At 66.9% G+C, this 109762-nt stretch carries 120 protein-coding genes and 2 tRNA genes (2 of these 122 running past the window's edge); 64 read left to right on the top strand and 58 right to left on the bottom strand.

Going from position 1 to position 109762, the window contains the following annotated elements; genetic code table 11:
• Positions 1-556, top strand: partial view of a 6-hydroxymethylpterin diphosphokinase MptE-like protein gene (locus tag NL112_RS16175; protein WP_255149883.1) — the 3' portion only. The gene continues 143 nt to the left of window position 1, outside the view; the window shows 556 of its 699 coding nt (coding positions 144-699); its start codon lies beyond the left edge, outside the window; its stop codon occupies positions 554-556.
• Between the two features lie 33 nt (positions 557-589).
• The gene (locus NL112_RS16170; RefSeq protein ID WP_255149882.1) at positions 590-1534 is read left to right on the top strand and encodes an MBL fold metallo-hydrolase; all 945 of its coding nucleotides are present in this window, start codon (positions 590-592) and stop codon (positions 1532-1534) included.
• Positions 1535-1540: 6 nt separating this feature from the next.
• Here the strand turns inward: NL112_RS16170 and NL112_RS16165 are convergent, their stop codons facing one another.
• Complete coding sequence (locus tag NL112_RS16165) at positions 1541-2509, bottom strand: quinone oxidoreductase family protein (protein WP_255149881.1); 969 nt, start codon at positions 2507-2509, stop codon at positions 1541-1543.
• 59 nt (positions 2510-2568) lie between these two features.
• Positions 2569-3456, bottom strand: coding sequence for an NAD+ synthase (locus tag NL112_RS16160; protein WP_255149880.1), 888 nt, complete (start codon positions 3454-3456; stop codon positions 2569-2571).
• Positions 3457-3701: 245 nt separating this feature from the next.
• On the opposite strand from NL112_RS16160, the gene NL112_RS16155 reads away from it, so the two are divergent.
• The gene (locus NL112_RS16155) at positions 3702-5126 is read left to right on the top strand and encodes an FAD-binding oxidoreductase (RefSeq protein ID WP_255149879.1); all 1425 of its coding nucleotides are present in this window, start codon (positions 3702-3704) and stop codon (positions 5124-5126) included.
• Between the two features lie 153 nt (positions 5127-5279).
• A complete protein-coding gene (locus NL112_RS16150) occupies positions 5280-6041 on the top strand; it encodes an HpcH/HpaI aldolase family protein (RefSeq protein WP_255149878.1) in 762 nt (253 codons plus the stop codon).
• On the opposite strand, the gene NL112_RS16145 is transcribed toward NL112_RS16150, so the two are convergent.
• A complete protein-coding gene (locus NL112_RS16145; protein WP_255149877.1) occupies positions 6042-6533 on the bottom strand; it encodes a hypothetical protein in 492 nt (163 codons plus the stop codon).
• Positions 6534-6575: 42 nt separating this feature from the next.
• Positions 6576-8270, bottom strand: a complete 1695-nt coding sequence (locus tag NL112_RS16140; protein ID WP_255149876.1) for a thiamine pyrophosphate-binding protein — start codon at positions 8268-8270, stop codon at positions 6576-6578.
• Positions 8271-8376: 106 nt separating this feature from the next.
• Here NL112_RS16140 and msrA point away from each other — a divergent pair, with 106 nt between their 5' ends.
• Entirely contained in the window at positions 8377-8919 is a 543-nt protein-coding gene (msrA, locus tag NL112_RS16135) for a peptide-methionine (S)-S-oxide reductase MsrA (RefSeq protein ID WP_255149875.1), read from the top strand.
• A gap of 61 nt (positions 8920-8980) precedes the next feature.
• A complete protein-coding gene (locus NL112_RS16130) occupies positions 8981-9133 on the top strand; it encodes a hypothetical protein (protein ID WP_255149874.1) in 153 nt (50 codons plus the stop codon).
• A gap of 18 nt (positions 9134-9151) precedes the next feature.
• Here the strand turns inward: NL112_RS16130 and NL112_RS16125 are convergent, their stop codons facing one another.
• From NL112_RS16125 to NL112_RS16115, 3 genes are read right to left on the bottom strand one after another with little or no spacing between them, the layout of a single operon-like run.
• Positions 9152-10918, bottom strand: coding sequence for a b(o/a)3-type cytochrome-c oxidase subunit 1 (locus NL112_RS16125; RefSeq protein ID WP_255149873.1), 1767 nt, complete (start codon positions 10916-10918; stop codon positions 9152-9154).
• Positions 10918-11439 (bottom strand): cytochrome c oxidase subunit II, encoded by a 522-nt coding sequence (locus tag NL112_RS16120; RefSeq protein ID WP_255149872.1) that lies wholly within the window; start codon positions 11437-11439, stop codon positions 10918-10920. Before NL112_RS16120 ends, NL112_RS16125 begins: the two co-directional genes overlap by 1 nt.
• Before the next feature lie 6 nt (positions 11440-11445).
• Entirely contained in the window at positions 11446-12708 is a 1263-nt protein-coding gene (locus NL112_RS16115; RefSeq protein WP_255149871.1) for a halocyanin domain-containing protein, read from the bottom strand.
• Positions 12709-12893: 185 nt separating this feature from the next.
• On the opposite strand from NL112_RS16115, the gene NL112_RS16110 reads away from it, so the two are divergent.
• Genes NL112_RS16110 through NL112_RS16095 form a run of 4 tightly spaced genes read left to right on the top strand, consistent with a single transcriptional unit; the run spans position 12894 to position 16945 of the window.
• Entirely contained in the window at positions 12894-13079 is a 186-nt protein-coding gene (locus tag NL112_RS16110; RefSeq protein WP_255149870.1) for a DUF8131 family protein, read from the top strand.
• Between the two features lies 1 nt (position 13080).
• Positions 13081-13839 carry a sulfite exporter TauE/SafE family protein gene (locus NL112_RS16105; RefSeq protein WP_255149869.1) on the top strand — a complete coding sequence of 253 codons (759 nt, stop codon included), beginning with the start codon at positions 13081-13083 and terminating at the stop codon, positions 13837-13839.
• Positions 13836-16256, top strand: a complete 2421-nt coding sequence (locus tag NL112_RS16100; RefSeq protein ID WP_255149868.1) for a heavy metal translocating P-type ATPase — start codon at positions 13836-13838, stop codon at positions 16254-16256. The genes NL112_RS16105 and NL112_RS16100 overlap by 4 nt, the downstream gene beginning before the upstream one ends.
• Positions 16253-16945: a DUF7546 family protein gene (locus tag NL112_RS16095; RefSeq protein ID WP_255149867.1), complete on the top strand. Its 693-nt coding sequence runs from the start codon at positions 16253-16255 to the stop codon at positions 16943-16945. The genes NL112_RS16100 and NL112_RS16095 overlap by 4 nt, the downstream gene beginning before the upstream one ends.
• A 36-nt stretch (positions 16946-16981) precedes the next feature.
• Here NL112_RS16095 and NL112_RS16090 read toward each other — a convergent pair whose 3' ends face one another.
• Genes NL112_RS16090 through NL112_RS16080 form a run of 3 tightly spaced genes read right to left on the bottom strand, consistent with a single transcriptional unit; the run spans position 16982 to position 19253 of the window.
• Positions 16982-17410 carry a universal stress protein gene (locus NL112_RS16090; protein ID WP_255149866.1) on the bottom strand — a complete coding sequence of 143 codons (429 nt, stop codon included), beginning with the start codon at positions 17408-17410 and terminating at the stop codon, positions 16982-16984.
• 31 nt (positions 17411-17441) lie between these two features.
• Positions 17442-18443, bottom strand: coding sequence for a TIGR04024 family LLM class F420-dependent oxidoreductase (locus tag NL112_RS16085; protein WP_255149865.1), 1002 nt, complete (start codon positions 18441-18443; stop codon positions 17442-17444).
• Positions 18444-18467: 24 nt separating this feature from the next.
• Positions 18468-19253 carry an SDR family NAD(P)-dependent oxidoreductase gene (locus NL112_RS16080; RefSeq protein ID WP_255149864.1) on the bottom strand — a complete coding sequence of 262 codons (786 nt, stop codon included), beginning with the start codon at positions 19251-19253 and terminating at the stop codon, positions 18468-18470.
• A 154-nt stretch (positions 19254-19407) separates the two neighbouring features.
• Here NL112_RS16080 and NL112_RS16075 point away from each other — a divergent pair, with 154 nt between their 5' ends.
• Both NL112_RS16075 and NL112_RS16070 read left to right on the top strand, forming a co-directional pair.
• Positions 19408-20391, top strand: a complete 984-nt coding sequence (locus NL112_RS16075) for an MBL fold metallo-hydrolase (protein WP_255149863.1) — start codon at positions 19408-19410, stop codon at positions 20389-20391.
• The gene (locus tag NL112_RS16070) at positions 20388-21080 is read left to right on the top strand and encodes an HAD family hydrolase (protein ID WP_255149862.1); all 693 of its coding nucleotides are present in this window, start codon (positions 20388-20390) and stop codon (positions 21078-21080) included. The genes NL112_RS16075 and NL112_RS16070 overlap by 4 nt, the downstream gene beginning before the upstream one ends.
• Here the strand turns inward: NL112_RS16070 and NL112_RS16065 are convergent.
• The gene (locus tag NL112_RS16065) at positions 21065-22324 is read right to left on the bottom strand and encodes a GAF domain-containing protein (RefSeq protein ID WP_255149861.1); all 1260 of its coding nucleotides are present in this window, start codon (positions 22322-22324) and stop codon (positions 21065-21067) included. The two genes, NL112_RS16070 and NL112_RS16065, sit on opposite strands and share 16 nt — an antisense overlap.
• A gap of 144 nt (positions 22325-22468) precedes the next feature.
• Between NL112_RS16065 and NL112_RS16060 the strand changes: the two genes are divergently transcribed.
• Both NL112_RS16060 and NL112_RS16055 read left to right on the top strand, forming a co-directional pair.
• Positions 22469-23257, top strand: a complete 789-nt coding sequence (locus NL112_RS16060; protein ID WP_255149860.1) for an SDR family NAD(P)-dependent oxidoreductase — start codon at positions 22469-22471, stop codon at positions 23255-23257.
• 233 nt (positions 23258-23490) lie between these two features.
• Positions 23491-24375 (top strand): DMT family transporter, encoded by an 885-nt coding sequence (locus tag NL112_RS16055; RefSeq protein WP_255149859.1) that lies wholly within the window; start codon positions 23491-23493, stop codon positions 24373-24375.
• Here NL112_RS16055 and NL112_RS16050 read toward each other — a convergent pair.
• Together NL112_RS16050 and NL112_RS16045 are read right to left on the bottom strand one after the other, a co-directional pair.
• On the bottom strand, positions 24368-25339 hold the full coding sequence (locus tag NL112_RS16050) for an LLM class flavin-dependent oxidoreductase (RefSeq protein ID WP_255149858.1): 972 nt from the start codon (positions 25337-25339) through the stop codon (positions 24368-24370). The genes NL112_RS16055 and NL112_RS16050 overlap by 8 nt on opposite strands.
• Positions 25336-26502: a CaiB/BaiF CoA transferase family protein gene (locus NL112_RS16045; RefSeq protein WP_255149857.1), complete on the bottom strand. Its 1167-nt coding sequence runs from the start codon at positions 26500-26502 to the stop codon at positions 25336-25338. Before NL112_RS16045 ends, NL112_RS16050 begins: the two co-directional genes overlap by 4 nt.
• Positions 26503-26593: 91 nt before the next feature.
• Here NL112_RS16045 and NL112_RS16040 point away from each other — a divergent pair, with 91 nt between their 5' ends.
• From NL112_RS16040 to NL112_RS16020, 5 genes are all read left to right on the top strand, one after another.
• Positions 26594-28213, top strand: coding sequence for a long-chain fatty acid--CoA ligase (locus tag NL112_RS16040; RefSeq protein ID WP_350356178.1), 1620 nt, complete (start codon positions 26594-26596; stop codon positions 28211-28213).
• 53 nt (positions 28214-28266) lie between these two features.
• Entirely contained in the window at positions 28267-29496 is a 1230-nt protein-coding gene (locus tag NL112_RS16035) for an acyl-CoA dehydrogenase family protein (protein ID WP_255149855.1), read from the top strand.
• Positions 29497-29575: 79 nt separating this feature from the next.
• Complete coding sequence (locus NL112_RS16030; RefSeq protein WP_255149854.1) at positions 29576-30772, top strand: MFS transporter; 1197 nt, start codon at positions 29576-29578, stop codon at positions 30770-30772.
• 50 nt (positions 30773-30822) lie between these two features.
• Entirely contained in the window at positions 30823-31581 is a 759-nt protein-coding gene (locus NL112_RS16025; RefSeq protein ID WP_255149853.1) for an SIR2 family NAD-dependent protein deacylase, read from the top strand.
• A gap of 38 nt (positions 31582-31619) precedes the next feature.
• Entirely contained in the window at positions 31620-32030 is a 411-nt protein-coding gene (locus tag NL112_RS16020; RefSeq protein WP_255149852.1) for a cupin domain-containing protein, read from the top strand.
• Here NL112_RS16020 and NL112_RS16015 read toward each other — a convergent pair whose 3' ends face one another.
• Entirely contained in the window at positions 32031-32306 is a 276-nt protein-coding gene (locus NL112_RS16015; RefSeq protein WP_255149851.1) for a glutaredoxin family protein, read from the bottom strand. It lies immediately after the preceding gene.
• Positions 32307-32379: 73 nt separating this feature from the next.
• Between NL112_RS16015 and NL112_RS16010 the strand changes: the two genes are divergently transcribed.
• Positions 32380-32853, top strand: coding sequence for a redoxin domain-containing protein (locus tag NL112_RS16010; protein WP_255149850.1), 474 nt, complete (start codon positions 32380-32382; stop codon positions 32851-32853).
• 2 nt (positions 32854-32855) lie between these two features.
• The gene (locus tag NL112_RS16005; RefSeq protein ID WP_255149849.1) at positions 32856-33503 is read left to right on the top strand and encodes an ATP-binding protein; all 648 of its coding nucleotides are present in this window, start codon (positions 32856-32858) and stop codon (positions 33501-33503) included.
• Here the strand turns inward: NL112_RS16005 and NL112_RS16000 are convergent.
• Complete coding sequence (locus tag NL112_RS16000; protein WP_255149848.1) at positions 33466-33759, bottom strand: hypothetical protein; 294 nt, start codon at positions 33757-33759, stop codon at positions 33466-33468. The genes NL112_RS16005 and NL112_RS16000 overlap by 38 nt on opposite strands.
• Positions 33760-33932: 173 nt before the next feature.
• Positions 33933-35141: an acyl-CoA dehydrogenase family protein gene (locus tag NL112_RS15995; protein ID WP_255152613.1), complete on the bottom strand. Its 1209-nt coding sequence runs from the start codon at positions 35139-35141 to the stop codon at positions 33933-33935.
• Between the two features lie 128 nt (positions 35142-35269).
• Between NL112_RS15995 and NL112_RS15990 the strand changes: the two genes are divergently transcribed.
• The 4 genes from NL112_RS15990 to NL112_RS15975 are packed head-to-tail and all read left to right on the top strand — an operon-like array spanning position 35270 to position 39322.
• A complete protein-coding gene (locus tag NL112_RS15990; RefSeq protein ID WP_255149847.1) occupies positions 35270-36352 on the top strand; it encodes a phosphotransferase family protein in 1083 nt (360 codons plus the stop codon).
• A gap of 42 nt (positions 36353-36394) precedes the next feature.
• Positions 36395-36598 carry a hypothetical protein gene (locus NL112_RS15985; RefSeq protein ID WP_255149846.1) on the top strand — a complete coding sequence of 68 codons (204 nt, stop codon included), beginning with the start codon at positions 36395-36397 and terminating at the stop codon, positions 36596-36598.
• A gap of 48 nt (positions 36599-36646) precedes the next feature.
• Entirely contained in the window at positions 36647-37657 is a 1011-nt protein-coding gene (locus tag NL112_RS15980; RefSeq protein WP_255149845.1) for a quinone oxidoreductase family protein, read from the top strand.
• Positions 37658-37693: 36 nt separating this feature from the next.
• Positions 37694-39322 (top strand): rhomboid family intramembrane serine protease, encoded by a 1629-nt coding sequence (locus NL112_RS15975; protein WP_255149844.1) that lies wholly within the window; start codon positions 37694-37696, stop codon positions 39320-39322.
• Here the strand turns inward: NL112_RS15975 and NL112_RS15970 are convergent.
• From NL112_RS15970 to dph2, 3 genes are all read right to left on the bottom strand, one after another.
• Positions 39319-39936 (bottom strand): METTL5 family protein, encoded by a 618-nt coding sequence (locus NL112_RS15970; protein ID WP_350356130.1) that lies wholly within the window; start codon positions 39934-39936, stop codon positions 39319-39321. The two genes, NL112_RS15975 and NL112_RS15970, sit on opposite strands and share 4 nt — an antisense overlap.
• Positions 39936-40322: a DUF7961 family protein gene (locus NL112_RS15965; RefSeq protein ID WP_255149843.1), complete on the bottom strand. Its 387-nt coding sequence runs from the start codon at positions 40320-40322 to the stop codon at positions 39936-39938. Before NL112_RS15965 ends, NL112_RS15970 begins: the two co-directional genes overlap by 1 nt.
• 119 nt (positions 40323-40441) lie before the next feature.
• Complete coding sequence (dph2, locus tag NL112_RS15960; RefSeq protein WP_255149842.1) at positions 40442-41491, bottom strand: diphthamide biosynthesis enzyme Dph2; 1050 nt, start codon at positions 41489-41491, stop codon at positions 40442-40444.
• An 89-nt stretch (positions 41492-41580) separates the two neighbouring features.
• Between dph2 and NL112_RS15955 the strand changes: the two genes are divergently transcribed.
• On the top strand, positions 41581-41985 hold the full coding sequence (locus NL112_RS15955; protein WP_255149841.1) for a YlbF/YmcA family competence regulator: 405 nt from the start codon (positions 41581-41583) through the stop codon (positions 41983-41985).
• A 16-nt stretch (positions 41986-42001) separates the two neighbouring features.
• Here the strand turns inward: NL112_RS15955 and NL112_RS15950 are convergent, their stop codons facing one another.
• Positions 42002-42373 carry a hypothetical protein gene (locus NL112_RS15950; protein WP_255149840.1) on the bottom strand — a complete coding sequence of 124 codons (372 nt, stop codon included), beginning with the start codon at positions 42371-42373 and terminating at the stop codon, positions 42002-42004.
• A gap of 72 nt (positions 42374-42445) precedes the next feature.
• Here NL112_RS15950 and NL112_RS15945 point away from each other — a divergent pair, with 72 nt between their 5' ends.
• The 3 genes from NL112_RS15945 to NL112_RS15935 are packed head-to-tail and all read left to right on the top strand — an operon-like array spanning position 42446 to position 45578.
• Entirely contained in the window at positions 42446-43288 is an 843-nt protein-coding gene (locus NL112_RS15945; RefSeq protein WP_255149839.1) for an MBL fold metallo-hydrolase, read from the top strand.
• Between the two features lie 59 nt (positions 43289-43347).
• Positions 43348-44646: a hypothetical protein gene (locus NL112_RS15940; RefSeq protein WP_255149838.1), complete on the top strand. Its 1299-nt coding sequence runs from the start codon at positions 43348-43350 to the stop codon at positions 44644-44646.
• A 44-nt stretch (positions 44647-44690) separates the two neighbouring features.
• On the top strand, positions 44691-45578 hold the full coding sequence (locus tag NL112_RS15935) for a phosphoribosyltransferase HisG-related protein (RefSeq protein ID WP_255149837.1): 888 nt from the start codon (positions 44691-44693) through the stop codon (positions 45576-45578).
• Here the strand turns inward: NL112_RS15935 and NL112_RS15930 are convergent.
• The 4 genes from NL112_RS15930 to NL112_RS15915 all read right to left on the bottom strand — a co-directional run bounded on the left by NL112_RS15930 (position 45575) and on the right by NL112_RS15915 (position 49108).
• The gene (locus NL112_RS15930) at positions 45575-46228 is read right to left on the bottom strand and encodes a helix-turn-helix domain-containing protein (protein WP_255149836.1); all 654 of its coding nucleotides are present in this window, start codon (positions 46226-46228) and stop codon (positions 45575-45577) included. The genes NL112_RS15935 and NL112_RS15930 overlap by 4 nt on opposite strands.
• A gap of 570 nt (positions 46229-46798) precedes the next feature.
• The gene (locus tag NL112_RS15925) at positions 46799-47836 is read right to left on the bottom strand and encodes a tyrosine-type recombinase/integrase (protein ID WP_255149835.1); all 1038 of its coding nucleotides are present in this window, start codon (positions 47834-47836) and stop codon (positions 46799-46801) included.
• Complete coding sequence (locus tag NL112_RS15920; protein WP_255149834.1) at positions 47826-48242, bottom strand: DUF5805 domain-containing protein; 417 nt, start codon at positions 48240-48242, stop codon at positions 47826-47828. The genes NL112_RS15925 and NL112_RS15920 overlap by 11 nt, the downstream gene beginning before the upstream one ends.
• A gap of 455 nt (positions 48243-48697) precedes the next feature.
• On the bottom strand, positions 48698-49108 hold the full coding sequence (locus tag NL112_RS15915) for a DUF7124 domain-containing protein (RefSeq protein WP_255149833.1): 411 nt from the start codon (positions 49106-49108) through the stop codon (positions 48698-48700).
• Positions 49109-49288: 180 nt separating this feature from the next.
• Between NL112_RS15915 and NL112_RS15910 the strand changes: the two genes are divergently transcribed.
• Positions 49289-49483 carry a hypothetical protein gene (locus tag NL112_RS15910; protein WP_255149832.1) on the top strand — a complete coding sequence of 65 codons (195 nt, stop codon included), beginning with the start codon at positions 49289-49291 and terminating at the stop codon, positions 49481-49483.
• Positions 49484-49543: 60 nt separating this feature from the next.
• The gene (locus tag NL112_RS15905) at positions 49544-50227 is read left to right on the top strand and encodes a dolichyl-phosphate hexose transferase (RefSeq protein ID WP_255149831.1); all 684 of its coding nucleotides are present in this window, start codon (positions 49544-49546) and stop codon (positions 50225-50227) included.
• Positions 50228-50394: 167 nt separating this feature from the next.
• On the opposite strand, the gene NL112_RS15900 is transcribed toward NL112_RS15905, so the two are convergent.
• From NL112_RS15900 to NL112_RS15880, 5 genes are read right to left on the bottom strand one after another with little or no spacing between them, the layout of a single operon-like run.
• Entirely contained in the window at positions 50395-52497 is a 2103-nt protein-coding gene (locus NL112_RS15900; protein WP_255149830.1) for an ArnT family glycosyltransferase, read from the bottom strand.
• The gene (locus tag NL112_RS15895) at positions 52487-53626 is read right to left on the bottom strand and encodes an ABC transporter ATP-binding protein (RefSeq protein WP_434084200.1); all 1140 of its coding nucleotides are present in this window, start codon (positions 53624-53626) and stop codon (positions 52487-52489) included. Before NL112_RS15895 ends, NL112_RS15900 begins: the two co-directional genes overlap by 11 nt.
• A 22-nt stretch (positions 53627-53648) precedes the next feature.
• On the bottom strand, positions 53649-55271 hold the full coding sequence (locus NL112_RS15890; RefSeq protein ID WP_255149828.1) for an ABC transporter permease: 1623 nt from the start codon (positions 55269-55271) through the stop codon (positions 53649-53651).
• A 1-nt stretch (position 55272) separates the two neighbouring features.
• On the bottom strand, positions 55273-56442 hold the full coding sequence (locus NL112_RS15885; protein ID WP_255149827.1) for an extracellular solute-binding protein: 1170 nt from the start codon (positions 56440-56442) through the stop codon (positions 55273-55275).
• Between the two features lie 40 nt (positions 56443-56482).
• Entirely contained in the window at positions 56483-57652 is a 1170-nt protein-coding gene (locus tag NL112_RS15880; RefSeq protein WP_255149826.1) for an alpha-1 4-glucan-protein synthase, read from the bottom strand.
• Positions 57653-57766: 114 nt separating this feature from the next.
• Between NL112_RS15880 and NL112_RS15875 the strand changes: the two genes are divergently transcribed.
• Positions 57767-58927, top strand: a complete 1161-nt coding sequence (locus NL112_RS15875; protein WP_255149825.1) for a thiolase family protein — start codon at positions 57767-57769, stop codon at positions 58925-58927.
• On the top strand, positions 58920-59300 hold the full coding sequence (locus tag NL112_RS15870) for a Zn-ribbon domain-containing OB-fold protein (RefSeq protein WP_255149824.1): 381 nt from the start codon (positions 58920-58922) through the stop codon (positions 59298-59300). The genes NL112_RS15875 and NL112_RS15870 overlap by 8 nt, the downstream gene beginning before the upstream one ends.
• Here the strand turns inward: NL112_RS15870 and NL112_RS15865 are convergent.
• Together NL112_RS15865 and NL112_RS15860 are read right to left on the bottom strand one after the other, a co-directional pair.
• Positions 59297-59737 (bottom strand): HTH domain-containing protein, encoded by a 441-nt coding sequence (locus NL112_RS15865; RefSeq protein WP_255149823.1) that lies wholly within the window; start codon positions 59735-59737, stop codon positions 59297-59299. The genes NL112_RS15870 and NL112_RS15865 overlap by 4 nt on opposite strands.
• Before the next feature lie 45 nt (positions 59738-59782).
• The gene (locus NL112_RS15860) at positions 59783-60355 is read right to left on the bottom strand and encodes a DUF7547 family protein (RefSeq protein ID WP_255149822.1); all 573 of its coding nucleotides are present in this window, start codon (positions 60353-60355) and stop codon (positions 59783-59785) included.
• A gap of 129 nt (positions 60356-60484) precedes the next feature.
• Here NL112_RS15860 and NL112_RS15855 point away from each other — a divergent pair, with 129 nt between their 5' ends.
• Positions 60485-61153: a DUF7504 family protein gene (locus NL112_RS15855; protein ID WP_255149821.1), complete on the top strand. Its 669-nt coding sequence runs from the start codon at positions 60485-60487 to the stop codon at positions 61151-61153.
• Positions 61154-61204: 51 nt separating this feature from the next.
• A complete protein-coding gene (locus NL112_RS15850; protein WP_255149820.1) occupies positions 61205-61363 on the top strand; it encodes a hypothetical protein in 159 nt (52 codons plus the stop codon).
• Positions 61364-61408: 45 nt separating this feature from the next.
• Here NL112_RS15850 and dpsA read toward each other — a convergent pair whose 3' ends face one another.
• Both dpsA and NL112_RS15840 read right to left on the bottom strand, forming a co-directional pair.
• On the bottom strand, positions 61409-61954 hold the full coding sequence (dpsA, locus tag NL112_RS15845) for a DNA starvation/stationary phase protection protein DpsA (protein WP_255149819.1): 546 nt from the start codon (positions 61952-61954) through the stop codon (positions 61409-61411).
• Positions 61955-62034: 80 nt separating this feature from the next.
• Positions 62035-62823 carry a carbon-nitrogen hydrolase family protein gene (locus NL112_RS15840; RefSeq protein WP_255149818.1) on the bottom strand — a complete coding sequence of 263 codons (789 nt, stop codon included), beginning with the start codon at positions 62821-62823 and terminating at the stop codon, positions 62035-62037.
• Between the two features lie 69 nt (positions 62824-62892).
• Here NL112_RS15840 and NL112_RS15835 point away from each other — a divergent pair, with 69 nt between their 5' ends.
• Positions 62893-63069: a hypothetical protein gene (locus NL112_RS15835; protein WP_255149817.1), complete on the top strand. Its 177-nt coding sequence runs from the start codon at positions 62893-62895 to the stop codon at positions 63067-63069.
• Here the strand turns inward: NL112_RS15835 and NL112_RS15830 are convergent.
• Entirely contained in the window at positions 63066-63452 is a 387-nt protein-coding gene (locus NL112_RS15830; RefSeq protein ID WP_255149816.1) for a DUF8048 family protein, read from the bottom strand. The genes NL112_RS15835 and NL112_RS15830 overlap by 4 nt on opposite strands.
• 294 nt (positions 63453-63746) lie before the next feature.
• On the opposite strand from NL112_RS15830, the gene NL112_RS15825 reads away from it, so the two are divergent.
• Positions 63747-64052: a MazG-like family protein gene (locus NL112_RS15825; RefSeq protein ID WP_255149815.1), complete on the top strand. Its 306-nt coding sequence runs from the start codon at positions 63747-63749 to the stop codon at positions 64050-64052.
• Here the strand turns inward: NL112_RS15825 and NL112_RS15820 are convergent, their stop codons facing one another.
• Positions 64053-64577 (bottom strand): hypothetical protein, encoded by a 525-nt coding sequence (locus NL112_RS15820; RefSeq protein ID WP_255149814.1) that lies wholly within the window; start codon positions 64575-64577, stop codon positions 64053-64055.
• Positions 64578-64702: 125 nt separating this feature from the next.
• On the opposite strand from NL112_RS15820, the gene NL112_RS15815 reads away from it, so the two are divergent.
• The 3 genes from NL112_RS15815 to NL112_RS15805 are packed head-to-tail and all read left to right on the top strand — an operon-like array spanning position 64703 to position 68391.
• Positions 64703-65182: a YbaK/EbsC family protein gene (locus tag NL112_RS15815; protein WP_255149813.1), complete on the top strand. Its 480-nt coding sequence runs from the start codon at positions 64703-64705 to the stop codon at positions 65180-65182.
• A gap of 51 nt (positions 65183-65233) precedes the next feature.
• Positions 65234-67327, top strand: coding sequence for an acetate--CoA ligase family protein (locus NL112_RS15810; protein ID WP_255149812.1), 2094 nt, complete (start codon positions 65234-65236; stop codon positions 67325-67327).
• Positions 67324-68391: a phosphotransacetylase family protein gene (locus NL112_RS15805; protein WP_255149811.1), complete on the top strand. Its 1068-nt coding sequence runs from the start codon at positions 67324-67326 to the stop codon at positions 68389-68391. The genes NL112_RS15810 and NL112_RS15805 overlap by 4 nt, the downstream gene beginning before the upstream one ends.
• Here NL112_RS15805 and NL112_RS15800 read toward each other — a convergent pair whose 3' ends face one another.
• Positions 68392-68817 (bottom strand): universal stress protein, encoded by a 426-nt coding sequence (locus NL112_RS15800; RefSeq protein WP_255149810.1) that lies wholly within the window; start codon positions 68815-68817, stop codon positions 68392-68394.
• Between the two features lie 277 nt (positions 68818-69094).
• Here NL112_RS15800 and NL112_RS15795 point away from each other — a divergent pair, with 277 nt between their 5' ends.
• Positions 69095-70057, top strand: coding sequence for an NAD(P)-dependent oxidoreductase (locus tag NL112_RS15795; protein ID WP_255149809.1), 963 nt, complete (start codon positions 69095-69097; stop codon positions 70055-70057).
• 92 nt (positions 70058-70149) lie between these two features.
• Here NL112_RS15795 and trxA read toward each other — a convergent pair whose 3' ends face one another.
• Complete coding sequence (gene trxA, locus NL112_RS15790; protein WP_255149808.1) at positions 70150-70545, bottom strand: thioredoxin; 396 nt, start codon at positions 70543-70545, stop codon at positions 70150-70152.
• Positions 70546-70905: 360 nt separating this feature from the next.
• Between trxA and NL112_RS15785 the strand changes: the two genes are divergently transcribed.
• Together NL112_RS15785 and NL112_RS15780 are read left to right on the top strand one after the other, a co-directional pair.
• Complete coding sequence (locus tag NL112_RS15785; protein ID WP_255149807.1) at positions 70906-71694, top strand: helix-turn-helix transcriptional regulator; 789 nt, start codon at positions 70906-70908, stop codon at positions 71692-71694.
• A 96-nt stretch (positions 71695-71790) separates the two neighbouring features.
• Complete coding sequence (locus tag NL112_RS15780) at positions 71791-72081, top strand: PRC-barrel domain-containing protein (protein WP_255149806.1); 291 nt, start codon at positions 71791-71793, stop codon at positions 72079-72081.
• Positions 72082-72096: 15 nt separating this feature from the next.
• Here the strand turns inward: NL112_RS15780 and NL112_RS15775 are convergent, their stop codons facing one another.
• Positions 72097-73557: a DHH family phosphoesterase gene (locus NL112_RS15775; RefSeq protein ID WP_255149805.1), complete on the bottom strand. Its 1461-nt coding sequence runs from the start codon at positions 73555-73557 to the stop codon at positions 72097-72099.
• A 121-nt stretch (positions 73558-73678) separates the two neighbouring features.
• Between NL112_RS15775 and NL112_RS15770 the strand changes: the two genes are divergently transcribed.
• Positions 73679-73752: transfer RNA gene (locus NL112_RS15770), tRNA-Lys, on the top strand.
• A gap of 529 nt (positions 73753-74281) precedes the next feature.
• Positions 74282-74404, top strand: coding sequence for a hypothetical protein (locus tag NL112_RS15765; RefSeq protein ID WP_255149804.1), 123 nt, complete (start codon positions 74282-74284; stop codon positions 74402-74404).
• Between the two features lie 84 nt (positions 74405-74488).
• Here the strand turns inward: NL112_RS15765 and guaB are convergent, their stop codons facing one another.
• Complete coding sequence (gene guaB / locus NL112_RS15760; RefSeq protein WP_255149803.1) at positions 74489-75967, bottom strand: IMP dehydrogenase; 1479 nt, start codon at positions 75965-75967, stop codon at positions 74489-74491.
• A gap of 289 nt (positions 75968-76256) precedes the next feature.
• On the opposite strand from guaB, the gene NL112_RS15755 reads away from it, so the two are divergent.
• From NL112_RS15755 to NL112_RS15745, 3 genes are all read left to right on the top strand, one after another.
• Positions 76257-76451: a DUF8099 family protein gene (locus NL112_RS15755; RefSeq protein ID WP_255149802.1), complete on the top strand. Its 195-nt coding sequence runs from the start codon at positions 76257-76259 to the stop codon at positions 76449-76451.
• A gap of 3 nt (positions 76452-76454) precedes the next feature.
• Positions 76455-77366 (top strand): DUF5794 domain-containing protein, encoded by a 912-nt coding sequence (locus NL112_RS15750; RefSeq protein WP_255149801.1) that lies wholly within the window; start codon positions 76455-76457, stop codon positions 77364-77366.
• Between the two features lie 79 nt (positions 77367-77445).
• Positions 77446-77670, top strand: coding sequence for a DUF5795 family protein (locus NL112_RS15745; RefSeq protein ID WP_255149800.1), 225 nt, complete (start codon positions 77446-77448; stop codon positions 77668-77670).
• Here the strand turns inward: NL112_RS15745 and NL112_RS15740 are convergent.
• Positions 77637-77993, bottom strand: a complete 357-nt coding sequence (locus NL112_RS15740) for a 2Fe-2S iron-sulfur cluster-binding protein (protein WP_255149799.1) — start codon at positions 77991-77993, stop codon at positions 77637-77639. The two genes, NL112_RS15745 and NL112_RS15740, sit on opposite strands and share 34 nt — an antisense overlap.
• An 83-nt stretch (positions 77994-78076) precedes the next feature.
• On the opposite strand from NL112_RS15740, the gene NL112_RS15735 reads away from it, so the two are divergent.
• The 9 genes from NL112_RS15735 (at position 78077) to NL112_RS15695 (ending at position 83884) form a co-directional block, all read left to right on the top strand.
• Positions 78077-78255: transfer RNA gene (locus tag NL112_RS15735), tRNA-Trp, on the top strand.
• A 93-nt stretch (positions 78256-78348) separates the two neighbouring features.
• Positions 78349-78804 carry a hypothetical protein gene (locus tag NL112_RS15730; RefSeq protein ID WP_255149798.1) on the top strand — a complete coding sequence of 152 codons (456 nt, stop codon included), beginning with the start codon at positions 78349-78351 and terminating at the stop codon, positions 78802-78804.
• The gene (locus tag NL112_RS15725) at positions 78801-79400 is read left to right on the top strand and encodes a hypothetical protein (RefSeq protein ID WP_255149797.1); all 600 of its coding nucleotides are present in this window, start codon (positions 78801-78803) and stop codon (positions 79398-79400) included. The genes NL112_RS15730 and NL112_RS15725 overlap by 4 nt, the downstream gene beginning before the upstream one ends.
• Positions 79397-79888: a PD-(D/E)XK family putative nuclease gene (locus tag NL112_RS15720; protein WP_255149796.1), complete on the top strand. Its 492-nt coding sequence runs from the start codon at positions 79397-79399 to the stop codon at positions 79886-79888. The genes NL112_RS15725 and NL112_RS15720 overlap by 4 nt, the downstream gene beginning before the upstream one ends.
• A complete protein-coding gene (locus NL112_RS15715) occupies positions 79885-80175 on the top strand; it encodes a hypothetical protein (protein ID WP_255149795.1) in 291 nt (96 codons plus the stop codon). Before NL112_RS15720 ends, NL112_RS15715 begins: the two co-directional genes overlap by 4 nt.
• Positions 80172-80846 (top strand): DUF8129 domain-containing protein, encoded by a 675-nt coding sequence (locus NL112_RS15710; protein ID WP_255149794.1) that lies wholly within the window; start codon positions 80172-80174, stop codon positions 80844-80846. The genes NL112_RS15715 and NL112_RS15710 overlap by 4 nt, the downstream gene beginning before the upstream one ends.
• The gene (locus NL112_RS15705) at positions 80843-81172 is read left to right on the top strand and encodes a hypothetical protein (protein ID WP_255149793.1); all 330 of its coding nucleotides are present in this window, start codon (positions 80843-80845) and stop codon (positions 81170-81172) included. Before NL112_RS15710 ends, NL112_RS15705 begins: the two co-directional genes overlap by 4 nt.
• The gene (locus NL112_RS15700) at positions 81169-83166 is read left to right on the top strand and encodes a DUF7845 domain-containing protein (protein WP_255149792.1); all 1998 of its coding nucleotides are present in this window, start codon (positions 81169-81171) and stop codon (positions 83164-83166) included. The genes NL112_RS15705 and NL112_RS15700 overlap by 4 nt, the downstream gene beginning before the upstream one ends.
• A gap of 319 nt (positions 83167-83485) precedes the next feature.
• On the top strand, positions 83486-83884 hold the full coding sequence (locus NL112_RS15695; RefSeq protein WP_255149791.1) for a hypothetical protein: 399 nt from the start codon (positions 83486-83488) through the stop codon (positions 83882-83884).
• 298 nt (positions 83885-84182) lie between these two features.
• Here the strand turns inward: NL112_RS15695 and NL112_RS15690 are convergent, their stop codons facing one another.
• From NL112_RS15690 to NL112_RS15615, 16 genes are all read right to left on the bottom strand, one after another.
• Positions 84183-86579, bottom strand: a complete 2397-nt coding sequence (locus tag NL112_RS15690; protein ID WP_255149790.1) for a hypothetical protein — start codon at positions 86577-86579, stop codon at positions 84183-84185.
• A gap of 19 nt (positions 86580-86598) precedes the next feature.
• Positions 86599-88377 (bottom strand): hypothetical protein, encoded by a 1779-nt coding sequence (locus NL112_RS15685; protein ID WP_255149789.1) that lies wholly within the window; start codon positions 88375-88377, stop codon positions 86599-86601.
• Positions 88377-89693, bottom strand: coding sequence for a hypothetical protein (locus tag NL112_RS15680; RefSeq protein WP_255149788.1), 1317 nt, complete (start codon positions 89691-89693; stop codon positions 88377-88379). Before NL112_RS15680 ends, NL112_RS15685 begins: the two co-directional genes overlap by 1 nt.
• Entirely contained in the window at positions 89690-90703 is a 1014-nt protein-coding gene (locus NL112_RS15675; protein ID WP_255149787.1) for a hypothetical protein, read from the bottom strand. The genes NL112_RS15680 and NL112_RS15675 overlap by 4 nt, the downstream gene beginning before the upstream one ends.
• Positions 90703-91260, bottom strand: coding sequence for a hypothetical protein (locus NL112_RS15670; RefSeq protein WP_255149786.1), 558 nt, complete (start codon positions 91258-91260; stop codon positions 90703-90705). The genes NL112_RS15675 and NL112_RS15670 overlap by 1 nt, the downstream gene beginning before the upstream one ends.
• A complete protein-coding gene (locus tag NL112_RS15665; protein WP_255149785.1) occupies positions 91253-91525 on the bottom strand; it encodes a hypothetical protein in 273 nt (90 codons plus the stop codon). Before NL112_RS15665 ends, NL112_RS15670 begins: the two co-directional genes overlap by 8 nt.
• A 104-nt stretch (positions 91526-91629) precedes the next feature.
• Complete coding sequence (locus tag NL112_RS15660; RefSeq protein WP_255149784.1) at positions 91630-91896, bottom strand: hypothetical protein; 267 nt, start codon at positions 91894-91896, stop codon at positions 91630-91632.
• The gene (locus tag NL112_RS15655) at positions 91893-92123 is read right to left on the bottom strand and encodes a hypothetical protein (protein WP_255149783.1); all 231 of its coding nucleotides are present in this window, start codon (positions 92121-92123) and stop codon (positions 91893-91895) included. Before NL112_RS15655 ends, NL112_RS15660 begins: the two co-directional genes overlap by 4 nt.
• Positions 92120-93001: a hypothetical protein gene (locus NL112_RS15650; protein ID WP_255149782.1), complete on the bottom strand. Its 882-nt coding sequence runs from the start codon at positions 92999-93001 to the stop codon at positions 92120-92122. The genes NL112_RS15655 and NL112_RS15650 overlap by 4 nt, the downstream gene beginning before the upstream one ends.
• 11 nt (positions 93002-93012) lie before the next feature.
• Complete coding sequence (locus NL112_RS15645; RefSeq protein WP_255149781.1) at positions 93013-93420, bottom strand: hypothetical protein; 408 nt, start codon at positions 93418-93420, stop codon at positions 93013-93015.
• Positions 93410-93673 (bottom strand): hypothetical protein, encoded by a 264-nt coding sequence (locus NL112_RS15640; protein ID WP_255149780.1) that lies wholly within the window; start codon positions 93671-93673, stop codon positions 93410-93412. Before NL112_RS15640 ends, NL112_RS15645 begins: the two co-directional genes overlap by 11 nt.
• On the bottom strand, positions 93670-94365 hold the full coding sequence (locus NL112_RS15635) for a hypothetical protein (RefSeq protein WP_255149779.1): 696 nt from the start codon (positions 94363-94365) through the stop codon (positions 93670-93672). The genes NL112_RS15640 and NL112_RS15635 overlap by 4 nt, the downstream gene beginning before the upstream one ends.
• A 12-nt stretch (positions 94366-94377) precedes the next feature.
• On the bottom strand, positions 94378-95388 hold the full coding sequence (locus NL112_RS15630; RefSeq protein ID WP_255149778.1) for a hypothetical protein: 1011 nt from the start codon (positions 95386-95388) through the stop codon (positions 94378-94380).
• 144 nt (positions 95389-95532) lie between these two features.
• The gene (locus NL112_RS15625) at positions 95533-96324 is read right to left on the bottom strand and encodes a hypothetical protein (protein WP_255149777.1); all 792 of its coding nucleotides are present in this window, start codon (positions 96322-96324) and stop codon (positions 95533-95535) included.
• Between the two features lie 2 nt (positions 96325-96326).
• Positions 96327-97931, bottom strand: coding sequence for a S8 family peptidase (locus NL112_RS15620; RefSeq protein WP_255149776.1), 1605 nt, complete (start codon positions 97929-97931; stop codon positions 96327-96329).
• The gene (locus tag NL112_RS15615) at positions 97928-101863 is read right to left on the bottom strand and encodes a carboxypeptidase-like regulatory domain-containing protein (RefSeq protein ID WP_255149775.1); all 3936 of its coding nucleotides are present in this window, start codon (positions 101861-101863) and stop codon (positions 97928-97930) included. Before NL112_RS15615 ends, NL112_RS15620 begins: the two co-directional genes overlap by 4 nt.
• Before the next feature lie 421 nt (positions 101864-102284).
• Here NL112_RS15615 and NL112_RS15610 point away from each other — a divergent pair, with 421 nt between their 5' ends.
• Positions 102285-102623, top strand: a complete 339-nt coding sequence (locus tag NL112_RS15610) for a GNAT family N-acetyltransferase (protein WP_255149774.1) — start codon at positions 102285-102287, stop codon at positions 102621-102623.
• Between the two features lie 149 nt (positions 102624-102772).
• A complete protein-coding gene (locus NL112_RS15605; protein WP_255149773.1) occupies positions 102773-103384 on the top strand; it encodes a site-specific integrase in 612 nt (203 codons plus the stop codon).
• Between the two features lie 2 nt (positions 103385-103386).
• Here NL112_RS15605 and NL112_RS15600 read toward each other — a convergent pair whose 3' ends face one another.
• Entirely contained in the window at positions 103387-103641 is a 255-nt protein-coding gene (locus NL112_RS15600; protein ID WP_491543651.1) for a winged helix-turn-helix domain-containing protein, read from the bottom strand.
• A gap of 594 nt (positions 103642-104235) precedes the next feature.
• Between NL112_RS15600 and NL112_RS15595 the strand changes: the two genes are divergently transcribed.
• The 3 genes from NL112_RS15595 to NL112_RS15585 all read left to right on the top strand — a co-directional run bounded on the left by NL112_RS15595 (position 104236) and on the right by NL112_RS15585 (position 106983).
• Positions 104236-105252, top strand: a complete 1017-nt coding sequence (locus tag NL112_RS15595; RefSeq protein ID WP_255149771.1) for a tyrosine-type recombinase/integrase — start codon at positions 104236-104238, stop codon at positions 105250-105252.
• Positions 105253-105601: 349 nt separating this feature from the next.
• Positions 105602-105856, top strand: a complete 255-nt coding sequence (locus NL112_RS15590) for a hypothetical protein (protein ID WP_255149770.1) — start codon at positions 105602-105604, stop codon at positions 105854-105856.
• Positions 105857-105912: 56 nt separating this feature from the next.
• A complete protein-coding gene (locus NL112_RS15585; protein ID WP_255149769.1) occupies positions 105913-106983 on the top strand; it encodes a guanosine monophosphate reductase in 1071 nt (356 codons plus the stop codon).
• 7 nt (positions 106984-106990) lie between these two features.
• On the opposite strand, the gene NL112_RS15580 is transcribed toward NL112_RS15585, so the two are convergent.
• A complete protein-coding gene (locus tag NL112_RS15580; RefSeq protein WP_255149768.1) occupies positions 106991-107404 on the bottom strand; it encodes a cupin domain-containing protein in 414 nt (137 codons plus the stop codon).
• A gap of 133 nt (positions 107405-107537) precedes the next feature.
• Between NL112_RS15580 and NL112_RS15575 the strand changes: the two genes are divergently transcribed.
• Together NL112_RS15575 and dinB are read left to right on the top strand one after the other, a co-directional pair.
• Positions 107538-109139 (top strand): FAD-binding oxidoreductase, encoded by a 1602-nt coding sequence (locus NL112_RS15575; protein ID WP_255149767.1) that lies wholly within the window; start codon positions 107538-107540, stop codon positions 109137-109139.
• Between the two features lie 55 nt (positions 109140-109194).
• Positions 109195-109762 carry the 5' end (the start) of a DNA polymerase IV gene (gene dinB, locus NL112_RS15570; protein WP_255149766.1) on the top strand. It continues 674 nt past the right edge of the window, so only the first 568 of its 1242 coding nucleotides appear in the window; it begins with the start codon at positions 109195-109197; the stop codon falls past the right edge of the window.

The raw sequence follows: 109762 nt of genomic DNA, 5'->3' as shown, positions 1-109762 counted from the left end.
AGCGACGGTAGCGGTCTGTGGCGCGGCCCCGACCCTCGGGGGCGAACTCCACGTCGCACGCGAGGCTGACGCCGTCGTCGCCGCTTCGACGGCCGCGGACGTCTGCCGCGAGGCCGGTGTCGACGTCGACCTGCTGGTGACCGACCTCGACAAGAACCCCGAGACGGCCCGCGCGCTGACCGACTCGGGCGTCCCGGTCGCCGCTCACGCCCACGGCGACAACGTCGGCCTCGTACGCGACCACGTCCCGACGTTCGCTCCCGAGTGGACGCTCCCGACGACGCAGGCCGAACCCCGTGGGCCGGTGGAGAACTTCGGCGGATTCACCGACGGCGACCGCGCGGCGTTTTTGGCCGACGAGTTCGGCGCCGCGGACCTCCTGTTTCCGGGATGGGCGTTCGACGACCCGGCCGTCGGCGACGAGAAAGCGCGGAAACTGGCGTGGGCCGAGCGTCTGCTCTACTGGCTCGAGCGACGCCGCGGCGAACGGTTCGCGGTGCTCGACGGACGGCGCGACGACATCGACACGTCCGTTCTGCCGCCCGAGTTCCGGTAGCTATTCGGCCGGCGAGCCTCTCGCACCGCCCGGATGGACGTCCACCGCGTCGAGTTCGAGGTCGACTGGCCGCCGTTCCACGCCGCCGCCTATCTCGTCGACGCCGTCGAACCCGTCCTCGTGGACGCGGGCGGGCCGGGCGAGCGGGGGTGGACGGAACTGACGGCGGGCCTTACGGACGCCGGGTTCGCGGCCGCCGACGTCGAGCACCTGCTCGTGACCCACCCGCACACCGACCACGACGGGCAGGTCGCCCGCCTCGTCGACGCGGCCGACCCGACCGTCTACGCGCTCGAGAGCGCCCGTGACCGTCTGCGGATGGACGCGGACCTGCTTGCGGCGCGCGTCCGGTCGAACGCGGCCGCCGCGGGAGTCGACGAGGATGGCGTCGAGGAGCACGCCGACCGCGCGGTCTCGTCGCTGGAGCGGAACCGGGGCTGCTTCCCGCCCGACTGCGTGGACCGCACGCTCGCCCCCGGCGAATCGTTCGAGGCGGGCGGCGTCACGTTCGAGACGGTACACACGCCCGGCCACCAGCGCGACCACGCCTGCTTTGCGGCCGGCGACCGCCTGTTCGCGGGCGACCAGGTCATCGAGCCGTTCCGGGCGGCCGCGCTGAACGTCGGCCTCGACGACGAGGTGTTCGACAGCGTCGACGAGTTCTACGCCGGCTACCGGCGACTCGCGAGGCGGTCGTTCGACCGCGTGTACCCCGGTCACGGCCCCGTGTTCGAGGGGTTCGCGGACGCTCTCGCGGACAGCGTCGCCAGCCTCGATTCGTTGGTCGCGGAGACGGCAGACGCTCTCGACACGCTGGGGAATGCGACGCCCGCCGACGTGAACGCCGAACGAGTCGACGAACAGCGCGACTACACGCTGTTCGAGACGGTCGGCGCGCTGGGCCATCTCGACACCGCGGGCCACGCCGACCACACGGTCGAAGACGGCGTCCGCCGGTACGCACCGACGGACGGGTAGTCGACGCTACGGGACGAGGACGACCTTCCCCTGGGATTTCCGGGACTCGATGAATTCGTGGGCCTCGGCGGCGTCCTCGAGGGCGAACGTGTGGCCGACCTGGACTTCGAGGGTGCCGTCGCTCAGCATCTCGGTCAGTTCCGGCACCGCTCCCATCACCTTCATCGGTTTGCGTGCGGCGGCCCGCCCGAGATGGTAGCCGACGACCTCCTTGTTGCCGAACAGGAGTTCGTTCGTCGGCGGCCGGCCCGGCGTACCTGAGGCGGCGCCGTACGACACCATCCGCCCGAACTCCTTCAGCGCGTCCAGCGACCGCTCGGTCGTGTCGCCGCCGATACCGTCGAGCACCAGGTCGACCCCGTAGTCGGTTTCGGCCTGCACGCGCTCGACGAAGTCCTCCTCTTCGTAGTTGATGGGGTGGTCACAGCCCAACTCGGCGGCGGCGTCGAGTTTCTCCTGGGTCGAGGCGGTGCCGAACACCTCCGCACCGGCCTCGCGAGCAATCTGGACCGCGGCGGTGCCGACGCCGCCCGCCGCGGCATGAACGAGCACCGAGTCGCCTTCTTCGAGACCGCCCCACTCGTGGAGGCAGTTGTGGGCGGTGAGGAACTGGACCGGGAACCCAGCCGCTTCTTCGAAGCTGAGCCCCTCTGGCACGTCGAGCAGGCTCCGGGCGTCCCCGAGGACGTACTCGGCATAGCCGCCGATGCCGACCATCGACGTGACCTCGTCGCCGACCTCGCGGCCGACGCCGTTGCCGACCGCGTCGATGACGCCCGCGACCTCCAATCCGGCGATGTACGGCGGTTCGGGGCCGCCGTGGTAGTGGCCGCGCCGTTGCATGATGTCCGCGAAGTTGATGCCTGCGGCCTTCACCTCGATGCGTACCTCGCCTTCGCCGGGTTCCGGCATCTCGGCGTCGACGACCTCCAGGTTCGAACTGTCCCCGTACTCCGTCACCTGAACTGCTTTCATTCACCGACTTCTCGCTCCCGGTAGGCAAAAAACGTCCGGCCCCGGAACTCGTGTTTCCGTCACTCCTCGCGGAACCGGGACTCGAGTTCGTGGAACAGGTCGGTTCGCTCCCGGTCGTTCTTCGGGGTCGGCGCGAGTTCCCGCTTGTGCTCCGCTTCGAGATGCATCCTCGCGTAGCGCTCGACGCGCTCGACGCTGACGCCGAGTTCCGCCGCAGTCCCCTCGATACCGAGGTCCTCGTCGACCAGTTTCGTGAGAATGCAGTCGATGAGGCTGTACGGCGCACCCAGTTCCTCGGCGTCGGTCTGGTCGCGCCACAGTCCGGCAGAGGGGGGCTTCTCGCGGACGGTCCGCGGCACCCCGAGGTCGGCGGCCAGCGCCCGCACTTCCGTCTTGTAGCAGTCCGCCAGCGGCCGGATGTCGGCGGCACCGTCCCCGAACTTCGTGAAGTAGCCCAGGAGCCACTCGGTCCGGTTCGTCGTCCCGCAGACCAGCAGGTTGCGGGTGTTCGCCGCGTAGTAGGCCGTCACCGCCCGCAATCGGGCGAGCGCGTTGCCGCGTGCGACCCGGTCGCTCTCGGCGGAGACGGACGGCGCGACGGTGTCCTCGAACGCATCGAGCAGGGGAGCGAGATGGACCGTCCGTGCGCCGATGCCGAGTTCGTCGGCCACCAGATGTGCGTCGAACTGGCCGGTGTCGTCGGCCTTGCGTGCGGGCAACACTAGCCCGTAGACGCGCTCCCGGTCGAGTGCGGCCGTCGCAAGCGCCGCCGTCACCGACGAATCGATGCCGCCGCTGAGACAGACGACCACGCCGTCGGCGCCGGCCGCCTCCACGCGGTCGCGGATGAATCCCGTCAGCCGCTCGCGCGTCTCGGACACCTCGCTCTCCGTGGTGCGGAACCCGAACTCCGGCATCTCGCTCGGCGTCGCGGTCACGGTGGACACCACCGAACTCTCGGTTCGGTCAGGTAATCCGTCGGCACGTCCACGAAAACTGTACGCTCGTGGTAATCGTGTTTCGAACGTGGTTCTTGCACGCTAAAATACACACGACTGTCAGACAAAAACGTTGCTTCGCAGGTCATTCGAGGATATAATCCGTATAAGGGTGGCCGGTTTCAACCCCGCCGGATAAACGGCCGTCGGTTGTCGGGGAGGGTTTTATGCTCGCGTGTCCCCCGTTGGCGCGTATGTCGTACGACTGTTCGTTCCTCACCGACGTGCTCGACGAGGAGCAGGTGTCCGTCGGTGAGTCGGACCTCGATTCCCACGCCGCGGACTGGGGTGGACAGGAGGCCGGCCTCGGGGTGCGGCCCGACGCCGTCGCCTACCCGGAGTCGACCGACGATGTGGCCGCGGTGCTGTCGGCGGCCGACGAGCGCGGGGTGCCGGTCACTCCGTACGCGGCCGGCACCTCGATGGAGGGCAACGCCGTCCCTGCCTTCGAGGGCATCAGCCTCGACGTGACGCGGATGAACGAGGTGCTGGCGGTGCGCCCCGACGATTTCCAGATAGACGTACAGCCGGGCGTGATGGGCTCGAAGGTGGACGAGACCGTCGAGCGTCACGGGCTGTTTTTCCCGCCGATGCCGTCCTCCGCGAACATCTCGACAATCGGCGGGATGATAGTCAACGACGCGTCGGGCCAGAAAACCGTGAAGTACGGCGAGGTGGGCGACTGGGTGCTCGAGTTGGAGGTCGTCACCGCGGAGGGTGAGGTGCTGACCTGCGGGTCGAAGGCCGTCAAGACGAGCGCCGGCTACAACCTGAAGGACCTGCTGGTCGGCTCCGAGGGGACGCTCGGCGTCGTCACGCGGGCGACGCTGGAACTGGAGGGTCTGCCCGAGCAGATACGCGGGGGTCGTGCGGTGTTTCCCTCCCTCGAGGACGCCGCGGAGGCGGTGTACGACGCCGTCAGTTCGGGGGTCGACGTGGCGAAGATCGAACTCGTCGACGAGGTGGCCGGGATGATGGCCAACGACTACCTGGGGCTCGACCTGCCGGACTCGGCGATGATATTCGTCGAGTTCCACCGCAACCACGGCATCGACGAGGAGATAGAGTTCTTCCGCACCATCGTCGAGAGCCACGACGCCGTCTCCTTCGAGATGGCCGGCGAGGAGGAGATGGACGCGCTCTGGCAGGCCCGCACCGAACTCGCCTTCGCCATCCAGAGCTACGACCCGGACCTCAAACCCCTCCACCCGGGCGACATCACCGTCCCCATCTCGAAACTCCCCGAGATAATCGGCTACGCGAAGGACCTCGCCGACGAGCGCGACCTCGTCGTCCCCTGCTTCGGGCACGCCGGCGACGGCAACGTCCACTACTCGGTGCTCGTCGACCCCGACGACGAGGCGATGGTCGAGGCTGGCGAGGAGCTCTACGACAAGGTGGTCCGACGGGCCATCGAGATGGGCGGCACCGCCACCGGCGAACACGGCATCGGGATGGGGAAACGCCAGTACCTCGAACTCGAACACGGCGAAGCCGGCGTCGAGATGATGCGCCGCGTCAAGCGCGCGTTCGACCCCAACGACATCCTCAACCCGGGGAAGATGTTCCCCGAGACGATGGAAGAGGGCGGCCGAGTCCGTCTCGATGCCGACGACTGAGGGTGTCGGCGTCATGCCAATCGCCGACGACTAAGGGTGTCGGCGTCATGCCAATCGCCGACGACTAAGGGTGTCGGCGTCATGTCAATCGCCGACTACTGACACACGGACGCTCGACCGCGGCTTTTTCTCCCCCGCGCTCGCGTTTCGGATATGTTCCACGAGAGACTCCGAGCGGGCGACCCGCTCGTCGGCGGGTGGGTGTCGCTGTCCGACCCCGCCGTCGCCGAGGTCGCCGCGCCCGAGTTCGACTTCCTGATGCTCGACACCGAACATGCGCCCAACGGCACGGAGACGATAGCGAACCAGGTGCGGGCCGTCGAGGCGGCACCGGGCGAGGCCGTACCGCTCGCCCGCGCGCTCGACAACGACGTGGGCGCCATCAAGCGTCTGCTCGACCTGGGCGTGGCGGGCGTGATGGTGCCGATGGTCGAGAGCGCCGCCGAGGCTCGCGAGGCGGCCCGGGCCGCGAACTACCCGCCCGAGGGCGACCGTGGCGTCGCCGCCGCCCGAGCGTCGGACTACGGCCGTGACCTCGACGGCTACTTCGAGACGGCCAACGAACGGACGGTGCTTCTCGTCCAGATAGAGACCGAGGCCGGACTCGAGAACGTCGAAGAGATAGCCGCCGTCGATGGAGTGGACGCGCTGTTCGTCGGTCCGGCGGACCTCTCGGCGAACCTCGGCTGTTTCCGGCAGTTCGACGACGAGCGGTTCGCCGAGGCAGTGGACCGAATCCTCGCGGCCGGTGCGGCGGCCGACACGCCCGTCGGGACGCTCGGCGGCACGCCCGAGGCTCTCGAGCGGTTCGGGTCGATGGGGTTCGACTACCTCATCGCCGGCGTCGACTTCCTGCATCTCCAGCGGGGGAACCGCGAGGTGCGGGACGCCGCGGACGACCAGTTGGAGGACTGACTACTCGCCGTTGGGTACGTCCGTTCCGGTCGGTTCGCCGTCGCCGTCCAGCCGACGGGTGGCGTCGCCGTCGACGTGGTAGGTGAACGTCTGTGAGCCCCAGTCCGCGTGGAGGACGGTCGGCGAGGCGGTTCCGTCGGCGTCGCCGCCGGTGTTCGAGTAGCCGTAACAGGTGACGGTCGCGGCGTAGCCGCTCGCTCGCTGTTCGACGGAATCCACCTCGCACTCGACGTGGACCTCGCTGTGTTCGCTGTAATGTAGCGAGTTGTAGGCGTACCGGTACTCGAACGTCTTGACGTACTCGCCGACGGACGACTCGTTCAGCGTCTCGGGGCGGTCGGGTCGCTCCTTCGGGCCGTCGGGCAATTCGGTCGTGCCGCCGGGGAACGTCGTCGCCGTGGGCTGGTCGGCAGACCCGACGGGGCCGCCGACGCACCCGGCCGTCAGGAGGGCGACGCTCAGGAGGGCGGGGAGAGCGATGCGGGGAGGCATCGACCGGCGGTTTCTCCGGGCCGGTAAAGTGCTTTCTGTCGGTCAGTCGTGGACGAGCACGTCCAGCACGTCAGGGCCCGAGGCGTCGATGGCCTCCTCGAGTGTCTCGGCGATGTCGTCGGGCGTCTCGACGAGGTGGCCGCGTGCCCCGTGGCTCTCGGCGTTCGCGGGGATGTCGACGTGCGGGTCGAAGTCCATGCCGACGAACTCGTGGTCCTCGTCCGTTCCCCCGAGCATCGTGTTCGTGTTGTCCTTCAGGATGCGGTAGTTGCGGTTGTCCGGGACGACCACCGTGAGGTCCACGTCGTAGCGGGCCGCCGAGTAGAGCGTGTTCGGGTAGTAGAGATAGGAGCCGTCGCCCACGTACCCCACCACGTCGCGGGGGTCGTCCGTCTGGGACTCGGCGATGGCCGCGCCGACGCTGGCGGGCAGACCGTAGCCGAGGCCGCCGCCTTTGTTGGAGACGTACTGTTCGGCCTCGAGGTCGAACCGGGTGAGGAACGCGAACTTCGAGGTGACGCCCTCGTCGACGACGTACGCGTCGGGACACACCTCGCTCATCGTGTCGACGAGTTCGGCCTTCGACGCGCGGGTGTCGCCCTCCGGTTTCTCGTCCTCGCCGAGGTCCTTCATCGTCGAGGCGAGCGACTGCTTCATCGTCGCCACGTACTGGAGCCGTTCCTGTCGCGTCTCCTCGTCCAGTCGGGACTCGACGCGCTCGGCGATGGCGTCCATGATGCGTCCGGGGTCACCCAGCACGGCGGCGTCCGCGGGGTCGTTCTTCCCGAGTTCGTGGGCGTCTTGCGAGACGTGGATGGTGGTCGCGTCCTCGGGGACGATGGGGTTCTCGTGGCGGAGCAGAGTCGTGTTCGTGGAGGTGCCGACGAACGCCAGCGTGTCGGTGTTCATCAGCATCGACGCGATACCCTCGTCCGGGCCGATGAACGATATCCACTGGTCGTGGGTCGTCGGGTAGTTCACCTCGCAGGCGAGTATCTCGCCGTGGACGCGCGCCCCCGTCGCCTCCGCCAGTCGGACCGCGGCGTCGACGGCCTCCTGTCCGGCCCGCGCGACGTGGTCGCCCAGCACGAGCACTGGGTTGTCGGCCTCGACGAGGTGGTCAGCGGCGGCGTCTATCTGTGCGGGGTCGCCGCCGCCCGCGTCCGGGATGGGACCGAGCCGCTGGGGGTCGGCGTCCGTCTCCTCGAGCATCACGTCGACCGGGAGGCCGAGGAACACCGGGCCGGTCGGCGGCGTCAGCGCGGTGCGGAACGCCCGACGGAGGAGCATCGGGAGCGCGTCGATGTGGGTGACTTCGGCGCTGTCTTTGCAGAACTGGTCGACCATCCGTTCGAGGTCACCCGTCAACAGCGGTTCCTCGTGGCGGAAGTCGAGTTCGTGGTTCCCCGCCGTAATGACGAGCGGCGCCCCCGCGAACTCCGCGCCGTAGATGTTGCCGAGGCCGTGTGCGAGGCCGGGCGTGATATGGAGGTTGACGACGCCCGCGGGCATCACCGACGCGTCGTGATGCGAGTGGTAGCGGCGGGTCTGGGCGTAGCCGGCGGCCATCCCGACGGCGATGTCTTCCTGGAGGGCGAGCACGTACTCCAACTCGGAGCGAGAGAGCGCGTCCATCACCGGAAGTTCGGTCGTGCCGGGGTTGCCGAACACGTGGCTGACGCCGTACTGTTCGAGCGCGTCGACGAACAGCTCCGCGCCCGTGTAGCTGTCGCTCATGCCCCTCCCTGCCGTCGGGACCGGCATATAGTTGCCCCCCGTCGTCGGGGGCCGTTTTTGTACCGCGGCCGGAGAGTAAAAACGGCTCCGCGCCGTACCAGTGGGTATGACCGAGACGGCGACGTTCGGCGGCGGCTGTTTCTGGTGTACGGAGGCGGCGATGAAGGAACTCGACGGCGTCGAAAGCGTCACCTCCGGCTACGCCGGCGGCCACACCGACGACCCCACATACGAGGAAGTCTGTTCGGGGTCGACTGGCCACGCCGAGGTGGTCCAGGTCGAGTACGACCCCGCGAAAATCAGCTACGAGCGCCTGCTGGAGGTGTTCTTCGTCGTCCACGACCCGACGACGCTGAACCGGCAGGGACCGGACGTGGGCACCCAGTACCGCTCCATCGTACTGTACCACGACGACGACCAGAAGGCGGCCGTCGAGCGATTCATCGCCGGCCTCGAAGACGAGGGCGTCTACGACGACGATATCGTCACGGAGGTCGAACCGCTCGAGCGGTTCTACGAGGCCGAGGCGTACCACCAGGACTACTACGAGAACAACCCCGGCGACGCCTACTGCCAGTTCAACGCCGACCCGAAGATACGGAAGGTGCGCGAGAAGTTCGCCGACAGCGTGGCCACGGGCGACGACTGACCGTTCCCACCAGCTGAAACACGGAGCCGCTTTTTAAGTCGCTCGCCGGCTACCGACGGGTATGGACCAGGCAGTCGACGGAGAGTCGGAGTCGAGCGGTCGGACGAACCCCCGGGCGGGTGGGTTCCCGTGGTACGTGAAGGTCGCACTCGCCGTCGTGATTCTCGTCATCCTGTTCGTCATCGGCATCGACCTGCTGGAGTTCGTGTCGTAGAAGAACGGCCGGGGGGTCTCAGGGGAACAGCCACGCCGGCACCGGGCCGCTCCCGGGCGCGAACAGGCCGTCCGCGGCGAACCCGACCAGCGGGAGCGCGTACGCAAGCAGGACGAGCAGGACGGCGAGAGCCGTCCACAGCCGGAGATTGTCGAGCACGCGCGGGCTCTCCTCGGGGGCGGTCATCGGCTCGGGAATCTCACCGTTGACGGCCAGCGTGCCACCCTTCGGCCCGAGCCACGTGCGGACCATCACGGCGAGGAACATCGCCAGCGCGACGAACAGCAGGACGCCGCCGATGGCGATCTGGGCGCGCATCTCGCCGATGCCGCCGACGCCGCCCGCGAACTCGGCGCCAGGGGTGTTGGGGTACTGGGGTTCCGCGGTGCGGCGCGGCACACCCAGCAGGCCGGCGCGGTGCATCGCGTTCGACATCAGCACCATCCCCACGAACCAGACGTACGGCATCAGCGTCGCCACCTTCCGCCACTGGAGGCGCTTGCCGGTCACCTGCGGGACGAGCCAGAAGCTTCCGGCCATCACCGTCAGCGCGAACGCGGTGCCGACGGTGAGATGGAAGTGACCGGGCACCCACAGCGTGTTGTGGACGAGGTAGTTGAGGTTCATCCCGGCGTTGACCATCCCCGAGAATCCGGCGGCGGCGAACATCAGGCCCGCGAACGCCATCCCCGAGAACGCGGGGTCGTCCCACGGGAGATTCTTGAGCCACCCGAGGTAGCCGTCGCCGCCGAACTGTCGAGCGCCGTGCTCGATGCTGGCGACGACGGTGAACGCCGTCAACAGCGACGGCAACAGCAGAAACATCGTGTTCGTCATCGCGATGAACTTGAACCCCTTCGGGATGCCGGGGTCGAGATACTGGTGGTGGAAGCCGGTCGGCGTCGACAACAGCAGAAAGAGGACGAACACGATGCGCGCGAGGCCGTCGCTGAACAGCCGACCGCCCGCGAGTTTCGGCAACACCGTGTACCACAGCAGATACGCCGGCAGCAGCCAGAAGTAGACGACCGGGTGGCCGAAGTACCAGAACAGCGTTCGCGTGAGAAGCGGGTCCACCTCCGCGATGAGTCCCAGCGACCACGGGATGAGGAACACCACCACCTCGATGGCGACGCCGACGGTGGCGATGTACCACATCAGCATCGTCGTCAGCACCATGAACGACTGCAGGGGGATGCGCGCGTCGGGGTTGTCGCTTCGCCAGTCGCGGTACGCGAGGAAGTAGTTCGCGCCCGCGAGCCAGGACCCGACGATGATGAGCGCCGCGCCGACGTAGAACGCGGGATGGGCCTGCAATGGCGCGTAGAACGTGAACAGCACGTCCGCGCTCATCGGAATCGAGTCGAACAGGCCACCGACGATGGCGAGTCCCGCCATGAGCGTCCCGACGAGTAGCATCCCGAACCACAGCAGGGTCAACCGGCCGCGGTATATCGACCGGCCGAAGCTCCGGGTCGCGGCCCACGTGAACAGGCCGGCGATGAAGAACGTCGTGAACACCAGCGCCAGCAGGACGCCGTGGCCCGTCAAGATGGTGTAGTAATCCGCCGAGGAGACGAACCCGCGGAAGTAGCTGGTGCGGTGGAGTGCCTGTATCAGGCCGAACAGTCCGCCGACGCCCAGCGCCGCGAACGCGACGACGAAACACCACCGGACGACGCGTGCATCGGACGGATAGCGCTCGACGAACGCGAGGCGGCCCTCGGTGTCGGTCGCGGTCGGTTCCTCGGTACTCCCCGTCTCGGTGTCGGTCGCGTGTGCCATCAGTTCTCGACCTCCGTGCTGTTCGTGCCGTACTCGTCGGCGGGCACGACTTCGATGGTGCCGGCCATCGTGTGGTGGCCGGCGCCGCAGTACTCGTGACAGACGATGCCGTAGGTTCCGGGCTCGTCGAATCGGGTCTTGAACTCGGCGACCTGCCCGGGAATCACCATCGTATTCAGGTTCGTTCCGACGACGGCGAACCCGTGGACGACGTCCGTGCTGGTGACGTGGAACGTGACGTTCGCGTCCGCTGGCACCCGAATCGGCTCCGCCGACCCGGGTTCGAACGCGAACTGGTAGGAGATGACGTACACCGCGTACGCGTCGTCACCGACCTGTCTGACTCCGGGGTTGGAGAACCCGTCGGCGTTCCGGACCTCGGAGGGGTCCAGTTGGCCGCCGCCGTCGTCTATCATCGACACGCCGACGCCCGCCGCACCGTACACGATGGTCGCGATGAACCCGATGATGAGCAGGAGGCTCAACGCGAACCAGCGCTTCTCGAATCTGTGTATCTCCATGCGTAATCACCCCAGCACCGTCGGACCGTTGCCCAGGAACTCGACGAAGTAGACGAACACCCACATGACGACGAGCACGAGGAAGAACGCCGCGATGAGAATCGCCGTTCCCACGGGGTCGTACTCGTCGTGGCCGATTTCGGTCACCGGTTCGGGGGCCGCGGCCTCCGTCGGCGGGCCGGTCGGCTCCGGCCGGCTTTCGAGGCGCTTCTGTCTGTCGCGGTAGAACTCGCCGCCGAGCAACAGCAACGCGCCGAGGCCGCCGACGCTCCAGATGAACCCGAGCAGGACGGCCGAGAACTCGCCGCCGGGCCAGACGAATCCCTCGCCGTCGCCGCCTTCTCCGCCTGCGGGCGCGGGCGTCGAGATTTCCCTGGTCGGCACGTCGTCGCCGACTGCGACGCCGCCTTTCATCCCGAGCGAGAGATGCGGGTCACAGAAGTACTCGTACATACCGCCGGTCTCGAACGTGTGGGAGAACTCGAAGCCGGTGTTCTCGACGGACTCCTCGCCCTCCCAGCCCGCGCCGTCCGGCTGGGACTCGACGACCACGTTGTGCGAGTCGGAGGTCCAGGTGAACCGGACGGTCGTCCCGGGGTCGACCCAGAGGTTCGCCGGTGCGAACGCGAACGTCCCGCCGTTGCCGTCCGCGCCGACCTCGACCTGCACCTCGGACTGTCCGCGCGCGTCCATGAACCCGCCGTCGACCTGCTCGCCGTCCTGGGTGAGCCAGTCGCCGAAGTCCGGCCGGACGTTGCCACCGCCCCCGCCGCCGCCGCTCTCGCCGACCTCGGCGTCGCCGACGACGACGGCACCTTTCATCCCGAGCGAGAGATGTGGCTCGCAGTAGTACGTGTAGACGCCCTCCGTCTCGAACGTGTGGGAGAACTCGAAGCCGGTGTTCTCGACGGACTCCTGGCCGGCCCAGCCGGCACCCTCGGGCTGGGACTCGACGACCACGTTGTGGGTGTCCGAGACCCACGAGAACGTCACGGTCGTCCCGGGGTCGACCCGCATCGCCGTCGGGGCGAACGCGTACGGACCACCGTTGCCCTGTGCGCCGACCTCGACGGTCACCTCCGACTGGCCGGTCCGGTCGACGGTGCCGTCGTACGTCTCCGTCGCGCCGCCGGTGCTGTCGGTGAACCAGCCGCCGTACGGCGCGTCCTGTGCCCCAGCGACGCCGGCTCCCGCCGCGACGGCGGCCGTTCCGGTCGCGGCCAGAAGCGTGCGACGCGTTACGTGAGGTGTTCCGTCATCTGATATCATTCCACACCACCGTTCAGCCCGACGGTATTACACGATGGGTGATAAATTCGATTGACGTTTCTTCCAGTTGGCACCCGTCCCATATCGGGTGGTTGTGGATGTAGGGGCGAAGAACCGGGGGGACGGTTCCGAACTCGTGGGACCTACCCACACGATTAATACCAACCTCATCCAACCTCCCCGACATGGTTTCGCTCCGACTCGTCGCTCCGGCCATCGCGCTCGCGGCGCTGGTCACCGGTGCGGTGTTCCTGCTCTCCCGGGGGCAGGCTATCGTCGCGCTGTCGTTCGTGAGCGTCGTCGTCATCGCGGCGTCGCTGTATCTGATGCTCGCGCCCGGCGAGCAACCGAGCCACGACGCCGTCGAGTGAGATGGACGCCGGCCTCGGGACACCGCTCGCGGACCCGGGTGTCGCGGTGCTGTTCCTGCTCGGCGTCCTCGGCGGGGCGCACTGTCTCGGAATGTGCGGCCCGCTGGTGAGCGTGTACGCCGACCGACTCGGCGACGACCGTGGCGTGACGTTCCACGAACTCCGCCAGCACGGCCTGTTCAACGCCGGCCGAACTATCGGCTACGCCGCCGTCGGCGCGCTGTTGGGTGCCGTCGGGAGCGCGGTGTTCGGCGTCGCGACCCTCGCGCCGGCCGGCGACTGGCTCCGGGCGGGCGTCGGCCTGCTCGTCGGGACGGTCATCGTCGCCGTCGGGGTCGGCTACCTGCTCCGCGGCGCGGGCGGCGGCCACGTCTCCGTGCCGCTGGTCGGGGGGGTCGCCGGGCGACTCGTCGGCGCTCTGACGGCCCGTATCGACGGCTGGGTCGAAGGACCACGCATCGCCGCACTCGGCACCGTCCACGCGCTGTTGCCGTGCCCGATTCTCTACCCCGCGTACCTGTACGCGTTCTCCACGGGGTCGGCCGTCGAGGGGGGCATCGCGCTGGGTGCGCTCGGCCTCGGAACGTTCCCGACGCTGTTCGCGTACGGCGCGGCGCTGGGGTCGCTCGGTGCCGCAACCCGGGCACGGCTCCACCGCGCGCTCGGCGCGGCGTTCGTCCTGCTGGGGTCGGTGCCGCTGGCGAAGGCGCTGGGACTGCTCGGCTACGACGTTCCTCACGTACCCCTTCCGATGCCATGACCCGGACCGACGACGGCTGTTCACTCTGCTCGCTTCCCACGCCCGACCCCCCGGTGACGGGCGAGGAAACCGACGGCGCCTACTGCTGTCGCGGCTGTCTCGAGGTCGCTCGGACGCTCGGCCCCGAAGCGGACGGGGAGGGCCGCGAGACGCTCGAGACGGGCGCGGACCCCGACGACGCCGACGGCGAGACCGCGTACCTCGCGGTCGACGGGATGCACTGTTCGACCTGCGAAGCGTTCCTCGAATCGCGGGCGACGGACCACGCGGGGGTCGAGGCGGCGGCCGCCAGCTACGCGACCGGGCTCGTCCGGCTCGTGTACGACCCCGAACGGCTCGACGCCGACGCGCTCCCGGGGGTGCTGTCCGGCACCGGCTACCGCGCCCGGGCCGCCGCCGCCGACCCCGCGGACGACGAGTCGCTGGGACGCCTCCTCGTCGGCCTGTTCTTCGGGATGATGACGATGCTGTGGTACGTATTGTTTCTCTATCCCGCGTATCTCGGCCTGCCACCCTCGTTGCGGTTGTTCGCGCTCGAGGGGACCGCCGGCGGCTACCTGCTGTGGAACGTGGCGGCGTTCGCGGGCGTGGTCCTCGCGTACACCGGCTACCCCCTGCTCCGCGGGGCGTACGTCAGCCTCCGGGCCGGGCGGCCGAACATGGACCTGCTCGTCGCGCTCGCGGCGACCACGGCGTTCGTCTACTCGACGGCTGTCCTGGTGACCGGCGGCACCGAGGTGTACTACGACGTCTCCGTCGCGGTCGTGCTGGTCGTCACCGTCGGCAACCACTACGAGGGGCGGGTCCGCGAGCGGGCGACCGGCCGCCTGACCGACCTGACGGAGGAGCGGGCCGACCGCGCCCGCCGGCGAACGGGCGAGGGGACCGAGCAGGTCTCGGTCGACGACCTGACGGCGGGCGACGAACTCGTCGTCAGGTCGGGCGAGCGGGTTCCGACCGACGGAACGGTCGTCGAGGGGACGGCGGGCGTCGACCGGTCGCTCGTCACCGGCGAGTCCCGGCCGGTCCGCCGCACCGAGGGCGACGAGGTGGTCGGCGGCGCGCTCGTCACGGACGGCGGGCTCGTGGTCGCCGTCGACGACGGCGCGGAGAGCACGCTCGACCGCCTCGTCTCCTTGCTGTGGGAGGTGCAGGCGACCCGACCGGGTGCCCAGCGTCTCGCCGACCGCCTCGCCGCGGTGTTCGTCCCGCTGGTGGTCGCGCTGGCCGTCGCCACGTTCGGCGTCCACCTGTGGCTGGGTGCGTCCCCAACCGGGGCGGTGCTCACGGCGCTCGCCGTCCTGGTGGTGTCGTGCCCCTGTGCGCTGGGGCTGGCGACGCCGCTCGCGGTGGCGGCGGGCGTCCGCGAGTCGCTCGCCCGCGGGGTCGTCGTCGCGGACGGGAGCGTGTTCGAGCGTGCCCCCGACGTCGACGTGGTGGCGCTCGACAAGACGGGGACGCTGACGACCGGCAAGATGCAGGTCCACGAGGTAACGACTGTCGGCCCGGACCGCGCGACCCTGCTGTCGCGGGCCGCCGCCGTCGAGCAGTTCGCGGAGCATCCGGTCGCGGGGGCCGTCGTTGACGCGGCGCCCGCGACCACGGCGTCGGTGGAGGAGTTCGAGACGCACCCCGGTCGGGGCGTCAGCGCCAGCGTCGACGGCGACCAGGTCGTGGTCGGGAGTTCCACACTGTTCGAGGCTCGCGACTGGGAGGTGCCGGCGTCGCTGGCCTCCCGCGCCGTCAACGCTACCGAGTCGGGCCGCGTTCCGGCGCTGGTCGGGTGGGACGGTCGCGCCCGCGGCGTCGTCGTCGCTGGCGACGAGCCGCGACCGGGCTGGCGGGCCGTCGTCTCGCGACTGGCGACCGACCGCCGCGTCGTCGTCCTCAGCGGCGACAGCGAGGCGGCCACGGGTGCGTTCCTCGCCCACCCCGACGTGGACGAGGCGTTCGCGGGCGTGCCGCCGGAGGCGAAGGCTCAGGTGATACGGCGACTTGGGCGCGACGACCGGGTGGCGATGGTCGGCGACGGGAGCAACGACGCGCCCGCACTGGCGACGGCCGACCTCGGCATCGCGCTCGAATCGGGGACTCGGCTCGCGGCCGACGCCGCCGACGTCGTGGTGACGGGCGGCGACCTGCGAGCGGTCCCGACGGTGTTCTCGCTCACCGCCGCGACCCGACGCCGCGTCCGCGAGAACCTGGGGTGGGCGTTCCTCTACAACGCCGTCGCCGTGCCGCTCGCGGTCGGCGGACTCATCAACCCGCTGTTCGCGGCCGTCGCCATGGCGACCAGTAGCCTGCTGGTGGTGGGTAACTCCGCGCGCTCGGTGGCCGACGACGCGGCGACCGAGTCCGAGGAGACGACCCCCGACCCGCCGAGTACGGCCGCCGAGGCCGGAGGTGTTCCGCAGTGACTGCCGGCCGTCTCGCCGACCGGGTGCGGCCGGTCGCCGTGCTCGCGGTCGTAGCCGTCGTCGCCGTCGAGTTGTTCGCGCTGTGGCTCTACCTCCGGGCCGGCGACGTGGCCGTGACCGAGCCGCGATACCTGTTGTACCCGCTGGTGTGGGTCAACGCCGGCGTCGCGGCGGTGGCACTCACGCGCCCATCGTCACGGTCGCCCCGCGTCAGGCTCCTCGCCGCCTCCGTCGCGGGGCTGTATCTCGTCGGCCTGCTCGTGCTCGACGGCTCCGTGGGACTGGCCGGCGGCGAGGGGGGCCCGCTCCGGGTCGTCCCCCTACCCCCCGGTTGGGGGCCGGCGCTCGTCGGGAGCACCGCGGGCGTCACTGTGACGCTGTTTCCGTTCAAACTCGTCGGCTACGCGGCGCTCTCGTATCTCCTCTACGGCCTCGTGCTCGACGCGGCGCGGGCCGCGCTCGGCGGCGCGCTCGGCGTCGTCTCGTGTGTGGGCTGTGCCGCGCCCGGCATCGGTGGGGTGGTCGCGGCCGTCGCCGGCGGGAGCGCGGGCGCCGGCGTCGCACGCGTCGCTACGTCGCTGGCGTACGACCTCTCGACGGTCGTGTTCCTGGTGACGCTCCTGGTGCTGTACGTCAGGCCGTTCGACGGGACGCTCGTGTTGACACCGCCCGACGTCGAGGAGTCGTAACTGACCACACGCGCCGACCAGCGGGAGGCCCGAGTCTCACTCGTCCTCGGGCGTGATGGTCAACACCGGGATGGTCGTCCCCCGAACGACGCGCTCGGTGGTGCTGCCGACGAGGTAATCGCGGACGCCGCGGCTTCCGCGTGCGCCCACGACCACGAGGTCGTAGCCGCCGCGGTCGGCGTACCCGACGATTGTCGGTGCCGGGTCGCCCTGGACCACGTCGGTGTCGACGGCGACCGCCGTGTCGGCGGCCCGGTCGGCGCAGTCGGCGACGACGCTCTCGCCTTCCTGTTCGAGCGCGTCGACCACCTCGTTGCCGACGACGGTGACGCTGTCGCTCCCTGTGTCGGCGACGTACAGCGCCGTGACCGTCGCGCCGACCGCGGCCGCGAGGTCGACGGCGTGGTCGAACGCGGCGGTTGCCTCCGGGCTCCCGTCCGTCGGGACGAGGATGCGGTCGTACATACCGGAACGTCGGGGTGCGGCCTCTTAGCGTTCAGGGCGCGAGGGCGTCCATCGTCGCCTCCACGTCCTCGATGTCGGCGGCCCGCGGGAACGAGACGGAGACGGCGTCTACCTCGTCCATCGCTTCCCACTCCCGGAGTTGGTCCCGGGCCTGCTCGGGCGTCCCCGCGACCGAGAGCTCATCCAGCAGTTCCTCCTCCCTGAACCGGGCCATCGCGGCCTCGCGCTCGCCGTCCTGCCACTTGTCGTAGATGTCGTGGGCGGCGTCCTCGTACCCCTGTCGCGCCAGCGAGTCGCGGTAGAAGGTGCCCATCCCGCCGAGGTAGAACACGCCGTGCTGGGTGGCGAGTTCCCGCGCCCGGTCGCCGTCCTCCAGCGCACAGCACGTCAGCGACAGCGTCACCTGCAGGTCGTCGACGTCGCGGTCGCCCAACTCGGCGCCCCGCTCGAAGTCCTCGTAGCGGTCGCGCAGGCCGTCCTTCGTCAGCAGTAGCGCGTGCCAGCCGTCCGCGAACCGGCCCGACAGTTCGACTGCCTTCGGGCCCATGCCGGCGGTGTCGACCGGCGGCACCGGGTCGGGCGCGTCACACCGCAGACGGAACCCCGAGACATCGACGTACTCGCCGTCGTACTCCACCTCCTCGCCCGAGAGCACCTGCTTGACCACGTCGACCGTCTCGCGGGTGCGCCTGAGCGGGTTGCCGTAGTCGACGCCGTGCCAGTTCTCGATGACGATGGGGCCCGAGGGGCCGAGCCCGAGCCTGAAGCGGCCGTCGGCGACCTCCTGGAGGGTCGCGGCCGTCTGCCCGATGAGTGCGGGCGACCGCGAGTAGATTGGTATGATGGACGTGCCGAGACCGATGTCGTCGGTCCCGTGGGCGATGCTGGTCATCACGGTGATGGCGTCGCGGCCCCACGTCTCGGGGAGCCACGCGCGCTCGTACCCGAGGGATTCGGCGCGTCGCGCCATCTCGACGAGGGCGTCGACGCTCGGCTGTGCGGCGACCGGCAGAAACGCGTCGCGGTCGGTCATGCGGTGTCCGCGTCCTCCAGCGGCTTAAACCTCCGGCGACTCCTCGATGTCCGGGACGCCCTTCGCCGTGATGGTCTCGCCGACGATGTACGAGGCGGCGTCGCTGGCGAGGAACTGGACGATGTCGGCTATCTCTTCGGAGACGCCCATGCGGCGCTCGACGCTGTCGCGGTCGACCTCCTCGGCGCTGACGCCCATCTGGGAGGCGACGCCGGGCGTGGCGACGAACCCCGGCGCGATGCAGTTGACGCGGATGTCGTGGGGGGCGTACTCGTACGCGAGCGTCGTCGTGAGGTTGACGACGCCCGCCTTCGCGGCGCCGTAGTGGCTCATGTACGGCGAGCCGTCGGTGCCGGCGACGCTGGCGAAGTTGATGATGGTGCCGCCGCCGTCCTGCTCCTGCATGTGTGCGCCCGCCGCCTGCGAGCAGTGAAACGTCCCGGTCAGGTTGATGTCGACGATGGTCTCCCAGCCGTTCTCCGAGATGTCGTCGAAGCCGGCCATGAACGAGGCGCCCGCGTTGTTGACGAGGTGGTCGATGGAGCCGAACTCCTCGACGGTGGCGTCCATCAACGCTTCGACGGCGTCGCGGTCGCGCACGTCGCACTCGACGGCGATGGCCTCGCCGGGCGCGTCGCTTTCCTCGATGCCTGCGACCACATCCTCGATTTTCTCCTCGGACCGCGAGGACACCACCACGTTCGCGCCCTCCTCGGCGAACTGCTCCGCCGTCACCTTCCCGATACCCTGGCTCGACCCGGTGATGACCGCGGTCTCGCCCGCCACGTCGAATCGCTCGTTGGCCGTCATGGTTTACGTTGGAAACCTCTGCTCACGCTTTACGAGCGGTTGTTAATAAACCTGTTCGGCCGTCGACGCCTCCGTGTGAGTCGAAACACGCCCCACTCGACAGCGATTTGCTCGGAAGCGAACGCTTATCCGAGGCGCGGTCGGTTTCCAATTAATGAGCGGCACGCGACTCTCCAGCGTGCGACGTATCGAGTTCGCCGTCGACTGGCCGCCCGGCCACGTCGCCGCGTACCTGCTGGACCTCGACGAGCCGGTGCTCGTCGACGCGGGGATGCGGAGCGACTACGACGGCGGTGACGAGCACCCGGACGACACGCTCGACGCGGCGCTTGCAGAGACCGGCTACGAACTCGCCGACATCGAACATCTGGTCGTCACCCATCCACACGTCGACCACGTCGGGCAGGCACCCCGTATCATCGAAGCGGCTGACCCGACCGTGTACGCGCCGGTCGGCGTCCGCGAGCGGTTCGACAGGGACGTCGACGCGCTGGCCGAGCGGGTGCGGGACAACGCCAGCGCCGCCGGCATTGCGGGCGACCAACTTGACGAGGCAGTCGAGATGGCCGTCGAGTCGCTACGCCGCGACCGGTCGCTTCTACCGCCCGACGCGGTCGACGAGTGGCTCGATTCAGGCCCGGTCGAACTCGGCCCGCTGTCGGCGGAGGCCGTCCACGTTCCCGGCCATCAGGCCGACCACCTCGCCTTCCTGACCGACCTGGACGGCGAGCGCGCCCTTCTGGCCGGCGACATGGCGCTGGAGCCGTTCCGGGCGGTCCTGCTTCACGACGGGCTCGACGACGGCTACGTCGACGCCGTCGACGGCTTCTACGCCGCTCTCGACCGGCTCGCCGACCTCGAGGTGGACCGCGTCTACCCCGGTCACGGCCCCGTCCACGACCAGTTCGACGAGGTGGTCGAGCGGGACCGCGACCGGCTCGACGCCCAACTCGACCGCATCGAAGGAAAGCTCTCGGAGGGGCTCCGGACGGTGCCGGGCGTCGCCATGGCCCTCGCCGGCGACCGGGGCGTTCGCTACATGATTCCGGAGGCAATGAGCGCGCTCGCACATCTCGAACGCACCGGGCGGGCGACCGTCACCGTCGAAGACGGCGTCCGCTACTACGACCCGGCATGAGCTACGACGCCGTCTTCTGGGACATCGGTGGCGTCATCGTGGAGCTCAAGAGCATCCGCGACGGGTACGGCGCGTTCCTCGCGGAACTGTGCGAGCGGTACGACCTGCCGTACGAGCAGACGGTCGAGACCTGGAAGACGACGCTCGGCGACCATTTCAAATCGCGGGACGGAACCCAGTTCCGGAGCGCGCAGGACGGCTACGTGAAGGCGACCGAAGCGGTCTTCGACGGCGACGCGCCCGACGAGTCCGAGTGGTGGCCGCTGTTCGAGCGGGCCAGCGCCGAGGCGATGCGAGCGGAGCCCGGGGCGGTTGAGGCCGTCCGCGAACTCGCCGGCACGGACGTCCACCAGGGGATTGTCTCCGACATCGACGACCGCGAGATGGAGACCATGCTCGGCGCGTTCGACGTGCGGGACTGCTTCGACTCGGTCACGACGAGCGAGACGGTGGGGTACACGAAACCGGACCGCCGGATGTTCGAGCACGCGCTCGACGCGTGGGGTGGGGCGGCCGGCGACGCGCTGATGGTCGGCGACCGGTACGAACACGACGTGGAGGGCGCCGCGACCCTCGGCTTCGACGCCGTCGCCTACGGCGAGGAGGCGTCCGGTCCGTCGGCCGACTACGTCGTCGAGGACCTTCGGCGCGTGCCCGACATCGCTCGCGGCGACTACGACGGCTCGTAGCGGTCCAGTTCCCAACCGGTCCACGCGGCCGCGAACTCGACGAACAGCTCCTGCTCGTCGGTGAACCCGTCGTGGGGCGACGAGCCGGCGAAGCAGAGCGTGCCGTACGGCTCGTCGCCGACCGTCACGGGCGCGCCGACGTACGCGTCGAGGCCGAACGTCTCGTAAGCGGGGTCGGCCGTCCAGCCGTCGGCCACTGCGTCCGGGATGCCGACGACGCCGTCGGCCGCTAGCGTCTTCCGGCAGTACGTCCGTAACAGCGGTGCCGACTCCCCGGGCTGGAGGAGTTCGTGGTCGCCGACCGAATCGAGGACGCTCTGGACCCCGTCGTCGATGGCTGTCACGAAGCCGTACGGGAGTTCGAGCCGGTCGGCCCCCAGCTCCAGTACCTCGTGGAGCCGCTCGGCGAACGGCATCTCCCGCGCGAGGACCAGCCGCTGGAGCTCCTGGAGCGGCGCCTCCTCGCGGACGAACCGCGTCACGTCGGTGAACCGGTCGACCCGGCCGCCGGCGAACGGCCCCGACCCGAGCGACTGGCTCCGGCAGTCGATCCAGCGGCCACCGTCCGTGTGGGTGGAACGGATGAGCAACCGCTCGCCGTCGCTGGCGTCGAGCAACCGCCCGGTTAGCCGCGTGGGGTCCTCGACCGCCGGCGCCAGCCGCTCCCGGACGAGCCGACGGCGACCGCTCCCGACCGCCCGGTCGGCGGGAACGTCGAACAGTTCGGCGACGCCGTCGGTGACGAACTGGACCGTTCCGGTGTCGTCGGAGAGAACGACCCCGACGCCGTTCGCCGACAGGACGTCTTCGACGACGGCCGGGGGCGGCCCCTCGCGTGCGTCACCCGGCGTCTCCTCGAGGACGTCGTCGACCCGACCGGCGACGGCCGAGGCGCGCCCGTCGGCGTCCCGCGAGACGAACGTGGTCGCACCGGCTTCGAGCACTTCGCTTGCAACCTCGCCCGGGGCATCGACCGCGCAGACGACCACCGGCGTCGCGGGCTGGGCCGCAGTCGCGGCGCGCACCACTGCCGGCGCGTCGACGCCCACGCCGTCGTGGTCGACCACGATTGCGTCGTGCCGGGTGGCGTCGAGCCGGGACCGGACGCGGTCGGGGTCGACGAGCGTCTCGACGCGGCGAGCCGGGCGGTCGAGCGCCTCGACGAGCGCCTCGGCGAACGTGCGGTCGGCCGTGACGTGGAGCAGCTGCTCGGGCACCGCGGTGTCGTGAGTCGGATCTGGCATGTGGTCTCTCGGGGGTATCGGTACTGCTGGGGGACGCGGACGGCACCCCCACTCGACGTGTGGAAACGGGTCGCGCAGTCAATAAGTCTCCGGGTTGCGGCTTACCAAACTGTTAACTCCGGGTGAGTGGATACCCCGGCCGCAATGGATTTCGGACTCGACGACAAGACCGCCGTAGTGACGGGCGGTGCGGGACGAATCGGGAGCGAAGACTGCCGCGTGCTCGCCCGGGAGGGTGCGGAGGTCGTGGTGCTGGACGTCGAAGAGGAGCAGGCACAGAACGTCGCCGACGAAATCAACGACGACGACGACGAGTACGCGGGCCAGGCGCACGCCATCGAGTGTGACCTCACCGACCGCGACGACGTGGGCTCGACCGTCGACGCCCTCGAGGAGGAGACCGGCGGCATCGACGTGCTCGTGAACAACGCGGGGATGGTCGACGCCCGCGACCGGGTCGAGAACTTCGACGACGACATCTGGGACCGCGACGTCGCGGTGAACCTCACCGGCGCGTACAACATCACCCGCGAGGTGTTCCCGCGGATGAAGGAACGCGAGTGGGGCCGCATCGTCAGCATGTCCTCGATGGCCGGCTGGCAGGGCGGGTTCGGACAGCTCTCCTACTCCGCGACGAAGGCCGCGCTCATCGGCTTCGGGAAGACCCTCGCTCTGGAGGGCGCACAGAACGGCGTCACCTCCAACGTCATCGCGCCCAGCATCGTCGTCGGCGCGCTCGCCGACCTGCCCATCGACCAGCTCGAACAGATGGACGAGCATTTCGCCCGCATCGCCAAGGCGACGCCGATGCGACGACTCGGCCGCGAGGAGGACGTCGCCAACATGGTCGCGTATCTCTCCTCCGAGCAAGCGAACTACATCACCGGACAGGTCATGGGCGTCACCGGCGGCATCGACCTGTTCTCCTTCTAACTCCGTCGGCCGACAGTCCGCCGCTCGCTCATCCCTTCGCTCCGGCGTTCCCGTCGCCGCACCGAAGGTCCAAGTACGGGAGCGCGGCAACCCGCCACATCACCTGAGCGAGGACGCGATGGGCCACGGCGGGAGTGTGGTCCACCCATCGCGACTCTCGGGGTCGCGCCGTGGACCGCCTGCTCGCCCTCCGGGAACGCTACCGTTTTCGGCGTGCCACCGAAACGGTGGGTGTGTCCACGCTCCGCGCACTCGTTCCGTTCGCCCTCCTCGCGGTGCTGTGGGGATTCTCCTTCCCGGCCATCAGCGTCGGCCTCGATGCGCTCCCGCCGGTGCTGTTCGCGTCGTTCCGCTACGACATCGCCGCGGTCCTGCTACTCGCGGCCGCGGCCACCGGGAGCGGGTGGGTCCCGAACACGCGAGGCGACTACGAGGCCGTCATCGGGGGCGGCGTGTTCCTCATCGCCGGCAACGCATTCCTGTTCATCGGGCAACAGACCGTCGCCAGCGGCGTCGCCGCCATCCTTCAGGGGCTCGTTCCCATCGTGACGACGCTGTGGACGCTCGTGTTGCTCGACGAGCACGTCTCCGCCGTCGGCGCGGTGGGCATCCTCCTCGGGTTCCTCGGCGTCGGCCTGGTGGTGCGGCCGACGCCCGCGAACCTCCTCGCGGGCGATATCGCGGGCCGGTTGTTGATACTGTTGCAGGTGGTGAGCGTCTCGCTCGGCGGGGTCGTCGTCCAGCGGGCCGACGCCTCGCTCGGGTCGACATCTCGTGCGGGCTGGTCGATGCTCGTCGGGGCGGCCATCCTCCACGCCGTGAGTCTCGGTCTCGACGAGCCGACGACGCTGGAGTACCCGCTGGTGTCGGTCGCGGCGGTCCTCTATCTGGGGGTGTTTGCCACCGCCGTCGCCTTCTTCCTGTTCTTCCGCCTGCTCGACGAGTACGGCGCTCTCGAGACGAGTCTCGTCGGCTACGTGGTCCCCATCGTCGCAACGGTCGCTGGCGTCGTCCTCCTCGACGAGTCCATCACTCCGCTCACCGTCGTCGGGTTCGGCGTCGTGTTCCTCGGATTCCTCCTGTTGAAACGCGACGCCTTCCGTGCGATGCTCACGTAGCGTCGGGGGCCAGCGCCTCCACGGTCCCTTCGGCGAGATGCGTGGCGTTGCTCGGCACCGTGACAAGCGGCTGGTCCACCACCTCCATCGACTCGATGGCGGCGAACTGCTCGCGGGCCTCCTCGGGCGTCCCGGCTACCCCGAGCGCCGCGACCATCTCGTCGGTGACGCGGCCAGCCGCTGTCTCGCGGTCGCCGTCGCGCCACGCCGCCGCCACCCTCTCTGCCTCTTCGGGGAACTGCTCGGCGACGGCGTTGCGGTACCCCTCGCCGTTGCCGACGTAGTACGCGACGTGGCCGCGGACTGCGTCGCGTGCCGCCTCGGGGTCGTCGGCCACCGCCGACGGGACGTACGGCGCGACCGTGATGTCGTCTGCGTCGCGGTCCGCCGGCGTGTGCTCGCGGACGTAGTCGAACGCCTCGTCGAGCTTCGGGAACGGGACGTTGTGGGGAATCCAGCCGTCACAGAGCCGCGCGACCACGCGCCGGTTCGCCGGCCCGAGCGCGGCGTGGTAGACGGGCACGTCGGCGCCGAGCGACGGGAAATCGGCCACGTCGAACAGTTCGCCGTCGTACTCGACCTGCCCCTCCGACGAGAGGAACCGCCGCACGAGGTCGATGCTCTCGTGGGCACGCCGCACGGGGCGGTCGAACGGCATGCCGTGGAGGTCCTCGACGGCCTTGGCGGTCGAGGTGCCGACGCCGAGCGTGAACCGGCCGTCGGAGACGCGGTCGATGGACGCGGCGGTCATCGCCAGCACCGCCGGTGACCGCGAGAACACGTTCAGGATGGCCGTTCCGAGGCCGATGTCGTCGGTCCGCGTCGCTATCTGGGTCAGCGTCACCGGCGAACTCCGCCACCAGAGTTCGCCAAGCCACGCCGAGCCGTAGCCGAGTTCCTCCGCGCGAACCGCCAGTTCTACGGGGTCGTCACCGACCTGTGGCAACAGGAGGCCGCGGGTCATTCGACCGCCCCCGACTCGCGGAGTCGTTCGACCTCGCTGGCGTCGAACCCGACCTCGCGGAGCACGGCGTCGGTGTCCGCGCCGTGGTCCGGCGGGGACGACGCCTCCCCGTGCTCGATGTCGGTGCCGCGAGCGGGAAACCCGACGCGGGGATGGCCGTCGTCCGGTCGCTCGACGTAGCCGCGGGCTTCTATCTGCGGGTGTTCCATCGTCTCTTCGGGCGAGTAGACGCCGTCGACGGCGGCGTCCACGCCGTCGAAGAACTCGACCCACTCGTCACGGGTCCGCTCGGCGAACACCTCCCCGATGCCCTCACGGAGCGCCTGCAACTCCGCGGGGTCCTGCGTCATGTGCTTCCCGATCCACTCCTCTTTACCGACGGCTTCACAGAACGCCGACCAGAACTGTGGTTCGAGCGCACCGAGCGTGACGTACCCCTCCTTCGCCGGGTACACGTCGTACCAGGGGTACTGCCCGGTGAGCGGCGTCTCCCCGGGTCGCGGGTCGCCGCCGGTCAGCGCCTCGGAGGCGATGGCTTGCGAGAAGGAGACGACCACGTCGGTCATCCCCACGTCGACGTACTCGCCACCGGTGTTGCCCAACTCGCGCGAGGCGAGCGCCGACACGATGGCGAACGCGGCGAACAGGCCGCCGCCCATGTCCGCGACCTGGTAGCCGGGCATCCGTGGGGCCTCCGCGTCGGACTCCCGGGTCATGTCGAGCATCCCCGCGAGGCCGATGTAGTTCAAGTCGTGGCCCGCCTGCTCCGCGAGCGGACCGTTCTGCCCGTAGCCGGACAGCGAGCAGTAGACCAGGTCGTCGTTGTATTCGCGGAGCGTCTCGTAGTCGACGCCGAGCCGGTCGACGACCCCGGGACGGAACTGCTCGAACACCACGTCGGCGTCCTCGACGAGCCGGTAGAACGCCTCCAGCCCGTCGTCGCTCTTGAGGTCGATCGCGACGCTCCGTTTCCCCCGATTCACGGCGTCGAACACCGCGCCGTGGCCGGCGTCCGTCGTCGGGGGCATGTGTCGGGCGTAGTCGCCGGTCCCCGTGTCCTCTACTTTCACCACGTCAGCGCCCGCGTCCGCGAGCAACTGGCTCGCGTACGGGCCGGGGAGCAGTCGCGTCAGGTCCAGCACGCGCACGCCATCGAGTCGCATACGGGCCGCGAGCGCTCGCGGGGAGTTAAGACTACGGTTCGCCCGGCGGGCAACCGTTATGTCGTGGTGTGTTCATACGTAGCACGCCATGATGGACTCCCAGCTGACACTCGACAAACTGCTCGCCCGCGCGACGCGGCTGTTCCCCGACCGGGAGATCGTGACGAAACGCCCTGACGGGTCGAAACACCGGTACACCTACGCCGACCTCGACCGGCGGGTCCGGCAACTGGCGAACGCGCTCGACGAACTCGGCGTCGAAACGGGCGACCGTGTGGCGACGGTGGCGCTCAACAACTACCGTCACCTCGAACTGTACTTCGCGCCGCCGTGTTCGGGGCGGTCAATCCACATGTGCAACATGCGGCTCCCCGACAGCCACTTCCAGTACATCGTCAACGACGCCGAGGACCGGGTGGTGTTCGTCGACCCGGCGTTCGTCGAGAAGGTGGAGGCCAACGCCGACCAGTTCGACACCGTCGAGCAGTACGTCGTCCTCGCCGACGAGGTACCGGAGACGTCGCTGGAGCCCGTCGTCGCCTACGAGGACCTCCTCGCCGACCAGTCGACGGAGTACGAGTGGCCGGACCTCGACGAGGAGGCCGAGTGCGGGATGTGTTACACCTCGGGGACGACGGGCAAACCGAAGGGCGTCGCCTACTCCCACCGTGGCGTCTACCTCCACACGCTGATGTGCGGGCACGTCGACGCCAACGGCGTCAGCGAGTCCGATGTCGTGCTCCCGGTGGTGCCGATGTTCCACGCCAACGGCTGGGGGTTGCCGTACGCCGCGACGCTCGTCGGCGCCAAGCAGGTACTGCCGGGAGTCCACACCGACCCCGGCCCGGTCGCGGAACTCATCGACGAGGAGGAGGTGACGGTGTCGGCCGCGGTACCGACCATCTGGCTGGAGATGGCCGAGTACCTCGACGACCACCCGGAGGTGGACATCTCGAACATCGACCGTCTCACGGTCGGGGGGTCCGCGCCGCCGGAGTCGCTCATCCGCCGCTACGACGAAGAGTACGACGCGCCCATCATCCAGGGGTGGGGGATGACCGAACTCTCGCCGCTCGGGACGATGAGCACGCTCCGTCGGGAACTGCAGGACGCGGACCCGGAGACCCAGTACGCCTACCGCGCGAAGGCGGGGATGCCCGTCGCCGGCATCGAGACGCGCATCCTCGACGACGACGGCGACCCGGTACCTCACGACGGGGAGACGATGGGCGAGTTGCAGGTTCGCGGGCCGTGGGTCGTCGACGAGTACCACGAGCGACCGGAGGCGAACCGCGAGTCGTTCACAGACGACGGGTGGCTGAAGACCGGCGACATCGCCACGATGGACGGGATGGGCTACGTCGACGTCGTCGACCGCACGAAGGACGTCATCAAGTCCGGGGGCGAGTGGATCTCCTCGGTCGACCTGGAGAACGAACTGATGGCCCACCCGGACGTCGTCGAGGCCAGCGTCATCGCCGTCGACCACGAGACGTGGCAGGAGCGACCGCTCGCGGCGGTGGTGACGACCCCCGATGCCGACGTAGACGAGGCCGACTTGCTCTCGTTCCTCGGCGAGTCGTTCCCGTCGTGGTGGCTCCCCGACCGGGTCGAGTTCCTCGAGGAGATTCCCAAGACGTCCACCGGGAAGTTCGACAAGCAGCGACTCCGCGCCAGATACGAGGACGTCGAACTCCCCGCGGAGGACTGACACCCGACTGACTGGTGCATAGACGTTAAGCCGGATGCGCCGAATGGTGGGTCATGGCAACACAGGAGTCCTCCCCCGATTCCGCCGGGGTCAGTTTCGACACCGACGAGGAGACGCGCCTCATCCTCTCCTCGCTCGACGACTTCATCGAACAGGAGGTCGAGCCCATCGAGGACGACCTCGGCGAGACGTGGTCGAACCACCGGAAGCGCCACCAGGACGACGGACGGTTCGTCCCCGAGGTGCAGGAGGCCATCGAGGAGGTACGCAAGCGGTCGGCAGACGCGGGCTTCTACGCCGCGAACCTCCCCGAGGACGTCGGCGGCATGGGCGTCTCGAACGTCACGTGGTACCGGATGCTGAAACACGTCGCGGCCCACGGCGGCGGCCTCACGGAGTTCGTCCTCGCGGGGCCGGAAGGACCCAAGCCACTCCTGATGCAGGCCGAGGACGACCAGATAGACGACTATCTGAAGCCGGCGATTCGCGGCGAGGTGTCGACGGCGTTCGCACAGACCGAACCCGGCGTCGGCTCCGACTCGCCGAACATGGAGACCACCGCCGAGAAGGACGGCGACGAGTGGGTCATCGACGGGACGAAACAGTGGATAACCAACGCGCCGTACGCCGACTTCGTGCAGGTGTTCGCCCGTACCTCCCCACAGGAGGAGATGGGTCGGTACGGTGGCATCACCTGCTTCATCGTCGAGGCGGACGAGTACGAGGTTGGGTCGATGAACAACGCCGTCGGGATGGAAGGCCAGCAGGCGGAGCTCCGGTTCGACGGCGTCCGGGTTCCCGAGAGCCGCGTGCTCGGGAGCGTCGACACCGCTTTCTACGAGGCGATGGAGTTCCTCTCGCTGGGCCGACTCGAAATCGGCGCCCGGGCGATGGGCCACGCCGAGTTCCTGCTGGAGAAGGCCGTCGAGTACGCCAACGACCGGGAGGCGTTCGGACGGCCCATCGGGAAGTTCCAGGGCGTCTCTCACAAGATAGCGGAGGGGAAGGCCCGCGCGTACGCGGCGGACGCCGCCGGCCTCAAACTCGCGTGGAAGATGGACAACGGCGAGCAGGCCATCCTCGATTCCAGCGTCGTGAAGTATCTCTGCTCGAACGTGCTGTTCGACGTCGCGGACGACGTGGTGCAGGTCCACGGCGGCAACGGGCTCAGCGAGGACAACCCGTTCATGGACCGCCTCGAAACCGCCCGCGTCCTCCGCATCGTCGAGGGGACCGACGAGATACAGCTCAACACCATCGCCAAACAGCTCGGCGTCAACTGACCCGTCTCTGACGTCCAGTTTCGATTACATGAATCGACTTCAGGGAACCGTTTAGGGACCCCGTGTGCACCGTCCGGCTGTGAGGCTCGGCGACCGACTGCCGGACGAGGTGGTGTTGAAGTACTACCTGTATCAGGCGTCGGTGTCGTTCGGGTTCTTCTCGCCGGTGTTCACGCTGTTTCTGCTCTACCGGGACCTCTCGTACACCGAGATTGCCTTGTTGTCGAGCCAGCATGCGGTGTTGACCGTCGTGGGCGAGGTGCCGACCGGCTACGTCGGCGACCGCATCGGCCGGCGCAACAGCCTCGTCGTATCCAACGCGGCGATGGCGCTGTCCATCGCGGGGTTCGTCGTCGCCTCCGCGTTCGCGGAGTTCATGGTCCTCTACGCTCTGTGGTCCGTCGCGCTCGTGTTCCGGTCGGGAAGCGGCGACGCGTGGCTCTACGAGATGCTCCGCGAGCGCCTCGACGAGGGACGGTTCACCACGGTCCGGGGACGCGGCGGCGCGGTCAACCGCGCGGTGACCGTCGTGACGATGCTGGCGGGTGGCGCGCTGTACGCCGTCCGGCCGGAACTCCCCTTCGTCGCCGCGACGGTGCTGTTCGTGCTCGGTCTTCCCGTTCTGGTGTCGATGCCGAAGAACCGCCAGTTCGTCGACGGCGACGGCGGGCTGACCGTCCTGGAAGCGCTTCCCGTGTTGCGCGACCGACTGCTCTCGCCGCCGCTCCGTTCCGTCGTCGCCTACGTCGCCGTGTTCTTCGCGCTCGTCTCCGTCACCAACGCCTACGTCCAGCCGGTCGCCACCCGCGTGGTCGGCCTCCAGGTGTCAGCGATGGGCCCGCTGTATGCGGCGTTCACGCTCGTCGCCGCCGGTACCAGCTACTACGCCGACCGGCTCTCGGCGTGGTTCGGGGCGCGCCGGGCCGTGCTTCTGGTTCCACCGGTCGTCGCGGTCGTCCTGCTCGGGAGCGCGCTCCTCCCCCTTCTCGTGCTTCCGGCGTTCTTCCTGTACCGCGGTGCCAACGCCGGACTCCGCCCGGTCGTCAACCAGTTCATCAACGACAACGCCGGCGACGTGGGGCGAGCGACCGTGCTGTCGGCCGCGTCGATGGCCTACGCGCTGGTTCGTCTGCCGATGCTGGTGGGTGTCGGACGGGTCGCGGACCTACGGGGGCCGTTGACAGCCGTCGGCGCCGTCGCCGGTCTGGCGCTCGTTCTGCTGGCGGCCGTCGCGTTCGCCCGACGCCTCGCACGGGCGCGAGCGGCGGCGGAATGACCCCTTGGCTCGGCCGGGAGGCTTTTGCTCCATCACCCGTTGGGACGCTCATGGACGAGCGCGAACTCGCCTTCGCGGCCGACGCCATCCGCGATGCCGACACGGTCGCGGCGCTCACGGGAGCGGGCGTGTCGACGGCTTCCGGCATCCCCGATTTCCGAAGCGAGGGCGGCGTCTGGGACGAGTACGACCCGGAGGATTTCCGGCTCTCACGGTTCGACGCCGACCCGGAGGGGTTCTGGCGCGAACGGGTCGAACTCGTCGAGGAGGTGTACGGCGACGACGTGGACCCGAACCCGGCCCACGACGCGCTCGCGGACCTGGAAGCCTCGGGCCACCTCGACGGACTCATCACGCAGAACGTCGACGGACTCCATCAGGCCGCCGGGAGCGACGACCCGGTCGAGGTCCACGGCAACGGCCGTCGGGTCGTCTGCCGGTCGTGCAACCGCCGCTACGACGCCGACGGCGTCTACGACCGCGTCGACGACGGCGAGATACCGCCACGGTGTGACCACTGCGAGGGCGTTCTCAAACCCGACGTCGTGCTGTTCGGCGAGCAGTTGCCCGAGCACGCGCTGTTCCGCGCCCAGACGCTCTCCGAGAGCGCGGACACGTTCATCGTCGCCGGGTCGTCGCTGACAGTCGAACCCGCGGCGTCGTTTCCCCGCGTGGCGGCGAACAACGGCGCGACGCTGGTGCTCGCCAACCTCGAATCGACGCCGCTGTCCGGCCGTGCCGAGTACGATTTCCGGGCCGACGTCACCGACGTGTTGCCGGAGTTGGCCGACCGCGTGACCGACGCGTAGGTAGCTTTTTGCTCACCGATGGCCTGGTGGCTTGTGGCATGGTCTACTACGACGTGGTGGACACCGAGGACGTACCGGAGACCGACCTCTCCGAAATCGACGAGATTCCGCCGGACCTCACTATCCGGGGTGTCGACGACGCACTCGGCACCGAGAACATCGGAGTCAAGCTCTGGTACTTCGAACCGGACGAGGAGATACAGTACCACGCCCACAGCGAGCAGGAGGAGCTCTACTACGTCGTCGAGGGCGAGTTCTCGCTGAAACTCGGGCCGTCGGGCGAGGAGGAGTACGTCGACGCCGGTCCCGGCACGTTCTGGGTCGCCGGCCCGGAAACCGGACACGGCCACCGCTACGTCGGCGACGACACCGGCGTCGTACTGGCGATGGGGGCCCCACGCGTCGAGGACCCCGGACTGGACCCCCACTCGCTCGATACCGACGAGTAGTCAGGCCGGCGTCTCGACGTCGTCGGGCGAGTCGGCGTCGCCGTACGTCGTCTGAAGATACTCGATGACTCGCGCGCTCTGGCTCATCGTCACGCCGTACTCGTCGTCGACGACGACGGGGACCTGCCGCTGGCCCGAGACGCGCTGGACGACGTCGCGTTTGGAGTGGAGCCCCTCGACCCACACGGAGTCGTACTCCAGGCCGAGTTCGTCCAGTTCGTCGACGACGAACTCGCAGAACGGACAGCCTTCGAGTCGATAGAGCGTGATTCCCATACGCACGCGACGGGGCGGGGCGGCATAACTCCGGCGGCGAACCGTTTTTCCCACCCGGCACGCACTCACGAGTATGCCACCGACCGAGGGCGACGTCGCTCCAGACTTCGAGGCGCTGTACTGCGACGGCGATGCGTTCCGGGCCCGCAGGCTCTCCGAGACGCTCGACGAGCGGGGCGGGGTCGTCGTGTTCTTCGGCTTCGTGTTCAACGCCATCGGCGAGAACTGGTGGAAACGCTACGCCCGCGCCGGCTGGGGGGAGTTCGACGTGCCCGTCGTCGGCGTCGGACGGGACGGTCCCTACTCGATGAACGAGTTCATCCGACAGAAGGACCTGCCGTTCGCGTTCTTCGCGGACCTCGAATGCGACGCCGCCCGGGCGTACGACCTGCTGGTCGAGCGCGAGGGGATGGCCGGCGTCCACACGCCGAAGCGAGCCGTCTACGTGCTCGACGGCGACAGGGAAGTCAAGCACGTCTGGTCGAGCGACGACTGGATACATCCCGTTCCACGGGAGGAGATAGAGGCCGCGGTCGCGGATCTCTGAGTGTGTTCACCTTCTGTCCGGACTGCTCGGCGACGCGCCGGGACGTCTCGGTCGATCACGACGCCGGAACGGTAACCTGCCCGGCCTGCGGTGCGACCCGACAGTACGAGTCCCAGCCGCTGTTGGTGGTGACCGGCGCGTCGGCCGTCGGCAAGACCACCGCGTACCGGGAGGTGGTCGGCACCGTCGACGCCGTCGTCGTCGAGTCGGACCTCTACTGGCTCGAACCCCGCGGCGACGTGGCGACGGCCTGGCGCAGCGTCCCCGACGAGTCGCGCCACGGGTTCCACCTCCTCCGGTACGCCAGCCTCGGGCAGTCCGGCCGTCCGGTCGTCGCCTTCGGGAGCGCGCTCGGGGATGCAGAGCGGACGGAGTCGCTCGCGGAAGCCGACTACTTCCCGTGCATCGAGTATCTCGCGCTGGTCTGTGATCCCGACGAACAGGCCCGCCGTATCCGTGCGCGGCCGGGGTGGGACGGGGCGGCCGACTCCGGTGAACCCTGGGCAGACGTGGACGCACAGACGGCCGCGAACGAGCGATTCCGGCGGCTCGCCGACGACAGGGCGGACTACGACTCGTTCGACAACACCGACGCGACTGTCGACGAGACCGTCACCGCTGTCGGGGACTGGATTCGGCGTCGGCTGTGAGCCGCTCGAACAGCGGCCGAGTGAGGCGTTCGACGCGGACCCGTCGCTCGGCGTTCTCGTACAGCGACAGTGGCGGCCCCTCGACGTGGCGGTACACCTCCACGCGCCGCTGGTCCCCCTCCAGTCCGCGACTCGTCGCCGGCAGGAACGTCACGACGTCGACGACCGGTGTCTTCGACCAGTCGGTCGCCTCCAGTTCGGCCCGAACGTGGGGGCCCCATTCCCCTGTCGGAGCGACGAGGTGATTGTCGCCCATGGGTGCCGCGACGACGGCGAGTGACAAAGCTTCCGTGGCGAGCAGGCGGCCCGTGCCGGTTGCCGTGACGGGTGGGCCACGCAACCGCCGAGGCCCGTCACGACCGCGTTCAGGTCACGGGGCCGGTGGCCGCGGTCCGGTACTTGAACTTTCGGAGGGGAACGGCGACGTGGTCAGAACGTCGTCAGATGCTCGACCTCCGAGTGGTCGAGGTCCTCGAACGCGTCGCGGGCGATGACGCGGTTGTGGACCTCGTCGGCCCCGTCGACGATACGGAACGCCCGGACCGCCTCGTAGAAGTCCGCGATGGGGGTGTCACGGGAGATGCCCGTCCCGCCACACGCCTGGACCGCGAGGTCGATGACCTCCTGACAGACGTTCGCGGTGAACACCTTGCTCATCGAGACCGGAACCCGGGCCTGCTCGCCCCTCGAAATCTCCTCGGCGGCGTTGCGGACCATACAGCGGGCCGCGTGGAGGCGGGTCTCGGCGTCGGCGATGCGGTAGCGGAGCGACTGCTTCTCGCTAATCTTCGAGCCGAACGCCTCGCGGTCGTCGATGTACGCCTTGGCTATCTCGAGTGCGCGCTGGGCCATCCCCGAAAAGCGCATACAGTGAGTGAGTCGTGCGGGGCCGAGACGCTGCTGGGCGATAGCGAAGCCGGCGTTCTCCGCGCCGAGCAGGTTCTCCTCGGGGACGCGGACGTCGTCGTAGACGATTTCGGCGTGGCCCTGACCGTCCATGTCGGGACCGAGATGCGGGATGTCGCGTTTGATTTCGACGCCGTCGGCGTCCGAGGGTACGAGAATCATCGACGCACCCTGATACGGGTGGGCGTCGGGGTCCGTGACGGCCATGACGATGAGCACGTCCGCCAGGCTCCCCTGGGTGGTCCACCACTTGTGGCCGTTGACGACCCACTCGTCGCCGTCCTTCTCCGCGGTGGTCTTCAACATCTTCGGGTCGGAGCCGGCGCCGGCCTTCGGTTCGGTCATCGAGAACCCGGACCGAATCTCACCGGCGACGAGCGGCTTCAGCCACTCTTCCTTCTGGCGCTGGCTCCCGACGAGTTCGAAGGTGTGCATGTTCCCCTCGTCGGGCGCGTCGACGCGCATCGCGGCCGCACCGAGAAGCGAGCGTCCGGCTTGCTCGAACAGCGGCAGGACGTCGCGGAACTCCTCGCCCATGCCACCCCACTCTTCGTCTATCTGCGGGCAGTAGATGCCCCGCTCGCGGGCCTCGGCCCGGAGTTCCTCGATGAGGTCGTCGCTCGGTGGCCCCTGCCCGAGCTGTTCGCGCTCGGCGGGGATGACCACCTCGTCGACGAACTCGCGTGCTCGCGCCTCGAGTTCCTTCGCTCGCTCGGAGTCGTGGTACTCCATGACGCCCGCTTGCTCGTACACCAATGTAAAACAACCGGCACCGATTTTATCGGGATTCGGAGGGGAATCCCTAAATATACGTCCTCCCCGAGGTATAGCTCGCTTACAATGTTAGAGACGGTGGTCGCATGAGCGAGCCGGACGAGGACTACTTCGCGCGCATCGTCGACCAGGATGCGCTGGCGGCGTATCTGGAAGCGGCGCTGGGGCCGGCGGAGAGCTACGAGGTCGAACACCATCAGGAGGGCCACTCCAACGAGACGCTGTTCGTGACCTGGGGCGACGACGAACTGGTCATCCGGCGGCCGCCCCCGGGCGAGACGGCCGACCGTGCCCACGACGTGCTCCGGGAGTACCGCGTCGTCGACGCGCTTCAGGGGACCGACGTTCCGGTCCCCGAGACGGTGCTCTCCTGTGACGACGAGAGCGTTCTCGGGAGCGACTTCTACGTGATGAAGAAGGTGGACGGCGACGTGCTCCGCGACGAGGAGCCCGAGCGGTTCGCGACCCCCGAGCACCGCGAGCGGGTGGGGGTGGAACTCGTCGAGACGCTCGCGGCCATCCACGGGGTCGACTACGACGCCGTCGGTCTGGAACACGGCGACTTCGGCTACCCGCCGGGGTTCACCGAACGACAGGTGAAACGCTGGTCCGAGCAGTTGATGTGGGCGTTCTCGGTGACGGCCGACGAGCGCGAGGTGCCGGAGCTGTACGACGTGATGGAGTGGCTCCAGGACAACGTCCCCGAGGAGACGCCCGCGACGCTCGTCCACGGCGACTACAAACTGGACAACGTGATGTACGGCCCGGGCACGCCGCCGGAGATAGTCGCCGTCATGGACTGGGAGATGGCGACGCTGGGCGACCCGTTCACCGACCTCGGGTGGATGCTCTCCTACTGGTGGGACGAGAAGGACCCCGACCCGCCGGAGTCGACTTCCTCGTTGTCGAACACGTTCATGACCCGCGAGGGCTACTCCACGCGCCGGGAACTGGTCGACCGCTACGAGGAACTGACCGGATTCGAGTACGACCACGACCGCTTCTATCGGGCGCTCGCCGTCTACAAACTCGCCGGCCTCGGCGAGATGTTCTTCCGTCGCTATCTGGAGGGCAACTCCGACGACCCCATGTACCCGAAGATGCGCGAGGGCGTCCCCAAACTGGCCGAGCGCGCGCTCCGCATCATCGACGGCGAGGAGCCGCTGTAACGACCGCCCAACGTTTTGGCGCTCGCTCTCGACCGTCGGGGTATGGGGAGCGACGGACTCGTGGAACTCGACCAGTCCTGCTGGTCGGCGCTGGCGAAGTACAACCTCGTTCTGGCGACGCTGTTCGGTATCGTCGCTGTCGGCCTGCAGGCGACCGACATGGGGTCGACCCTGCTCGTGGTCGAGAACGGGGCGCTCGCGGTGCTGTTCGGCGCCGTCCAGTCGTACGCCTGGATATCCAGGTAGAGTTCCGGTGACCGAACGTATATCTCCGTGGCGCGGCACCACCGGCGCATGCGAGTAGCCGCGTTCACCGACCTGACCGGACCGGACGGCGTCGAACTCGTCGACCGCGACGACCCCCAACCCGGCGAGGGCGAGGCCGTCGTCGACGTTCGGGCCTGCTCTATCAACCGCCACGACCTCTGGATACTGCAGGGCGACTCGGCGATGGTCTCGGAAGGCGCGCTCCCGTTCGTGTCCGGACTCGACGTGGCCGGCGTCGTCGCCGAGACGGGCCCGGGCGCGAGCGTCTCCGAGGGCGACCGCGTCGTCCTGTGTCCGAATCAGACCTGCGGCACGTGCCGATACTGCCGCGAAGGACCCGAGAACCTCTGTCAGTCGTTCATGCTGTACCACGGGGGGCTCGCCGAGCAGGCGACGGTGACCGCCGACCGGCTCATCGCGTTGCCCGACGACCTATCCTTCCGCGACGCCGCCTGTCTGCCGACGGCGTATCTGACGGCCTGGCACATGTACCGGAAGGCCGACGTGACGGCGGGCGATACGGTCTTCGTCCCGGGCGCGACGGGCGGCGTCGGCGTCGCCGCGGTCCAGTTGGGCGACGTACTGGGCGTCGAGACGGTCGGCACTACCACCTCCCAACGCAAGGCCGACCGACTCGACGACATCGGCTGTTCGCACGTCGTCGTGAGCGGAGACCCCGACGACATCGTGCGCGAGGTGCGTGGCGTCGGGCAGGTGAACGCCGCCCTCAACCACCTCGCCGGCGAGTTCACCGAGGTGGCGGGGAAGGTGCTCGAGCGCGGCGGCCGGCAGGTGGTCTGTGGGCGCACGGCCGGCTCCCGCGTCGACACTGCGGCCGCTCCGTTCTTCCTCCAGCATCAGGAGATACTCGGCAGCACGATGGGCACCCAGCCGGAACTGGAGCGGCTAGTCGAGTTGGTCTCGGACGGCGCGTTCGACCCGGTCGTCGGCGGGACGTACCCGCTCGAGGAGACGCGCGAGGCGTTTCGCGACATGGCCGAGCGGGACGCGTTCGGCAAGCTCGTCGTCGAGCCGTGAGGTGGCTATAAACCGGAGCCGTCCCTTCGGACCCGCATGCAGGTTCCGCCGTGGGTGTACCGGCTGGTTCTCGTCGCCGCCGGCGCGCTCTCCGCCGGGGTCGTCGTCGCGCTGGCTCGCCCCGGCGGTCGGTGGGGACAACGCCTCCGCCGACGGCTCGTTCTCGGCGTCCCGTGGGGGACGTTACTCACGATGGGCGTCGTCCTCCTGTTTTATCTGGTCGTGCAGGGCGGGTTCGATAGCTGGCACGACCCGCTCGTCATCCCGTTCCGCGCGTGGTCGTACTTCTACCCGGTGGGTATCATCACCGCCGGGCTCGCACACGCCGACGGAGGCCACATCGTCGGTAACCTCCTCGGAACGCTGGTGTTCGGGTCGCTCGCCGAGTACGCGTGGGGACATTTCCCCACCCGTCGCGGGAGCCAGTCGTTCCGCTCGCTCCCGGAGAACCCGTTCGCTCGCGTCCTGGCGTTCACAGTCGCCTGCGTCGTCGCGGCGGTCCTCTCGGGAGCGTTCGGCCTCGGCCCGGTCATCGGGTTCTCGGGCGTCGTGTTCGCGTTCGCGGGGTTCGCAGTCGTCCGCTACCCGATTGCGACGGTCGTGTTGCTCGTCGGCTCGGACCTCGTCTCGCTGCTGTACCGCGCGCTCCGCTCGCCCGTCGGGTTCGGCTCCACGGGCGTCTCCTTCTCCTCGCCGTGGTGGGCCGGCATCGCCATCCAGGGGCACGCGCTCGGCTTCTTCATGGGGCTGGTCGCGGCGGTGCTGCTGTTTCGCCGGCGGGACAGCGTCGCACCCGCGGGCCGGGTGTGGTTCGGCGCGCTCGCATTCGCCGCCGCGAAGGGGATGTGGGCGGTGTACTTCATCCTCGGGGGCGGCCGCTATCAGCTGTTCCGGGCCGGCGGGCTGGCGGCGCTTCTCGTTCTCGCGGCGCTGGTCGCCGCCGCCGCCCGGGCGTCGAACCGGACGCTCCTGCCCAGCATCGGGCTCTCGCGCCGGGAAGCCGCCGTCGGCACGCTCGCGGCCGTCCTGCTGGCGCTTGCCCTCGTTGCGGTCCCGTACAACTTGCTGGCTGTCGGTGACGTGGGCACGGACGCGGAGACGGCGGTCGACGTTCGCGACTACACCGTCTACTACGCGGAAGACACGCCGAACCGGCTCGTGGGCGCCTACGACCTGCCGCTCATCAACACGTCGGGGGTGACGGCAAGCGGCGTCATCGTCGCCAACGAACGGCGGAACATCTGGTGGCAGGCCGTCTCGAAGGGTCGACTCGGCTTCGCCGGCCGTCAGGTCGTCACGGTGGGTGGCGTCGGATGGGAACGCCGCGTCGTCGCCAACCGCACGGGGTGGACGCCGGCGGGTGCGTCGACAGTCTACAAGGTGTTCCTCGCGCCCGAAGGCGGCGAGTCCAGACTCGCCTTCCGGTCGCCCAACGCCACGGCCGAGCCGACGATTCGGGGTCGGAACGTCACCGTCGTCGCGACGGAGCGCCGGTTCGACCTCGTCGTCTCGCGGGGGAACCGGACGCTCGGGCGGGCGGCGATTCCGCCGATAAACGAGAGCCGGTCCGCCGCGGGACTCACGTTCGTCCGCGAGCCGAGAACGGTGTACGCGACGGTCAACGACACGCGGGTCGGGGTCGCGACCCGGGAGACGTTCAACTAGCGCCAGACGACGCGGAACACCTCGGCGTCGAGCGTCTCCCGGTCGCTGTCGTGGTGGTCGAACTGGCGCGGGAGGTCGAACTCCGCGGCGAACGCGTGGGTCACCTCGCCGCCGGCGTCGGCGACGAACGCCTCCACGAACTCGCGGCTCCCCTCGTTGTGAACCGAGTAGGAGACCCGGGCGACGTCGGCCGCGGTGTCGAGAAAGGCGCGGTCGGCGTGTTCGTTTCCGGTCTGCGCGCCGAACGGGGGGTTCATCAGCACGGTCGCGTCGGTGAGACACAGCGGCACGCGGGTCGCATCGGCGCGTATCCAGTCCACGTCCGGGCGAGCCGCGACCTTCCGTTCGTTCTCGCGGGCGGTCGCCAGCGGCGCCGGGTCGAGTTCTACCCCGACGACCCGCTCGGGGCCCCGAAGGGCCGCACCCAGCGCCAACATCCCCGTGCCGGTGCCGAGGTCGACGACCGTTCGGTTCTCGATGTCGCCCTGCAGGTCGGCGTGGTGGACGATGTGTGCCGCCAGGTCGGGCGGCGTGTGGTACTGTTCGAGGGGAGCACGCGGGTTCTCGAAGCCGGCGACGACGCCGAGTTCCTGTGCGAGCCGCCGGCGGGTCATCAGACCGTGACCGGACCGTCGACGGACAGCGTCACGCCCTCGCGGCGCGCGCGCTCCTGGACCGCCGCCAGCGCCGGTTCGACCTTCGACTCGTCGGCCACCGACTCGACGGTGACGGCGAGTCGCCCGGCCCCGAGGAACGACGCGGCGCGCACGTACTCGCGGACCTCCTCCGCGACGTCCTGGGTGGCGAACGAACAGTCCTCCGCGAACGTGACCGTCAGATGGACCTCGGCAGGCACCTTTCCCGCCTCGCTGAGTTCGTACTTCAGGTCACGCAGATACTCGGGAGCGGTCGATTCCAGCGCCGTCGCGGGCAGGCTCACGGGGTCGGCGTCGGCCGGCCGACACGAGTCCACCGCGGAGTCGAACGAACGGGTGCTCATCACGTGTCCATATCTACTGGACATACTAATAGATTTGTGTATGCACAGCATGCATATGTCCCCTGCGCAAGAGTGTCCCCAGGGAGCGACGCGAGCGGCACCGAGCCCGGTGGGGCGGACTACCAGGTGCCGTGGAACGTGTCGAAGGAGAGTTCGTCCAGCGGCTTCTCGCCGATAGCTATCTCGTACTCGCCGGGCGTGAGCATCGGTCGCTTGAACTGCGGGCCGTCGTCCGTGGTGATGCGGGGACAGCCAGTGTTGACGTAGGCGTCGAACCCGAACTGCGTGAGCCGGTCGGGCGTCACCTCGTCCATCGTCAGGAGGTAGGCGTCGTCGTTGCTCTCGACGATGTCGTTGGCGACCTCCCAGCGGCCCTGCCCGATTTTGGTACAGAACACGACCCCCCACGTCTCGGCGTCCATCGCCTTGTGGACCGAGGCGTACCGCTGTTTCAGGAACTTCTCGGTGTCCGCGACCGACACCGCGTTGTTGACGGGGTCCGCGATGACGACGTTCTTGTCCGGGTGTTCCATTGCCAGCCCCAGCGGGTGGAACTTCCCGCCGCCGACGTACAGTACCTGTTCGGCGTCGATGTCGGCGCTGGCGTAGTTACAGCCGAGCACCTGCCCCTCGTGGGTGAGGCGGTCGTCGCCGCGGCGCGTGTGGACGGTGAAGCCACGCTCCTCCAGCCACGCGCGCATCTCGTCGAACTTGTTCATGTGCTGGGCGGTCGTCACCAGGCCCACGTCGGGGTCGTCGTCCGGGTCGGCGAGTTCCGCCAGCGACTCCTCCATGATGGGTTCGACGTCGACGTTCGAGAACAGGGGGACGTAGATGATTTTCTCCGAGTCCTTCATCGGGGAGTGGCCGAAGTGGACGAACACGTCCGTCCGGCGCATCATGTACGTGTCGAGGTCGCAGGCGCCGTAACACGGCTGGCCGGAGATGAGCACGCGGACGCCGTCGGGCAACAGCGCCCGAAGGTCGTCCGCGACGTGTGGGGCGCGGCGCTTCAGTCCCTCCGGGAACTGGAGGCCCACTTTCTCGGCGTCGCGCTCTTCGACCTCCTCGACGATGCGGTCGAGTTCGTAGTCCCACGTCCGCTCGTGTTTGAGGGCCATCCCCGTGTTCCGGAGGTCCCCCTCGGTCCGCTCCGCGTCCTGGCTCATTGGGGGCCGTACCGGCCGGAGCCGTAAAACGAGCGCGCTTCCCCGCCGCCTTCGGCAGACCTAAACCGGGCGAGACCCAACGGCGAGTAATGAGCGTCGACTCCACCGACTCCGAGACCGACGTGGACGCCGCCGTGCGCGCGACCGAACTCGCCAACGAACTCGGCGACGCCATCACCGACCTCTCCTCCTACCAGCGGTTCGCCGAGGCGAAGGCGGCCGTCGAGAACAGCGAGGAGGCGCAGGCGAAGATACAGGAGTTCGAGAGCATCCGCGAGGAGTTCATGATGGCCCGGCAGACGGGGGACGCCACCAACGAGGACCTCCGTGAACTCCAAGCGACCCAGGAGGAACTCCACGACATCCCCGAGATGAGCGAGTACCTCGAAGCCCAATCCCAACTAGAACTCGAACTGCAGGAACTCAACGAGATGATCTCCGCGCCCCTGTCCGTCGACTTCGGACAGAAGGCCGGCGGCTGTTGCGAGGACTGACCGACTCACCTCTCCGTTATCCGCGCTCGGCCAGCCGTGCGACCGGGTTCGGGTAGCCCGCGACGACGACCCCGAGCACCAGCAGATACGCGACGAGACCCCACGCCAGCGCGGCCAGTATCCAACCGAGGCCGGACCGCATCGCGGCGATGCCGAGCCCGGCTATCAGCGCAAACGCGGCGGCCTGGATGGGCCGACGTTCCCACAACTCGCGACTCCGGTCGGGGTATCGCAGGAACAGCGCCTCCAGCAGGAGCGACCCGACGACGCCGACCACCGCTGCCTGCCAGTCGACGAGCGAGCCGATGGCGCCGGCGAGCGCGGCGACCACGACCAGCAGACCGAGCGCGCAGACGGCCAGTAGCCCGTCGCGGAGATGTGGGTCCACGGCGGGGGGTCGGCTCGCCGGGGCCGAAAAGATGGCGACCGGTTTTTGTCCTCTCCCGACGCGGCTCCGCACATGGCCCACGAGTTTCCCGGCTCCGACTGGGGCGACTGGCTCCCCCGCGAGGTCGAATCGGCCGACCCCGACGGACTCGACGTCTGGTATCTCGGATGCAACGGCTTCTTCCTCAAAGCCGCCGACGGGACGACCCTCCTCGTCGACCCGTATCTCGGAAACGGCGACCCGCCCCGAACTGTACGGATGGTGCCGGTTCCGTTCGCGCCCACGGACGTGACCGGTGTGGACGCGGTGTTCGCCACCCACGAGCACTCCGACCACGTCCACGGACCGACCCAGGGGCCCATCCTCGCTGAGACTGGCGCCGACTACCTCGCGCCCGACGACTCCCTGGCCGTCGTCGAAGAGGAAGGCTGGACCGACGAGTACGGCGTCGATGCCGACCAACTCCGGGAGGTCGGGGAGGGAGACACCGTCGAGGTCGGCTCGCTGACGGTCCACGTCGAAGCGGCCAACGACCCCGACGCGAGCCATCCGGTGTCGTACGTGTTCGAACACGACTCGGAAACCTTCTTCCACGGCGGTGACGCCCGCCCCGGCGAGACGTTCGAGCGCGTGGGCGACCGCTACGAGGTCGACCTCGGCGCGCTCGCGTTCGGTAGCTCCGGCATGATACTCGACAAGGAGACGCGCGAACCGACGTACACCCGGTGGTACTCCGACGAGAACGACGTGGCTGAAGCCGCCGCGCAGGTCGGGATGGAGCGACTGGTGCCGACCCACTGGGACATCTGGAAGGGGCTGACGGCCGACCCGACGGCCGTGTGGCCCCACGTCAGGTCGTTCGAGGCGCCTCGAACGGTCGAACTGCTCGAAATAGGCGACAGGACGACCGTCTGAGGTTCGATTCGTCGAAGAGGAGCGTAGATTTATACGCCGGGACACGAACGCGGGGGTGTATGAGTAACGCCGACCCAGCCGAGGTAACGGTGTCCATCTCCAGCGAGGGCGTGTCGGTCGAGAAGTCGTTCGAACCCGACGATTTCCCGGTCCCTGCCATCGCGTTCGTCGTGCGGTCCGACCGCGACGAGACGGTCTCCGTCCGACTCTCCGACGAAGTGCCGGACCGCGTCGACCCCGAGGACATCGGCTTCCACCCGAAGTACGGTTCCGAGTTCTGGTCAGTCGAGGACGGGAAAATCGTGTTCGAACGCGAGTTCGAGGCCGGTGAGGAGTACACGACGGTGTACGGCCTCCGCGCGAGCCAGACCGACGACGTGGAGAGCTTCATGTCGGAGCCCACGCTCGAGACCGTCGACCCGCCGCTCGACGACGCCGGCCAGGTGGTCCGGGACGTCATCGGGGACGACGGCGGCGGGTCGGACGACTCGGACATCGAGGCGGCCATCGCGGCCGCCGACACCGAGACCGACGAGCGCGCGCGCGACGAGCCGGACGCCAGCACCACCCCCGACGGCGCCGGCGATGTCGACGCGGACGACCCCATCGACGCAGAGTCGGATTCCGTCGACCCAATCGACCTCGGCGACGGCGACGGGAACGTGGAGTCCGACATCGACGAACCCGACGGCAACGGAGTGGCGGACGACGACGCGGGCCACGATGCCGACGACGACGGCGACGACGACGAACCGGTCGTCGCCGAGGCCGAGGAGACCGCGGGGGTCAACGACGGGACAGGCGCGGGCACGGACGACCTCGCGGGGGCGCTCGCGGAGCAGGTTCGGGCCGGCGACGTCGACGACGACGACCTCGACGTACTCCGGGACGCACTCGATGTTCCCGCGGAGGACGGAACGACGGACGCACGCATCGAGCAACTCCAGACGGAGCTTGCGGACCTCCGGGCGTACACCGGGGCGCTCGAGGCGTTCCTCGACGAGAACGGCGGCGGGAAGGCGGCGCTCGAGGACGTGCAGGACCGCGTCGACGAGGTGGAGTCCGACGTCTCCGACGTGCGCGACGGCGTCGCTGACCTCCGGGAGACAGTCGGGGACCACGACGACGCGGTCGACGACATCGAGGAACGCGTCGACGCGTTGTCCGACGAGGTCGAGGAGCTCGAGGCGTCGGTCGACCGCGTCGAGGAGCTCGACGAGCGGCTCGAGGAACTCGAAACCGAGTACGAGGACGCACGGGAGGACATCGAGGCCATCTCGAAGATGCGCGAACAGCTCTCCACCGTGTTCGGCGCACAGGTCGAGGGGCCGGGGAACGACGACGGGGACGACCAGTAGCCGGAACCGGACGCGTTTTACTTCGCCCGTTCGTCCACCCGACAATGAGTCCCGTCAGGGTGGCTGTCCCGCGGAAGGGACGCCCGCTGGAAGCCGTTCTCGAGCGGTTCGCGCGCGGCGCACCCCCCGAGGTCGCCGACCGCATCGACGACGTCATCTCGACGCTCCGATACGAGAAGGCCGTGACCAAGGGGTCGAGCGACGCCGACAGCCCGGTCTACGAGCGACTGGCACAGTACAGCGACGCCGCCGACCCGCATCGCCCGGAGTTCACGCTCCTGCGTGACGCCCGCGATGGGATGCCCCGTCGGGTCGTGTTCGATGCGCTCACGGTGCCGCTCGACGACACGGCGGTCCAGTTGGTCGGCCGCGAGGAGCCGTTCCGTGCACTCCGGAAACACGAGTTCGCACTCGGGTTCGACAGCGCCGACCTCGTGTTGGAGGAGGTGGTCGAACTCCGCGGCGACCCGCTCCGTTCGCTGACCGAGGTGAACGAGCGCATCGACCCCCGCGACACGGACGTCCGGCTGGTCGACGGACTCGGCGACACCGTCCACCACACGCTTCTGGCCACCCCGGACGTCGTCGACTCCGCACCTATCGACCGGTCGTTCGTCGCCGGCTACGAGGGACCGCTGTGTATCTCCCCCCGGTACGAACGGCTCGTCGAGGCCGTCCTGGGAACCGACGCGCTCGATGGCGTCGAGTTCGTCTACACCGAAGGGGGCCGCGAGGAGGAAGCCGTTATCGCGGACGCGGGACTGGGTGTCTACCTCACCGTCACCGGGTCGACCGCCCGCGACCACGGGCTTCACGTGGGCGAGGAACTGTTCCCGAGCGAGACGGTGATGCTGGCCAACGAACGCGAAGTCGACGAGGACGCCGATGCGGTGCTCGAGGCGCTGTTCGCAGCACCGGCACTCGCCGACTAAGGCGTTATCTCGCGGAGGACGGTCGATTCGGCCTTCCTGAGGTGCTCCCCGACTGTCGTGGCGGTACAGTCGAGTTCGGCGGCGATGTCCTCGTAGGTGACCTGCCGGGGCTCCTCGTAGTAGCCGAGGCCGACCGCGGTCCGGAGTATCTCCTGTTGACGGTCCGTGAGTTGCGCGAACAGTCGCTCCGTGTCGCGCTGGTAGTCCCCGGTCCGGGTGACCTCGAACCGCACGTCGTCCGGGATGGCCGGCATCAGTTTCCGGATGCCCTCGTCCTCGCCGACGACGGTGACGTGGAGCGCGCCACCCTCACCGAACGTCATGGGCCAGTCGATGACGACACCGTGCTCACGTGGGATGCGCAACAGCGACCGGACGAGGTCCGACGGCTCGATGTGCGCGTACATCAGAGTGTTGTTCCCGACCTCCGAGGTCTGGTACGCTATCGCGTGGTCGTAGTGGGCGTCGAGCACCTCCTCGACGCGTTCGTGGCTCCCGGAGTACTCCGAGAGGATGACGGCCGTCCCGTCGTCGAGCAGGTTCATCTGGTGGATAGCCTCCTCGCGGACGCCCGGCTCCGCCTGCAACAACTCGTCGAACGGGTGGAAGTACCCCCTGGTCGGACGCAACGCCACCTCGACGTACCGCATACCCCACGATTCGGGGAGAGGTACAAAACCCCTTGCCCCGCGACAGACCCCGCCACGCTGGCGCTCCATATCGTCGCTGAAGGTTTACCCTGCGTCCAGCCGATTCCAATGTAACTATTCAAGGAGCCGTCCACGCTCCACCCGAACACCCGATTGCAACTCGGTCCGGGGGGACTGTTCGCGAGTGGCGACGGCCCCGGCGTCGGAACGTACCCGTCGACACGAGTTTCCATCCCTGTTCGCCCACGGCCCCGACCCTGTCATCCGCGCCGCCCACGGCCCCGACCCGCGAACAGAATCGGCCACGGACCCTCGAGACCACGGCCCCGCGTGGGAACCCTGTCGGTGAGAGCGTGGCCCATCCCCGCCTAGCATGCAACTCACCCAGGCCAGGAGGCAGAATGGGTTTCGTATGCTCTCTACCGACCGTTCCTGGTTGTAGAGCGGGTCCGGTCAATAGCCAGATTTGGTATAGCAGTATATGGTTTACGAGTTACTATCACGACGAGGCATGGTGGCAGATTAGACATTAATTTGATAATTACCTCGGCCAAACCGGGCGTTTCCGCGCTACAGAAGCGAGTAGATGTTCGCTTCGTACACCTCCCGGACCCGGTCGCCCCAGTTGTGAGTGTAGGTGTCGATGATATCGCTCGCGACGTCGCCCCGGAGGTACTTCACGACGCCTCTGTCGCCGGTTCTGTCCCGAAGATGCGTGGTGAAGAAGTGACGGAAGTAGTGGGGCGTGACGTTCTCCTCGGCGCCGCCGCCGGGCTGGTACCACCCGGCTTCGGCCGCGTGGTCGGCGACGGTGCGGCCGACCATGCCGATAGTCAGGCGGCGACCCCACTCGCTCGTCGAACAGAACAGCGGCTCCGCCGGTGACCGTGCGTCCGGGCGCACGGCGAGCCACCGCTTCAGCACCCGTTTCAGTTCCTCATCGACAGGGACTACCGTCGCCCGCTTCCGTTTGTTCGACTCCGTGCGCTCTTCCCCGTTGACGACGGTGCCACGGGACGGTTCGTCGTCGACGTACAGGGAGTCCGGACGGCCGTCGAGCGCGCCTCTGTGGCCCGTCTCGTAGCTCTCAGCGACGTCTCCGTCCGCAAGGTGGATGTCCCGCACGTCGAGGTTACAGAGCTCTCCGACCCGGATTCCGGTCTTCAATAGCGTGACGAGAAGGGCCCGGTCGAGGGGGTGACGAACTCCCGTGACGAACTCGCGCATCGCTGGGAGCATGATTTCACGGCGGGCGGGGTCGGTGTCGATGGACTCGTCCATCTCCTCGACGACGAGCGTCATCGGGTTCGTGTCGAACGCGCCGACCTGGACCATGTAGCCGTAGAACCGATGGAGATAGGAGGCGTACGTCGCCACTGTCGACGCCGAGTTTTCGTCCCGCAGGCCGTGTACCCAGGCCATACACTCCCGCTGTGTGGCGGCCTGAAGCGTCGTGCCACGCTGGGTTCGCGCGAACGCCTCGAAATCCCGGAGGACCCGCTCGTAGGCCTCCCGCGTCCGCTGGGTCTTCCCGTGGTAGGTGAGGTCCTGCAGGAAGTACGCGACCGGGTCCTCGGGCGCGGGCGCATCCGTCGCGTCACTCGCCATCGTCCATCACCGTGTAGCCGCCGTGCCGGCCGCTGTAGGCGACGCGGTTCTGCTGTTGGAGCTCGCTCAACGTCTCGTCCAATCGATCCTCGATGTCGTCGGTCAGACCCGCGACGAGTTCGTCCCACGAGAGATGCGACTCCGCATCGAGGAGGTCGAGGACACGTGCTTCTAAGCCATCGACCCTGGGGGTAGCACCCGGAGAACTGCCCTCGTCGGTGGTTGAGCCATCGTGACCGCTCTCACCCCCGAAATCGAACCCTCTGCGGCCTGCTTGGACCATCGTGCGGACAAACTCCGCTTGACTCATCCCGAGTTCCTCGGCGTGTGCTTTCCACTCGGATTTCTGGTACGATGGCACGTACGTACGGACCGATGTCCGCTCCGTGTTCGGCTCCGAACTCATGGAAAGGCGGTCGCAGGGGCACCACTTCAATCTGTGTCAGACAATGGGATAAACACACTTATTCCACCATTTGGCCCGGATTTTCGTCAGTGCAATCTTATTTATTCTATTTTGTAGGACTACCAATTGGCATAGTGGTGCCATTAATTAGTATATGTGGTAGTGCTGTATCGTCGTCGGGTTCGCCATCTACCTCGCCCTCCGTCAGAGGTGTGGTTGGTGGCTGTTTCCGAATCCGACTGTCGACGCTCCGTTCGTGCGCACCGGCGCTATCGTCCGACTGGGAGTCTGGTTTCGCGCGTGGCCACTCGCTTGAACGGAATTCTTGTGTAGGTGCCTACCTCAACTGTAGAATGCCTCTGTCGCACACGTCGCCTATAAATCTCATCCTGCTATACCCAAGGGGCCGGGCGTGTTCTCCGGTTACCAGATTCCGGCCCACTACGGTCGACGGCTCAGGGCCAGTCGTCGGTCGAGGTCTCCATGCGATTCGCGTCGTCGGCTTCGTCGGGCGTTTCGAGGCCCCAGCCGGCCAGTTCCGCCGCCTCCGCTATCTCCAGATACTCCCAGCCGACACGCTCGGCACGCCCTTCGTGTTCCTCGCGGGTGCCGACGTGGACGTACCGCCCCGTCTCGAAATGCTCGCGGGCGTGCTCGAGGCTCTCGACTGCGGGGGCTGGCTCCGGCGCGAGGGCATGGTCGATGGCGTGTTCGCGCGTGAACTTCGTGAGGACGTGCGGCGGTCGGTCGGTGACGACACCGACGTGTTCGCTCCACTGCTTGGCGTCGGCAACCACCCTAGCCGGGTCGGACAGTCGGCGCAGTGCCGCCAGGTCGAACGCCAGCGTTAGCCGCACGTCGTCCATATCGGCAGTGAGTTCCCCGACGACTAACGGGCTTCGGTCCCACAGGCAAGCATCGGCACGACATGAAAGTTTATTACATATCGTCACAATCGTGCTGGTAACGGATGCTCGCTGTACCCGTACGCGACTGATTCCTTCCTCGACCGTACAGCGCTCCGACCGTCCAGCACCCGTCCACCGATGACACGACCCACAGACTCTATCGACCCGCTCGTCCCGCAACTCCCGACCGAACCCACGCCCACGCTCCTCGCCGACGGCGGCGACGCCACTTCGCGACCCGGGGCCGCGTTCGACCGGCGGCCCGACACGTCCCATGCGCCGAACGACCGCTGTACCGAGGAGATAGAACCGCTCGTCCCCGACATGCGGTAACGTGCCGATGTTTTAGGCGAACCTAAACACTCAAGTCCTCCCGTCGACCAGTCGGATGTAGTGACCGAGTACACCTTCGACGACGTGAGCGTCGTCATGGGAACGTACAACGAAGCGGCGGCTATCGGCACGGTGCTCGACGATATCGAGCGCGTGACCGGCGGACGCGCGGAGGTCGTCTGCGTCGACGGCTCCGACGACGAGACGCCGGAGATCGCCCGCGAGCACGGTGCCCGGGTCATCGAGCAGGAGCCCCGCGGCTACGGCTACGCCGTCCGCGAGGCCCTGCTGTCGGCGTCGAACCCCGTCGTCGTGACGACGGACTGTGACGACACCTACCCGATGGACGCGCTTCCCAGGTTCCTCGAACTCGTCAACGAGGGGTACGACGTGGTGTCGGGTGACCGACTGTACCACGGCGCCGACGCGATGCCGGGGTTCAACCGCTTCGGCAACCACGCGTTCGCCGCCGTCGCGTCGGCGCTGATGGGCGAGCGAGTCCACGACACCACCACCGGGATGCGCGCCTACCGTGCGGAGGTGCTTCGAAACATCACGTGGACGGAGAACACCGGACTCTCGGCCGAACTCCTCATCAGACCGCTGATGCGAGGCTACGACGTGACCGAGGAACCGATCCATTACGCGGAGCGTGCCGGCGAGACGAAACTCGACCCGCTGGCCGGCGGCTACGCAATCGCCAAGTCGATAGTGAAGGTGCCGCTCCAGGAGCGGTTCCGCTAATTCTCGTCGACGATCGACATAATTATCAGTTTTTCAATATTACTGCCCGTCGCATTTCGCATCTATAAATTGCATACTGCGATATCGAATCGTCGGCTGTAGTGCTGGCAGAACGCACGAGTAGAAAGAGAATGCGACGGTCGGTCGGCGCCCGCGTAGGGCCCCAGTCAACTGGTCGAGACGGACTGGTTAACGCTGACGCCCGAGATGTAGTCGCCGCCGGGCACGTACATCCCGTCGTGGCCACAGTCGGGGGTGAGTCGACACACTTCGGCTTCCGCTGGCCAGAGCAGTCGGACGCTGTCACCGCGCTCCTCGACCCCGAGTTCCTGCCGGTACGTCACCGTGGCCCCCCCGGCCTGGACGTACGTGACCGACAACTGGAGTTCGGCGCCGCCGTCGAAGTCGACGGTGCCGATGCCACGCTGCTCTAAACCGTCACCGGTGACGCGAGCGTAGCCCGGGTGGACGACGTACTCGACGGGCATGGTCCCGGTGGCGTCCCGTGTCACGTCGTACACGACCGCGTCGTCGCCGTCCTCGAGCCGCACCGTCGACGGCTGGCCGACGACGCCCGTCTCGAACGTGACCGTGTGGGCGGTGCCGTTACGGACGGCGAGTGGCTGGATGTGTGCCTCGACCGGTTCGGGCGGCACCTGTCCCCAGTCACCCCGGTAGGTGAACCGATAGAGGTTCCGGTCGGGGTAGTGGTCGACGACCCGGAACTCGTCGTCCGGGGCTCGGTCCTGTGCGTACACGACGTCGCCGTCGAGGCCGGCGTCGTTCCGGAGCGACTGGAACGGGTGGCCGAGCCACGGGCCGTACGGGTTCGGGACGAACACCACCGCATCGTCGAATGACCGCTCCTCGAACGGTTCGTAGGCGCTGGCGTAGCGTTCGGTGTACGCGCGGTTCTCCGCGATGGGTGGGCCGAGCGCGTTCGCTTCCGCGACAGCGACGAGGGGTGCGGCGACGAGCAACACACCCAGCACAATCGCCAGCGCGCGTCGGCGGTCGACGCGCCGACGGGCGACCGCATGGAGCCGTCCGACGAGCCAGGCCCCCCCGGCCGCACCGAACGCCGACAGCGGTAACAGCAGGTCGTAGTGGTAGAACGGACCGAACTGCGCGATGAGCCCGTCCGTCGGGTCGCCGACGTCCGCCAGCACGTTCAGGTTCCCCCAGAACGCGAGGTTCCCGGCGACGACGGAGACGAGCACACCGCCGAGCAGGATACGAAGGCCCATATCGGTGAGCCACGGCGGCGATTCGTCGGGAAGCGTGTGGTCGTCGGCGCCGACGGCGTCGCGTACCCTCGCCGCGAGCAGGCCGACGCCGACGGCCGGAAGCACCGCACCGAGCGGCGGGGCCGCGACGAACCGGGTGACGAACTCCCACAGGACGGTCCCGTTGGCTTCGAGCGCGAGTGCGAGGTCGTAGTCGCGCTCGTATCCGAGTATCTCTCGGTGTCCGAAGCCGACGCCGTCCTCCGGTGCGAACGCGGCGTACGGGAAGCGCAGAGGGGCGCCGGTCACCACCGCGTTGTACGCCAGCGCCAGACCGACGAACGCGACGCCCAGGCCGGCAACCGGCAACAGGTGAGCGAGGCGTCGCCGGAGCGCCCGCCGGTCGTTTCTGGCACGCGCCAGCAGGACCAGCGCGTGACCGATGAACGGGAGCGCGAACAGGACCGCCGTGTACGGTCGCGCGAAGAACGCGAGGCCGACGGCGGTGCCCGCGAGGACGCTCCACCAGCGGCCACCCCCGCGCATCAACCGCACGTAGGCGTACGCGAACACGAGATTGAGCAAGGTCGCGGGCGCGTACGGGAGGAACACGCTCGTGGTGAGCAGGAACAGCGGTGAGGCGACGACCAGAACTGCCGCCACGACGCCGGTCGGCCCGTCGTAGGCCGTGCGGGTGAGGAGCCCGACGAGTCCGACGATGCCGGTGCCGACGACACCGAGCACGAGCCGCGGGGTGCCGACGGCGAGACCCACGGCGAAAAGCGCCGGCACGACCGGCTGATACTTGCTGTAGAGCCGACTGCCGTCCTCGACGAAGAACCACCAGTGGAACACGTCGGGAAGCGAGGTCGAGAACCAGAGCTTCCCGCCCAGGAGTAGCCGCGCGTGCTGGAGATAGACGCCCTCGTCGTGGTTCGACGAGTGGTAGGGGAACAGGTCGACGGCCAGATACACCACGAGTGCGCCGGCCACGAGCGAGACGGCGGCGAGCAGGACGTCGGCGCGGTCGGGGCTACGCCGCATCGGCGCCGTCCACGACGCGCCCACCGTCGGCGACACGCTTTGCTCCCTGGGGGAACCACGCGAGTTCGTGGTCGGCGGCTAGCTCGACGCGGACGCGCTCGTCCAGCGGCACCTCTGTGGCGTGGTTGTGCATACAGCCCACCACGTCGCCGGTGTCGAGTTCGACCCGGTACAGCACGGTCGGGCCGAGGTAGCGGCGGTGGACGACCTCGCCGTTCGCCTGCCGAGAATCGTCGACGGGGTGGGCCGCCACGTCGTCCGGACGGACCAGCACGTCGACGTTCGTGCCGTCGTACTCGGGAGCGAGCCCGTGGATGAGGTCGCGGTCGACCGACCCCAGTCCCGTCTTGACCGCGTCGCCGGCCACCCGGCCGCTCAGGAACGAGGCGTGGCCGAGGAACGAGGCGACGAACCGCGAGCGGGGGTGCTGGAACACGCCCTCGGGCGTGCCCACCTGTTCGAGCTGGCCGTCGTGCATCACGGCCACCCGGTCGGAGATGGACAGCGCCTCCTCCTGATCGTGGGTGACCGAGATGGCGGTGACGCCGGCCTCTTTGAGAATGCGGCGCACCTCCTCGCGCATCTCGACGCGGAGGTCCACGTCCAGGTTCGAGAACGGTTCGTCGAGGAGGAGGAGGTGGGGCTCCGGCGCGAGCGACCGGGCGAGCGCGACGCGCTGTTGCTGGCCGCCCGAGAGTTCGTCGGGGTGCTTGTCGCCGTGGTCGGTCAGCCCCACCAGCTCCAGCAGGTCGTCGACCCGCTGGGAACTGTCGCTCTCGTCGGCGCCTTTCAGGCCGAACGCGACGTTCTCGCGGGCGGTCAGGTGCGGAAAGAGGGCGAACTCCTGGAACACGACGCCGACGTCGCGCTCCTCGGGTGGTTCGAAGCCGTCGCCGGTTACCGGGCGGCCGTTGAGCCGCACCTCACCGCCCGTCGGACGCTCCAGCCCCGCGATGAGCCGCAGGGTCGTCGTCTTCCCACAGCCCGAGGGGCCAAGCAGGGTCAGCAGTTCGCCCTCGCGGACGCGCAGGTCGAGGTCCCGGACGACCCGCGTCCCCCCGTACGCCTTCGAGACGCCGTCGAGTTCGAGAACCGGGTCGCCGGACGCTTCTTCGGGTTCCGCTTCCATCGCCGGGTTGGGTGTGCGTAGGTCACTCGACATCGTACTCCTCCGTTTTCAGTATCACGAGCATCGAGAGCGCCGATACGAACAGCAGGACGAACGCGGGCAATGCCGCTTCCCCGACGTGCCCGGAGCCGTACGCCGTCCAGACGCGGGTCACGAGCGTGTCGAACCCCGTGGGTCGGAGCAGCAGCGTCGCCGGCAGTTCCTTCATCGTCGTCAGGAACACGAGCGCGGCGCCGGCCGCGATGCCGGGGGCCACGAGCGGCAGAGTCACGTCCCGGAACGCCTCGCCCGGTGAGCGTCCGAGCGTGCGCGCGGCCTCGGGGAGGCTCCGGCTAACCTGCGTGAACGCCGCTCGCGTCGAGCCGACGGCCTGCGGGAGGAAACGCACCACGTATGCGAACACCAGAAGCGGCAGGAGGATAAGCCCGTTTCGGTAGAGCGTTCCGCCGTACCGGGCCCCGAAGTAGACCAGTGCCAGGCCCATCACCACGCCGGGGACGGCGTAGCCGATGTAGGAGGCGCGCTCGAACAGCGTCGCCAGCGGCGAGTCGCTCCGGGCCGCGAGATACGCGACCGGGAGCGCGGCGAGCGCCGAAACGACGGCGGCGCCCCCGGCGACGCTCACGCTGTTGAACACGAACACGGGTTTGAACGCCAGCGAGCCGGCGGCGGCACTCTCGCCGGTCTGCAACAGCCACATCGTCAACACGCCCAGCGGCACCGCGAGCGCCAACAGGACGACCGCGAGACAGCCGACGACGGCGGGCCACTTCCAGTGTCCCAGCCGAACCGGCGTCGCGTGCGCCCGGGGGTTCTCGCTCTCGACGCCCGACCCTCGGACGCGGGACTCGACGGCGAGAATGACCATCGTCGCCGCGACCAGTTGCATCGAGAGAAGCGACGCGAGGTCCCGACCCCCGCCGAGCACGTCGCCGTACACGGAGTAGATGACGCTCGTGAACACGTCGTACCGCATGATAGCGGGTGTACCGAAGTCGGAGATGGTGTAGAGTGCGACAAGCAGTGCTCCCGCCGCGACCGCGGGCCGAATCTGGGGCACCGTGACCCGCTTGAACGCCTCCCAGCGCGTGTGACGGAGGGTGCGGGCGGCGTCGACCAGCCGGGTGTCGAGGCTCTTCAGCGCCGCACGCGTCGTGATGAACACGTACGGGTAGGTGTAGAGGGTGAGGACCAACACCGCCCCCTGGAGCCCGTAGATGGAGGGAAGCGACTCGATACCCAGCGGTGCGAGGGCCCCCTGGAGCGTGCCTCGAGGGCCGAACGCCGAGACGAACGCGAACGCCCCGATGTACGAGGGGATGACCAGCGGCATCGCCAGCAGGACGGTGAACCCTCGCCGGAACGGGAGGTTCGTCCGGGTCGTTAGATAGGCGGCGGGGACGCCGACGAGGATGGAGAGACCGGTCACGCCGGTCACCATCAGCGTGCTGTTGACGAACACCTCGATCGTCGTGGGGGCCGTCAGGAGGTCCAGCGAATCGCTGGCGTCGAGCGCACCCGCCACGACCCACAGGAGCGGTGAGACGACGGCGGCCGCGACCGCGCCGGCGACGAGAACGAGCGGTAGTGACGTATCGCCATCCGCGTCCTCGGTCGCCGGTGCGGTCGCGTCCTCCGTCGCCATGTTAGACGTTGAGTCCGACCTCGCGCATCAGCTCCAGAGTCGGGCCAAGATCCGCGAGCTGTGAGAGGTCCAGCCCCTCCGGGGGCTGGAGCTCGTCGATGGTCGGCAGTTCGATACTCCCGGGCTGGACCGGCTCGACCCCCGGAATCAGGGGGTACTCGAACGTCGAGGTGGCGAAGTACTCCTGTGCTTCCGCCGACAGCAGATGCATCACGAAGTTCGACGCGAGTTCGGTGTCGGCGGCGGTGTCGACGACGGCGCCGCCCGCGACGTTGAACATCGAGCCGGCGTCGTTCTCGGTGAACGCGATGTCGATGGGCGCGTTCGGCTGGCCGTCGAGCACCCGCAGGGTGTAGTAGTGGTTGGCGAACCCGGCGCCGATTTCGCCCGCGGCGACGCCACGGGACAGCGTGAACTCGTCGTTGTAGCCGACGACGCCCGAATCGAGCATCCCCTCGAGCCAGCTTTTCGCCTCCGAGCGGCTGTTCAGGACGCGCATCGCGGTGATGAACGCCTGGAACGAGCCGTACACCGGGGTCCAGCCCATGGCATCGTCGAACGCCTGGGCGTCGGGGAACGCGAAGATGTCGTTCGGAATGTCGCTTTCGCTGAACTGGTTGGTGTTGTACGGAATGGTACGCGCGCGACCGGAGGTGCCGACCCAGCCTCCTTCAGGGTCGCGGAACTCCTGGCGCACGAGTTCGGTCACGCGGTCGGGGAGCGTCGCCGTCCGTCCCTCCTCGGCGAGTGCGCCAAGCGACCCGGCGTTCACCGAGTAGAACACGTCCGCGGGGGAGTTGTCGCCCGAGGTGAGGATACGGCTGACGAGGTCGGTCGAGGAGTTGTACCGGACCCGGAGCGTCAGGTCCGGATACAGGTCCTCGATGTACTCGATGAGCTCGCCGACCAGCGCCTCGCCCCGCCCGGAGAAGACGTCGAGTTCACCCGAGAGGTCGGGCATCTCCGACATCGGGATGCCACCGGGCGCCGCGCGCCCCTCCCGACCGGAGCCGATCTGCCCCGGCGCGCTCGGTGCCGGGGTGTCGGTCGCTTGCGTGTCGGTCGGGGTGCCACCGCCGAGCAAGCCGTTACAGCCCGCGAGTCCGGCGAGACCCCCTGCTCCGACTGCCGCGAGATAGCGTCGGCGCGTCGTCGTCCGATCGCCGTCCATATTCGATTTAGGGTCGCCTAATTCAGAAAACCCTGTCGGTTCAGTCATCGGCGACCACCTCCGCTTCCGGCGCCGCGCGGTCACCGGCCCCAAGTTCGTCGAGCGCCGCCAGCCAGTCACGCATGTGCTCGCCGACGAAGTTGAGGAACTCGCCGTTGTTCCACTGCGAGAACTCGCCCTCCGCGAGCGCGTCGGCCATCGCGGCGAACGCCTCCGCGTAGTCGTCGGCGTCTCCGCCCACCTCGTCGACGACTTCCCAGACGTGTTCGTTGAGTTCGAGCGCGGGTACCTCGTTGTTCAGGTCGTCGAACGTCGGCCGCGGCGCCTTGTTGTGCTCGCACAGCGGCGCGCCGTTGTAAATCTGCGTGCCGAGCACGTCGCAGGCGCGCTTGAGGAACACGCCCGACCAGATGTCGTCGAACCGGCCGACGTCCCACTCGTTGTCGTCCATCGGCAACTGGTAGAACGCGGGGACGACCTCCCGACGGAACGCGAGATTCATCGAGCAGACGGTGAGATACTGCCCCTCCGCGGCCACGAAGTCCTCGCCGTAGTCCTCGCGGGTGGTGCGGGTCTGGGCCTGGCCTTGCAGGTCGCCGTCCATGAGGATGCGCACGGCATCCAGGTCGGGAACGTTCGTCCACAGGCCCTGGGAGGCGACGACATCGCCCCGTTCCACGTCGGTCTTCCCCGTCTCGACCGTCTCGTCCATCGCGGCGTAGGGGTAGCCACGGGGATAGAGGCCGTGCTCCTCGAAGTTCTGGTAGAGGACGTTCACCCACTGCTCGTCCGACCGGACTTCGGTCACGGACCCCTCGTGTGCGAGGTTCGCGTAGTGGGTCCCGAAGAAGTCAGTGTCGTGAGGCAGGGTGTCGTCGTCGATGAAGAAGCCGTACTCGAACTCGTTGGCCCACAGATACAGCAGGCCGAACGACGTCTCGGCGTGGGAGGCGGCCGGCACGACGTGGCCGTACTCCTCGATGCCGTGCTCGTCGTACCAGGCATCGCGGTCGGCACCGTCGAACACGGCGCCCTCCACGTCCAGGTCGTCCAGCATCCGCTCCATCGCGTCGGTGTCACAGAACTCCTCGGTGACGAGCAGGAAGAACAGCCGGTCGTCGTGCCCGTGCTCGCGGGCGTTGGCGACGTACTCCCGGACGCATTCCCACTCGCGGACCGTCGGCACTACAACGCAGGTGTCCGTCATCACCGTCCACTCTTTAGGCCACCCTAAAGTACCTGTCGAAGTTTAGGTGCTCCTAAAACATGTGGCCGGAGCGAGATGACCCGAAGCATTAGGACGGACCGCGGTGTCGTCGGGCGCATGAGCGAGGTAGCCATCGTCGGCGCGTCGATGACCCAGTTCGGGGAGCGCGACGCCTGGGTGAGCGAACTACTCGCGGAGGCGGGCGCGGCGTGTCTCCGGGACGCGGGCGTCGCGCCGGACGCGGTCGAGCACCTGTACGTCTCGAACATGGCGAGCGGGGAGTTCGAGGGACAGACCGGCGTCCAGCAGATGTTGGCCCACGACCTCGGGGTACTGCCGGCGTACACGGAGCGGGTCGACGGTACCTCCGCGGCCGGCGGTGCGGGCATCCACGCCGCCTGGCAGTCGGTCGCGTCGGGCGCAAGCGACGTGTCACTGCTCGTGGGCGGCGAGAAGATGACCCACCGGTCGACGGGCGAGGCGAGCGACATCATCGCGTCGCTGACCCATCCCGTCGAGTACCGGACGGGCGTCACGCTCCCCAGTTTCGCCGGACTGGCGGCGCGACGCTACTTCGCCGAGTACGACGCCCCCCGGGAGGCGCTCGCGGGCGTTGCGGTGAAGAACCACGGCAACGCCGTCGACAACCCCCACGCGCAGTTCCAGACGGAAATCGACCGCGAGACGGCCCTGGAGTCACCGATGGTCGCCGACCCCCTCCGACTGTACGACTACTGTCCCATCACGGACGGGTCGGCGGCGCTGTTGTTCTGCACCGAGGAACTCGCCCGCGAGTACGCGGACACGTACGTCACCGTTCCGGGGGTGGGTGGCGCGACGGACACCCACGTCGTCCACGAGCGGGAGGACCCGACGACGATGGGCGCCGTCGTCGAGTCCGGGCGACGCGCCTACGAGATGGCCGATATCGGCCCCGACGACGTCGACGTCGCGGAACTCCACGACATGGTCACCATCCTCGAGTGGTTGCTGTACGAGGACCTCGGCTTCGCCGAGAAGGGCACCGCCTGGAGAGACACCGAGGCGGGGGTCACCGCCCGCGACGGCGACCTGCCGGTGAACACCTCGGGCGGTCTGAAGGCGAAAGGCCACCCCCTCGGGGCCTCGGGCGTCGCCCAGGGGTACGAGCTATACCGGCAGTTGACCGGCGAGGCCGGCCCCCGACAGGTCGACGCCGACGTGGGGCTGGCGACGAACGTCGGCGGGTTCGGCAACTGTGTCACCACCGCGGTCATGGAGGTGAGCCGGGATGCGTGACGCGTTCGTCGCTCACCGGTGTGCGGACGGCCACTGGACGTATCCCGGACACCGGCTCTGTCCGGAGTGTGGTGCCGACCAGGTCGAGACGGTCGACCTCTCCGGGCGGACGGCGACGGTGGTGACGTGGACGACATCCCACTCGACGCCACCCGGGGTCCGGGAACCGAACCACCTCGCTATCGTCGAGTTCGACCTCTCCGGGGAGCGGGGCGGCGACGCCGTTCGCGCGCTCGTCCAGTTGACGGACGACGACGTCGCCATCGGCGACGAGGTGCGGCCGACGCACGTCGAGCAGTTGCGCGACCCCGACGCGGGCATCCGGGAGCCGGAGAGTCAGGACTGGGACGGCTACCGGTTCGACCCGAGCTAGGCCGCTTCGGCGTCGGTCTGCGGGTCGGCGCTCTCCTCCCGCTGGATGCCCTCGAGCGCGTCCTCGACGGAGCAGTTCGTGCCGTCGGCGGTGTGGGGGTACACCGCATCGAGGCTCCCGCCCTCGTAGACGGCCAGACAGCAGACGGGGAGCACGAGCGCGTCGAACTGGCGGCCGTCCTCGAACGAGTAGGCGCCACGGGAGCCGAAATACGGCGAGAGGTCGGCCCCGGCGTCCTCGGCCCAGGCCGCGAACTCCTCGTAGGTGTCGAGCACGTCGCCGTCGCTCCAGCGGCGGACCCGTTTCGGCCAGTCGGTGACCGAGACGCGGTCCGCGACCCCTTCGAGCCGTTCCCGGAGGGCGTGCTGATGGCGAGCGGCGTGAGCGGGGACATCCTCCCGCAGGAAGAGTTCGTAACGGCACCCGGACTGAGTCATCGTGCCGGCAATGCAAGGCCAGCGTAATAAACGTCCCCGGCGGTGTCAGTTTTCGCCCGCGTCGTCGCCGTCGAGTTCCCGCTTGATGGACTCCAGTTCCGCGTCGACGTCCACGTCCGGCGTCTCCGGGTCCGATGTCTCGATTGAGTCGTCGGCCGATTCCGAACGGACCGGCACCCGGTGGGGGTCGTCGGCATCCCCGTCGTCGGTCCGCGTGTCGGTTCGGGAGGCGGTCGCGTCGTCGAGGCGACCGCGCAGTTCCGCCCGGAGGTCTCGCGCCTCGGCCAGGATGCGCCGTGCTTCGGGGTCCGTCGGGTCGCCACGGAGTGCGCCGCTCAGGTCCTCGAGCGCACGGTCGAGCGTCTCGACCGCGGCGTCACTTCGCCGTGTCTCGTCGCCGAGTCGGCCGTCGCTGAGCCTGATGGCGCCGGCCGTCAGCTTCAGAAGCCGGATGTTCGCCTCGAGGACTCCTATCACCGCTGGGATGGTGTACTGCTCGGTGAACCGGAGCAGGTCACGGAACCGCCTCGGCCGCTCCTCGTCGAGTTCCTCCTGCAAACGTTCGAGGCTCTCGGCCAGTTCCTCGACCACCGGAGCCAGGTCCTCGCGGTCGCTCATGGCGGGGGTAGGCTGGGGAAGGTGAAAAACCACTCGCGGGTGGAGTTCGTTTCAGCGGCGGTCACGGTTCGTTTCGAGCGGGAATCGTGGGAAAACACTTATAATACATGCATCCCTTCTTTTGAAAGAATGGTGACGGAGTCGGGGCCGGAACGGACCGAAACAGCGGCGTTCACACAGGCGTTAGCGTCACTGAAACGCCGCGGAAGCAACCTGCTTGTAGTCGGCGCGGCGAACGACCGGGCCCACACCGCCGCGTGCCACCGGCTCCTCGGGGACGCTGACGCCGAGCGGACCCGCGTGTTCGTCGCGACCGACGGAAGTTCCGGTCACGCGGCACGGGGCTCCGACGACCCCATCGTGGAGTACGCGACCAGCACGCGGGGCGCGGCCGCGGCCACGCCTGCCGAGAGCGCTGGCCCCTCGGCCGGCGGGAGCGTCCGCCGCGTCGAGGACCTCGCCACGCTGGGACAGTCGGTGGCGGAGGCCATCGACTCGGTGCCCGACTCGGAGCTGTCGCCCTCGGAACTCCGCCTCTGTTTCGACTCGCTCCGCCCCCTCGTCGAAGAGCACGACGACCGCGAGGTGTTCCGCCTCCTCCACGCGATGACCGGTGACGTTCGGGCGGTCCGCGGGATGGGTCACTACCATCTTCCGCTGGCGTTCGACTCGGTGACGGTCCGGACGCTCCGGCCGCTGTTCGACGCCGTCGTCGAAGTGCGGTCGCAGGGCGGGGCGGTCCAACAGCGCTGGCATCTCAACGAAGCGGGGATTACGACCGACTGGCTCGACCTGTAGCTTCTAGGCCGACCGAAACCCTTTTTCTTTTAGGCACGCCTAATCGGTGTGATGGCAGTTCCGGAGCGCGCCGGCGACGAGGAGGAGACGACCGAGCCGCCGGTCGACCTCGCGGTCCACTCGACATCACCCGATAGGACGGTGTTCACGGAGCCCGGCAACAGCGAGGCGTGGCTCTCGACCGACTACACGGTCGTCTGCGAGCGGTAACGAAACGAAAAGCGACAGGGTCGGGGAGTCGACGACTCCGGCCGGTTACTCCTGTGCGGTCTCGACGACCAGCGTGTCGTCCTCGAGGTAGTGCTCGAAGTGGTGGGCGTGTTCCTCGATGGTCTCGACGTTGCGCCGGAGCATCTCGCTGGTGGTGTAGTCGCCGAGGTCCTCCGCGAGTCCGATGTGGTCGCGGAGACTCTCGATGATGTCGCCGAACATCTCCATGTCGTTGTGGAGCGAGGTCCGGACGTCGTACACGTCTTGGCCCTCGGGTTCGACCGGCGCGTGCTCCTCGTAGGTCGCGCCGCCCGAGAGGGGGACGCCGCCGAGCGCCTGGGCCCGCTCGGCAATCTCGTCGGCACCCTCCTCGAGGTCCGCGGCGACCTCGCCGAGATAGACGTGGAGGTCGCGGAACTCCGCGCCCTCGACGTTCCAGTGGTGTTTCTTGACCTGGTGGTAGGCGACGTACGTCGCCGCGAGGTCGGTGTTCAGCGCGTCGATTATCTGCTCGGCTTTGCTCTCGTCCAGTCGGAGCGCGTTCTCCTCGACCGTATCCGCCTGCTGGCGGACGTGCTTCTGGGTGCTCATTACACACGTAGTTACCCCCGCCACCCACATAAAGATTGCTTGTAGAAAACAGAATTTTACGAAATACTAAATCATATTTGCTATTGTCGGTTCGCGTCACCGTTCCCGACCTGCACGCCGACCAGTTCGCGCTGGCGCTGGAACACGGCGTTGTCGAGGGTGACGACGAGGTCGTCGGGCGCGTGTGCAAGTTCACCCGCGACCACACCGTCCGGGCGGGCGACGAGCGACCGGCCGGCGTACGTCGTCGGCTCCGCGTCCGGCAGGTCTCGCCGTCCGGTCCGGCCGCAGGCGACGGCCCAGCGGACGCCGTCGAGCGCCCGGGCCCGGACGAGTAGCCGCCAGTTCTGCGCGTGAGTCGCGGGCCACGCCCCCACGACATAGAGGGCGTCCACGCCGCGGTCGAGAAACGCCGCGCTGTCGGTCACGAAGTTCAGGTCGTAACAGGTGACGAGCCCAGCGGGGCCGGCGGGCGAATCGACGACTACGTACTCGGTACCCGGCTCGAACACGTCGGCTTCGCCCCCCCAGAGATGTCGCTTCCGGTAGGTCGTCACCGCGCCGTCGGTGGCGACGTACGCGACGGTGTTGTGGTAGGCGTCGCCACCGGCTTCGGCGTAGCCGACCACGAGCGAGGTGTCGTGTGCGCCCGCGAGGTCCCGCACCCGGTCGAGCGCGGCGCCGTCGGTCCGGACCGCGGCCCGTTCGATGCGGTCGTCGGCGACGAACCCCGTCAGCGCGAGTTCCGGGAACAGCGCCACGTCGGCCTCGACCGCGGCGAGTCGCTCCTCGATACGCGCGAGATTCGCGTCCACGTCGAGGTCCTCGACCGGAATCTGACAGGCGGCGACGACTGCGTCTCCGTCCATACCCGCGTCTCGGGTGACGGCACCTAAACTCCCCCCGAACTTTTCCCCGACGCGGGAGTTCGGCCTCACATGGCCGATGCGATGGGTCTGTTCACGAAGGGTGTGAAGTGGAGCTACCGGAAGTACGGCGTCAAGGGCGCGGCCGCGTTCGTCCTCGCGGGGGTCGTGGCGTACTACGTCGTCTCCGAGAAAATCGACGCGGCCCTGGAGGGGGACACCGAAGGGGAGTCGGGAGACGCCGCCTAACGGCCTAACACCATCGCCGCACCGCCGTCGACCACGGCCACGTCTACTCCGGCGCGTGCAAGCGCGCGACGAGTTTGCCGGTCGTGGACCGACTGCACGGCCGTCGACAGGGGCTCGTCGAGGCCCAGCTGGTCGGCGAACTCGGTCCAGACGGACTGCTGGAACACCAGGTAGTAGGCCGTCGGCTCGCGGTGGACGAGCGGGTCGTACGGGAGCGAACGCCGCCAGTCGTACACGAGTTCCTCGATGCCGGGGAGCGACCGGGCGTGCTCCTGGTGGCGTTCGAGCGCGTCACGCAACCTCTCCGTGTCCTCGCCGGCGTCGTCGGCCACGGCCGCGATAACGTCGTCGTCGAGCGCCCCGAGCGGCTCGGTGACGGGCATCGTTCCCCCGTCGGTGGGGCCGGGCAAAAAACGAGGCTGTGGCGGCAACGTGCGCCGGCCCGAAGGTTGAAATCGGGGGCCGCGGCCACAGGGCGCGTGCCCTGAGAGCTGTGTCGCGGCGGGACGGCCGGCATCGCCGGCACGGGGGAACCCTGTGGCTCGCCCGTCGTGACGGCGGACCGTACGAGCCACGGTGTTCGATAGTCACAGCCGGCAACTGGCGTGTCCAGCGGTACCGCCACGGCCGGCCCGGGGACCGAAAGACACCTGTCCTGCCGGCGACCGCACGCTCGTATGGACCGTCAGGAACGCGTCGCCACGTTCGTCGCCGACCACGAACTGGACTGTCACCCGGCGTACCGACTCCTGGACCTCGCGGCCGAGGTCGGAGAGCTGGCCGCCGACGCCAACCGCACGACGGAGTACGGTGTCGAGCCCGACGCGCTGGCTGTCGAGCGTGACGAGGTCGGGGACACGTTGTTCGCGGTGCTGGCGCTCGCGGACGCGCTCGACATCGACGCCGACGCGGCACTCGAGGAGTCGCTCGACAAGTACGAGTCGCGCATCGATTCGACGGGGAGTGCCGGTAGCGACGCGTAGCTACTCGGGAAGTGGGACCTCGGCGACCGTCTCGCCGTCGTGGACGACTTCGACGACGCCGTAGTAGCCACACGAGAACTCGAGCGTCGCCCGGTAGTCGATGTCGACGATACACTGACTACACACCGACGACTCCTTGGACTCCGGAACGTGCGACTCGACGACTACCCGTAGGGTGTCGTCGTCAGGCACGGGTTCGACCCGTCGAAGCCGCGCCGTATGGCAGGCGTCGGAGCCGTCGATGGTCCCCGTAACGGTAACCGTGTACGTAGTCCCGTCAGCCGTCGAGGCCCCGGTCGGGTCGACGGACGCGTCGGCACTGTTCTCGCCGGTGCCACACTCGACCGACTGGACCTCGAACGCCTTCGAGGTGAGTTCAGTCGAGCACGGTGTCGACGTGGGCGTGTCGGTCGGCGTTGCGGACGGGGACCCGTCGGACCCGTCCCCGGGTGCGGTCCCGGTACAGCCGGCGAGGAGACCGGTGGTTGCGGCTCCGACGCTTGCGAGGAGGGCTCGGCGCTTCATGATACGGGGGTCGGTCGAGATGGAAAAATCCCTTGTGGGGGTTCAAGCGACTGTTTGAGTTACCGCGCCGTACGGCTCTCGCCACCTCGACAGGGTTTTTCACGGACGGGAGCGACGACCCCGTCATGCACCCACGCGCCGAGGAGTTCGCGGTCGAATCCCGCGAGCGGTACGGGTTCGACCCGGACGTCCGGGAGTTCCCGGAAGGGACGAAGACAGCCGCCGACGCGGCGGCGGCCATCGGTTGTGACGTCGCCCAGATAGCCTCTAGCATCGCCGTCGAGACGGACGACGGCCTCGCGGTCGTCGTCACCAGCGGAGCCAACCGGGTCGACACGGCGAAGGTCGCCGCTCTGCTCGACGCCGGGAGCGCGTCGATGGCAGACGCCGGGGACGTGAAGGAGACCGTCGGCTGGTCAATCGGGGGCGTTCCGCCGTTCTGTCACGCCAGCGACGTGCCGGTGCTGGTCGACGAGACCCTGCTGTCGTTCGCCGAGGTGTGGGCCGCCGCAGGCACGCCCGAGGCGGTGTTCTCTATCGCACCCGAACGGTTGCGCGAACTGTCGGGGGGTCGTCCGGCAGACGTGAAGCAGGCCGACTCGTAGGGGACGACGTCGAACCACGCCAGGTTTATCGCCGTGTGAGATGACAGTTCGGTGATGGCGTTGGAGAGCCTGTTCGCACCCGACCGGGTGGCAGTGGTCGGCGCGACCGAGAGCGAGGGGTCGGTCGGCCGCGCGGTGGTCCGGAACCTCCTCGACACGTTCGACGGGGAGGTGGTCCCCGTCAACCCCAACCGGGAGTCGGTGTTCGGCCTCGACTGCCTCGACTCGGTTCGGGATGCAGACGCCGACCTCGTCGTGGTGGTCGTTCCACCACAGGCCGCGGTTCAGGTGGTTCGAGAGGCCGGCGAGGCCGGCGTGCGCGACGCGGTGGTCATCACCGCGGGGTTCGGCGAAGCCGGCACGGAGGGCGTCGCCCGGGAGCGGGAACTCGAGGCCGTCGCCGCGGAGTACGAGATGAACCTCGTCGGACCGAACTCCCTCGGCGTCGTCTCGACGCCGAAGGGCCTGAACGCCACGTTCGGGCCGCGGATGGCCGAGCCAGGCAACGTCTCGTTCATGAGTCAGTCCGGCGCCTTCATCACCGCGGTCCTCGACTGGGCGGCCGACCACGATATCGGGTTCAACGACGTCGTCTCGCTGGGCAACAAGGCAGTGATGGACGAGGCGGATTTCGTCCGCGCGTGGGGCGACGACCCGGAGACCGACGTGGTGCTCGGCTACCTCGAGGCTATCGAGGACGGCGCCTCGTTCATCGACACCGCACGCGAGGTGACACAGGAGACGCCCGTCGTCGTGGTGAAGTCCGGGCGCACCGAGGCGGGCGCGCACGCCGCGGCCTCCCACACGGGCGCAATCGCCGGGAGCGAGGCCGCCTACGAGGCGGGACTCGACCAGGCGGGCGTCATCCGTGCGGACTCCGTCGAGGAACTGTTCGACTTCGGTGGCATCCTCGCGGGGCAGTCGCCGCCCGATACCGACGGCGTCGCCATCGTCACGAACGCCGGCGGCCCGGGGGTGATGGCGACCGACGCGGTCGGCGACAGCGGCCTCTCGCTGGCGTCGTTCACGAGCGAAACCCACGCCGCGCTCGGGGAGGCGCTCCCGGACATGGCGAACGTGTACAACCCTGTCGACGTCATCGGGGACGCCCGCGTCGACCGGTTCCGGGCCGCCCTCGACATCGTTCTCTCGGACCCCAACGTCGGCTGTGCGGTCGTGCTGTCGTGTCCCACCGCCGTCCTCACGTACGAAGAACTCGCGGACGCTATCGTCGAGGCTCACGAGGAGAGCGGCGTCCCGATGGCGACCGTCCTGATGGGCGGCGAGGCGACCCGCGGGCCTGCACGGACCCTCGCGGCGGCCGGCATTCCCAACTACTTCGACCCATCGCGGGCCGTGGGTGCACTCGACGGACTCCGGCGCTACCGGGAGATACGGAGCCGGGAGTACGAACCACCCACGGAGTTCGACGTCGACCGGGAGCCGGCCCGCGAGATGCTGGAGCGGGCGGCCGCCCGCGGCCAGACCCGTCTCGGCGTGGAGGCGATGGGCCTGCTCGACGCTTACGGAATCCCCACACCGGACAGCGAAATCGTCACCGGCCGGGAGGACGCCGTCCGGGCCGCACACGACATCGGCGAGGAGGTGGCGATGAAGGTGGTCTCCCCCGACATCCTCCACAAGTCGGACATCGGCGGCGTGAAGGTGGGCGTTCCCGCCGGGGAGGCGGGCGATGCCTACGAGGACCTCGTCACCCGGGCCCGGAACTACCAGCCCGACGCCACCCTGCTCGGCGTGCAGGTGCAGGCGATGGTCGACACCGACGACGCCGTCGAGACCATCGTGGGCGCGAACCGGGACCCGCAGTTCGGACCGCTCCTGCTGTTCGGTCTAGGTGGCATCTTCGTCGAGGTGCTGGAGGACACGACCGTCAGGGTCGCGCCCGTCTCGGAGCCGGAGGCGGCGGCGATGCTCGACGACATCGACGCGGCACCGCTGTTGCGCGGGGCACGCGGGCGGCCAGCCGTGGACGAGGCCGCCGTCGTCGAGACGCTCCAGCGGCTCTCACAGCTCGTGACCGACTTCCCCGCGATACTGGAACTGGACGTGAACCCGCTCGTCGCCCGTCCGGAGGGTGCCGAGGCGATAGACGTGCGACTGACCATCGACCCCGAGAAGCTATGACACCGGTACTCGTCACATCGACGGCGGAGAGCACAGGCAAGACGGCCGTGACGCTGGCGCTGGCACGCGCGGCGATGGAGCGCGGCGAGTCGGTCGGCTACATGAAGCCCAAGGGCACCCGATTGCAGTCGGCGGTCGGGAAGACGCTCGACGAGGACCCGATGCTCGCACGCGAACTGCTCGGTCTCGACGCGGAGATGCACGACCTCGAGCCGGTCGTGTACTCGCCGACGTTCGTGCAGGAGGCCATCCGCGGCCGCGAGGACCCCGACGCCGTCCGCGAGCGCGTTCGGGAGAGCTACGAGACGCTCGCGGCCGACCGCGACCGGATGCTCGTCGAAGGAGGCGGCACCCTCACCACCGGCGGCATCGTCGACCTGACCGACGTCGACGTGGCCGAGTTGCTCGACGCCGAGGTCGTGCTGGTCTCCCGCTACGAGGAACCGGGCGACGTTGACGACGTGCTTGCCGCCGCGGACGCGCTCGGTGACCGGCTCGCTGGCGTGCTGTTCAACGCGGTGCCCGACGCCGCGTTCGACGAACTCGCCACCGATGTCGTGCCGTTCGTCGAGGGTCGCGGCGTCCGCGTGCTCGGGACGCTCCCGCGCCGACAGGAACTCGCGGGCGTCACCGTCGCGGAGCTGGCCGACGAACTCGGCGCGGACCTGCTGACCGACGACGCGGCCACAGACGCCTACGTCGAGCGGTTCGTCGTCGGTGCGATGGGCGCCAGCGAGGCGCTGACACAGTTCCGGCGCACCCGCGACGCCGCGATGATAACCGGCGGCGACCGCACGGAGATACAGACGGTCGCGCTGGACGCCCCGGGCGTCGAGTGTCTGCTCCTCACCGGCGGATTCCGGCCGCCCGAGGCCGTCCTCGGGCGCGCCGAGGAAGCGGGCGTGCCCGTCCTGCTCGTCGGCACCGACACCATCACCACCATCGACCGCGCCGAAGAGCTCGTCCGGTCGGGCCGGACCCGCGACGAACGGACCGTCGAGGCGATGGGCGAGTTGCTCGCGGACTACGCCGACGTGGACGCGCTGTTGCCAGTCGAGGAGTAGCTACTCGCCGACGACCAGCACCGGCACGTCGGCGCTCGTGAGCACGCGCTGGGTCGTCGACCCGAGCAGGTGCTCGACGCCGTGGCGGCCGTGGGTGCCCATCACCACGAGGTCGACCCCGTGGTTCCGTGCGTAGTCGACGATGGCGCTGTGGACCTTCATCCCCCGCACGATGTCGACCACGACGTCGACGTCGTCGCCGGCCAGTTCCCGCACGGCGTCCGTCGCCGCCTCACCCTCCTCACGGAACGCCTCCAGTACGTCCGCCATCCGCTCGGTCGTGAACAGGAACGACGACGCGGACTCGTCGATGACGAACACGACGTGGACGGTCGCACCGAACTCGCGGGCCAGCGCGAACGCCTCATCGGCCGCGCGCTCGGAGACGTCGCTCCCGTCCGTCGGCACGAGTATGGTGTCGTACATGCCCGCCCGTACGACCCCGGAGGTGAAATAAACTGACTCGAACGTTGATAGGGATTGAACTCACATCCCGAGTCGGAGCCTTCGGGCTCCGTAGTGTCACACGAGGGGGCCGACGCCCCCTTCCGCGACGAGGTCCGGCAGTTCCTCGCGTACGGCGTCGTCTATCGTCCGGTTGCCGGTCTCGTAAACAACGTTAGCGCCACTTGTTGACGTATCTGTAACTCTTGGGGACGTTGTAACGCTTCCCGTTAAGTGGGGGGAGCGAGTGGAGTCGGGTATGGCTCACCGGGTGGTGACCACTGACACGAAGACGGCCGAGGTGTTGCCGGAGGCGTTCACCTGGCAGGGGTTCGACGCCGACGTACAGGTCGTCGAGGAGGGTGACGAGGAGCGACTCGTGCGGGCGGCCGCGGCCGGCGATGCCGACGCCGTCGTCGTCGACGCCGGGACGCCGGTGACCGAGCGGCTGTTCACCGAAACACCGGTCCGGGTGGTGGGGCGGGCGGGAGTCGGCGTCGACAACGTGGCGCTCGGTGCCGCCCGCGAGTACGGCATCCCCGTGGTGAACGTCCCCGACTACTGCACCGAGGAGGTGGCGACCCACGCACTGTCGCTACTGCTGTCGACGTGGCGACGGCTCGGTCCCTACGACGACCACGTCCAGAACGGCGGCTGGTCCCGCGACCCCGGCGTCCCAGTCGGTCGCCTCTCGAACGCGACGCTCGGGTTCCTTTCGTTCGGCGCTTCCGCCCGCCGGTTGGCGGAACTCGTCCGTGGATTCGACTTGGAGGGGTTGGCGTACGACCCGCACGTGGACGACCCGACGCTCGCCGAGTACGGCGTCGAGGGCGTGGAGCTAGAACCGTTGTTGCGTCGGTCCGACCTGCTCGCGCTACTGGCCCCGCTCACGCCTCAGACGCGCGGCCTGCTGGACGAAAGCGCGTTCGGGCTGATGAAGCGGTCGGCCGTCGTCGTCAACGTGGGACGCGGCGGGGTCGTGGACACCGACGCGCTCGCGGCCGCACTCGACGCCGGCGAGATAGCCGGTGCCGGGCTCGACGTGCTGGACCAGGAGCCGCCCTCGTCGCTCCCGACGGCCCACCCGAACGTGGTCTACACGCCACACGTTGGCTGGTACTCGGAGGAAGCCATCCGGGAGTGTGCCGACACGCTCGCGACGGACATCGCGCGGGTGCTCACGGGTGGCGACCCGGACCACCCCGTCGACCCGGGCTGGTGACCGCCAGCAAACGGGACCGCCGATAGCTAGTCGCACCGCTGGGACATCGAGACCACCCGGCGACGGGGGCGTCCCGTCTGTACCTGACGCAGTTATGTGGTCGCGTTCGCTATCTTTCCTTCGAGCGTCGACTTCTCCTGGACGCCGACCATCTCGTCGACCGGTTCGCCGCCGGCGAACAGGTACAGCGTCGGGACGCCCTGCACCCGGTACTGCTGTGCGAGCGCCTGGTGGGCGTCGATGTCGACCTTGGCCACGGCCGCGTCGGTCTCGGCCGCCAGTTCCTCGACCGTCGGCTCGAGCATCTTGCACGGACCACACCAATCCGCGTAGAAGTCGACAAGCACCACGTCGTTCTCGCCGACGAGTTCCTCGAGGTGGGACTGCCCCTCGACGTGGACCGGCTCGTCGGGCGTCTCGGCCCGGCTCGACAGCTCTTCGCGCTTCTGGTCGCGGATGGACTCCAGTTCGTCGTCTTCGTTGCTCATACACGTCGTAACGCCCGGGGCTAGTTAACGACATCGGGGTCGTGGCCGAACCGCACACGACCAGCGCCGCGACGCCGTCGCTGGTCGGCATGGAGGCCGCGGTGACGAGAGGTCCCCGGGGGACGGCGATGGGCGGGCGGGCCGTCCGCCGGGAAAAGAGGGGGCGGTCCGGGCAGAAACCGCCCCCGATGCCGGATGTCAGAGGCACCCCGGCATCCGTATCTACGGATGGTACGTCTTTACATCACTCATCGCACGAGCGTTCAAGAGGTGGCTTCACATACATATTTCTTTCCCAGACTTATACGAATTGAGAACCGTCCCGAACGCTTAACGGGTAACGAGAGGTAATCCGCGTCGATGACGGAGTCCCAGGAGTCCGTGTTCTCCCTCCTCTGCCGGCGGTCGTCGCTGTTCTCGGCACTGCTCGACGGGCCCCGCACCAAGCCGGAACTGGTCGAGTCGCTCGACGTCTCGCGGTCCACCGTGGACCGCTGTATCAGGGACCTGGAGGCGGCCGGGCTCGTCGAGCGCGTCGACGGGGGGTTCGGCCTGACGCTACCGGGGCGGCTCCTGTTCGAGGAGTACGACCGCTACCGCGAACGGGCGGCGGGAGTCCTGGATGCGCTCGAGGCGCTGGCGGTACTGCCCCCCGGCGCCGACATCGAGGCGGGGGCACTCCGGGGCGCCGAGGTGACGCTCGCGGACCGGACGGCGCCGTACCGACCGGTGGAGCCGTACGTCGGTGCCGTGCGGGAGGCGGAGCATATCGACCACATCTCGACGGCGCTGGGACCGCGGTTCGTCGACTCGTTCCGCGATGCGATAGTCCAGGGGGGTGCGGCGGCGCGGCTCGTACTCAGCGAGTCCGTCTCCAAGCGGGTCGTCACTGACCATACCGAGACGCTGGCGACGATGCTCGACACCGGACGGCTCCGTCTCCGGGAGTCGGGTGACCATCCCGGTTACAGCCTGACGCTGATGGACGTCGGTGAGGACACGACCGTCCACTACCTCGTGTACGCCGACGACGGCCTGCGAGCCCACATTCAGACGGGCCATCCGGAGCCCGTCGAGCGGGCACGGGCCCTGTTCGAACGTTACTGGAGTGGAGCCAGGGAGCTGTCGCCTACCCTCGCGTCGGAGTGAGATGAGTCGCCAGCCGGCCCACACCGCCGTTACGTCGCGTGACGCGCGTCAGACGGTGCCGGCAGGATTAAGAACGGGCCGACCCACGCTCGCGGTATGAACCAGGACGTTCCCCAGGAAATCACCTCGCTCGTCGGGCGGGAAGTGTACTCGAACAACGGGGTTTTCGTCGGCCAGGTCGAGGACTTGCGACTCGACCTCGACAACGAGACGGTGACCGGTCTCGCCCTGACGGAACTCAACGGGAGCCTGTTCGACGCCCGCGTCGACGAGGCGCGCGGCGTCATCGTCCCCTACAGGTGGGTGCGTGCGGTCGGCGACGTCATCCTCATCAACGACGTCATCGAACGGCTCAAGGACGGCGACGAGGAGGAAGCGGTCGCCTGACGCAGGTAGCGAGGGTCAGGAGCCGTTCGCCGACTCGCCGCTCCCGGAGGACTCGACACCCATCGCCTCGAACAGTTTCGTGCGTACGGCTTCCTCGACGAGCGAAAGCAGGGTCTCGCGGTTGTCCTCCGTCGTCTCGATGCCGGTGAAGATGCCCAGCGGTATCTCGGCGGAGGCGTCCGTCGAGTGGCCGACCACCTCACCGATTTCGCCGAACGCGTCCTCCAGCACCGCGCCGATGTTCATCCGGATATCCTTCGAGCGCGCCGCCAGATAGATGGTGTCGTCCGCGAGTGCGAACACGGCCGTCGTGGTGATACCTTCGAGGTTGAGGAGATGCTGTGCGGCCTGCGAGAGGGCGTCGCGGTCGCGGATGAACCCCGCGTTCGAGACGAGATGCGAGCCTTTCACGTCGCGGTTGCGAATCGCTTCCGCGAGTACGTCCAGCGTCTCCGGGCTCATCGACGGCGACTCCACCTGTTCGAGCGTGTCGTGGTCGGCGAACGGGTGGAGATACGCCGCCGCGGTCAGGTCCGCCGGCGTCGTGTCGCGCTTGAAATCGAGCGTCTCGGCGCGGATGCCGTACAACAGCGCGGTCGCTACGTCCTCGTCGAGTTTGATGTCGAACTCCTGGACGTACTTCGTGAGAATCGTCGACGTCGAGGAGACGTTGCGTCGCACGTCGGTGAATCGGGCATCGTAGTCGACGTCCGGCTCGAAGTGGTCGATGAAGATGTCGACGTCACCCTCGAACGCGTCTTCCGAGGCTTTCGCGTGGTCCACCAGCGCGACCGTGTCGTAGCTGTCGAGGCTCACCTCCTCCCGGGGCGTCAACTCGATGCCGAACAGGTTGACGAACGCGCGGTTCTCCTGGTGGCCGATCTCCCCGTCGTAGATGATGTCGGCCTCCACGTCGCGCGACTCGGCGATGGCCTTCAGCGCGACGGCGCTGGCGATGGAGTCGGGGTCCGGCGACCGGTGTGCGAGGATGGCCATCCGGCGCTCGGTCGAGTCGATGACGTCCGCCAACTGTTCGGCCTTGTGCTCCAGTTCCCCCGTCTCGAGCGCCCGGAGCGCGGAGTCGGCGATGACCGCCGACGGGTTGATCACCACGTCGACGCCGAGTTCGGTCAGCTCGTCGGCCGTAACGGGGTCCGAGGCCCGGACGACGATGAACTGGTCCTCGCCCCGAGCGCGGATGTTCTCGACGGCGGCACGGTTCGCCTCGACGTCCGACGAGAGAATGAGAACGACGTCCCGGTCGGCGATGGCTTCGGCCACCTCCTCGTCGGCGATGTCGGCTGTGCGGGCATCGAGGTCCTGGTCGCGTAGCGCCTCGACGCGACCCTCGTCCTTGTCGAGGATGAGCACGTCCTTCTCCTCCGCTTCGAGCTCTTCAGCGACGGCGTGCCCCACGCTGCCGCAACCGAGGATGGCGTACGTAGACATCGAGGCCATCGAGATTCCGCTACTCATGTTGTGTCGACGTGTGGGGGGCTACAACTTAAACTGCCCACCTCGGAGTTTCCGGTGACGGAACCGGTCGCAGGCGCCGAAACGCAAGCTATATGCGACGGCCTCCGCTACCCCGGAGTGAGGGCCGATAGCTCAGCCAGGGAGAGCGACTGGCTCTTAACCAGTCGGTCGGGGGTTCAAATCCCCCTCGGCCCGTTCCGATTTCTACCGACGAACGGTTACGGTGGCCAGCAGCCGCTGGGGCGGCCCCGTCGAACTCATCCCACCGGCGCGGACAGCGGGGGCGGGCTCAGGTGGTGCTACGTCCCAGCAGGATGCGGCCGTAGCAGAGCCAACAGCAGTCCCCTGGCCGCCGGAGATAGCATCCGGACGTCTCCTCCGGAAGGTGTCGCTTCATGGAATCTATCAGCTCCGTCGTCACCCGGGCCACCGCGACGGACCATCGTTATGCGGTCACTACCGGTCGATGGTCGCCCGGAGACTAGTCGCGGACGAGCGCCTGCCGAGCGGCCGGACCAAACGACGCGAGGGGCGTCCTGCTCCTGTAGGCAAACGGGTAGGAACTCCAGACGAGTTCGTGCTCGGGTGGTCGGTTGGGACGCTCGGAACGATGTGTAACACGATAGTGAACTGATTTCTGTCGTCTGAGCCAGCAGGGAAACGCCGTCAGACGGACGGCACACACTGAGTCAGATTTATTACACTGGTTGGCAATGGTTATCATATGTCGCTCACGTCCGTCACGTGCAAGAACTGTGGCGAAACGTTCGAGGCTCACGACAGCGCCCGGACGGCGGAGATGGGGTACTGCAGTCGCGCGTGCATGAGCGCGGACAGACTCCAGTGAGGTTCATCGGGACGTTCTCTAGCGATTCATCCTGTCGGAAACCACGATTCGAGGGGTGGTCCGGCGCCGGAGCGGGTGGCTCTCTCACTCCTGTGGCGAGTAGTTCGGCGCCTCGTCGGTAATCATCACGTCGTGCGGGTGGCCCTCGGTCTGGCCGGCCGAGGAGACCCGGACGAACTCCGCACGCTCCTTGAACCCGGGGATGGTCTCGGCGCCGACGTACCCCATCCCGGAGCGCATCCCGCCGACGAGCTGGTGGAGCTCGGATTCCAGCGACCCCTTGTACGGGGTGGCGGCCTCGACGCCCTCCGGGACGAACTCCTCGTCCCCGTCGTCGTCCTTGAGGTAGCGGTCGCCGCTCCCCTCGGACATGGCGCCGACCGACCCCATCCCGCGGTACTGCTTGTACTTCTTGCCGTTCATCGTGATGACGCGACCGGGCGCCTCGTCGGTACCGGCGAAGTAGGAGCCGAGCATCACGGCGTCCGCACCCGCCGCGATGGCCTTGATGGCGTCGCCGGAGTAGCGGATGCCGCCGTCCGCGATGACCGGCACGTCCTCGCGGGCGGCAACGTCGGCGACTTCGGCGACGGCCGTAATCTGAGGCATCCCCGCGCCGGAGACGACCCGAGTGGTACAGATGGAGCCGGGGCCGATACCCACCTTCAATCCGTCGGCGAAGTCGACGGCCTCCTCGGCGGCCTCGCGGGTACCGACGTTGCCGACGACGACGTCGGCGTCGACCTCCGTTTTGATGTCGCGAGCCGAATCGAGGACGTTGAGGTTGTGGGCGTGTGCACAGTCGATGAACAGCACGTCCGCGCCCGCCTCGTCGGCGGCCTGTGCCCGGTCGAGTTCGAACGGGCCGACGGCGACGCCCGCCAGCAGGCGGCCGTCGTCGTCGCGGGCCGCGTCGTCGTATTCGCGCCGCGAGAGGATGCCCCGCATCGTCACGAGGCCAGTCAGTCGGTCCTCGTCGTCGACGATGGGGACGCGCTCTATCTTGTGGTCGTACATCAGCTCCAGCGCCTCGCGGGCCTCGATGTCCTCCCCGGCGGTGATGACCTCGTCGGTCATCGCCTCCCGGACGCTGTCCTCGGAGCCGATGCCGAGATACGGCCGGATGTCGGTGCCGGAGATGATACCGAGCACCTCGCCGTCGTCGTCGACGACCGGCGCGCCCGACACGCCCGCGCGGTCCATCATGGCGTCTACTTCCTCGACGGTCATCTCGGGGGAGGCGGTCACGACGTCACGGATGATGAGTTCGTCGGCGCGTTTCACGCGCTCGACGTGGTCGGCCGTCTCCGCGACGTCCATGTTGCGGTGGAGCACGCCGAGGCCACCCTGTCGGGCCATCTCGGCGGCGAGTTCGGCCTCCGTGACGGTGTCCATCGCGGCAGACAGCACGGGGATGTTTAGCTGGACGTTCTTCGAGACGCGGGTCGAGGTGTCGGCCTCGTCCGGTTCGACACGCGACTCCTTGGGTCGCAGGAGTACGTCGTCGAACGTCAGCGCTTCCGGCACCTGGAGTTTCTGCGAGAACGGCTTGTCGTCCGCCATATAAACCGTGTGAAGCCCCGGTGCAAAAACGTTCCGAGAAGGAACCGGACACGGCGGCTGTGCCCGCGTGACACACCCGCAGGCTCGCCATCACGGCGTCGTCGGGAGGTCGGGAGCTGTACATCGACGGGCAGGTATCGGCGTCGGTGGCTCCCGATGGGCATTCGTCCATCCCAGTGGCTAACGATTGGACGGGTTCCGGTGTAACTACGGCGGGAATGGTGGATTTTCGGGGTGTGCGGACGCGCCTCACACAACGTTTATGCCCATCTCGTCAAATATTGCAGACATGGACTCCGCAAGTCCGATCGCGACGCGTACTGCCGGTCAGCCGACCGCCGACTCCGGCACCACAGTTACATTCGCGATTCGGGCGTTCAATAAAGCGGAGGGCTTCGCGCTCGACTGGCTGGGGACCGTCGCACGCCACGAGCACCGCGGAGCACACCACCCATCGGCGACGGGGTATCGCCAACGCCCCTGATCGATGAGCACGTCGAGACATCCGATAGCGCTCCGCCTAGAGCAGTCGGTGGGCGAGGGGACGCGGCTCCTCGCCACCGTGATGGCGCTCCCGCTGGTCGACGGCATCTTCCCCGCGCTGGTTCTCGCGGGGGCCGTCGACGGCGCGCTGGGCATCCTCGAGGTCGGCCTGCTGGTGTTCGGTGGCTCCGCCACTCTCGCGGTCGTCCTCGCCGAGATGGACGGTACCCGCCGCGAGCAGGTCACGTCCATCCTCGCGGTCGGCCTCCCGATAATGGCTATCGCCGGGGTGGAGGCCGCCATCGCGCCCACCATCGGGTCGATGCTGAACATGTGGGTGTTCGAGCGCTTCGCGGCGCTGGTCATCCTCGCCATCGCGGCGAAGACCGCCTCGGCGACTGTCGGCGAGTATCTCCCCCGGCCGGGCGTCATCGTCGGCCTCGGCCTCGTCGCGTCGTTCGACTTCGGCGGCATCGCGTTCGAGGTCGTCACCGACCCGATGCTGGTCGCCCAGGGCGTGGCGGCCGCCGGCGTCGGCGTCGCGTTCGCGCTGTCGGTCGCCCTGCTGGGGCCGTGGCTCCGGGGCAACGTCGACATCGACCGCTTCCGGTTCGGGAGCGCCGTCGCGCTGGGCGTTCTGCCCCTGTCCATCCTGGGCGTCATCGAGGCAAACGTCCCCATCGCGCTGGCAGTCATCGCCGTCACCTCGCTACTGGCACTCGACCCCGACGGGCACGGGGACCCGATGCCCGAATCCGAGGCGTCCGGCGCCGTCACGGACGGGGGCGACCCCGACGAGAGCGTCGAGGAGAACGTCGAGGACGCACCGCCAGTCGAGCCAGTGTCCGAGAACGGCGACGACGACGCGGGCGGAACGCCGGGCGTGACGGACGGCGACCGCGCGCCCTGGCTGTAGTCCGGTTTATCCTTTCGACGGCGAGCGGTTCGACACCGGCGAGGGCAACGCTTACACGCCGTCGGTGCCGCCTCCCGTTATGGCCGAGAACCGCGTCGTGCAGGGGCGGATGGTGACCCCCGGAAAGCTCGCAGAGCTAATCGAGGGGGAGACGGTGATGGACACCGAGGGAATCGAGGACGCCGACAGGGACTGTCCGGACTGCGGCGGGGACGTCGTCTCCGTCGGCTACATGCCCTCCGTGACGGAGTTCGTCACCGGCTACAAATGTCAGGATTGTGATTGGTCCGAGACGGACCGGTGACCGGGCAGTAGCTGTCCCCAGACGAGTTTCTCCGGGATCTGTACCGACAGCTCCCGCTGGACGGACAACTGACAGGAGAGTCGCGGGTAGCCGAACCGCGCGGCGAGCGCGTCGTGCCAGTGGCCCGGCGCCGGCGAGTCGCCACCGAACCTGACGCCACAGGTGCCACAGAGGCCGCGGCCCCCACAGTTTGCCGCCCGCGAGACCGGGCCGTACACGTCGAAACCGGCGTCGAGTAGCGCCCGCCGGAGGTTCGCGCCCCGGGGCACCTCGATGCTGTTCTCGACGCCCTGCTCGCGGACGGTGAGGCGAACGGTGTCCATGTTCCGAGTCAGGGGACGGCCGGGGAAAACGCCGGGGGTCGAATCGAAATCCATTTACGGGCAATCGCCATACCCGGAGGCGAGGGGCTGTGGCCAAGCCAGGCATGGCGACTGACTCCAGAGGCCACGCGCCCGGTGACGACACTCCAGACTGATATACCGAGCGGGCGACTGATCATCGCTCGCGTTGACGACCCTCTGGAGGACCGAGGCGCCGACCGGAGATATCAGTCGATCGGGGGTTCAAATCCCTCCGGCCCCATTCCAGATTTAACAGTATCGGAGGCTCTTGCCGCCGATTTACTTCAAGTAAACCCCAGAGTGGTCACACCGCCGATAAAAGAGGTGACCTCGCGTGAGCGACTCGAGAGACGTTCTCGTCTCAGAAGGTCGACACGCAACTGCGTTCCACCGTGAGCTCGGAAACAGCAAGCTCGCACGGTGCGGGAAGAACGCGCAACATGACCGCGAGTTCGTCCGCGTCTCACTCCAGGAGGCCATCGAGGAGTACGAGCGCGACCCCTGTCCCCAATGCTCCATCCCGGACGACTGGATAGGCGTCGACACCGGTGAGGGACTAGTCGCGGACGGAGGTCACCTCGAGGTGACGCTTACCGTCGCTCGCGACGACGATCGTCTGAGCGCCCTCGTCGACGGCGACGGTTTCGCCGTTCTCGGGACCGTCGACCGGGACACCCGTCCCGAGGAGGTCGCGAGCATCCTAGACGAGGTCGAGCGAGAGCTCCGAGCGCTAACCGAACGCGAGCCAACCCGTGAAACCGTCCGCGCCGACGGGGGTGACCAACGGTGACAACCACCTGGAGGTGGGACGACGAGCTCGCAGGCCCACCGACGACCATCCCTGAGTCCTGGAGCCGACTCGGACACCATGAACCCGTCGAGCCCTACCAGCGCGAGGTATACGCCGTCGAGGTCCGGCTCGGACCGCTCCTCCTCTGGACTGTCGACGACGCCGGTAACCCCGTCGACGGACCCCACCAGGACAAACCCGCCGCCCGTGTCGTGTACGCGACCGCGGACGGAAAGCGTGCCCTCGAGCGCGTGTACGATGCAGAACGCGGTCGAAATGGTTGGACTCCCGAGCGCGAGGAGTTCGTCGCGACGACTGGTGTCGCCCCCGAGGACCTCAGCAAAGTCCAGAGAAAGAAGCTCCGGGACACATTCGCCAGCATAGTTGACGATCGCTACCGAGCCCAGGATTCCGGAGGCGACCGTTCAGAGCGCCTCGTCGCGGACGGTGGAATTGTTGACAGACTCTCTAATCGAGACCTCGCAAGTTGTCCCGAGTGCGATACTCTCCTCAACGTAAACGTTTCACCTGAGGGTACGCGCTACCGCTGTTGCGAGTGTAACGATTGGATTCCGACCAAGGAGGTGATTCGGTGAGCTCCTCCCTCGAGACGACGTCGAGCGTCCGAGCCGGGAACAACGCGGAGTCCGCCGTAATACAGAGCATCCCCGAGCTCGAGTACGTCCCTGGAGACGAGCCAGGTATCCCCGACGCTCGAGTCTCGACCGTCCTCTCCCCCTCGCCGCGCCTCCCCTTCGTTGGCGTGTGCGTCCTCGAGAAAGGGACCGACGTCGAGATAAAATCCGCCGCCGCGGTCGTCAACCAGACGCAACGCCGCGGACGCTTCAACCTCAGGAAACGACAACACGACTCCCTCCTGGAGCGCGCCGGCTCGTACCTATTCGCCGTGTGTGAGCCGCGACCCGAGCGACCCGTTATCGCCATGAAGATCGTCCCCGCGACGATCGTCAACGACGTCGTCGGCTCCTGGATACCCATTGAGGACGACTCCAGAAGCGAGGTCGCGTACGCACAACTCACCTGGACCGCGATTTTCGACGTCTCGGAGGTCGAGGAGCCATGAGTTCCGGACAGTTTGAGGTCGACTGTTGTCCTCATTGCGGGGGGACGTCGTACTCGGTTCGCTCAGGGACGAAACACGTCGGGATGAGCAAGAGAAACCCCGAGCACCCGGACTCGAGGTACTACTGCAAAGACTGTCAAACCGGGTTTGACGAGCTCGCGACGAAGGAAACCCACACTCGCGGAGGCAACTCCCCACTCGGAGCGAAACTCGCCGCCATGAGCGCCGACGAGGTCGAGGAGGCACTCTCAAACGCCAGAGCCGACAGCGAGGGGGGAGACGCATGAGCCCAACCGGGGACCTCTCCCGAGAGCTCGACGTCGCCGGGAAGGACCCGCTCCGATACCTCAACCGGAGCCTCCTGGACGACGAGAACGCTCGAGAGCGAGCGCGAGCGCGTATCCGCGGACTCCGCGACCTCAAGGAGGTCAACGCCTGGATTAGCGTCGAAAGGAAACTCCAGCGCGGACCACGCTCGACCGTCCTCGACTGGCTCGAGAAGCGACGAGACGAGGTCCTCGACCTCGGGATATACGACCTGGACGAGTACCTCCAGGAAACCGACCTCGCGGAGACCGAGTCGTACGGGAGCGTCTGTCGAATCCTCCGCGAGACCGACGACGGATACGAAGCCGTCGACCCGAGCACTCGCGGACCTCGCGTAACCACCGAGCGACCCTCCCTCGAGGCTTTCAAAGCTCGTCGCGACGAGCGCGAGAAGCAATCTTCCCCGGACGCTCGCGAAGAGCCCTCGACGCCCGACGTCGACACCGTCGGACTCGAGGACCAGGTGGCTATCGCCGATGGAGGCGATGCCAACGAGCAGGGGCTCACCAGCGACCAACTGGCTGAGTGCCCCGATTGTAATGCTGACCTCGTCGAGCATCATATTAACGGAGAGCTCGGCCTCTGGTGTCCCGACTGCCGGACCTTCCCGCTCCAGGGTGGTTCAGAGTGACCAGCTCCGACCCACCGTCTCGGCCGTACCACTTGCTTGTCTATGCGGAACCCGCCGACGTCGTCCAGAATCTCCCCTCGAGAACCGACCACGACCGCCCTTATTGGGACCTGACCAGCACCACCGACGCCAGCGACGAGGGGATGATTATCTATTTCACCGATGGATCGACGCTCTGGGGCTCGGGAACTATCTTTGACGTCGACGGAGAACGAATCTGGTTCGATCGCCTACGGGTCGGCCAGGAAGCGGCTGACTACCCCTATCCAATCGAGCAGATTCAAGAAGGATTCGCGTACCTCGAGGACTGGGGGGTCTGGAAATGACCCGCGAGCAGCGGGTTCACGCGGGCGACGAGAAAGACGTCGACCTCTCCGACGTCCGCGCCGAGGACCGAAACGCTGAGCAGCGCGCCGAGTACTTGCTCTCGGGTGACTACTCCACCTCTGCCGACGATCGCGATGAGGACCAGGACGACCACAAGGACGTCGAGCCGCTCAACCGCGACAAGGACCTGGACGACGCCGTCCTCGACGAGGCGACCGGTCGACGCGAATACCTCGCTGGACAAACCCACGAGCACAATGCACACCTACTGTTCGCCGACGACCAACTCGACGACGGACTCACTCCCTTCTTCGCCTTTGTCCGCCAGTTCGAGCCCGCCACCGTCGACGACGACGGAACCATCACCACTCCCGCCCTCGATGACGTCGACCCGTTCGAGGCCGCCGGAACCACATGGGACGTCGACCGACTCGCCGATTACGACGACCCCGACGATGCCAAAGGAACGGCGAAATACTGGCCGGGAGGTATCGCCACACGCGACGACGACGCGGGCGACACATACTACGAGTACAACCTTCCAGTATACGACATCGACGACGAAAAGCGAAATCGAAGAATCAACTTCCAGATACGCCCGTCGCTCCCCGACGCTCGACAGCCCAACGGTGACCGAATTAATGCGATGCCGGTCGACCTTCCCGAAGGAGTGAGGGTCGAAATCAACGCGTCCAACGTCGACACACACGACATAGTCGACGTCCTACAAGCACTCATTGCGGAGATGGGTGCTCGACCCGGGTTCTATTCTCGAGAGAACATTCACCCCTGGTCAAACGTCTTTGGCCTCGCAATCTACGTGCGAGTGCTACGCGACCTGGCCGACGATCTCCTCGTCGGCCCAGACGACGGCCTCCTCGAACGACTCGCACAGTTCTCCAGCCGACGCGACGGTCGCGGCGAATACAAATGGAACAACGAACGAGTCACCGGACAGCGGTCCGCAGTCGCTCTCAATCCAACCTCCCTCAATCGTCTCTACGGAGACCACGCCGTCGGAAAACTCCTCAAGAGCTACCTCCTCAAACACGCCAGCAAGACACCGAATGACCCCGACGTTGCACCGACCGACCACCCGAAACTCGAGGTCCAATGGAACCGAGAGCACACACCGAACGACCTCACCGTCCGCTGGTTCGACGACCACGCCGACGACGGAGAAATCGGACGCGAAACACTCGAGGCAGAACTACGCACCTACCTCCTCAACTGCCTTTCTTGGGCCGGCCTCCCCACCTCCCCTGATGACGGCGTCTTCGTCGACGACGACCATTTCGACCAGGCAATCCTCACCAACCAGGACGACGCCGACCGACTCCAACTCGTCGGCTGCCCCATCGACCAAGTAGTCGAGCATGAGCGATCCGTCGCGACAAGAGAGCTACTCGCGAATCCTCCCACCGAAGCCGAGTCCGACGTCCTCCGCGCCGCGAGCGACGGCGGACGATACGACGGACTCGACGACCTCGCCGACGCCGCCGACCGGTCGACCAGTACCGTCTCACGGACCCTCAGAAAATTCGAGCGTCTATTCGAGCGCGTCGACGGTGTCTCCGTCGCCGACAGCATCGTCCGCGACCGACTCAACGAACTTTTCGCGACACTCGACTCCGCCGTCGACCGCGTCGAGCGCGGACTCTCGCACCTCGCAACAGCCAACCAGCAGGTCGACGACGACAGCGCCTTCGGTAAGTGGGCTCGACGCTATGGTGTCGACCTCGTCGACGATCGCGACGGCCTCGAGCTCCGTCTCGCCGCTGGGAACTTCTCACTCTACGAGCTCCACGTCGTCCTCAGGTCCGGCTACCAGGCTGCGAAAGACACAATCGGAATCGACGAGCTCCGATTCTTGGACGCGGGAATCACCTACCACGATGCTGACGGCGATCGTGACTCTCTGGACCGAATTGCCGTTTGGCATGGCTCGTCCCTGAAACTCCGCGGTCGCGAGGACGTGTTCGCACTCGACTGACGCCCTCCGGCAGAGTGGCAACACTACCAATTCCCCTTTTTCTTTAAATACCCTGACCGCGCGCCAGACACATACCTATTGCATTTCAGATAACTATCGGCTGGTCTCGTCCTCCGATCGCCCAACACTCCTGGACCTGCTTTCACCGACCGGGTGGTCCCCCTTAGGGGGGTGAGGATAAGACCAAAGGTCAGCAAAAACCCGCACCGCAGCCGCGCGGCGGGGTTCTACCTGAAGCACTCGAAACGCACCCATCTCCAAGTGTCAGGGTTTGGGTAAACCGGGGAAAGCCTTTTGCGGAACACATCAACCAGAATGTATGGTTCACCCCTCAGACAATTGGGAAGAAAAGACGAATGGGTATCAATGCCCAAACTGTAAACTGCGAATCGCTGAACTTCACCATAACCGGAGTGACGAGGTAAACAAATGGGCGGTCGACATGTTTTACGGCACTCAGCACCAGCGTATTCTCGGGTTTAAAGACCCGAGACTGGCTTGGGAGGCTGCAAAGATACTCACTCACTATATCGATCGGCTCGGTGGTCCCATGCCCGCCCTGGCAGATATGCGCCCTTCATACGGAGAAGAGAGGGAAATACATCTCGGAGAGACCGTTGAGGACATGCGAAGTCGTGAAGCGATTGAGAAACTTCTCGGTGGGAACGCTGTCAACCTCGAGGAGTGCTTCCCTCAAGAGGAAGGAATGACCAACTGAGAATTTTGCTTACTGTCTTGATATATAAGACCATCTAACAACTGCTGACACCTTCGCTGTCTTGCGTTTCCAAATGAGTTGGAATAGTACTTACCAGCGACGCGCGTCGTACCGTATATAGAATAGGGTACGCGCGATATATTGAGGGAGCGAGAGTCGACGCCGACTCACAAACTTGAACGACAGTACGGGGAGTAGGGGGCCGCTCTGTCCGCCCCGAATCCACGGAGAAACCTTCGGGAACCATGCTCCAGGACCATAGCGACGACGATCGCCGTCAACTCGCCCAAGTCTTAGCTTAGTCGAGCTCTCGAAACACCGCGTCCCAATTGATGTTGTCGAGCGCGTCTCGACCGACGGGAGTCAAGTGGTACAACTCGCCCTCTTTTGTGAGACATGGCCTGAGCGCGTTCTCGTCCTTTCTCATGTACTGAGCAATCATTGGTTTCGAGACGCCGGAGAGTGTCGCCATGTCTGAGTACGACGAGACCTCCTTGTTTCGGACCGTGTCGAGGACTCGTTCATACTTCGCAACCGTCGACCGCTCTCGGGAGAGCCACTCGCGGAGCGCGCCGTGTACTCCGTGTTTCTGATAGAGCGCGTTTTCCTCCCTCTCCTTTGCGACGTCCGTCGAGACGAGGTCCAATTGCCGTTGCTGGTCCGCGACCGCGACCGGCGTCGGACGGAGGTCCTGAGCGAGCTCGTACTCCCGCCGCTCCTCCAGGACCTCGAGGAGGACCTCCTCGTCCAGGTCGCCGTCGACGTCCCCGACGATCGCCTCGACGTCCTCGACGCGGAGATACCACTCGTTGCGAGCCGGCGGAGCCTCCTGGAGCCGTCCCTCCTGGTCGACGTACTCGTCTCCGCCGTCCCACGCCTCCGCGTCGACGTCCCGGAGCTCGACGCGGAACCCCATAGCCAACCCGTACCGAGCCAGCCACGGGAGGTCTCCGAGCGAGAGCCCGCAACGAGCGCCGGTCCAGTTAATCGGCCAGACCTTCTTGTCCGGGAGTAACAGGAGTCCCCAACCCGTCGGGAATTGACGGAGTTGCCGTCGCGCCTCCTGGTCGAACGCGAATCCCGCGGACTCGAGCGTCCGAATCTTCTCCTCACCCATTTTCAGGAGGATTTTGATAGGCATATTCCCTCTAATGGGCATATAGACGTCTCTCAGGTATTGCGTCGACCCGAGCAACAGGACCCGACGACTCCCTCCCTGGCTCGTCAGGAAAAAGAGCGTCTGGCGGGTTGCCTTTGCGATCGTTGAGTATTTCGTCCGCTCGAGGCGCGACGGCGCGAGCTCCTTTATCTCCCGAATCTCGACCGCGACTCGCGGGAGCCACGGATTCGCGTCCCGAGCCGTGTAGATTTGCCGAAGCCAGATATTCTCAATCAGGTATTTGAGGTGCTCGTCGCCGTCCGGGAGAAAGTTACAATTGAGCGTCGCGACGTGCTCCTGGTCCTCGAGGACGTCGACCATGTCGAGGTTGGTGTCCGCGCCAGCGTCGCAAAGGAGTCCCTCGCTCGCGAGGAGCATCAACGACTGAGCACACTCCCGGAGGACCTTGTCCTCTCCGAGCTCGTACGTACGCGTCGCGCTCGAGACCTCGCTCTCCTTGTCCTCGAGGTCGTCCTGGTCCCGGAGCTCCGTTACCGTAATCTCCGCGGAGGTGTCGTCCGCGTACGTCTCCAGGAGTTGAATCAACTCGTCAACCGAGCCGCTCCCGCCAGGACCGCGGACCTCCTCGAGCGCGTGTTTGATACGTCGCTCCGTCGAGCCTTCCGGATTGACTCCGGAAAGTTGAGCGATCGTCTCGACCGAGAGCGAGTCGACCCCGAACGTAAACGGGACGTGATTCGCCGGGAGCTCGTCCGGGAGACCGACCGCCGGGACGTACACTTTCGTCGGATACCCCTTCGGTGTCTGGCTAAACTCCTCGAGACTCTGTTGAATCGGCTCCTCGTCGTTCGGGACCGCAATCATGGAGGTCTCAAACCGACCGTCGTCATGGAGCGAGACCCACTTGTACCCATGCTCGTCTTTCAAATTCCCCGAGAGACGAGCGATTAGCGAGTCCTTCCCCTCGCGAGGGTTGGCAATCGCGAGGATATGCTCACAGTCCGTATGCGGTATCTCGGTTGTCCGGTCCTCTATTGACGCCGTCGAGCTCTTGCCGATACGGACTCGACCGATAGGCGTCGGCTCTCCCTCGACTGGTGAGCGAGCGCCGCGGACGTCCAGTTTCTCCAACCGGACCGGAGCGTACCGCGTCCCGTCCGACGCCGCGTAAATCGTCCCGATTGCCTCCGACACCTGGACGAGCGTCCGGTACTCCGCGACAACCGGGACGTCGACGTCGTCTCCCTCCCGCCACCGCTCGCGGAGTTGACGGAGCCGATGATACGAGACCTTGACCCGTGTGTCGAGCCCGTCATGCGTCGGAGCGAGGACCTCCTCGAGCCGCGGGTCCTCCTCGACCTGGAGCGCGAGCTCGTCCAGGACCTCGACCGGCTCCCGATCGGTCTCACCCGCGAGCGCCGCCTCGACCTCGCTCATGAGCTCGCGCGTCCGCGCTCGAGCCTCTCGACGCCTTTCGTACGCCGCCTCCCGAACGTGTTTCGCGACCTTGTTTCGTATCGCCGTGTCCGTGTCGGTCGTGTCCGTCGGTTGTATCTCCTGGTAGTTTTCACTCATGATTCTGATATTTCTTCAATCACGCCGTCTCACCCCGATACCCGAGCGAGTCGACGTATATCGGGTCCTCCTGGAGCTTGTCCGAGACGTCCGGGAGCTCGTACATCGGGTCCCATTGAGCGTAATTCCGAAACGCGGACGCGAATTGAGCCCGGACCTCCCCGTACTCCGGAGGGAGCGGGTCCGAGCGGAGCCGAACCGCCGTCACCGTCTCCGAGCCGTCGCCGTCTCGAGAGACGTCAATCTCTTGCTCGACCAGCGCCGCCGGGACCAGGTCCCGGTACGCCGACCGGACCAGGTCCGGGTCATGTCCCTGGCCGGACCGACCAGGACCGACGCGTCGACGCCTCATGTCGTGCTCGACGGTGTCCTCAATCAACTTTGGTTTCGGGACCATTTCCCGCTCTCCGACGATCGCGAGGAGTCGCTCTTGCACTTGATGGAGCTCCGCGTCCCGGAACGCCGCGAGGTCCGGACGCATATTCTCAATCTCCTCAGCCTGTTTCTCCATGACCGATGGAGAGACCTGGAGCCCGTTGAGGACCTCGTACGCTCGGTCCGCAACGTGTCGAGCAAACTCCTGTTTGTCGTCATGTACGTACCGACGCGGCTCCTCGTCCCCGAGCCACCCGTAATAGAGCGTCGTCTCCGGGACCTCGACCGCCTTGACCAGGACCGCGAGCTCGGCAAACTGGATACCCTCTCGGTCCTGGCGGAGCGCCTCGAGGCGACGGGAGCGTTTCCACCCTATTCGGAGATAGTTGAGCGTCCCAACCAGGAGCGCGACCGCTCCAATTACCGGATAGAACCAGAACGAGACCCAAAACTGGACCATGACGAGGAGCCCGAACGCCGTAACTGCCGCCGGGAGGACGAGATACCAGCCGAGGTCTCGGAAACTCAACGTCGCCGCGAGGTCGAGTTTCATCAACTTGAGGTCCTCCCGCCAGGAGTCGCGAGACTCCGCGACGGCGTCCGGTCCGCCAGCGGACCCGCCAGCGGACCCGCCAGCGGAGCCGCGAGAGAGACGTCTCGCGAGCCAGCGTCCGACCAGGAGCGCGAGGACGACCGCGCCCGTCGCGACCGCGTACGCGAGCGGTTGCCGGAGGAGCTCGAGTTGGTCTTTCGTTAGAATCCCGAGCCCGAGCGCCGGTCCGTACGTCACCGCGACGTGATACCCGCCCGCGGAGACGCCGACCACCAGCGCGAGCTTGACGACCGCGACGACGATCGCGAGGAGCCGACCCGCGACCCGTTTCGCGAGCGACGGCGTCGGGTCGACCGACTCCTCCGCCTCCTCGAGCGGGTCAACGTCCCGTCCGCCGTCCGCGATTGCCTCCGGGTTGATAGTGATACGATCGTCCTCACCGCCGTCCAGCGCCGCGAGGATTCGCCGCTCTATGTCCTCCGGGTCGTCACCCGAGAGCCCGACGACTCGCGTCGAGCCGTCCGGCGACTTTGCCTCGTACGCCAGTCGACGGACCGACTTGACCATGTACCCGACGACGTCCGCCGCCTGCTCAGCGTACCGACGATCGCGGAATATCAAGAACCGACGGAGGAGGAAAATCAGTCCGACGACCCATGTCACCGTCGACGTCGCGACGACCAACACGGGACGGAGGACCGGGAGCGACGACCCGCCGGTCTCGAGCCCGCGCGTCGACGCGAGGTAAACACCCGCGACCGCGACCGAGAGCGCGAGCATGACCACCAGGAGGAGGACTCGTTGCGGGAGTCGCTCCGGAGGACCCATTACTCGACGCTTCAGCCGCTCGAGGAGTCCGACGTCCGTCATTAGTCGTCACCCGGAGCCGGTGCTCCGCCTCCCATGTCCTCAGCCGCGTACCGGGATATGTCCCGGCTCTCGTCCAACTCGTCAATCAACTCGCGGACGTCCTGGAGCGTCTCACCATAGACGTGTTGCATCCCGTACTCCGCGACCATGCGACGGAGCGCGAGTTTCCCATGCGAGAGAGCAATCTCGACCGACGGGAGCCGATGGTCTCGACACACCGCCTCGAGCCAACTCGCGTCAATCGTCTCGACGTCCAGGTCCGAGACACCGCCGACGTGTTTCGTCTCACCGTCTCGACGGACCGGGAACCCCTGGCGGAATAGCTCCGCGAGACCCGCGACCGTGTCGACGCCGAACGCGTCCCGCCAGTACACCTCTCCCATTTCACCGACCCCCTTGAGCTCGGAGAGAGGCTCCTCAGCCGCCGTCTGTTGAGCCTGTTTCCACTTAATCCAGAGCTCTTGTCGCTTCCGAGCGGACTTACCGGCGTCGTTGGTGAGGAGCTCGAGCATGGCTCGGTTGCGGGAGAGCATCCAGTACGTGACGATCGCCGCAATCGCGAGGATGCTCGCGATACCGAGCGGATTCGCCAGGATACCGAATACCGACCCCATGAGCCGGATAGCCTGCTCGACAAACAGGGAGTTGAGGAGTTGAGCCGTCTCCTTGACGTCCGTGTAATGGGACTCCGCTCCCTCCGGGTCTCGGTCGTACCCCGCGTCCTCCGCGTCGTCCAGTATGTCGAGGATTAGCGGACGGTACTTACGCATTTCAGCCGAACCGACGTCGACGCTCGTCCGCTCCGCGTACAACTCGAGCGTCTTACTGGAGCCGTCCGAAAAGTACACCTCGAGCGTATAGAGCGACTGGCTCCCTACTGGAGCCGCGTCAGGATCGTACGAGACGCGGACCTGGCGACCTCCCTCGAGGACCGTCGCCGTCGCTTTCGGTTGCCGGACCGCGACCTGGTCGACCGGCTCCGAGAACGAGAAGATTGCGAAAGGTCCCGACGTGTTGTACCGCTCTCCCTGTTTCGCCGTCTCGACGGAGAGGTACTCTGGCTCAAACTGGACCGGGAGCACTCGGACCGCCTCCGCCGTCGACGGTCGTCCGTCCGTTGGTGGCTCACTCGAGCTCGAGGACGTCGAGACCGGCGTCGGTGTCGGTGTCTCCGTCGCGTTGCTCTGAGAAGCCACAGATTGCTCGCTCAGCGCGTCGAGGTCGTTACTGGTCGAGAGTCCAGCCGCCGCGACTGGCGACGCGACGGCGCTCAGGAGGACCAGGAGCGAGAGGAATACGAGCGCGCCTCGTTTCATGCCTCAACCCCTGGCTTCTCACCGTTCTCTCTCGAGTCCTTCCGGTCCCGAGACGTCGACTCCTGGACGTGAGCGACCGAGCTCTTAACCTGTTGACTGAACCGGTCGAAATCGTCCAGGAGCTCTTGTCTGTCGCGATATTCGTCGTTCTTGATTTGCTTTCTCATTTTTCGGATTTGTGTATAGAGCTCCGCGTTGGTGGCTTTCACACCCTTCAACTCCGCCTTCTGTCGTTTCTGGAGCTCCCGGATTTGCGTCGCGCGCTCGTCCGAGAGCGAGTTGGGACTCGCGTACGTCAGGTCCGAGAGCGAGTCCCCCGAGAGGACCTCGTCGCCGTTCTCTCGAGTCGTAATGATGTACCCCGAGCCGTCCGCGAGCTCGTCGCCGTGACTCGGGACGAGGTGCGTGATAACGTCCGAGAGCGGTTTCTCTCCCGCTCGGAGCCGTCGGTCCTCACCTCGTTGCCGATACTTCCAAAACAACCCCAGGAGCCTCGAGTCCGCGACCTCCGGGACTCGGACCGCTCCATCCCGGACGCTCGCTCGCGCCTTCGCGTACGGGATTTTCTCAACGAGATTGCGTCGACCGGCTCGCTCGTACGTGACGAGGAGGTGTCCGATTTGGTCGTCCATGTAGGATTTGATTTTCACGCCGCCAGCAATCCCGACGATCGCGACGAGCGCGTACCGGACCTCCCGAGTAACGTACTGTTGGACCGGACTCCCGGTTTTCATGACCTGGTACGCCGCAATCGCGACACCGAGCGCCATGAGGACGAGCGAGGCGACAAACACCTTCATGGGTGTCGACCAGGCTTTGAGCCGCTTCCGGACCGGGACGTTGAAGTCCTGGTTTCGAGCCGCCAGGTCCTCCCGCTCGTCAGCCGATTGCTCGTTGGTCGAGTCCGGCTCAAAGTAGCCCGAGCGAGCCAGCCAGAGTATCGCGCCGACGATCGCGACGACGACCGCGACTCCGAGACCGACCTCGAGGAGGAGCGACGTCTCAGCCATTACCGCTCACCTCCGTCGGTCGCGACCTCGACGTCCTCACCGGAGACGTCCGCCGGGTCGACGTGTATCGCGTCGAGGACCTCCGAGACGAGCGCCTGGCCCTCCCGCATAAAGTCCTCATGCTCGTTCTCGTACTCGTTGAGGTACGCCGGGATTCGCGTACACCCGACGTCTCGAGCCTGTTGCTGGTAGATACGTCGCGCCTCTTGCTCCGTCTCCGCCTCCTCGAGGCGACGCTCCCGCCAGTCCGTCTCAACGAGGTCCAGGAGAACGGGGCAACTCGAGCCGTAATGTCGACACTCCTTGCACTCGTCAGGAAACGCGTCCTCTCCGCGTTTCTGAGCCGTCGAGTGATACATCGGATACTCCTCGAGGAGCTCGTTGAGGCGTTGCTCGACGTACCGCTCCGCGGTGTCCGCCTCCGTCAACTCATGCGACTCGTCAATCCAGTCGGTGATTCGCGAGCGGAGGTCGTCGTCCTCGACGTACCCGCGATAGAGCCGGAGCTCGCGTCGAATCTCCGCCTTCTCACCGACGTCCTCGCTCTCGTTAATCATCGGCGTCGACCTCCTCGAGGCTCGTCTGGACCTCCTTGCTCGACCGTTGGAGGACGACGTCGCTCTCCTCCAGGTCGAGCTCGAGCGCGTCGCTCGTCAGGACGACGACGTCTCGGTTACATCGGGTCGTCACTACCTGGATACGATACCCGTCGCCGGGATTGAAGGGAAACGTCGAGTCGTTACCGACGCGACTCGGGACGTATATCCGTTGGTAGTCGCCGCCGCCGACGCCCTCGACCTCTCCGGTCGCGGACCTCACCATACGGGACCACCTCCCGCGTTTGGAGAGTCCTCTCCAAACCTCGTACCAACTCTTTTGGAAAACTCCGCCGCTTCCGTGTTGTGTTGTGTCATGAATCGTAAGAATCACTCCGCGACTCGCTTACGGAGCCGCTTCTTGGTTGCCGCGCCCTTCGCCAGCCAGATGTACGAGGCTATCAGGAGGATTACAATCCCGATGATAACGAAGCCTCCAACGATCGCGAATACACCAGCAAGTATCCAGAACGTCGCGCTCAGAAACCCGACGGCGTCGTACGTCGCGTCCGCCGGTCCCTGGCCGAGACGACGATACGCGTACCAGCCGGCCAGGAGAGCGCCGACGATCGCGAGGACCGCGAGGACCGTACTCACCGTCCTCCCTCCTCGCGCTCGAGGCGCGACCGGACCTCGTACATTTTCCCGCGCTCTCCCTGTCGACGTTTCTTCTCCATGTCGAGGAGCTCGCGACCGCCGTACGTCACCGCGAGCCAGAGTATGACGAGACCGAGCGCGAAAGCCCAACCCGCGGGAGACAACAGGACCGGGATGAGGAGGAGTAACGCGACTCCCCAAACAACGTATGTAAAGGCGCTCGTCATGCGACCGCCTCACCTCCGTCGACCGTGAAAGGGAGCTCCTCGAATATGTCGACACCGCGGGTTATCCCGCCGATGTACCGCTCCGCGGAGTACCTCGCCTTGTCGAGCGGATTCGGGTCCGCGGTAAACGTGACCTGACCGTCGCCGGCTCGAGCCTCGTCCGAGAAGTGAAACGTCACCGAGTCCGCGCTCTCCGTGTAGTACACCGGCTCGCTCGCGTCCTGAGTGACCTCGCGAGTCTCACCGTCGACCGTGTAACTCGCCTGCCACTCCTCGACGCGTTGCCCGTCGTTCTCGAGGTCGACCGTGATACGCGAGGCGTCTCGCGTCGGTCGTATCTCGTACGTCTTTTTCTCGAGTTTGTCCGAGCCCCACCAGTCCGAGATACCGGAGAGGACTCCCGAGCCCTCGCGACGAGCCGCTCCCGTCCAGGAGAGCGACTCGACGCGGACCGACGACGGAGCAAACGTCGCGTTGGCTCCAGCCGGGAGCGAGAACGTCACTCGCGTATAGACCACGCCGCTCGAGAGATTCTGAGCCGCCCGCCAGCGCGCGTCATGCTCCTCCGAGTTACTCGAGACCGTCCCGAGGTCCGCGGGAGAGACGACGTCGCTCGCGATCGTCACCTCGTACGAGACGCAATACCCGTTGGGGTTTTCGGCTCGCAACCGGACGAAGCCGGTCGCGTCCTCGACCGAGACGAGCGTATTCTGGACCCGGCTCGCTACCTTCCCGGTCGAGTTGAAGGTCTCGACCGCCTCGTCCGTCCGAAACGCGTCATGTCGGACCGACTGGTCGCACTCCGACGCCGTCGCCGCGGACGTCGAGCTCGAGACCGGGACCGGGACCGCAACCGTCGCCGTAAGTAGCATGACCATGATAATCCAGGTTAGTCTCGTTTCCATAGTGGGACGTCTCTATCTCGGAGTTTGTTTCCGCGAGCCGACTCAAACCGGTCGTTGACCCACGGTACGAGCCGCCAGAGCCCAACGAGGAGCCCGATTGCCGGCGGAATAGCCAGGACGAGCGACCAGCCGAGAGTAAACGGTGTCGCGACGATCGCGATAATAATCAGCGTCACACTCGAGAATACTTGCTCTCTCGTCGTCCCGCGACCCGCGGCTCGAGGTATCAGGTACAAGAGCTCCTGCAAGAACGAGACCACTCCGTTCGGGAGGACCTCGTCCAGCGCGAAGGAGTCCGCCAGTCCCCGAGCGTTTCGCGCCGTCCCTCGAGCCTGGTCCTCGACACCGTCTCGAGTCCGCGAGACGACCTCGCGAGCTCGCTTACCTGGCATACGCCACCTCCGACGACCGCCACGCGATCGTCAAGACCAGCGACGGGAGGAGTCCCGCAACCGCTCCGAGAAGTACGGTTGTTGTAATCGTCAACAGCGAGAATACGTTGAACCCCGTCCAGAATACGAGACCGAACGCTCCGAGCCCGAGACTCCCGGAGACCGTGATTACGACCCAGAGGACCAGGAACCGAGCGACGTGTGTCGCTCCGTCCTGGAGGTACTCCCGAGCGAGTCGTGTCTCGACGCTCATGAGCTCGAGTCACCTCCGGAGCACTCGCCAGACGACGGATAGAGCGACGTGTCGACGTCGTCTCCGTATCGTCCTTTGAGTCGAGCCAGGTACGAGGCGTCGAGGTCCTCGTTCGGCTCCGCGTACTCCTCGACAAAGTGCTGGAGCTCCTCGTACGAGGACTCCGCCGCGAATCCGCATACCGTGACGGTCTCGTCCGCCGTCCGGTTGGTCGACTCGACCATGCGAGTCGAGACGTCTCCGCCCGACTCGTTCGCCAGGACGTACCGCGTCTCCTCCTCACCGTCGAGTTTCCATGTCACCTTGACCGTGTGATTCCCGGTGAAATTGCCGCGCTCGTTGACGTACGCCTCGAGCGTCTCGTTGTGACTGTTGTAGTACGTCGTTACCGCCGACGCCTCCTCGACCGCGGACGTCTCCTCTGGCGCGAGCGCCGGGACGGACTCCGCGAGGAACGACGGGACCCGTTTCGACGTCCAATGTCGAGCTCGGTCCGCCGCTCCCGATGCGAGCGCCCAACCCGCGCGAGCGTAGTCGGAGACCGACGTCTCACCGTCGTCCCCGAAAACGCCCTCGAGGATTCGGTCCTCCGTGTCCGTCTGAGCCGCCGCCGGAGCGACGACCGCCGTTGTAGTTACCCCCGTAACGATAACGACGATCGCGACCAGCGCGCGGAGCGAAAAGCGAGCCACTACTGGCTCACCTCAGACGTACGGGACCGTCGCCGCGGTTGCGTCCCATGCGCCGAACGCCGACCACATGGTCCCGAACGCGTACCCGGAGTTACCGGTCCCGCGGATGTTGAGCGTCCGGACCTCCTCGTAGTCCTCACCCGACGGGTTGACGGTGAGCGTGTCCGAGTCAGGGTTGTAAACGACCGTCGTCCCCTCCGCGTCCTCCGGGGCTTCCGTGTCGTACACCTTGTGCGGGATACCGTTGACGAAGATCGTCGCTCCCGTCATCCACTCGCCGCTCTCGGTCGAGTCAGCCGCCGCGTCGTACGCGTCCGCCGCGCTCGAGTTGTCCATGACGACGTCGACGGTCGTGTTGGTCCCGTCGACAGTCGTGTACCCGCTCCAGGTCGCGACCGAGTCCGAGTCGTTCTCGTCGTCAGACCAAAACGCGAGGTCCGACGAGGAGACGCCGAGGAAACCGCTCTCCTTCTCCTCGATCGTCAGTCGGTCCGCGACGAGCGACGTCATGGCCGCGCCGTTCTCGGTCGTCTCGTCCGTGACGATCATGACCGCCTTCGGGTCGTCGCCAGCGTTGGAGAACGTGACGCCGGTCGCGTTGAGGACCTCGTCGCCGCTCGTCTGGTTGATAACCTGGACGTCGTAGCTCGCGCCGTCGACGTCTCGAGGCGCGTCCCCGAGCTCGTCATGCGAGACGTTGAAAGCGTAGTGGCCGTTGGTCGCGTCCGTCGTCTCCGCGGACGTGTTCTCATAGACCACGTAGTCGACGCCGTCCTGAGCCGGCGTGATTCTGAGCGTCAGGTTGTCGGTCGTCGCGTTTTTGACCTCGAACCAGGTCGAGTTACCAGAATCGCCGTAATAGACGTCGATGCTCGTCGTTGTGGTGTCGACGTCTGAGGTTGTCGTCGTTGCGTCCGTACCTGAGGTGTCCCATGCGATCGCCGCCGCGCCCGCTCCGACCGCGGAGGTCAGGAGCATCGCGACCGCGAGAGCCGCCAGGACCCTCCGAATCTTGTCGTGCATTGTGTGTTGTGTGTTGGTTTTGAGTTGGTTGAGTGCCGATACGAGCCGCCAGCGTCGCCTCTCAGCGACTCCCTGGCGGGGGGACCGGCGGAGGCAACCACCCACCGGACCACCGAGCCCGCGCTCGAGGCGCTCGCGAGCTCGTTACCATACCTGGACCTCCTCGACGTCCGCCGTCGACGTCGCTCCCGAGAGCCCGAGGTTGAACCAGAGCGACTTGAGGAGCGCGTCAACGTAGTTGCCGCGAGTGTGTCGCCACCAGGTCTCTCGTCCGAGCATATCCCACGGGTCCCACGGTTGCGAGACCGCGAGCGACTCCTCGAGCCCGTTGCTCAGCCAGCCGCTCATGCTCGAGAGGAGGTTTTCCGTCTGGAGCCGTTCTCCCGGCCAACTCCCCTGATAGAGGTAATAATGGTGGTACGTCGGGTCGACGCGGAGCATCGGTCGCCGGTCCGCTCGGTCCGCGTACTGGAGGACGTCGGGACGAGCCGACCCCCGAAACCAATGGTACGCCGCGTAGTCGACGCGAGCGACCTCTCCGGTCGTCTCGTCGTACCAGACGATAACCGGCTCATGGTCTCCGAGGTGCGAGTCCGCGCTCGAGACGCCCTCCTGGTGGGAGTACAACGTCCAGCCGTACACCGCGTTGAGCGAGCTCTCCGAGTCCGACGCATGGACCGCGTGAAACGCAATCGGCTCCGGGTCGACCTCCTGGAGGACGAGTTGCGGTTGGTACTCCTGGATTGCCGCCTCGTCGTACTCGAGGACTATCTCGCGACCACTCGAGTACGTCACCGTCGCCCGCGTCTCCGACTCTTGCGTAAACTCGCCGCCAGCCGGTCGCGACGTCTCCGCCGACGCCGTCGAGCCGACGATCGCGAGCGCCGTCGCTCCCGTCCCCGCCCGGAGGACGTCCCGACGAGTTGGCCCCTCCATTGTCACCCGAGTACCGGCGTCGCGTTGGTCTCGAGCGAGAGGTCCGGGACGTCGACCGAGAACGCGCGCCAGGGTGAGCCCGCGAGCGCCTGGTTGCCGTCGTCGCGAGCGTCCGCGTCCGCGCCTTGCGTCGACTCCTGGCTCTCGTCGGGTTGGACGTCCTCGACGGCGTTGACCGCGTCGACGCGACCAGCGCCGACCTCCGTGACGCCAGCCTCAGGCATCGGGTCCGCTCGGTCCTCGAGGTACGTCTGGAGCTCAACCGGGTTGCCGACGAGGTCCTGGTTCGCCTCCAGCGTCAGCGCGACGACTCCCGAAACGACCGGTGTCGCCATGCTCGTCCCCGAGAGCGTCCGGTTGCCGTCCGCGACCGTTGCGCTCACCTTGAAACCAGGAGCCGCGACCGTCGGGTTGACGTCCGTCGACGGGTCCGGACCAACCGCGGAGAAGTACGCCGACTCGCTCTCGTTGATGGAGCGCGAGTCCGACGCCGCCACCGAGATAACGTTCGGGTCGTCGCCCGGACTCTGGACGTACCGGGTCGTCATGCGGTTGTTACCCGCCGCGACGACGATCGCGGAGACGTCCTCGTCCTGGAGGCACTCCCGAATCTCGTTCTGGATTGCGGTCGACTCGAGCGGACTCCCGAGCGACATGGAGACGACGTCCGCGTCCGCCTCTCCACAAGCGTACTCGAGTCCGCTCGCTATGTCCGCGGTCGTCCCGCTCCCGTCGTCCGCGAGGACCTTGACCGGGACGAGCTCAGCGCCAGGAGCGATACCCGTCCCGTTGGGACCCGAGCCGTTGCCGGCGATCGCCGTCGCGACCCAACTCCCGTGATTGCTCGAGGAGCCGTCCGCGAGGAGGTCGTAACTCCGGTTCTGGTAGCTCTTGCTGGTGTTGAGCGTCTCGTTGGTCAGGACGTTTTTCCCCGCGACGACTCGGTCCTCATGGAGGTCCTCGTCGTAATCCAGTCCGGTGTCGAGGACCGCGACGCGAATCCCCGAGCCGTTGCCGGCGACCTCGTCCGCGCGGATGCTCGAGCGGACGTCCGCGAGCGAGGAGCGGTTGACCTCCGAGCCCCACGCCGCGCCGTCCGCCTCAAACGAGCCTTTCCAACCGCCGTACGTCGCGAGCCACCCGCCGCTCGGACGACTCCAGTCCTCCTTGTCCATGAGCTCGGACGTCGGGATAGGGTCGACCGAGACCCGACGGTTGACGCCGATACGCTCGACGTACCCCTCCTCCGCGAGCGGAGTCGACCAGAGCGACGCTCCCGCGACCGACGAGAACGGCGCGCTAATCAGGTACGTCCGCGAGTCCGCGTCATGCGAGCGAATCGTCCGCTTACTCGAGGCTTCAACCCACGCCTCGACGTCGCCGCTCGACCCGTTCTCGTACTGGACGAACCAGCCAGCGTACCCGTTGGAGCCGTACCGGACGACGTCGTCCGATGGACTCCAGCCTCCCCACCAGGAGAGGTTACTCGTCACCTCGTCCGCGAGGACGTCCTCGCTCGAGCTCGACGGGGCTCCCGCGACCACGCCCGCGCCGACCGCGGACGTAACGAGGAGCGTCGCGAGGACGATCGCGAGGACTCGCCTCATGCGACCACCTCCTGAGCGTTGACGAGACCAGCCAGCGGTCCGACGTCGACGCTCCCGACGACCTCAGCCATGACCGACGGCGACTCGAGGACCACGACTCCGAGCGACGGGAGCGGGAGGTCCTGATAGACCGACTGAGCGAAGAACCACGCTCGGTCGACAAAGCTCGGGTTGTTGTTGACGGAGACGTCGACCGTCCCGTCCTCCGTGTACGTGTTGATGAGCGTCGAGCTCGAGAAGTGCTCGACCTCACCCCACTTATTCGCCTCCGTGTCAATCGGGTTGCCGTTGACCCGGACGAGCGCCGAGTCCTGGAGCCGGTTGAGGTGCAACTTGACCTGGATGCTCCTCGAGACCCGCGAGTCGTCCGTCTCGTCAACCACCGAGACCGAGACGTCCTGTTGGAGCCCGGAGAGGTCCCTCGCATGGACATGGAGCTCGCTCGGTGGGTCCTGGCCGTTGACGCGTGCCGTGATTCGCGCCTCCGACCCGCCCGCGTCCGTCGAGACCTCCGCGGACTCGACGCCGTCGCCAGCGATCGCCGTCCGACCGAGTACGCCGTTGTGTACCCGGACGCTCGCGGGATAGTCGACCGACGAGTTGCCAGCCTTGACCCGGAAGGTCTCTATGTAGTTGCTCGAGCCGTCCGAGACGTTGAGCTTGACCAGGTGCGAACCAGCGCCGTTGGTCGTAAACTCGACTTTGCTCCCGTCGAGCGTCGTCGGGAGACTCGAGCCGTCCGGTCCGTACACCGTCGCGCCGTTGAGCGACTGGTACGAGGACGTCTCCGTCGGAGTCACCCCGACCGTGACCGTCTCGTCCGGACCCGGTCGCATGGTGTTGACGTTGATGCTCGAGAGCTCCGGGATCGTCCCGTCAAACGACGGGTTGGGGACGTTGACGCCGCCACGGACGACTCCGGGACTCTCGTCCTCGTCGCCGCCAGGGACCACGCCGTCGCCGCCGTCCTCCGTCGGAGCGAACCACAGGTAATTACAGCCCGCCGTCTGGTTGGAGAGGACCTCCTGGATAACCAGCGAGTCACCCGTCAAGCCCTCCTCGACGGAGACGTTGCTCGCGTTGACCCACCGCGTCGAGCCCGTCGGCTCCTGACAGACGACCGACGGCGCGCTCTCCGACGTGTTGAGGTCCTCGCTCGTCGGTATCTCAATCGTCACCGTCGTCCCGCCGACGTTGACGTTGGGAGTCGTGTCGACCTCCGGAATAGTCGGAGACGTCGTCCCTGGCGTCGAGTCGCCGTCTGTCGTGTCCTGGAGGTTAAACAACACCTCCTGCATGGCTCCGATTTGCCGTTGGACCTCCTCGCGAGTGAGGTCCTCGTCACTCAGCGGAGGCAACCCGCGCTCCTCCGCGAGCTCGTTGTACCGCTCGCGGAGTTGCTCGTTGCCGTCGATCGTCCCCGCGAGCCGGTCGCGAGTGTCGAGGAGCTCGTTGAGCGTCGTCTCACCGGACCCGAGCGGGTCCGTAAAGAGCGACTGGATTTTTCCAAACGCCTCCGTGTTGAGGAGGTCCTCGAGCCATGCGAGTTGGTCAAAGTAGTCCGCGAGGTCCGAGAGCGTCGGTCGCTTAATCTCAACGACCGTTATCTGGACGTCCTGGTCTGGTGGATGGACGATTTTCGGAGACGTGCTCATGTAGATAGAGCCGTTGTAATTCTGGCTCTTGATTTGTGAGCGGAGGTCCGAGAGCGACGGGTCGTTGATACCCGACAGGAGCCCTCTCCCGTCGAATACCGTAATGGAGACCGTCGAGTACCCGTCTGGGACCGAGTACGAGAACTTGCCGTTAGCGTCCGTCTGGACCGTCACTCGTTGCATGGCTCCCGCGTCGACCTTGTCCTGGACCTCCTGAGCGATCGCCGCCGTAGTGTTCTCCGCGTCCTGGAGGTCCGTATCCGGGATGGACCGCGGTATCTTCTCGGGTTGACCGACCCGATAGTACACCGGGTTGCCGCCGCTCTTGGGGTACACCTTATAGTACCCTTCCGGGAGCGCGATACCAGCCGCCTCATGGGTTTTTACCGTGAATAGGTTGCCCGTCCCGGTCTTGACAATCGGACCCGTCTCATGCTCGCTCTTGCTGATAGTCGAGTTACCAGGTCCGATACGCTCAACGACGATCGTCCCCGAGCTCGAGACACCCGGCTCGACCTGCTGGTCAACTCCGTCCTCGAGCGTCGGGTCCCGCGTCCGGTCCCATATGCTGAACGCGTACTTCTTGTCCGGCTCGAGTTGACGGACCGGCGTGTCGAGCCCCTCCCCGACCGTCCCGTATCCTGTTGAGGCGTCACCGAACGGCTCACCGTCCTCGTACCAGTCCCCGTACGTGTGTACGAGGACCTGTTTCCCCGCGTTGTCTCCGGTGTACCGCTCCGCGTTGAGGACGTCGAGGTCCTCCTCATAGAGGTCGCGAGGGACCGACCTCGAGAGCGTCTCTATGGTGTCCTCCTGAGCCTCCTGGACCGTCTGGCCGGTGTCGGTCGTCGTATTCGCGTCCGCCATGAGCCAGAGCTCGACCGTACAATCCGCACAAGCCCCGCCCTCTTTCTTCGTAACCGTCCCCTGGAGATTGCCGCCGACGGTGAAATTCTGCGTGACTGGACCGCCGTCGACCGTCACCGTCTCCGTCGTCGTTGTGTACCCCGAGCCAGCGTCCGCCGTCAGGTCGTACGTCCCATTTTGGAGCGTAAACGAATAACCGCCCGACGCGTTCGTCGTCGTACTGTTTCCATTTCCATCAGAGACCGTTGCCCCCTCTATCGGTCCCTCCGGTCCTGAGACTGTTCCTGAAACCGTGTATCCCGAAGAATACGTCCCACCATATCGTATCTCGTCGAGGATGTAGTACTCTCCCTGATTTTCCCCTTCATACGTGTCGATTGCGGTTACGTCGCGTCCGAAACTCTTAGAAAACGAACCTCTCAGCGAGCCATCTTTGTTATAAACCTCAACAGTAAATGTATCTGCTGCGAAGTCTGGGCGAACGTCGACCCTTGCCCATTCATTATCGGGAAGAAATACTCCCTCTCGAGTATCAACAAATGTGTTTGCCTCATATGCTTGTCCGAGCTCGTTATTCTCGTGGATTACGAGACTCGCCCCTCTCCCGTTCACCCCCGCCCAGTCAGGGTAAGCTTCTCCAGATTGATTGGAGGGCCTCTTTATCCAAAACGAATATACGTCGGAGGTAGTCGAGCCAAAATTGACGCCGCTCGGACCGCCAGTATAATTCCCACCATACGGCCCATTTATTGACTCGCTCGTAATTGTAGCCGCACTAAGACTTGACGTGCCATCATCGAAATCCTCGACAACTGTACCAGCCGCACTCGCATTTTGAACCGCCGAATAATTCTGAGTGAGTGAGATACCGCCGAGCCCTGACGTAACTACCAGAATCGCCGCGATCGCCGCCGCGACCTTGTGACCCTGGCCTTTTGTTGCTCGCTCGGATACCTGGTTGGCGATTGTCCTCGAGCTCTCGAGGAGCTCGCGTCGACCGTAACTCGCGACCAGGAGACCAGCGAGGATGAGCGCGTACCCGACGAGCGCGTTGACGGGAGGACCAGGAGGAATACCAACGTGAGAAGCCGAGACGACGTCATGGAGAAGATTCGCGACCGAGAGAAAAGCGACCCACCCGGCTCCAACCTCAGAGAAGTACGACCAGGACCAGCGCCGGTTGCCGTCGTACTCCCATGTCGACGCGACCTCGAGCGCCACGATCGCGACGAGGACCGCGCCGACCTTCGCGACCGCGTACGCCGTCCACCCGAACGGCTCGACCAGGTAGCCGACGAGCGGGTTGAGCTCGGTCGCCGTGTACGCGCCGACGTACCAGCGCGTCAAGAACGCGACGAGCGCCGCGGAGGAGAGTGAGACGAGCTCGAGGCGACGTCGCCTCTTGCTCATGCGCGACCTCCGTCGATGTGTCGCCAGTCCGTCCAGCGTCGCTCGTATAACTCCGCGCCCTCATTTTCATTGTCCCACGGAAATCTAGGCATACCGAGAATTTGGAACAGATTTTCAAATACTGGCCTAAATACAGCATTATCCTCTGGGACGGTTGCTTATCCCAGTATGATAGCCAATTGGTCTCGTTGTTGTTTCCAGTTAAACACTTATTATCCGACAGTCCCGTGAATTAGAACATGTTACGTCATGCAGACTTCATCGGTAGGTCGGTAATCCAAAATGGACGCGATGGAACCGCCGTCCGCATACCATCGAAGGTCCGCGATGAGGTCGGACTCGAGGCAGGGAAAGAGGGTGACCTCGTCGACATGAGATACGATCGGCAAGAGAAGACATTGACCATCCACTTCCCCGAGAAGTGAGTAGGACTATCGAGATTGGAGAGGAGTACGACCTGTTGAAGAACGGTGAGAAAATCGGACGGTTTCGCTATGTTGAAAATCACCTTGAGTCGATAGAAGTAAACCCAGACAATCGAGGCGAGGGGTATGGGACCGAGGCCCTGAAAGTCTGGATTGAGTCCTGCAAAGAAGAGGGGTACTCGGAAGTTACTACGACACCTGCAACCTCCCAGGAGATGAAGTACATCTTGAAAAAACTCGGGTTTGAACGGATAAAGAATCCGAGTGAGTACAATTTCCGCAGGGAGATCGACAACCCAAACTGGTATCGTAGTTGTTGGGTCAAACCTCTCTGACGGATTCGCGGGGATTCATGTTTGTATAGAAACGTGCAAGCCGTCGACGGGCTCTGCACCAATTCTCCCGAATTTCGTCGTTTCAGGAGTCCCGATGTTTCCAGCGAAGGGTTCAATCTGCACACTTCTCTTGGTGAACGTGAATACCGATGCGGACCGAACGCAACAAAGACGGTAGCTGGAACGTGTGGATGAACAGAACGGAATACCATGAGATACCCCGCCAAGCGACGGGTCCGATTGAGGAGATCGCTCTCCGACTGATGGGTGACTGTGGGCTCAGAGTCGCTGAGGTACTTGACGTTACCCCGAGTGACATTTCTCGACGTACCGACGGTCGTCACTATAAACTCGCCGTGACCGGTGGGAAGGACACTACCGGTGAGCATGACGGGGGGAAGTACCGCGAGACCTGGCTCCCCGTCGACCTCGAGGCGCGCATCAACCAGGTCGTCCAACAGCCGATAAATGAGATTGGTCCAGACGATGCGATCGTGTCCTACGCGAAACGGACTGTCCAGGGTTGGGTCGAACGGGCGAGCTCGGCAGCAGCGAGAGAAACAGGAGACGAAGATTATGAGAAAGTATCAAGCCACGACCTCCGGCGCTGTTGGGCCAATTATCTTCTCGTCGAAGAGAACGTCTCACCCCGCATTGTCATGGCTCTCGGAGGTTGGAGTTCATACGACGCGATCGAGCCCTATCTCGCGGCTCCAACTGAGGAGAATATCATTCGTCAGATGAGAGCTGTATCGCTGTAGCTCTATTCGTCGTCTTCTAAGTCGTCCGCAGGTAGACCACCAGTAATGTACTCTCGTCCTTTCTCAGAGAGTTGATACACCGCCCGAGCCTCGTCATAGTACTCGACGAGTTCCTTCTCCTGAAGGACTGCCATGTGTTCTCGTACCGTCGGTCGAGCGTAGTCGGTATTGTCTGCAATCAGCGCAGGAGTCAGAACCAGCTCCACGTTTCCTTCATTCAGCAACCGCTCCAGAATCGCTCTATCAACTGGAGTCATCCACGAGGCCAGTTGGACTCTCACTTCCATCGAGGCGGTTCGCCTGCTCTATCAGTATTTTCATCAAGATTTTCCCGGCATTCATGCTGTATGTCTCGCATACAGATTCGTGGGTAACAACTAAGAGGTTGGCATACAACGCTGTAGGTCAGAGCCAATATCTCGTGGGCCTCCCGGTGCTCTGCACTTCCGGGTTGGTCTTGCTGAAAAGGGGATCGAGCCGGGTGGGGGGTCACCCGGCCCACGATGTGAGGCTCGGTAGGTGTTAGCCTCTGTGATAAGCCAAAACTCGGCGGGCATTAAAAGGCTCGCTGGACACACAACGAAATCGGACAGAAACGGAAGATACGGTATTGAGGCAGGAGCTCCGCTCTCAACCTTTAACCCTTGGCATTTCGAGGGTTTCGGAAAAATTGGAAAGCACCCCATCGGTGCTAAGCCCGGTCAAAAATTCTCACCTCGTATGGTGTCACAACCGAAAACGCGAGGGGAGATTCGTCTACTCGAGGACCCAACCGAGGGAAGGGGGTTGGTGCAATGAGTCGCCGACGTTCTGAGAGCCCTACTGAACTACCTCCCGATGAGGCCGCCGAAATGTGGCTCGACGACGGACGTACTGGAGAGGGGTGGACAGATGAAACGGTCCGCGACTACAAGAGCAACATTTCTCGGTTCCTCCTTTGGTGCGCCAACGAGCAAGTCGAGGAGGTCGGAGAGCTCACTCCATGGGACATTGAACTATTCCGCCAGGATAGACAGAACGACACCGTTCGCTCTGGCGAGAAGATCGCTCCGTCAACGCTGAGGGGCTCCATGATGACCCTCAAGCAGTTCGTTGATTACCTCGTCCGTATCGGGGGCGTCGACGACGAGGTCGGGGAGGCAGCGGCTGAGGCCGTGCCTACGCTTTCCAAGGAGGACGCGACGAGCGACGACATGCTCAACGCCGAGGACGCTCTCGCCTTACTGGACTACTATCGGAATAGTGCTCGCGACCGTGCCACCGATCGCCATGTCGTTCTCGAGATTCTCTGGCATACAGGTTGTCGTCGAGGCGGGATTCGCGCACTTGACCTCGAGGACTACCACCCGGAGGAGCGGACTCTTACATTCGTCAACCGACCCGAGTCCGGGACTCGCCTCAAGAGAGGCGACGACGGCGAGCGTACTGTCCTGCTCTCTCCAACTGTTTGTGAGGTCATTGACGAGTATATTGCCCGAGAGAGGTATCAGAAGCGGGATGAATACGGACGAGAGCCGTTGCTTTCATTTCGGCAAGATCGCCCGTCCGTCGCGACGATTCAGTCGAAATCCTACCTTGCCACCCAACCATGCGTTTATCGCGAATGTCCCCACGGAGAGCGCCCGAGAGAGTGTTTGTTTCGGGAGCGGACCCACTCGAGCAAGTGCCCCTCCTCCCGCTCGCCCCATGCTGTTCGGACCGGGTCGATAACCTGGCACCGAGACCGTGGGGTTCCGATTGAGGAGACCGCTACCCGCGTCAACGCGACCGCGGACACGATCGAGAAGTACTACGACAAGGCCGATGCCGACCAGGAGCTCGAGCGGCGTCGACAGTACACCGAGAACTTAGACATTACAGAAAACTGAAACCATGAGTGATATCACCAGCGACACGACCCGAGACCCGAAGAATCGTCAGGGGCGGCTAGCCCTCCGGCCCCATTCCGTCTTTCAACCTTTAGTAAGACCCCCAGTCGAGAAACCGCCGCTCGACGGGGGTCCGTCGGCCGGTGTCGCACCGGTGGAGCGCCGGTTCCCCGCGGGCACCGCGGCAGGAGTCCGTTGGATTCCGTCGTGTTGCCCAGGCGGCCGCCGCGTGGACAGACATTAGAGGGCTCGACGCGTGTCGGGGACCACGGAGGAACCAACCGTGAAAGACCGCGTCTCGCGGGACCCGGACCCGTAGCCTGCGGACGGACCGCCGTGGAACCCGTCCGTGAGCCGACTGCTGGACAACCGGCCGACGGACCGCTACGTCCCGACACTGGTCACCTGCGCGAACTGCGGATGTAGCGGCGACGAGTTCTCGTGGTTTCAGCGCATCGGGGCCGGCGACGTGGCCAACAGCGAGCCAGCTACCGACCTCCATTTCTGTGACATCGTCTGTCTGTCGCAGTACGTCGGGGACACCTATCCGACGTATGAGCCGACGCCGGGACCGGTGGGCGTCCGGTACGACGCCGCGGAGTGAGTCGCCTCCCGGAACCGGAGTCGTTATGTGGGTCGCTCCGTTTCGGACAGAGCGGTATGGACGACCTCCGAACGGGACTGAGCTACGGTGACGTGTTGCTGGTCCCGCAGCGCTCGCCCGTCGAGAGCCGAAGCGACGTGGACCTCTCGACGCAGTTGACGCCCGGCATCGAACTGGAGACCCCCCTGCTGTCCGCGCCGATGGATACGGTGACCGAAGCCGAGACGGCCATCGCGCTCTCGACGGCGGGCGGATTCGGGACCGTCCACCGCTTTCTCACCGTCGACGAGCAGGCTGACGCCGTCGGCCGCGCGAAAGCCGCTGACGAACAGGTCGGCGCGGCCATCGGCATCAACGAGGACTACGTGGACCGCGCCGAGGCCTGCGTCGACGCGGGCGTCGACGCGCTCGTGGTCGACGTGGCACACGGCCACCTCGAGGCGACCCTGGATGCGGTCGAACGACTCCGCGACGAGTTCGACACCGACCTCGTCGTCGGCAACGTCGCCACAGCCGACGGCGTCCGCGATTTGTACGCCGCGGGCGCGGACTGCGTGAAGGTGGGCATCGGCCCGGGGAGCCACTGCACCACCCGCAAGGTCGCCGGCGCGGGCGTCCCGCAGTTGACGGCCGTCGACGACTGCGCCGATGTGGCCCACCAGCTCGACATCACCTGCATCGCGGACGGCGGCATCCGCACCTCCGGGGACGCGGTGAAGGCGCTGATGGCCGGCGCCGACACCGTGATGCTGGGGTCGCTGTTCGCCGGCACCGACGAGGCACCGGGGGCCGTGGTCGAACACGAGGGCACGACGTACAAGCGGGCCCGCGGGATGGCCTCCACGGCCGCGGGCGAGGCCCGCTCCGACAAGGAGAACAACGTCGACGCCGACGAGGGCGTCGCCTCCCTGACGCCGTACAAGGGGTCGCTCGAATCGGTCGTCGAGGAGTTCTGTGCCGGCATCCGCTCGGGTCTCTCCTACTGTGGGGGCCACACCATCGAGCGTGCGCGGGCGAACGCCGAGTTCATCCGCGTCGCCGCCAGCGCCAAGGAGCGCGAGGGCGCCCACGGCGACCACGACTGGGAGGGCGTCGGCGTCGACACCGTCGCGGACGCCGACGACTGAGTTCCGCTCAGAGCTCGTAGCGGTCGTCGGCCTCGTACCCCACCTCGTACTCCTTGCGCATCGTCTCCTCGGCGCCGGACAGCGCCCACAGCATCAGCAGGTCGTCGGTGCCGGCGTTGCGGTACGAGTGCTTCTCGCCGGGCGGGAAGTAGGCGCTCTCGTGGCGCTCCACGATGACCTCCTCGTCGGTGTCGGTCCAGAACGCCGCCTTGCCTTCGAGGACGTAGTACGTCTCCTCGGCCTCGTGTTCGTGGAACCCCGGCATCCCGTTGCCCGGCGGCTGGCGGGCGAGTCCGAGCATCTGGTTGCTGGCGCCCGTCTCGCCGTCGACGTGCACCCAGATGTTCCGCATGTGGCCCGGAACGTCCGCCTCCGGCAGGTTCCAGTTCGGCTCCAGTTCCTCCAGTCTGCTCACTTCCATGTCAATAGTTAGCACGACTCGACTCATAAATATGGCAACAACCGGAAGTGACGAGCGTCCCCCGCGACATGGGGGTGGGGAGCCGACCGACCGAGGAACAACCGTTAACTCCCGGCCGGCGACACACCGGAGCATGACCGAGGACCGACGCCGCTCCTTCTGGGCGTGGGGCTGGGCCGACAGGCTCCCCGACGACGACGAGCGCCGCGAACTGAAGGCGCGCATCGAGGGGATGCTCGGCTTCCCGGAGCGGCCCCTGCTCGACTATCCGACGCTCGAGGACGTGTCGATGCCCACCCCCGCTATCGACCCGCCGTTCGCGTTCTGCACGACCGACAGCCGTGAGCGCGCGCTCCACACCTACGGCAAGGGGTATCGTGACCTCGTGCGCGGGTTCCACGGCGACTACACGAACGCCCCCGATGCGGTCGCAAACGTCGAAACCGAGGACGACATCGAGGACCTGCTCGCGTGGGCCGCCGACAACGGCGTCGCCGTCGTGCCGTTCGGTGGCGGCACCAGCGTCGTCGGCGGCGTCGAGTGCGACGGCGACGGCTACGCGGGCGTCGTCTCGCTCGACCTCCGGGAGATGGACGCGGTGCTGGAGGTGGACGACACCTCGCGGGCCGCCCGTATCCAGGCGGGCGCGACCGGCCCCGAGATACAGGAGGGGCTCGCCGACCACGGCCTCCAGTTGCGCCACTACCCGCAGAGCTACGAGTTCTCGACGTTCGGGGGGTGGGTCGCCACACGCGCCGGGGGTCACTTCGCGACGCGTTACACCCACATCGACGACTTCGTCGAGTCGGTGCGCGCAGTGACGCCCTCGGGGACGCTGGAGACGCGACGGCTCCCGGCCTCCGGCGCTGGCCCCGACCCTAACCGCTTCCTGCTGGGGAGCGAGGGCGCGTTCGGCGTCATCACCGAAGGCTGGGCGCGCGTCCAGCCCCGACCACCCTACCGGTCGCGGGCGACCGTGCGGTTCGACGACTACTGGGACGCCGTCGCCGCTACCCGGGAGATCGCGCAGGCTCGGCTCCAGCCGGCGAACTGCCGGCTGCTGAACGCCGAGGAGGCGATGCTGAACGAACTCGCGTTCGACGGTTCGCATCTCCTGCTTCTGGGGTTCGAGTCGACCGACGCGACCGGCGTCCCCCGCGAGTCGCTGTCGCGGGCGCTGGCCATCGCGGAGAGCCACGGCGGAACGTGGGACGACGCAACCCACGAGGACCGGACCGCCGACGAGGGGAGCGACCGCGAGGGCGAGGAGGGGGAGTGGCGCTCGTCGTTCATGGAGGCGCCGTACATGTTCAACGCGCTCGTCTCGATGGGCGTCCTCGTCGACACGTTCGAGACGGCCGTCACGTGGGAGTCGTTTCCGGACCTCCACCGCGCACTCGAGGCGAACGTCGGTGCGGCGATGAACGAGCAGTGCGGCGCGGGGTTCCTCTCCTGTCGGTTCACCCACGTGTACGAGGACGGACCCGCGCCGTACTACACCCTGCTCGCGCCCGCCGACGTGGGCAACGAACTCGAACAGTGGCGCGCTATCAAGCGTGCGGCCTCCGACACGCTCGACGAGCACGGGGCGACCATCACCCACCACCACGCCGTCGGCCGAGTCCATCGGGAGCACTACCACCGCGAGGCGCCCGACGGGTACCTGGACGCGCTCCGGTCGATGAAACGGACGCTCGACCCCGAGGACATCATGAACCCGGGCGCGCTCCTGTGACCACTTCCGCCGCGCTCCGGCAAGGTTGAACCGGGTGGCGCTCCGAGCCGCCACCATGGAGGGACCGCTCTCGCCCGGACGCCCGGAACCGGACAGGGAGCGCGTCGTCGTCCACGTCGACATGGACTGCTTCTACGCCGCCTGCGAGCGCCTGCGGGAACCCGCACTCCGGGGGGAACCGGTCGTCGTCGGCATGGGGTACGAACCCGGCGACTCCATCGGCGCGGTCGCCACCGCCTCCTACGAGGCCCGCGAGTACGGCGTCGACAGCGCGATGCCCATCACGCAGGCGCTCGACCGCCTCCCCCGGAAGGTCGACGCCGCCCGCGACGACGACCTGTCGGTCGACGAGGCGGGGTTCTACCGGCCGGTCGACATGAGCTACTACGAGTCGGTCAGCGACGACGCGAGCGAGGTGCTCCACGCGGCCGTCGAGGGGCGGGGACCGGACGGCGAGGACGGCGTGGTCCGGGAGGTGTCCATCGACGAGGCGTATCTCGACGTGTCGGGCGTCGGGTGGGACGACCCGGCGGCGTTCGCCCGCCGGGTGAAACAGCGTATCGCGTCGGCCGCCGGCGTGACTGCCAGCGTCGGCGTCGCACCCAACATGAGCACGGCGAAGG

Source organism: Halorarius halobius, assembly GCF_024298865.1.
In the GTDB taxonomy this organism is placed as follows: domain Archaea; phylum Halobacteriota; class Halobacteria; order Halobacteriales; family Haloarculaceae; genus Halorarius; species Halorarius halobius.
This window is presented reverse-complemented; position numbering and strand designations above follow the sequence as displayed.

Bases quoted from the DNA above. Each gene is read 5' to 3' on its own strand.
- NL112_RS15650 (WP_255149782.1), bottom strand. From the start codon at position 93,001: ATGGTCATGCTACTTACGGCGACGGTTGCGGTCCCGGTCCCGGTCTCG.
- NL112_RS16100 (WP_255149868.1), top strand. From the start codon at position 13,836: ATGACCCGGACCGACGACGGCTGTTCACTCTGCTCGCTTCCCACGCCC.
- NL112_RS15910 (WP_255149832.1), top strand. From the start codon at position 49,289: ATGACACGACCCACAGACTCTATCGACCCGCTCGTCCCGCAACTCCCG.
- NL112_RS15840 (WP_255149818.1), bottom strand. From the start codon at position 62,823: ATGGACGGAGACGCAGTCGTCGCCGCCTGTCAGATTCCGGTCGAGGAC.
- NL112_RS15740 (WP_255149799.1), bottom strand. From the start codon at position 77,993: ATGGACACCGTTCGCCTCACCGTCCGCGAGCAGGGCGTCGAGAACAGC.
- NL112_RS15675 (WP_255149787.1), bottom strand. From the start codon at position 90,703: ATGGCTGAGACGTCGCTCCTCCTCGAGGTCGGTCTCGGAGTCGCGGTC.
- NL112_RS15595 (WP_255149771.1), top strand. From the start codon at position 104,236: ATGTGGCTCGACGACGGACGTACTGGAGAGGGGTGGACAGATGAAACG.
- NL112_RS15575 (WP_255149767.1), top strand. From the start codon at position 107,538: ATGACCGAGGACCGACGCCGCTCCTTCTGGGCGTGGGGCTGGGCCGAC.
- NL112_RS16145 (WP_255149877.1), bottom strand. From the start codon at position 6,533: ATGCCTCCCCGCATCGCTCTCCCCGCCCTCCTGAGCGTCGCCCTCCTG.
- NL112_RS15990 (WP_255149847.1), top strand. From the start codon at position 35,270: ATGAGCGAGCCGGACGAGGACTACTTCGCGCGCATCGTCGACCAGGAT.
- NL112_RS15710 (WP_255149794.1), top strand. From the start codon at position 80,172: ATGAGCCCAACCGGGGACCTCTCCCGAGAGCTCGACGTCGCCGGGAAG.
- NL112_RS15600 (WP_491543651.1), bottom strand. From the start codon at position 103,641: ATGACTCCAGTTGATAGAGCGATTCTGGAGCGGTTGCTGAATGAAGGA.
- NL112_RS15970 (WP_350356130.1), bottom strand. From the start codon at position 39,936: ATGACCCGCCGGCGGCTCGCACAGGAACTCGGCGTCGTCGCCGGCTTC.
- NL112_RS15755 (WP_255149802.1), top strand. From the start codon at position 76,257: ATGGACTCCGCAAGTCCGATCGCGACGCGTACTGCCGGTCAGCCGACC.
- NL112_RS16170 (WP_255149882.1), top strand. From the start codon at position 590: ATGGACGTCCACCGCGTCGAGTTCGAGGTCGACTGGCCGCCGTTCCAC.
- NL112_RS15980 (WP_255149845.1), top strand. From the start codon at position 36,647: ATGCGAGTAGCCGCGTTCACCGACCTGACCGGACCGGACGGCGTCGAA.
- NL112_RS15640 (WP_255149780.1), bottom strand. From the start codon at position 93,673: ATGAGCGTCGAGACACGACTCGCTCGGGAGTACCTCCAGGACGGAGCG.
- NL112_RS15820 (WP_255149814.1), bottom strand. From the start codon at position 64,577: ATGAAGCGCCGAGCCCTCCTCGCAAGCGTCGGAGCCGCAACCACCGGT.
- NL112_RS16120 (WP_255149872.1), bottom strand. From the start codon at position 11,439: ATGGAGATACACAGATTCGAGAAGCGCTGGTTCGCGTTGAGCCTCCTG.
- NL112_RS16105 (WP_255149869.1), top strand. From the start codon at position 13,081: ATGGACGCCGGCCTCGGGACACCGCTCGCGGACCCGGGTGTCGCGGTG.
- NL112_RS15775 (WP_255149805.1), bottom strand. From the start codon at position 73,557: ATGAGTAGCGGAATCTCGATGGCCTCGATGTCTACGTACGCCATCCTC.
- NL112_RS15835 (WP_255149817.1), top strand. From the start codon at position 62,893: ATGGCCGATGCGATGGGTCTGTTCACGAAGGGTGTGAAGTGGAGCTAC.
- NL112_RS15690 (WP_255149790.1), bottom strand. From the start codon at position 86,579: ATGAGTGAAAACTACCAGGAGATACAACCGACGGACACGACCGACACG.
- NL112_RS16150 (WP_255149878.1), top strand. From the start codon at position 5,280: ATGTTCCACGAGAGACTCCGAGCGGGCGACCCGCTCGTCGGCGGGTGG.
- NL112_RS15805 (WP_255149811.1), top strand. From the start codon at position 67,324: ATGACACCGGTACTCGTCACATCGACGGCGGAGAGCACAGGCAAGACG.
- NL112_RS16020 (WP_255149852.1), top strand. From the start codon at position 31,620: ATGGTCTACTACGACGTGGTGGACACCGAGGACGTACCGGAGACCGAC.
- NL112_RS15940 (WP_255149838.1), top strand. From the start codon at position 43,348: ATGAGTAACGCCGACCCAGCCGAGGTAACGGTGTCCATCTCCAGCGAG.
- NL112_RS16125 (WP_255149873.1), bottom strand. From the start codon at position 10,918: ATGGCACACGCGACCGACACCGAGACGGGGAGTACCGAGGAACCGACC.
- NL112_RS15925 (WP_255149835.1), bottom strand. From the start codon at position 47,836: ATGGCGAGTGACGCGACGGATGCGCCCGCGCCCGAGGACCCGGTCGCG.
- NL112_RS16045 (WP_255149857.1), bottom strand. From the start codon at position 26,502: ATGCGACTCGATGGCGTGCGCGTGCTGGACCTGACGCGACTGCTCCCC.
- NL112_RS15825 (WP_255149815.1), top strand. From the start codon at position 63,747: ATGGACCGTCAGGAACGCGTCGCCACGTTCGTCGCCGACCACGAACTG.
- NL112_RS15935 (WP_255149837.1), top strand. From the start codon at position 44,691: ATGAGTCCCGTCAGGGTGGCTGTCCCGCGGAAGGGACGCCCGCTGGAA.
- NL112_RS15680 (WP_255149788.1), bottom strand. From the start codon at position 89,693: ATGAAACGAGGCGCGCTCGTATTCCTCTCGCTCCTGGTCCTCCTGAGC.
- dph2 (WP_255149842.1), bottom strand. From the start codon at position 41,491: ATGAGCCAGGACGCGGAGCGGACCGAGGGGGACCTCCGGAACACGGGG.
- NL112_RS16050 (WP_255149858.1), bottom strand. From the start codon at position 25,339: ATGACCCGCGGCCTCCTGTTGCCACAGGTCGGTGACGACCCCGTAGAA.
- NL112_RS16115 (WP_255149871.1), bottom strand. From the start codon at position 12,708: ATGATATCAGATGACGGAACACCTCACGTAACGCGTCGCACGCTTCTG.
- NL112_RS16165 (WP_255149881.1), bottom strand. From the start codon at position 2,509: ATGAAAGCAGTTCAGGTGACGGAGTACGGGGACAGTTCGAACCTGGAG.
- NL112_RS15995 (WP_255152613.1), bottom strand. From the start codon at position 35,141: ATGGAGTACCACGACTCCGAGCGAGCGAAGGAACTCGAGGCGCGAGCA.
- msrA (WP_255149875.1), top strand. From the start codon at position 8,377: ATGACCGAGACGGCGACGTTCGGCGGCGGCTGTTTCTGGTGTACGGAG.
- NL112_RS15785 (WP_255149807.1), top strand. From the start codon at position 70,906: ATGACGGAGTCCCAGGAGTCCGTGTTCTCCCTCCTCTGCCGGCGGTCG.
- NL112_RS15875 (WP_255149825.1), top strand. From the start codon at position 57,767: ATGAGCGAGGTAGCCATCGTCGGCGCGTCGATGACCCAGTTCGGGGAG.
- NL112_RS15615 (WP_255149775.1), bottom strand. From the start codon at position 101,863: ATGAGCAAGAGGCGACGTCGCCTCGAGCTCGTCTCACTCTCCTCCGCG.
- NL112_RS15900 (WP_255149830.1), bottom strand. From the start codon at position 52,497: ATGCGGCGTAGCCCCGACCGCGCCGACGTCCTGCTCGCCGCCGTCTCG.
- NL112_RS16010 (WP_255149850.1), top strand. From the start codon at position 32,380: ATGCCACCGACCGAGGGCGACGTCGCTCCAGACTTCGAGGCGCTGTAC.
- NL112_RS16065 (WP_255149861.1), bottom strand. From the start codon at position 22,324: ATGCCAGATCCGACTCACGACACCGCGGTGCCCGAGCAGCTGCTCCAC.
- NL112_RS15870 (WP_255149824.1), top strand. From the start codon at position 58,920: ATGCGTGACGCGTTCGTCGCTCACCGGTGTGCGGACGGCCACTGGACG.
- NL112_RS15795 (WP_255149809.1), top strand. From the start codon at position 69,095: ATGGCTCACCGGGTGGTGACCACTGACACGAAGACGGCCGAGGTGTTG.
- NL112_RS16040 (WP_350356178.1), top strand. From the start codon at position 26,594: ATGGACTCCCAGCTGACACTCGACAAACTGCTCGCCCGCGCGACGCGG.
- NL112_RS16080 (WP_255149864.1), bottom strand. From the start codon at position 19,253: ATGACGGCCAACGAGCGATTCGACGTGGCGGGCGAGACCGCGGTCATC.
- NL112_RS15965 (WP_255149843.1), bottom strand. From the start codon at position 40,322: ATGAGCACCCGTTCGTTCGACTCCGCGGTGGACTCGTGTCGGCCGGCC.
- NL112_RS15830 (WP_255149816.1), bottom strand. From the start codon at position 63,452: ATGCCCGTCACCGAGCCGCTCGGGGCGCTCGACGACGACGTTATCGCG.
- trxA (WP_255149808.1), bottom strand. From the start codon at position 70,545: ATGAGCAACGAAGACGACGAACTGGAGTCCATCCGCGACCAGAAGCGC.
- NL112_RS15625 (WP_255149777.1), bottom strand. From the start codon at position 96,324: ATGGAGGGGCCAACTCGTCGGGACGTCCTCCGGGCGGGGACGGGAGCG.
- NL112_RS15955 (WP_255149841.1), top strand. From the start codon at position 41,581: ATGAGCGTCGACTCCACCGACTCCGAGACCGACGTGGACGCCGCCGTG.
- NL112_RS15655 (WP_255149783.1), bottom strand. From the start codon at position 92,123: ATGACGAGCGCCTTTACATACGTTGTTTGGGGAGTCGCGTTACTCCTC.
- NL112_RS15945 (WP_255149839.1), top strand. From the start codon at position 42,446: ATGGCCCACGAGTTTCCCGGCTCCGACTGGGGCGACTGGCTCCCCCGC.
- NL112_RS15685 (WP_255149789.1), bottom strand. From the start codon at position 88,377: ATGACGGACGTCGGACTCCTCGAGCGGCTGAAGCGTCGAGTAATGGGT.
- dpsA (WP_255149819.1), bottom strand. From the start codon at position 61,954: ATGAGCACCCAGAAGCACGTCCGCCAGCAGGCGGATACGGTCGAGGAG.
- NL112_RS15800 (WP_255149810.1), bottom strand. From the start codon at position 68,817: ATGTACGACACCATACTCGTGCCGACGGACGGGAGCGACGTCTCCGAG.
- NL112_RS15860 (WP_255149822.1), bottom strand. From the start codon at position 60,355: ATGAGCGACCGCGAGGACCTGGCTCCGGTGGTCGAGGAACTGGCCGAG.
- NL112_RS15620 (WP_255149776.1), bottom strand. From the start codon at position 97,931: ATGAGGCGAGTCCTCGCGATCGTCCTCGCGACGCTCCTCGTTACGTCC.
- NL112_RS15930 (WP_255149836.1), bottom strand. From the start codon at position 46,228: ATGCGGTACGTCGAGGTGGCGTTGCGTCCGACCAGGGGGTACTTCCAC.
- NL112_RS15605 (WP_255149773.1), top strand. From the start codon at position 102,773: ATGCGGACCGAACGCAACAAAGACGGTAGCTGGAACGTGTGGATGAAC.
- NL112_RS15915 (WP_255149833.1), bottom strand. From the start codon at position 49,108: ATGGACGACGTGCGGCTAACGCTGGCGTTCGACCTGGCGGCACTGCGC.
- NL112_RS15815 (WP_255149813.1), top strand. From the start codon at position 64,703: ATGCACCCACGCGCCGAGGAGTTCGCGGTCGAATCCCGCGAGCGGTAC.
- NL112_RS16090 (WP_255149866.1), bottom strand. From the start codon at position 17,410: ATGTACGACCGCATCCTCGTCCCGACGGACGGGAGCCCGGAGGCAACC.
- NL112_RS15850 (WP_255149820.1), top strand. From the start codon at position 61,205: ATGGCAGTTCCGGAGCGCGCCGGCGACGAGGAGGAGACGACCGAGCCG.
- NL112_RS16140 (WP_255149876.1), bottom strand. From the start codon at position 8,270: ATGAGCGACAGCTACACGGGCGCGGAGCTGTTCGTCGACGCGCTCGAA.
- NL112_RS15780 (WP_255149806.1), top strand. From the start codon at position 71,791: ATGAACCAGGACGTTCCCCAGGAAATCACCTCGCTCGTCGGGCGGGAA.
- NL112_RS15695 (WP_255149791.1), top strand. From the start codon at position 83,486: ATGGTTCACCCCTCAGACAATTGGGAAGAAAAGACGAATGGGTATCAA.
- NL112_RS15920 (WP_255149834.1), bottom strand. From the start codon at position 48,242: ATGAGTTCGGAGCCGAACACGGAGCGGACATCGGTCCGTACGTACGTG.
- NL112_RS15885 (WP_255149827.1), bottom strand. From the start codon at position 56,442: ATGGACGGCGATCGGACGACGACGCGCCGACGCTATCTCGCGGCAGTC.
- NL112_RS15580 (WP_255149768.1), bottom strand. From the start codon at position 107,404: ATGGAAGTGAGCAGACTGGAGGAACTGGAGCCGAACTGGAACCTGCCG.
- NL112_RS16025 (WP_255149853.1), top strand. From the start codon at position 30,823: ATGGACGAGCGCGAACTCGCCTTCGCGGCCGACGCCATCCGCGATGCC.
- NL112_RS15745 (WP_255149800.1), top strand. From the start codon at position 77,446: ATGGCCGAGAACCGCGTCGTGCAGGGGCGGATGGTGACCCCCGGAAAG.
- NL112_RS15665 (WP_255149785.1), bottom strand. From the start codon at position 91,525: ATGGTGAGGTCCGCGACCGGAGAGGTCGAGGGCGTCGGCGGCGGCGAC.
- NL112_RS16035 (WP_255149855.1), top strand. From the start codon at position 28,267: ATGGCAACACAGGAGTCCTCCCCCGATTCCGCCGGGGTCAGTTTCGAC.
- NL112_RS16000 (WP_255149848.1), bottom strand. From the start codon at position 33,759: ATGGGCGACAATCACCTCGTCGCTCCGACAGGGGAATGGGGCCCCCAC.
- NL112_RS16155 (WP_255149879.1), top strand. From the start codon at position 3,702: ATGTCGTACGACTGTTCGTTCCTCACCGACGTGCTCGACGAGGAGCAG.
- NL112_RS15700 (WP_255149792.1), top strand. From the start codon at position 81,169: ATGACCCGCGAGCAGCGGGTTCACGCGGGCGACGAGAAAGACGTCGAC.
- NL112_RS15750 (WP_255149801.1), top strand. From the start codon at position 76,455: ATGAGCACGTCGAGACATCCGATAGCGCTCCGCCTAGAGCAGTCGGTG.
- NL112_RS15630 (WP_255149778.1), bottom strand. From the start codon at position 95,388: ATGCACGACAAGATTCGGAGGGTCCTGGCGGCTCTCGCGGTCGCGATG.
- NL112_RS15765 (WP_255149804.1), top strand. From the start codon at position 74,282: ATGTCGCTCACGTCCGTCACGTGCAAGAACTGTGGCGAAACGTTCGAG.
- NL112_RS16085 (WP_255149865.1), bottom strand. From the start codon at position 18,443: ATGACCGACCGCGACGCGTTTCTGCCGGTCGCCGCACAGCCGAGCGTC.
- NL112_RS15975 (WP_255149844.1), top strand. From the start codon at position 37,694: ATGCAGGTTCCGCCGTGGGTGTACCGGCTGGTTCTCGTCGCCGCCGGC.
- guaB (WP_255149803.1), bottom strand. From the start codon at position 75,967: ATGGCGGACGACAAGCCGTTCTCGCAGAAACTCCAGGTGCCGGAAGCG.
- NL112_RS16110 (WP_255149870.1), top strand. From the start codon at position 12,894: ATGGTTTCGCTCCGACTCGTCGCTCCGGCCATCGCGCTCGCGGCGCTG.
- NL112_RS15890 (WP_255149828.1), bottom strand. From the start codon at position 55,271: ATGGCGACGGAGGACGCGACCGCACCGGCGACCGAGGACGCGGATGGC.
- NL112_RS15715 (WP_255149795.1), top strand. From the start codon at position 79,885: ATGAGTTCCGGACAGTTTGAGGTCGACTGTTGTCCTCATTGCGGGGGG.
- NL112_RS15895 (WP_434084200.1), bottom strand. From the start codon at position 53,626: ATGGAAGCGGAACCCGAAGAAGCGTCCGGCGACCCGGTTCTCGAACTC.
- NL112_RS15985 (WP_255149846.1), top strand. From the start codon at position 36,395: ATGGGGAGCGACGGACTCGTGGAACTCGACCAGTCCTGCTGGTCGGCG.
- NL112_RS15645 (WP_255149781.1), bottom strand. From the start codon at position 93,420: ATGCCAGGTAAGCGAGCTCGCGAGGTCGTCTCGCGGACTCGAGACGGT.
- NL112_RS15585 (WP_255149769.1), top strand. From the start codon at position 105,913: ATGGACGACCTCCGAACGGGACTGAGCTACGGTGACGTGTTGCTGGTC.
- NL112_RS15855 (WP_255149821.1), top strand. From the start codon at position 60,485: ATGGTGACGGAGTCGGGGCCGGAACGGACCGAAACAGCGGCGTTCACA.
- NL112_RS16060 (WP_255149860.1), top strand. From the start codon at position 22,469: ATGGATTTCGGACTCGACGACAAGACCGCCGTAGTGACGGGCGGTGCG.
- NL112_RS16070 (WP_255149862.1), top strand. From the start codon at position 20,388: ATGAGCTACGACGCCGTCTTCTGGGACATCGGTGGCGTCATCGTGGAG.
- NL112_RS16015 (WP_255149851.1), bottom strand. From the start codon at position 32,306: ATGGGAATCACGCTCTATCGACTCGAAGGCTGTCCGTTCTGCGAGTTC.
- NL112_RS15865 (WP_255149823.1), bottom strand. From the start codon at position 59,737: ATGACTCAGTCCGGGTGCCGTTACGAACTCTTCCTGCGGGAGGATGTC.
- NL112_RS16130 (WP_255149874.1), top strand. From the start codon at position 8,981: ATGGACCAGGCAGTCGACGGAGAGTCGGAGTCGAGCGGTCGGACGAAC.
- NL112_RS15670 (WP_255149786.1), bottom strand. From the start codon at position 91,260: ATGATTAACGAGAGCGAGGACGTCGGTGAGAAGGCGGAGATTCGACGC.
- NL112_RS16075 (WP_255149863.1), top strand. From the start codon at position 19,408: ATGAGCGGCACGCGACTCTCCAGCGTGCGACGTATCGAGTTCGCCGTC.